This is a genomic window from Corallococcus sp. bb12-1, from assembly GCF_026626765.1.
GTDB classification, from domain to species: domain Bacteria; phylum Myxococcota; class Myxococcia; order Myxococcales; family Myxococcaceae; genus Corallococcus; species Corallococcus terminator.
In genome coordinates this window covers 1-114021 of the sequence record NZ_JAPNJZ010000030.1, presented here as the reverse complement: position 1 = coordinate 114021, position 114021 = coordinate 1, and the positions used below count along the sequence as shown (strand labels likewise).

Annotated in this window: 99 protein-coding genes and 2 pseudogenes (1 of these 101 only partly in view); 54 read left to right on the top strand and 47 right to left on the bottom strand. The window is 68.8% G+C overall.

The genetic code is table 11. The features are described 5' to 3' along the window. The 6 genes from OV208_RS36975 to OV208_RS36950 all read left to right on the top strand — a co-directional run. On the top strand, window positions 1-68 hold the final stretch of the coding sequence (locus OV208_RS36975; protein WP_267578656.1) for a shikimate kinase. 532 nt of this gene lie to the left of the window's left edge; only the last 68 of its 600 coding nucleotides appear in the window; its start codon lies off the left edge, out of view; the stop codon is at window positions 66-68. Beyond that, window positions 65-1315, top strand: coding sequence for a shikimate dehydrogenase (locus OV208_RS36970; RefSeq protein ID WP_267578655.1), 1251 nt, complete (start codon window positions 65-67; stop codon window positions 1313-1315). Before OV208_RS36975 ends, OV208_RS36970 begins: the two co-directional genes overlap by 4 nt. Next, a complete protein-coding gene (gene aroC / locus OV208_RS36965; protein WP_267578654.1) occupies window positions 1312-2331 on the top strand; it encodes a chorismate synthase in 1020 nt (339 codons plus the stop codon). Before OV208_RS36970 ends, aroC begins: the two co-directional genes overlap by 4 nt. Next, window positions 2328-3398 carry a 3-dehydroquinate synthase gene (locus OV208_RS36960; RefSeq protein WP_267578653.1) on the top strand — a complete coding sequence of 357 codons (1071 nt, stop codon included), beginning with the start codon at window positions 2328-2330 and terminating at the stop codon, window positions 3396-3398. The genes aroC and OV208_RS36960 overlap by 4 nt, the downstream gene beginning before the upstream one ends. Then, window positions 3395-4690 (top strand): 3-phosphoshikimate 1-carboxyvinyltransferase, encoded by a 1296-nt coding sequence (locus OV208_RS36955; RefSeq protein ID WP_267578652.1) that lies wholly within the window; start codon window positions 3395-3397, stop codon window positions 4688-4690. Before OV208_RS36960 ends, OV208_RS36955 begins: the two co-directional genes overlap by 4 nt. A gap of 87 nt (window positions 4691-4777) precedes the next feature. Further along, window positions 4778-6079, top strand: coding sequence for a citrate synthase (locus tag OV208_RS36950; protein WP_267578651.1), 1302 nt, complete (start codon window positions 4778-4780; stop codon window positions 6077-6079). Window positions 6080-6162: 83 nt separating this feature from the next. On the opposite strand, the gene OV208_RS36945 is transcribed toward OV208_RS36950, so the two are convergent. Beyond that, window positions 6163-7983: an AMP-dependent synthetase/ligase gene (locus OV208_RS36945; protein ID WP_267578650.1), complete on the bottom strand. Its 1821-nt coding sequence runs from the start codon at window positions 7981-7983 to the stop codon at window positions 6163-6165. A gap of 94 nt (window positions 7984-8077) precedes the next feature. Between OV208_RS36945 and OV208_RS36940 the strand changes: the two genes are divergently transcribed. From OV208_RS36940 to OV208_RS36880, 13 genes are all read left to right on the top strand, one after another. Then, a complete protein-coding gene (locus tag OV208_RS36940; protein WP_244238026.1) occupies window positions 8078-8443 on the top strand; it encodes a hypothetical protein in 366 nt (121 codons plus the stop codon). Between the two features lie 122 nt (window positions 8444-8565). Further along, window positions 8566-9363 (top strand): bifunctional nuclease family protein, encoded by a 798-nt coding sequence (locus tag OV208_RS36935; RefSeq protein ID WP_267578649.1) that lies wholly within the window; start codon window positions 8566-8568, stop codon window positions 9361-9363. A gap of 531 nt (window positions 9364-9894) precedes the next feature. Further along, window positions 9895-10545, top strand: coding sequence for a cytochrome c3 family protein (locus OV208_RS36930; protein ID WP_267578648.1), 651 nt, complete (start codon window positions 9895-9897; stop codon window positions 10543-10545). Continuing rightward, window positions 10533-13505, top strand: coding sequence for a TAT-variant-translocated molybdopterin oxidoreductase (locus OV208_RS36925; protein WP_267578647.1), 2973 nt, complete (start codon window positions 10533-10535; stop codon window positions 13503-13505). The genes OV208_RS36930 and OV208_RS36925 overlap by 13 nt, the downstream gene beginning before the upstream one ends. Then, complete coding sequence (gene nrfD, locus OV208_RS36920; RefSeq protein WP_267578646.1) at window positions 13502-14935, top strand: NrfD/PsrC family molybdoenzyme membrane anchor subunit; 1434 nt, start codon at window positions 13502-13504, stop codon at window positions 14933-14935. The genes OV208_RS36925 and nrfD overlap by 4 nt, the downstream gene beginning before the upstream one ends. Continuing rightward, window positions 14932-15465, top strand: a complete 534-nt coding sequence (locus OV208_RS36915; protein ID WP_267578645.1) for a DUF3341 domain-containing protein — start codon at window positions 14932-14934, stop codon at window positions 15463-15465. The genes nrfD and OV208_RS36915 overlap by 4 nt, the downstream gene beginning before the upstream one ends. Next, a complete protein-coding gene (locus OV208_RS36910) occupies window positions 15462-16352 on the top strand; it encodes a c-type cytochrome (RefSeq protein WP_267578644.1) in 891 nt (296 codons plus the stop codon). Before OV208_RS36915 ends, OV208_RS36910 begins: the two co-directional genes overlap by 4 nt. Then, window positions 16349-17539 (top strand): hypothetical protein, encoded by a 1191-nt coding sequence (locus OV208_RS36905; protein WP_267578643.1) that lies wholly within the window; start codon window positions 16349-16351, stop codon window positions 17537-17539. Before OV208_RS36910 ends, OV208_RS36905 begins: the two co-directional genes overlap by 4 nt. Continuing rightward, on the top strand, window positions 17536-17898 hold the full coding sequence (locus OV208_RS36900; RefSeq protein WP_267578642.1) for a hypothetical protein: 363 nt from the start codon (window positions 17536-17538) through the stop codon (window positions 17896-17898). The genes OV208_RS36905 and OV208_RS36900 overlap by 4 nt, the downstream gene beginning before the upstream one ends. Beyond that, window positions 17895-18935 carry a cytochrome c oxidase subunit II gene (coxB, locus tag OV208_RS36895; protein ID WP_267578641.1) on the top strand — a complete coding sequence of 347 codons (1041 nt, stop codon included), beginning with the start codon at window positions 17895-17897 and terminating at the stop codon, window positions 18933-18935. Before OV208_RS36900 ends, coxB begins: the two co-directional genes overlap by 4 nt. Further along, window positions 18916-20550, top strand: a complete 1635-nt coding sequence (locus OV208_RS36890; protein WP_267578640.1) for a cbb3-type cytochrome c oxidase subunit I — start codon at window positions 18916-18918, stop codon at window positions 20548-20550. The genes coxB and OV208_RS36890 overlap by 20 nt, the downstream gene beginning before the upstream one ends. Further along, a complete protein-coding gene (locus OV208_RS36885) occupies window positions 20540-21169 on the top strand; it encodes a cytochrome c oxidase subunit 3 family protein (RefSeq protein ID WP_267578639.1) in 630 nt (209 codons plus the stop codon). The genes OV208_RS36890 and OV208_RS36885 overlap by 11 nt, the downstream gene beginning before the upstream one ends. A gap of 10 nt (window positions 21170-21179) precedes the next feature. Next, a complete protein-coding gene (locus OV208_RS36880; protein WP_267578638.1) occupies window positions 21180-21587 on the top strand; it encodes a cytochrome C oxidase subunit IV family protein in 408 nt (135 codons plus the stop codon). Between the two features lie 3 nt (window positions 21588-21590). Here OV208_RS36880 and OV208_RS36875 read toward each other — a convergent pair whose 3' ends face one another. After that, complete coding sequence (locus OV208_RS36875) at window positions 21591-22139, bottom strand: hypothetical protein (protein ID WP_267578637.1); 549 nt, start codon at window positions 22137-22139, stop codon at window positions 21591-21593. Window positions 22140-22923: 784 nt separating this feature from the next. On the opposite strand from OV208_RS36875, the gene pyk reads away from it, so the two are divergent. Beyond that, window positions 22924-24324: a pyruvate kinase gene (pyk, locus tag OV208_RS36870; RefSeq protein WP_267578636.1), complete on the top strand. Its 1401-nt coding sequence runs from the start codon at window positions 22924-22926 to the stop codon at window positions 24322-24324. Window positions 24325-24360: 36 nt separating this feature from the next. Here the strand turns inward: pyk and OV208_RS36865 are convergent, their stop codons facing one another. The 9 genes from OV208_RS36865 to OV208_RS36825 all read right to left on the bottom strand — a co-directional run bounded on the left by OV208_RS36865 (window position 24361) and on the right by OV208_RS36825 (window position 33850). Then, a complete protein-coding gene (locus OV208_RS36865; protein WP_267578635.1) occupies window positions 24361-25026 on the bottom strand; it encodes a hypothetical protein in 666 nt (221 codons plus the stop codon). A gap of 19 nt (window positions 25027-25045) precedes the next feature. Beyond that, window positions 25046-26170 (bottom strand): glutamine-hydrolyzing carbamoyl-phosphate synthase small subunit, encoded by a 1125-nt coding sequence (carA, locus tag OV208_RS36860; RefSeq protein WP_267578634.1) that lies wholly within the window; start codon window positions 26168-26170, stop codon window positions 25046-25048. After that, window positions 26170-27471, bottom strand: a complete 1302-nt coding sequence (locus tag OV208_RS36855) for a dihydroorotase (protein WP_267578633.1) — start codon at window positions 27469-27471, stop codon at window positions 26170-26172. Before OV208_RS36855 ends, carA begins: the two co-directional genes overlap by 1 nt. Next, the gene (locus OV208_RS36850; protein WP_267578632.1) at window positions 27468-28361 is read right to left on the bottom strand and encodes an aspartate carbamoyltransferase catalytic subunit; all 894 of its coding nucleotides are present in this window, start codon (window positions 28359-28361) and stop codon (window positions 27468-27470) included. Before OV208_RS36850 ends, OV208_RS36855 begins: the two co-directional genes overlap by 4 nt. A gap of 72 nt (window positions 28362-28433) precedes the next feature. Continuing rightward, window positions 28434-29681 (bottom strand): signal peptidase I, encoded by a 1248-nt coding sequence (gene lepB / locus OV208_RS36845; RefSeq protein ID WP_267578631.1) that lies wholly within the window; start codon window positions 29679-29681, stop codon window positions 28434-28436. 4 nt (window positions 29682-29685) lie between these two features. Next, window positions 29686-31497 (bottom strand): translation elongation factor 4, encoded by a 1812-nt coding sequence (gene lepA / locus OV208_RS36840; protein ID WP_267578630.1) that lies wholly within the window; start codon window positions 31495-31497, stop codon window positions 29686-29688. Window positions 31498-31664: 167 nt separating this feature from the next. Beyond that, window positions 31665-32606 (bottom strand): NAD-dependent epimerase/dehydratase family protein, encoded by a 942-nt coding sequence (locus tag OV208_RS36835; protein ID WP_267578629.1) that lies wholly within the window; start codon window positions 32604-32606, stop codon window positions 31665-31667. Between the two features lie 89 nt (window positions 32607-32695). After that, window positions 32696-33643 (bottom strand): UDP-glucuronic acid decarboxylase family protein, encoded by a 948-nt coding sequence (locus OV208_RS36830; protein WP_267578740.1) that lies wholly within the window; start codon window positions 33641-33643, stop codon window positions 32696-32698. A gap of 24 nt (window positions 33644-33667) precedes the next feature. Further along, the gene (locus OV208_RS36825; protein WP_120530896.1) at window positions 33668-33850 is read right to left on the bottom strand and encodes a ribbon-helix-helix domain-containing protein; all 183 of its coding nucleotides are present in this window, start codon (window positions 33848-33850) and stop codon (window positions 33668-33670) included. 132 nt (window positions 33851-33982) lie between these two features. On the opposite strand from OV208_RS36825, the gene OV208_RS36820 reads away from it, so the two are divergent. After that, complete coding sequence (locus OV208_RS36820; protein ID WP_267578628.1) at window positions 33983-34540, top strand: hypothetical protein; 558 nt, start codon at window positions 33983-33985, stop codon at window positions 34538-34540. A 79-nt stretch (window positions 34541-34619) separates the two neighbouring features. Here the strand turns inward: OV208_RS36820 and OV208_RS36815 are convergent, their stop codons facing one another. The 4 genes from OV208_RS36815 to OV208_RS36800 all read right to left on the bottom strand — a co-directional run bounded on the left by OV208_RS36815 (window position 34620) and on the right by OV208_RS36800 (window position 38498). After that, the gene (locus OV208_RS36815) at window positions 34620-34982 is read right to left on the bottom strand and encodes a cupin domain-containing protein (protein WP_120539759.1); all 363 of its coding nucleotides are present in this window, start codon (window positions 34980-34982) and stop codon (window positions 34620-34622) included. A 26-nt stretch (window positions 34983-35008) separates the two neighbouring features. Then, window positions 35009-35914 carry an SPOR domain-containing protein gene (locus OV208_RS36810; protein WP_267578627.1) on the bottom strand — a complete coding sequence of 302 codons (906 nt, stop codon included), beginning with the start codon at window positions 35912-35914 and terminating at the stop codon, window positions 35009-35011. Between the two features lie 173 nt (window positions 35915-36087). Then, window positions 36088-37134 carry a tRNA 2-thiouridine(34) synthase MnmA gene (gene mnmA, locus OV208_RS36805; protein WP_120530892.1) on the bottom strand — a complete coding sequence of 349 codons (1047 nt, stop codon included), beginning with the start codon at window positions 37132-37134 and terminating at the stop codon, window positions 36088-36090. 95 nt (window positions 37135-37229) lie between these two features. Next, complete coding sequence (locus tag OV208_RS36800) at window positions 37230-38498, bottom strand: CCA tRNA nucleotidyltransferase (RefSeq protein WP_267578626.1); 1269 nt, start codon at window positions 38496-38498, stop codon at window positions 37230-37232. Window positions 38499-38553: 55 nt separating this feature from the next. Between OV208_RS36800 and OV208_RS36795 the strand changes: the two genes are divergently transcribed. From OV208_RS36795 to OV208_RS36780, 4 genes are all read left to right on the top strand, one after another. Then, the gene (locus tag OV208_RS36795; RefSeq protein WP_267578625.1) at window positions 38554-38796 is read left to right on the top strand and encodes a hypothetical protein; all 243 of its coding nucleotides are present in this window, start codon (window positions 38554-38556) and stop codon (window positions 38794-38796) included. Between the two features lie 32 nt (window positions 38797-38828). Next, window positions 38829-40172, top strand: coding sequence for a glycoside hydrolase family 16 protein (locus OV208_RS36790; RefSeq protein WP_267578624.1), 1344 nt, complete (start codon window positions 38829-38831; stop codon window positions 40170-40172). 80 nt (window positions 40173-40252) lie between these two features. Further along, on the top strand, window positions 40253-41815 hold the full coding sequence (locus tag OV208_RS36785) for a Kelch repeat-containing protein (RefSeq protein ID WP_267578623.1): 1563 nt from the start codon (window positions 40253-40255) through the stop codon (window positions 41813-41815). Window positions 41816-41904: 89 nt separating this feature from the next. Beyond that, on the top strand, window positions 41905-42591 hold the full coding sequence (locus OV208_RS36780) for a tyrosine-protein phosphatase (RefSeq protein ID WP_267578622.1): 687 nt from the start codon (window positions 41905-41907) through the stop codon (window positions 42589-42591). Between the two features lie 84 nt (window positions 42592-42675). Here OV208_RS36780 and OV208_RS36775 read toward each other — a convergent pair whose 3' ends face one another. Continuing rightward, entirely contained in the window at window positions 42676-43488 is an 813-nt protein-coding gene (locus tag OV208_RS36775; RefSeq protein ID WP_267578621.1) for a hypothetical protein, read from the bottom strand. A gap of 431 nt (window positions 43489-43919) precedes the next feature. Between OV208_RS36775 and OV208_RS36770 the strand changes: the two genes are divergently transcribed. Both OV208_RS36770 and OV208_RS36765 read left to right on the top strand, forming a co-directional pair. Next, the gene (locus OV208_RS36770; RefSeq protein WP_267578620.1) at window positions 43920-44465 is read left to right on the top strand and encodes a cupin domain-containing protein; all 546 of its coding nucleotides are present in this window, start codon (window positions 43920-43922) and stop codon (window positions 44463-44465) included. After that, on the top strand, window positions 44462-44794 hold the full coding sequence (locus OV208_RS36765) for a carboxymuconolactone decarboxylase family protein (protein ID WP_267578619.1): 333 nt from the start codon (window positions 44462-44464) through the stop codon (window positions 44792-44794). The genes OV208_RS36770 and OV208_RS36765 overlap by 4 nt, the downstream gene beginning before the upstream one ends. A gap of 3 nt (window positions 44795-44797) precedes the next feature. Here OV208_RS36765 and OV208_RS36760 read toward each other — a convergent pair whose 3' ends face one another. Further along, window positions 44798-45703 carry a LysR family transcriptional regulator gene (locus OV208_RS36760; protein WP_267578618.1) on the bottom strand — a complete coding sequence of 302 codons (906 nt, stop codon included), beginning with the start codon at window positions 45701-45703 and terminating at the stop codon, window positions 44798-44800. A gap of 216 nt (window positions 45704-45919) precedes the next feature. Between OV208_RS36760 and OV208_RS36755 the strand changes: the two genes are divergently transcribed. Beyond that, window positions 45920-46963, top strand: a complete 1044-nt coding sequence (locus tag OV208_RS36755; RefSeq protein ID WP_267578617.1) for an NAD(P)-dependent alcohol dehydrogenase — start codon at window positions 45920-45922, stop codon at window positions 46961-46963. Window positions 46964-46981: 18 nt separating this feature from the next. Beyond that, window positions 46982-50125 carry an efflux RND transporter permease subunit gene (locus OV208_RS36750; protein ID WP_267578616.1) on the top strand — a complete coding sequence of 1048 codons (3144 nt, stop codon included), beginning with the start codon at window positions 46982-46984 and terminating at the stop codon, window positions 50123-50125. A gap of 455 nt (window positions 50126-50580) precedes the next feature. Here OV208_RS36750 and OV208_RS41300 read toward each other — a convergent pair whose 3' ends face one another. After that, window positions 50581-50820, bottom strand: coding sequence for a hypothetical protein (locus OV208_RS41300; RefSeq protein ID WP_324291450.1), 240 nt, complete (start codon window positions 50818-50820; stop codon window positions 50581-50583). Here OV208_RS41300 and OV208_RS41295 point away from each other — a divergent pair. Continuing rightward, a pseudogene (locus tag OV208_RS41295) lies at window positions 50756-51154 on the top strand (trypsin-like serine peptidase); the annotation flags it as partial. The gene OV208_RS41300 and the pseudogene OV208_RS41295 sit on opposite strands and share 65 nt — an antisense overlap. Window positions 51155-51342: 188 nt before the next feature. After that, window positions 51343-51678 carry a pre-peptidase C-terminal domain-containing protein gene (locus tag OV208_RS41290; RefSeq protein ID WP_324291449.1) on the top strand — a complete coding sequence of 112 codons (336 nt, stop codon included), beginning with the start codon at window positions 51343-51345 and terminating at the stop codon, window positions 51676-51678. Window positions 51679-51768: 90 nt separating this feature from the next. Here the strand turns inward: OV208_RS41290 and OV208_RS36740 are convergent, their stop codons facing one another. Further along, window positions 51769-52359 carry a TetR/AcrR family transcriptional regulator gene (locus tag OV208_RS36740; protein WP_267578615.1) on the bottom strand — a complete coding sequence of 197 codons (591 nt, stop codon included), beginning with the start codon at window positions 52357-52359 and terminating at the stop codon, window positions 51769-51771. A 137-nt stretch (window positions 52360-52496) separates the two neighbouring features. Between OV208_RS36740 and OV208_RS36735 the strand changes: the two genes are divergently transcribed. Together OV208_RS36735 and OV208_RS36730 are read left to right on the top strand one after the other, a co-directional pair. Further along, window positions 52497-53507: an NAD(P)-dependent oxidoreductase gene (locus OV208_RS36735; protein WP_267578614.1), complete on the top strand. Its 1011-nt coding sequence runs from the start codon at window positions 52497-52499 to the stop codon at window positions 53505-53507. A gap of 114 nt (window positions 53508-53621) precedes the next feature. Then, entirely contained in the window at window positions 53622-54629 is a 1008-nt protein-coding gene (locus OV208_RS36730) for an NAD(P)-dependent oxidoreductase (protein WP_267578613.1), read from the top strand. 41 nt (window positions 54630-54670) lie between these two features. Here the strand turns inward: OV208_RS36730 and OV208_RS36725 are convergent, their stop codons facing one another. The 4 genes from OV208_RS36725 to OV208_RS36710 form a co-directional block, all read right to left on the bottom strand. After that, window positions 54671-55234 carry a hypothetical protein gene (locus tag OV208_RS36725; RefSeq protein ID WP_267578612.1) on the bottom strand — a complete coding sequence of 188 codons (564 nt, stop codon included), beginning with the start codon at window positions 55232-55234 and terminating at the stop codon, window positions 54671-54673. 51 nt (window positions 55235-55285) lie between these two features. Then, a complete protein-coding gene (locus tag OV208_RS36720) occupies window positions 55286-57580 on the bottom strand; it encodes a BamA/TamA family outer membrane protein (protein WP_267578611.1) in 2295 nt (764 codons plus the stop codon). 289 nt (window positions 57581-57869) lie between these two features. Next, window positions 57870-59225, bottom strand: coding sequence for a sigma-54-dependent transcriptional regulator (locus tag OV208_RS36715; protein WP_267578610.1), 1356 nt, complete (start codon window positions 59223-59225; stop codon window positions 57870-57872). Further along, window positions 59222-60448 carry a sensor histidine kinase gene (locus tag OV208_RS36710; protein ID WP_267578609.1) on the bottom strand — a complete coding sequence of 409 codons (1227 nt, stop codon included), beginning with the start codon at window positions 60446-60448 and terminating at the stop codon, window positions 59222-59224. The genes OV208_RS36715 and OV208_RS36710 overlap by 4 nt, the downstream gene beginning before the upstream one ends. 516 nt (window positions 60449-60964) lie before the next feature. Between OV208_RS36710 and OV208_RS36705 the strand changes: the two genes are divergently transcribed. Next, on the top strand, window positions 60965-61243 hold the full coding sequence (locus OV208_RS36705; protein WP_267578608.1) for a hypothetical protein: 279 nt from the start codon (window positions 60965-60967) through the stop codon (window positions 61241-61243). Between the two features lie 261 nt (window positions 61244-61504). Here OV208_RS36705 and OV208_RS36700 read toward each other — a convergent pair whose 3' ends face one another. Continuing rightward, window positions 61505-62350 carry an OmpA/MotB family protein gene (locus tag OV208_RS36700; protein ID WP_267578607.1) on the bottom strand — a complete coding sequence of 282 codons (846 nt, stop codon included), beginning with the start codon at window positions 62348-62350 and terminating at the stop codon, window positions 61505-61507. Between the two features lie 320 nt (window positions 62351-62670). Here OV208_RS36700 and OV208_RS36695 point away from each other — a divergent pair, with 320 nt between their 5' ends. Further along, window positions 62671-64110 (top strand): glycoside hydrolase family 43 protein, encoded by a 1440-nt coding sequence (locus OV208_RS36695; RefSeq protein WP_267578606.1) that lies wholly within the window; start codon window positions 62671-62673, stop codon window positions 64108-64110. On the opposite strand, the gene OV208_RS36690 is transcribed toward OV208_RS36695, so the two are convergent. Then, window positions 64043-65065 (bottom strand): FG-GAP repeat domain-containing protein, encoded by a 1023-nt coding sequence (locus OV208_RS36690; protein ID WP_267578605.1) that lies wholly within the window; start codon window positions 65063-65065, stop codon window positions 64043-64045. The two genes, OV208_RS36695 and OV208_RS36690, sit on opposite strands and share 68 nt — an antisense overlap. A 314-nt stretch (window positions 65066-65379) precedes the next feature. Here OV208_RS36690 and OV208_RS36685 point away from each other — a divergent pair, with 314 nt between their 5' ends. Then, window positions 65380-66234 carry an alpha/beta fold hydrolase gene (locus OV208_RS36685; protein ID WP_267578604.1) on the top strand — a complete coding sequence of 285 codons (855 nt, stop codon included), beginning with the start codon at window positions 65380-65382 and terminating at the stop codon, window positions 66232-66234. Window positions 66235-66484: 250 nt separating this feature from the next. Here OV208_RS36685 and OV208_RS36680 read toward each other — a convergent pair whose 3' ends face one another. The 5 genes from OV208_RS36680 to OV208_RS36660 all read right to left on the bottom strand — a co-directional run bounded on the left by OV208_RS36680 (window position 66485) and on the right by OV208_RS36660 (window position 73219). After that, window positions 66485-67243: a DUF5953 family protein gene (locus OV208_RS36680; RefSeq protein WP_267578603.1), complete on the bottom strand. Its 759-nt coding sequence runs from the start codon at window positions 67241-67243 to the stop codon at window positions 66485-66487. Next, on the bottom strand, window positions 67240-67560 hold the full coding sequence (locus OV208_RS36675) for a DUF6310 domain-containing protein (RefSeq protein ID WP_267578602.1): 321 nt from the start codon (window positions 67558-67560) through the stop codon (window positions 67240-67242). Before OV208_RS36675 ends, OV208_RS36680 begins: the two co-directional genes overlap by 4 nt. Before the next feature lie 709 nt (window positions 67561-68269). Continuing rightward, window positions 68270-68407 (bottom strand): hypothetical protein, encoded by a 138-nt coding sequence (locus OV208_RS36670; RefSeq protein ID WP_267578601.1) that lies wholly within the window; start codon window positions 68405-68407, stop codon window positions 68270-68272. Window positions 68408-68583: 176 nt separating this feature from the next. Further along, window positions 68584-71796, bottom strand: a complete 3213-nt coding sequence (locus OV208_RS36665; protein ID WP_267578600.1) for a Kelch repeat-containing protein — start codon at window positions 71794-71796, stop codon at window positions 68584-68586. A gap of 22 nt (window positions 71797-71818) precedes the next feature. Beyond that, a complete protein-coding gene (locus tag OV208_RS36660; RefSeq protein ID WP_267578599.1) occupies window positions 71819-73219 on the bottom strand; it encodes a hypothetical protein in 1401 nt (466 codons plus the stop codon). Window positions 73220-73371: 152 nt separating this feature from the next. Between OV208_RS36660 and OV208_RS36655 the strand changes: the two genes are divergently transcribed. Further along, window positions 73372-73674, top strand: coding sequence for a hypothetical protein (locus tag OV208_RS36655; RefSeq protein WP_267578598.1), 303 nt, complete (start codon window positions 73372-73374; stop codon window positions 73672-73674). Window position 73675: 1 nt separating this feature from the next. Here the strand turns inward: OV208_RS36655 and OV208_RS36650 are convergent, their stop codons facing one another. Beyond that, window positions 73676-76750: a serine/threonine-protein kinase gene (locus tag OV208_RS36650; protein WP_267578597.1), complete on the bottom strand. Its 3075-nt coding sequence runs from the start codon at window positions 76748-76750 to the stop codon at window positions 73676-73678. 14 nt (window positions 76751-76764) lie between these two features. Beyond that, window positions 76765-77649 (bottom strand): hypothetical protein, encoded by an 885-nt coding sequence (locus tag OV208_RS36645; protein ID WP_267578596.1) that lies wholly within the window; start codon window positions 77647-77649, stop codon window positions 76765-76767. A gap of 132 nt (window positions 77650-77781) precedes the next feature. On the opposite strand from OV208_RS36645, the gene OV208_RS36640 reads away from it, so the two are divergent. The 4 genes from OV208_RS36640 (at window position 77782) to OV208_RS36625 (ending at window position 83145) form a co-directional block, all read left to right on the top strand. Continuing rightward, window positions 77782-79494 (top strand): phosphatidylinositol-specific phospholipase C domain-containing protein, encoded by a 1713-nt coding sequence (locus OV208_RS36640; protein WP_267578595.1) that lies wholly within the window; start codon window positions 77782-77784, stop codon window positions 79492-79494. A 147-nt stretch (window positions 79495-79641) separates the two neighbouring features. Beyond that, a complete protein-coding gene (locus OV208_RS36635; protein ID WP_267578594.1) occupies window positions 79642-80793 on the top strand; it encodes an amidohydrolase family protein in 1152 nt (383 codons plus the stop codon). Then, window positions 80757-82318 (top strand): IS3 family transposase gene (locus OV208_RS36630; RefSeq protein ID WP_267575035.1). Its coding sequence is split into 2 segments (ribosomal slippage): window positions 80757-81219 and window positions 81219-82318, totalling 1563 coding nucleotides; the frame shifts between segments, so codons are not numbered across the junction. The genes OV208_RS36635 and OV208_RS36630 overlap by 37 nt, the downstream gene beginning before the upstream one ends. Before the next feature lie 35 nt (window positions 82319-82353). After that, the gene (locus tag OV208_RS36625) at window positions 82354-83145 is read left to right on the top strand and encodes a transposase (protein ID WP_267578593.1); all 792 of its coding nucleotides are present in this window, start codon (window positions 82354-82356) and stop codon (window positions 83143-83145) included. Here the strand turns inward: OV208_RS36625 and OV208_RS36620 are convergent. Together OV208_RS36620 and OV208_RS36615 are read right to left on the bottom strand one after the other, a co-directional pair. Continuing rightward, window positions 83129-85147, bottom strand: coding sequence for a hypothetical protein (locus OV208_RS36620; protein ID WP_267578592.1), 2019 nt, complete (start codon window positions 85145-85147; stop codon window positions 83129-83131). The genes OV208_RS36625 and OV208_RS36620 overlap by 17 nt on opposite strands. Window positions 85148-85231: 84 nt before the next feature. Then, window positions 85232-86443, bottom strand: coding sequence for an ISAzo13 family transposase (locus OV208_RS36615; protein WP_267574262.1), 1212 nt, complete (start codon window positions 86441-86443; stop codon window positions 85232-85234). Between the two features lie 93 nt (window positions 86444-86536). Between OV208_RS36615 and OV208_RS41455 the strand changes: the two genes are divergently transcribed. Next, the gene (locus tag OV208_RS41455; RefSeq protein WP_420715082.1) at window positions 86537-87367 is read left to right on the top strand and encodes a transposase; all 831 of its coding nucleotides are present in this window, start codon (window positions 86537-86539) and stop codon (window positions 87365-87367) included. Here OV208_RS41455 and OV208_RS36610 read toward each other — a convergent pair. Together OV208_RS36610 and OV208_RS41450 are read right to left on the bottom strand one after the other, a co-directional pair. After that, window positions 87295-87609 carry a hypothetical protein gene (locus OV208_RS36610; RefSeq protein ID WP_267578591.1) on the bottom strand — a complete coding sequence of 105 codons (315 nt, stop codon included), beginning with the start codon at window positions 87607-87609 and terminating at the stop codon, window positions 87295-87297. The two genes, OV208_RS41455 and OV208_RS36610, sit on opposite strands and share 73 nt — an antisense overlap. 53 nt (window positions 87610-87662) lie before the next feature. Then, window positions 87663-87788: pseudogene (locus OV208_RS41450) on the bottom strand (transposase); the annotation flags it as partial. Between the two features lie 303 nt (window positions 87789-88091). Here OV208_RS41450 and OV208_RS36605 point away from each other — a divergent pair. The 4 genes from OV208_RS36605 (at window position 88092) to OV208_RS36590 (ending at window position 93554) form a co-directional block, all read left to right on the top strand. After that, entirely contained in the window at window positions 88092-89312 is a 1221-nt protein-coding gene (locus OV208_RS36605) for a toll/interleukin-1 receptor domain-containing protein (protein WP_267578590.1), read from the top strand. Window positions 89313-89315: 3 nt separating this feature from the next. Then, window positions 89316-89687 (top strand): hypothetical protein, encoded by a 372-nt coding sequence (locus OV208_RS36600; protein ID WP_267578589.1) that lies wholly within the window; start codon window positions 89316-89318, stop codon window positions 89685-89687. Window positions 89688-90197: 510 nt separating this feature from the next. After that, window positions 90198-91529, top strand: coding sequence for an IS4 family transposase (locus OV208_RS36595; RefSeq protein WP_420715085.1), 1332 nt, complete (start codon window positions 90198-90200; stop codon window positions 91527-91529). 420 nt (window positions 91530-91949) lie between these two features. Next, on the top strand, window positions 91950-93554 hold the full coding sequence (locus OV208_RS36590) for a PKD domain-containing protein (RefSeq protein ID WP_267578587.1): 1605 nt from the start codon (window positions 91950-91952) through the stop codon (window positions 93552-93554). A gap of 66 nt (window positions 93555-93620) precedes the next feature. On the opposite strand, the gene OV208_RS36585 is transcribed toward OV208_RS36590, so the two are convergent. Together OV208_RS36585 and OV208_RS36580 are read right to left on the bottom strand one after the other, a co-directional pair. Beyond that, window positions 93621-94658 carry a hypothetical protein gene (locus OV208_RS36585; protein ID WP_267578586.1) on the bottom strand — a complete coding sequence of 346 codons (1038 nt, stop codon included), beginning with the start codon at window positions 94656-94658 and terminating at the stop codon, window positions 93621-93623. 82 nt (window positions 94659-94740) lie between these two features. Continuing rightward, on the bottom strand, window positions 94741-95766 hold the full coding sequence (locus OV208_RS36580) for a hypothetical protein (protein ID WP_267578585.1): 1026 nt from the start codon (window positions 95764-95766) through the stop codon (window positions 94741-94743). Window positions 95767-96007: 241 nt separating this feature from the next. Between OV208_RS36580 and OV208_RS36575 the strand changes: the two genes are divergently transcribed. Both OV208_RS36575 and OV208_RS36570 read left to right on the top strand, forming a co-directional pair. Then, on the top strand, window positions 96008-96634 hold the full coding sequence (locus OV208_RS36575; RefSeq protein WP_267578584.1) for an SRPBCC family protein: 627 nt from the start codon (window positions 96008-96010) through the stop codon (window positions 96632-96634). Beyond that, window positions 96634-96963 carry an ArsR/SmtB family transcription factor gene (locus OV208_RS36570; protein WP_267578583.1) on the top strand — a complete coding sequence of 110 codons (330 nt, stop codon included), beginning with the start codon at window positions 96634-96636 and terminating at the stop codon, window positions 96961-96963. The genes OV208_RS36575 and OV208_RS36570 overlap by 1 nt, the downstream gene beginning before the upstream one ends. A gap of 83 nt (window positions 96964-97046) precedes the next feature. Here the strand turns inward: OV208_RS36570 and OV208_RS36565 are convergent, their stop codons facing one another. From OV208_RS36565 to OV208_RS36555, 3 genes are all read right to left on the bottom strand, one after another. Continuing rightward, window positions 97047-98918, bottom strand: coding sequence for a M23 family metallopeptidase (locus OV208_RS36565; protein ID WP_267578582.1), 1872 nt, complete (start codon window positions 98916-98918; stop codon window positions 97047-97049). 194 nt (window positions 98919-99112) lie between these two features. Beyond that, the gene (locus OV208_RS36560) at window positions 99113-100036 is read right to left on the bottom strand and encodes a hypothetical protein (RefSeq protein WP_267578581.1); all 924 of its coding nucleotides are present in this window, start codon (window positions 100034-100036) and stop codon (window positions 99113-99115) included. Window position 100037: 1 nt separating this feature from the next. Continuing rightward, a complete protein-coding gene (locus OV208_RS36555; RefSeq protein WP_267578580.1) occupies window positions 100038-102809 on the bottom strand; it encodes a TonB-dependent receptor in 2772 nt (923 codons plus the stop codon). A 344-nt stretch (window positions 102810-103153) separates the two neighbouring features. Between OV208_RS36555 and OV208_RS36550 the strand changes: the two genes are divergently transcribed. From OV208_RS36550 to OV208_RS36535, 4 genes are read left to right on the top strand one after another with little or no spacing between them, the layout of a single operon-like run. After that, window positions 103154-104326 carry an NAD(P)/FAD-dependent oxidoreductase gene (locus tag OV208_RS36550; protein ID WP_267578579.1) on the top strand — a complete coding sequence of 391 codons (1173 nt, stop codon included), beginning with the start codon at window positions 103154-103156 and terminating at the stop codon, window positions 104324-104326. Continuing rightward, on the top strand, window positions 104316-104948 hold the full coding sequence (locus OV208_RS36545; RefSeq protein ID WP_267578578.1) for a hypothetical protein: 633 nt from the start codon (window positions 104316-104318) through the stop codon (window positions 104946-104948). The genes OV208_RS36550 and OV208_RS36545 overlap by 11 nt, the downstream gene beginning before the upstream one ends. Next, on the top strand, window positions 104945-105742 hold the full coding sequence (locus OV208_RS36540; RefSeq protein WP_267578577.1) for an aldo/keto reductase: 798 nt from the start codon (window positions 104945-104947) through the stop codon (window positions 105740-105742). Before OV208_RS36545 ends, OV208_RS36540 begins: the two co-directional genes overlap by 4 nt. Before the next feature lies 1 nt (window position 105743). Beyond that, complete coding sequence (locus OV208_RS36535; RefSeq protein ID WP_267578576.1) at window positions 105744-106628, top strand: DMT family transporter; 885 nt, start codon at window positions 105744-105746, stop codon at window positions 106626-106628. A gap of 70 nt (window positions 106629-106698) precedes the next feature. Here the strand turns inward: OV208_RS36535 and OV208_RS36530 are convergent, their stop codons facing one another. After that, a complete protein-coding gene (locus tag OV208_RS36530) occupies window positions 106699-108387 on the bottom strand; it encodes an invertase recombinase-like protein (protein WP_267578575.1) in 1689 nt (562 codons plus the stop codon). Window positions 108388-108545: 158 nt separating this feature from the next. Continuing rightward, a complete protein-coding gene (locus tag OV208_RS36525) occupies window positions 108546-109445 on the bottom strand; it encodes a macrolide 2'-phosphotransferase (RefSeq protein ID WP_267578574.1) in 900 nt (299 codons plus the stop codon). A gap of 309 nt (window positions 109446-109754) precedes the next feature. On the opposite strand from OV208_RS36525, the gene OV208_RS36520 reads away from it, so the two are divergent. Beyond that, complete coding sequence (locus tag OV208_RS36520) at window positions 109755-110087, top strand: hypothetical protein (RefSeq protein WP_267578573.1); 333 nt, start codon at window positions 109755-109757, stop codon at window positions 110085-110087. A gap of 78 nt (window positions 110088-110165) precedes the next feature. On the opposite strand, the gene OV208_RS36515 is transcribed toward OV208_RS36520, so the two are convergent. Further along, complete coding sequence (locus OV208_RS36515) at window positions 110166-110978, bottom strand: oxidoreductase (RefSeq protein WP_267578572.1); 813 nt, start codon at window positions 110976-110978, stop codon at window positions 110166-110168. Between the two features lie 121 nt (window positions 110979-111099). On the opposite strand from OV208_RS36515, the gene OV208_RS36510 reads away from it, so the two are divergent. Then, window positions 111100-111987, top strand: coding sequence for a LysR family transcriptional regulator (locus OV208_RS36510; RefSeq protein ID WP_267578571.1), 888 nt, complete (start codon window positions 111100-111102; stop codon window positions 111985-111987). A gap of 42 nt (window positions 111988-112029) precedes the next feature. Here OV208_RS36510 and OV208_RS36505 read toward each other — a convergent pair whose 3' ends face one another. The 3 genes from OV208_RS36505 to OV208_RS36495 form a co-directional block, all read right to left on the bottom strand. Further along, complete coding sequence (locus tag OV208_RS36505; protein WP_267578570.1) at window positions 112030-112638, bottom strand: biotin transporter BioY; 609 nt, start codon at window positions 112636-112638, stop codon at window positions 112030-112032. Beyond that, a complete protein-coding gene (locus OV208_RS36500; RefSeq protein WP_267578569.1) occupies window positions 112635-112952 on the bottom strand; it encodes a hypothetical protein in 318 nt (105 codons plus the stop codon). The genes OV208_RS36505 and OV208_RS36500 overlap by 4 nt, the downstream gene beginning before the upstream one ends. Window positions 112953-113508: 556 nt before the next feature. Continuing rightward, on the bottom strand, window positions 113509-114021 hold a 513-nt coding region (locus tag OV208_RS36495; protein ID WP_267578568.1), incomplete at its 5' end, for a hypothetical protein.

The following is a 114021-nucleotide window of genomic DNA, read 5'->3' as shown; positions in this document are numbered from 1 at the left end:
ATGCCCGCGTTCCCACCATCTCCCTGGCGGACTTCCTCCGGGGCTGCCTTGCCCAGGAGTCCACGTGAGGACCACCCGGCGGATCATCACCCTGCCCCCCACCCTCACCGGCGAGGAGGCCCTGGGCTTCGCTCGCGACGGTCTGCGCCGGGGCGCGGACGTGGTGGAGGTGCGGACCGACCTGCATGCCCCCGACGCCATCGACCCGGAGGCCCTGGTGCGCGTGATGCCGCTGCTGGTCTCCGAGCGCGGCAAGCCCCTGCCCACGCACTGGGTGCAGGCCGCGTGGCGCGTGGACCGGGACGTGGAGCGCGCGAATGATCTGGATGCGCCCCCGGGCCGCCTGCTCGCGTCGCACCACGCGGAAGGGCCGCTGACGACGGCGGAGGCGCTGCGGCGCTGGTCGCGTCCGCTTCCGGCGGATGCGCTGGTGAAGCACGTGGAGCCCATGGACGTGCCCTCGGACCTGGAGGTGCTGCTGGAGACGCAGCGCCAGCTTGCGGCCCGGTTCGGCGCGGAGCGCGTCACGGTGCTGGGCATGGGACCGGTGGCGCTTCCCGCTCGCGCGGTGCTCTCCCCCCGCAACGGGCTGGAGTACCTGGCGATGGGCGGCGCGTGGACGGCCGCGCCGGGTCAGCGCCTGCTGGACGACGTGGTGCGCGAGCACCGCAAGGCGAAGGGCACGGACACGCCGCGCCTGGGCATCCTGGGGACTTCGATTCCCCACTCGCGCTCGCCTCGGATCCACCGTCAGCCGTTTGATCGCATCGACCTCGCGGAGGCCGCGCCGGTGGAAGCGGTGGTGGATTCGCTGCTGCCACACTACGCGGGCTTCGCCGTCACCAGCCCCTTCAAGATGCGGCTCGCGCGGCACGCGGGTTCGTCCCTGGAGGCCATCAACACGCTGGTACGCCGGGGCTCGCGGTGGGAGTCCTTCAACACCGACACCGAGGGCGCCCGCGCGGTGCTGGAGCGCCTGGGTTCGACGTCGGTGTCGGTGCTGGGCGACGGTGGGTCCACGCAGGCCCTGCGACTGGTGGCGACAGAACAGGGTCTCGCCCTGCGGGTCGTGCGCCGGGCCGAGGTCCAGGCCCCCCTGACCGGGGACTGGGTGTGGACGTGGCCAGACCGGGTGGCCCCGCCCGAAACCCTGCGATTCGAGGGGGCGCGCGTGGCGGTGATCGCATACGGTGCGCCCGGCCGGCGCGTCGCCGCGGAGATCGTTAGCCGCGGGGGCACCCCTCTCCTGCTCGGTGCGGCGTGGTTCGTCGCCCAGGCCCGGCGGCAGCGACAACTCTGGGAAACGGCGACATGAATACTTTTGGCACCCTCTTCCGGCTGACGACCTTCGGCGAAAGCCACGGCCCCGCGCTCGGCTCCATCCTGGACGGCTGTCCCGCGGGCGTTCCGCTCACGCGAGACCTGCTCCAGGCAGCCCTGGACCGCAGGCGCCCCGGGCAGTCCGCCCTGGTGACGGCGCGCAACGAGCCGGACAGCGTGGAGATCCTCTCCGGCGTCTTCGAGGACAAGACGCTGGGCACGCCCATCGCGGCCATCGTGCGCAACACGAACCAGCGCTCGCAGGACTACAACCAGCTGGCGGCCGTGGACCGGCCCGGCCACGCGGACGCTGTCTGGCGCGAGCGCTATAAGCACCGCGACCACCGGGGCGGCGGCCGCACCAGCGGGCGCGAGACGCTCTGCCGCGTCATCGGCGGCACCATCGCGGAGGCGTACCTCGCCCGCGATCTGCCCACGCTGAGCACCGTGGCCTACGTGTCGCAGGTGGGTGAGCTGGTCGCCTCCGTTCCGGCGCCGGGCCTCACGCGCGCGCTCGTGGACGCGCACCCCACCCGCTGCCCGGACATCAACCTGCGCGACGAGATGTCCCGACAGATCCTCGCCGCGAAGGAGGCCGGGGACAGCCTGGGCGGCGCCATCGACGTGCGCGTGGAGGGCCTGCCCGTCGGTCTGGGCGAGCCCATCTTCGGCAAGCTCAAGGCGCTCATCGCGCAGGCGCTGGGCAGCATCGGCGCCGTCACGGGCGTCATCTGGGGCCCGCCGGATCTGCTCCAGCGCATCGGGCAGCCCGGCAGCCAGTTCCACTCCGTGAAGGACGCGTACGGTGGCATCCAGGGCGGCCTCGCCAACGGCGAGCCCATGCAGGTGCGCGCCTTCTTCAAGCCCCCCGCGACGCTCGCGGATCACGCCAAGGGCGGCCGACACGATCCGTGCATCATGCCCCGCGCCGTCCCGGTGCTGGAGGCCATGGTGTCGCTCGTCATCGCCGACCTCGTCCTGCAACTCAACGCCCGGCCCCACTCCGCATGAGCTCCCTTCCTCCCGGTGCCTATCGCCCCCCGGCCGACCGCTGGGGTTCCTTCACGAAGCTCGCCTCCCGCCTGCCCGAGGGCAGCGTGGCCGTCGTGGACCGCACGGTCGCGCGCTTCCACCCCACGCTCATCCCCACGCTGGAGGCCCGCTCGCCGCGCGCCATCATCCAGTTGGTCGGCGGTGAGCGCGCCAAGAGCATGGCCTCGCTGGAGAAGGTGCTCGCGGGCGGGCTGAACCTGCCGCGCTCCGGCACGCTCGTCGCCGTGGGCGGTGGCACCGTGGGCGACGTCGCCACGGTGGCCGCGCACCTGCTCAAGCGCGGCGTGCGTCTGGTGCAGGTGCCCACCACGCTGCTCGCGGCGGTGGACAGCAGCCTGGGCGGCAAGGGCGCGGTGGATCTCACCGTGCGCGGCCGCGTGGTGAAGAACCCCGCGGGCGTCTTCCACTACGCCGATGAGACCTGGCTGTGCCCGGAGCTGTACACCACGCTGTCCGACGCGCAGGTGCGCGAGGGCTCCATCGAGGCGTGGAAGATGGTCGCCTCGCTGGATGCGGGCCTCTTCAAGCGCTACGTGCGCACGCCGCCCGCGCTGGAGAAGCTGGTGAAGGACGCGCGCGGTCTGAAGGAAGGCATCTGCGCGAAGGACCCCTATGAGCACCAGGGCCTGCGCCGCGTGCTCAACTTCGGCCACACCTTTGGCCACGTGCTGGAGAGCCTGTCGCGCTTCAAGCTGTCGCACGGCGACGCCGTGGGCCTGGGCATCCTCTGGGCCCTGGATGTCGGCCGGCACCTGGGCATCACGCCGGAGCCGGTGGCGCATGAAGTGGAACGCGCGCTGACGCGGGGCCCGGGCGTGCTGGGCCGCGACCACGCCGCGGAGCTGTCCCGCCGTGAGTCGCTGAAGGACGTGGCCGCGCTCCTGGACGCCGACAAGAAGGCCGGCGCGAAGGGCGAACTGCGCATGGTGCTGCTCACGGCCGTGGGCACCGCCGAAGTCGTGGATGTGATGCCGAAAACCTGGCGCGCCCTGTGGCCCGCCTGGACCCGTGGAGCCCGCCCTTGAGCCATGCCTCGCCGAGCCGTCTCACCGTCGACCCGAGCGCCCTGAGCGCCTCCCTGCTCACTCCGCCCGTGTCGAAGTCGGACGCCCAGCGAGCCCTGGTCCTGGGACACCTCACGGGTGCCTGGCCGTTGCCGTCGGTGCAGGCGGAATCGGATGAGGACCTCCCCGCCGACGTGCGCGTGCTGCGCCGGGGCGTGGAAGCCCTGCGCCAGCCCGCCGGCCCCGTGCGCGACGTGGACTGCGCGGACGGAGGTGCGCCGTTCCGCATCCTCGTCACCCAGGCCGCGGTGACGCCCGGGGCCCGCGTGCGCTTCACCGGCACGCCCCGCCTGGGCGAGCGCCCCCACGGCCCGCTCTTCACGTCGCTGAAAGAAGCCCTGTCCTCCACCGGCCTGACGCTCACCGAAGGCACCCCGTGGCCGGTGGAGCTGCACGCGCCCCAGGACACGTCGAAGGTGACGCCGGTGTTCCGCGTTCCGGGCGCGCAGAGCAGCCAGTACGCCTCCAGCCTCCTGTTGGGCTGCGCGGAGCGGTTCCTGCGAGAGCAGCGCGCGTGGAGCGTGGAGATCGAAGGCACGCTCACCAGCGCCGGCTACATGGACCTGACGGTGGCGTGGCTGCGCCGCTTCGGCTTCACCGTGGAGCAGTCCGAAGGCCGCTACGCCGTCACGGCGTATCAGGCCCCCGCGTCGGTGCCGTCCCTGCCCGGGGACTGGTCATCCCTGGGGTACCTGGTGCTCGTCGCGTGGCGCACCGGCGGCACGGTGGAACGGGCCGAACCGGAGAGCGCCCACCCCGACCAGGCGATCCTCCGGCTGGTCGCGGACGTGGGTTTGCGAATGGTCCCGGCAGGCGCTGCTAATACCTGGCGCTTCGAAGGCGACGCGACCGGCGAATTGCGTGCGACAGGCAAGGAGTGCCCGGACCTGCTGCCGACGCTGGCGGCGCTCGCGTGCGTGTTGCCTCGACCCACGACGCTGACGGATGTGGGCATCCTGCGGGTCAAGGAGAGCGACCGGTTGGAAGGCATCCGGACCCTGGTGGCGGCCTACGGCGGCACCACCGAATTGACGGCCGTCCCCGAGGGAGAAGTGCTGCGCATCGTGCCTCCGGCGACGAAGCCCGCGCGCTTCGCCATCGACAGCCGGGGTGACCACCGACTGGCGATGTCAGCGGCCACCCTATGTGTGCTGTCCGGGGTGCCTCTGGAACTGACGGGGCCGGAGTGCGTGGAGAAGAGCTTTCCAGGTTTCTGGCGGCAGCTCGCGCGTTCGGGCGTTCGCTATTCCTGAGCGGGGCGAAACGCCCCGAAGGTTCGCCTCTCGGACTTATCGTTCTTTTTTGTTGAAAGCGTCCGCCGCCCTGTGAAATCTCCGCCCATGCCCAAGGACACGCTGACGATCACCGACAATCGGACCGGGAAGACGTACGAGGTCCCGATCGAGAACGGCTGTATCCGGACCCCCGACCTGCGCCAGATCAAGACCGGTAGCGATGACTTCGGTCTGATGGGCTACGACCCGGCGTTCCTGAACACGGCGAATTGTAAGAGCGCCATCACGTTCATCGATGGCGACAAGGGCATCCTGGAGTACCGCGGCTACCCCATCGAGCAGCTGGCGGAGAAGTCCAGCTTCCTCGAGGTGGCGTACCTGCTCCTGAAGGGCGAGCTGCCCACGGAGAAGGAGCTGTCGGTCTTCACCGACCTCGTCACGCACCACACGTACGTGCACGAGAACGTGAAGTCCTTCATGGACGGGTTCCGCTACGACGCGCACCCCATGTCCATGCTCGGCTCCACCGTGGCCGCGCTGTCCGGCTTCTACCCGGACGCGAAGAACATCCGTGACGAGCGCAGCCGCGAGATCCAGATCACCCGGCTCATCGCGAAGATGCCCACCATCGCCGCGTTCTCCTACCGGCACACGATGGGCCTGCCGTACGTCTACCCCAGCAACGACCTGTCCTACGTCGCCAACTTCCTGACGATGATGAAGCACATCGGCGGGGCGTACAAAGTGCACCCGGTGCTGGAGAAGGCGCTGGACGTGCTCTTCATCCTCCACGCGGACCACGAGCAGAACTGCTCCACCACGTCGGTGCGCACGGTCGGCTCGTCGCAGGTGGATCCGTACTCCGCGGTCGCCGCGGGCGTGGGCGCGCTCTACGGCCCGCTGCACGGTGGCGCCAACGAAGCCGTGCTGCGCATGCTCCGCGACATCGGCCACGTGTCGAAGATCCCGGACTTCATCAAGCAGGTGAAGGGCGGCGAGGGCGAGAAGAAGCTGATGGGCTTCGGCCACCGCGTCTACAAGTCCTACGACCCGCGCGCCAAGGTCATCAAGCGCGTGGCGGACGAGGTCTTCGATGTCACCGGCAAGAACCCGCTGCTGGACATCGCGCTCGAGCTGGAGCGCATCGCGCTCGAGGACGAGTACTTCGTGAAGCGCAAGCTGTACCCCAACGTCGACTTCTACTCGGGCCTCATCTACGAGGCGATGGGCTTCCAGGCGGAGATGTTCCCCGTCCTGTTCGCCATCCCCCGCACGGCGGGCTGGTGCGCGCAGTGGGAGGAGATGGTCACGGACAACGAGCAGAAGATCGCCCGTCCGCGTCAGATCTACACGGGCGCCACCCGCCGCGACTACGTCGCCCGCGAGAAGCGCACCGGCCAGAAGTAGCCGTCGCTTGAATCCCTGAAGCACGTGAGGGGCGAAGGACTTTCCAAAGTCCCTCGCCCCTTTCGCTTGTCCGGGCCCCGGCGTCAGTCGTGGTGCGCGGCGGCCCCGTTCGGCTCGCGGTAGAGCGCGTCGATGGCGGCGGCGAACTTCTCCTCCACCACCTTGCGGCGCACCTTCATGCTGGGCGTGAGCTCTCCGCTCTCGGTGGTGAACTCGCTGGTGAGCACGGTGAAGCGCTTGATGGTCTCGAAGCGCGACAGCTTCGGGTTCACCTCGCGCTCCAGGGCCTCGTGCAGGTGCTGCTGGAGCCGCGCGTCCTTCGCCAGGGTGGCCACGTCCTCCGGCCAGCCGCGCTCCTTCGCGAGCCTCCGCACCCGGTCCGGCTCCAGCGTCACCAGCGCCACCAGGTAGTTGCGCCGGTCGCCCACCACCACCGCGTGGCCCACGGGCGACACGGCCTTGATCAGCTCCTCGATGTTCGCGGGCGACGTCTTCTTGCCGCCGGAGGTGACGATGATCTCCTTCTTGCGCCCGGTGATGCGCAGGAAGCCCGCGTCGTCCAACTGCCCCACGTCCCCGGTGTGCAGCCACCCGTTGTCCAGCAGGTCCTGCGTGGCGGCGGGGTTGCGGTGGTAGCCCAGGCACACGTTGCCGCCCTGGACGAGGATCTCCCCGTCCTCCGCGATGCGCACCTCCACGCCCAGCATGGGGCGGCCCACCGTGCCCAGGCGGGCGCACTCGGCGGTGTTCACCGTGGCGGGGCCCGTCACCTCCGTCATGCCCCAGGCCTCCAGCAGGACGACGTCGATGGAGGCGAAGAAGTCCAGCACCTCCCGGCCAATGGGCGCCGCGGACGTGGCGAACACCTTCGCTTCATTCAGGCCGATGCGGGTCTTCAGGGGCGCGAACACCAGCTTCTTCGCCAGCGCGTACTTGGCCTCCATCAAGATGGGCACGCGCTCCTGGTTGAGGACGCGCGTGTTGCGCTCCAGGGCCGTGCCCCGGGCCCACGCCACCAGCCGGCGCTTCAGGGGCGGCTGCGCGGCCAGCCCCTCCTCCGCCTTCGACTTGAACTTCTCCCAGACGCGCGGCACCCCGAAGAAGATGGTGGGCCGGACCTCCTGGAGGTTCTTGCCCAGCGCTTCCAGCGAGTCCGCGAAGTACACCTGCATGCCCATGAGCAGCGGCCCGTGCAGGGACACCACCTGTTCGGCGATGTGCGACAACGGCAGGTAGGACAGGAGCCGGTCGTCCTCCATGTCCCGGAAGTCCATCGTTTCGCCCAGCTGCTTCGCCGTCCACGCGAGGTTGCGGTGGCTCAAGGCGACGCCCTTGGGCTGGCCGGTGGTGCCCGACGTGTAGATGAGCGTGCCCAGGCCGTCCGGGTGGAGCGCGTGGACGCCGTCCCAGTAGGGGCCTTCATCCGCCTTGCCCCCGGAGGCCACCACGTCCGCGTACGTCTCCACGCCTTCGGGCAGGGGCGTGGGCGCGTCCACGACGATGACGTGCTTGAGCGCCGGCAGCCGCTTCTGGAGCTCCAGGGCGGTGGCCAGGTGCTTCGCGTTCTCCACCAGGAGGAAGCGAGCCTCGCAGTGGCCCAGGATGTAGGTGAGCTGCTCCAGGCTGCTGGTGGTGTAGAGCCCCACCGGGACGCCGCCCAGGGCCATGGCGCCCAAGGCGGCCACGTGCCACGCCTCGCGGTTGAAGCTCAGGATGCCCAGCGGGTCCCCCTCCCGGAACCCCCGCCCGTACAGCCCCAGGGCGAAGCGCTTGACGCGCTGGGCATAATCGAACCAGGAGGTGGGCACGTAGGTGCCCTCTTTGTGGGACCAGAGTGCCGGCCGGTGTTCCAGCCGGGCGGCCTGGTCATGCAGCGCATGCAGCATCGTCTTGGGCAGGTCCATCGGCCGAACGTAGTGGAAGCGCCCGGGCAGAACCAAGTCTCCGCGTCTCTGACGTTGACAGCATGTTCACCTGCTTTGTATGCCGCGCCCGACCATGAGCATCGACTTCACCTGCCAGAAGTGCGAGGCGAGCTTCGAGTTGGAAGCCCAGGACCTCATCGAAGGGACGGAGAAGATCATCTGTCCCCACTGCGATACGAAGGCGCCCGCCAACCTTTCCGAGGACTTCGTCGCCGCGCTCACGGAGATGCGCGCGCAGATCGCGACGTTGAGCAAGAAGTACTTCGCCGTCACGTTGGCGCTGGAGGCCGAGGAGTTGGAGGACGACCTCGACGACGATGATGACGACGAGGAGGAGTCCGAGGAGGACGACGACGTCGACGAGGACGATGACGACGAGGAGTCCGAGGACGACGAGGACTACGACGACGAAGCCGAGGACGAGGAGCAGGACCGCTAGTCGCGCCTTGTTCCCGCCTGCCCGCCTGCCCTCCAACCCGGAGGGCAGGGCCCCGTGGGCTGCTCGCGTCGGCGGGAGTGCGGTGCACTTTCGGTGAAGGGAGAGGTGCGTAGGTTAGGGATGTGAAAACGTCCAACCGCGCCAACTTCTTCGTCGCTCCGTTCACGGCCGTGGTGCTGGCGCTGGGAGGACTGCTCTTCCTTCCGGCCTTCGGTATCCCCGGCGCCATCGCCGCATCCGGGCTCACGGAAGGAAAAGAGAAACCCTGCCTCACCGAGAAGGGCAGCGACCCCAAGGCCTGCTCGGAGCTGGTGGAGTTGGAAGTGAAGGACGTCGTCCCCCTGCTGGAGGCGCAGACGCACGCCGTCGTGCTGACCACCAAGGACGGGCAGACGGTGCTCCCCCTCTTCGTGGACGAGGGCGCGGCGGTCTCCATCGCCTTCCGCCTGGCTGAGCGTCCGCCTCCGCAGCCGCTGTCGCAGGACCTGCTGGACGACGTGGTGTCCAAGCTGGGCGGCAAGGTCACCGAGGTCCGCATCGACGACCTGCGGGACAACGTCTACTCCGGCCGCGTCTTCCTCCAGCAGGGCCAGAAGCAGCTCGCGCTGGACGCCCGGCCTTCGGACTCCATCGCCATGGCCATGCACAGCAACGCGCGCATCCGCGTGACGCGCAAGGTGCTGGCGCTGGCGGGCATCACCCGCGCTGAAATCGAGGCCCTCCAGAAGCAGCAGGGCATGGGCGTGGGAGGCAGCGGCCACGGGGGAGACATGGACATGGGTCCCCTGCCCCCGCCGCCGCCCATGGGGCCCAGCGCTGGCTCGCCGAAGCCCCCGTCGGAGGACATCGGCATGGACCACGCTGCCCCGGAGCACCCGATGATGGCGCCCGTGGGCAAGGGTCAGCAGATCGACCTCTAGCGCACCGCGGTCCCAGGAACGGCGAAAGCCCGGCCCCCCCTCCCAGGGTAGCCGGGCTTTCTTCGTCTCAAGCGTCTGAGAGCCACGAATGGCGTGCGCCGGCTGGCGGTAACTTTCCGCCCAGCGCGTAGGCGAAGAGTTAGTCCTTCGGGCGCAAGCCTGTCAAGCCAGCCACCCGGTGTGGGCGGGTCCTGTTTGATCAATTGCGCGACGGTCTGAGAGGAGGAGCGCGAGCGCCGAGTCCGCGGAGGCACAGCGGACAATGGACGATGCGCGCTCCAGTTCGGGGACTCGCTTCATCGCGGAGCGTTCGGGCTTCCGCTGCGTCCTCGATGATGAGCCCTGGCCATGGTGGGACCTGTCCCGCGGGGCCATTGCGTGTCGGGACAGCAACAGCCAGTCCGCCGGGCGTGCGAAACGCGACGGGTAGGGCCCTGCCGGCTGGTGGCCCTTGTCCCTCCACGGCCACAGTCCCCCTTACCTCCAGCAGGTACGTCCGCTGGTGACTTCCCTACCGCACGGAGGGGGAACATGGCGCCGCTGTTCCGTCCCGGGACCGACTCGCTGCTGCGGGTGCTCATCGCCCTGGCGCTGGGCATGCCCGTTGCGTCACTGGCGGGCTTGCTGCTGCTGGCGCGAAACCCGCTGGGTCGTGGCTCCTTCTCGCCTCGGGAGCAGCCGGTGGAATTCGACCACCGGCACCACGTGGGCGACGAGGGCATCCCGTGCGAGTACTGCCATGAGGGGGCGTGGCGCTCTCCCGTGGCGGGGGTTCCCCCCACACAGCGCTGCCTGGGCTGTCACGCGCAGGTGTGGAACCAGAGCGCGAAGCTGGAGCCGGTGCGTGCCAGCGGCTTCGACGGGATGCCCCTGCGATGGAATCGCGTGCACGCGCTACCGGACTACGTCTGGTTCAGCCATCAGATCCACGTGAACAAGGGCGTGGGCTGCGTCACCTGTCACGGGCGGGTGGACACCATGCCCGCGGTGCAGCAGGTGGCGCCCCTCACCATGGGGTGGTGCCTGGAGTGCCATCGCGATCCGACGCCCTGGCTGCGTCCGCTGTCCGAGGTCGCGAACCTGACGTGGCGTCCCTCCGGTGACCCGCGCGAGACGGGCCGCGCGGTGCAGGCCGCCCTGGATGTGCACCCCCGAACGAATTGCAACACATGCCACTTCTGACCGACACCTTCCCCCTGCCGGTATCGCAGGACGCGTCCGTCGCGCCCGTGCGCGCGTGGCGCAGCCTGGAGGAATGGCACGCGGGAGGGCCTGGACGCGAGGCGCTCCTGCGCGAGCTCCCCCCCGGCGCGGCGACTCCGCCGGAGGGCCTGGCGCGGCGCACCTTCCTCCAACTCGCGACGGCCTCGCTGGCGGCGGCGGGCTTCACCGGCTGCTTCCGGCAGCCCCCGGAGAAGATCCTCCCCTATGCGCGGCCACCGGAGGGACTGCTGCCCGGCGTGCCCCTGCACTTCGCCACGGGGATGGAGTGGAACGGGCGCACGGTGGGCCTGGTGGTGGAGAGCCACGAGGGCCGGCCCACCAAGGTGGAGGGCAATCCCACGCACCCGGCAAGCCTGGGCGCGGCGGGCATCTTCGAGCAGGCCTCGCTGCTGGGCCTGTACGACCCGGCCCGGGCGCAGGCGGCCCGACTCCAGGGAGCAGAGGTCGCATGGAGCGTGCTGCGCGAGGCGCTGGTGAGGCAGGCCACGCGCACCGACGGCGGCGCGGGCCTGCGCTTCCTGGTCGAGCCCACGGGCAGTCCGCTGGCGCAGGCGCTGTTCGCGCGCATCCAGGAGCGCTTCCCGCTCGCACGGCTCATCCCCTTCAGCGCGGCCCTGTCGGACGGGAGCGTGGAGGGCACGCGGCTGGCGTACGGCCGCCCGCTGGATGTGGTGCGCGACGTGGGGCGCGCGGTGGTGGTTTCGTTGGACGACGACTTCCTCTCCACGCTGCACCCCGGCGACCTGCGCGCAGCGCGGGACTTCGTCGCCGAGCGCCGGCCGGAGGCGATGAACCGGCTGTGGGTCGCGGAGAGCACGCTGACGCTCACCGGCGCCTTCGCGGACGAGCGACTGCGGGTGAAACCCTCGCAGGGGCTGGCACTGGCGCTCGCGCTGGCGGCGGAGGTGGGCGCGGGCACGGGACGTCCTGCGCTGGCCGGCCTTCCGCCGGTGGGCGACGCGCTGGGAGCCGCGCAGCTCGCCTGGGTGAAGACGGCGTCGCGAGACCTGCTCGCGCACCGGGGCCAGGGACGCGTGACGGTGGGCGCGCGTCAGCCGGCGCTGGTGCACGCGCTGGCGTTCGCGATGGATGAAGCGCTGGGCAACGCGCCCCGGCTGGTGGATCCACTCAGGCAGCCCCAGGGCGGTCCGGAGGCGCTCGTCTCCCTGGTGGGCGAGCTGCGTGCGGGCCAGGTGGACACGTTGATCATCACCGCGTGGAACCCGGTGTATGCGAGCGCGGGGGACTCGGGCTTCGCGGAGGCGCTGTCGCTCGCGCCCTTTCGCCTGTACCACGGGCTCCACGAGGACGAGACAGCGGCATTGTGCCCCGCCTTCGCTCCCGCCACCCACCCCTATGAGGCCTGGCGTGACGGCCGGGCGCCGGATGGCACCGCGTCCCTGCTCCAGCCGCTCATCGCGCCCCTGTTCCCCGGTGCGGTGCAGGAGGTGGACGTGCTGGCGGCCTTCGCGGGCCTGGAGTCGAAATCTCCCTACGAGTTGCTGAAGACCCTGTGGCGCGAGCGCGCGGGGGCCGACGACGCCTTCGAGTCGCGCTGGGAGACGTGGCTGGGGGAGGGCGTCATCCCCGACACGCAGGCGCCGCGCGCGCGGACCCGGCTGGATGAAGCGGCGGTGGTGGCGGCCACGCACCCGCCGGTGCCCGCCGTGGTCGGACTGGAGCTGGGACTGGTGCTCGACTCGCGGCTGTACGACGGCCGCTTCGCCGGCAACGCGTGGCTCCAGGAGCTTCCCGACCCGGTGACGAAGCTGACGTGGGACAACGCGGCGCTGCTGTCCCCTGCCACCGCGCGGCGCCTGGGGCTGGAGAAGGGCGACGTGGCGCGGCTGGAGCTGCGCGGGCAGGCGCTGGAGGTGCCCGTGCTGGTGCTGCCCGGACAGCCGGACGACACCGTGACGCTGGCGCTGGGGCACGGGCGCGAGCGGGTGGGGCCGGTGGGCCAGGGCGTGGGCGTCAACGCGTACCGGCTGCGCCACCTGGACGCGCAGTGGGGGGCTCCGGGGCTCACCGTCACACGGACGGGAAGGCACCATGCGCTGGCGCTCACCCAGGAGCACTGGAGCATGGAGGGACGCCAGCTCGCGCTCCAGTTCACGGGCGCCGAATTCCAGGCGCGTCCCCAGGCGCTGAAGTCCCAGCAGGAGGACCCTGAGCGGCTGTACCCGGTGATGCCGCTGGCGAGCGACACGCACCAGTGGGGGATGGCCATCGATCTGCACCGCTGCACGGGGTGCAGCGCGTGCATGGTGGCCTGCCAGTCGGAGAACAACGTGTCGGTGGTGGGCAAGGACGGCGTGCTCAAGAGCCGGGAGATGCACTGGCTGCGCATCGACCGGTACTTCCTGGGCGATCCAGACGACCCGGGCGTCATCACCCAGCCGGTGGCGTGCGTGCACTGCGAGAGCGCGCCCTGTGAATACGTGTGCCCGGTGAACGCCACCGTCCACTCGGACGAGGGCCTCAACCAGATGGTCTACAACCGCTGCATCGGCACGCGGTACTGCTCCAACAACTGCCCGTACAAGGTCCGCCGCTTCAACTACCTGCAGTACTCACCGCGCGACCCGCTGGCCCGCCTGCGCCAGAACCCGGACGTGACGGTGCGCTCGCGCGGGGTGATGGAGAAGTGCACGTACTGCGTGCAGCGCATCGAGCGGGCGCGGCTGGTCGCGCGCTCCGCGCAGCGGGAGATCCGCGACGGCGAGGTGCGCACCGCGTGTCAGCAGGCCTGTCCCACGCAGGCCATCACCTTCGGGGACCTGCTGACGCCCCTGTCCGCGGTGAAGCGGTGGCATGGGGACCCCCGGCACTACCGACTGCTCAACAACCTCGGCACGCGGCCCCGCACGGTGCACCTGGTTCGCCTGAAGAACCCGGCGCCGAAGGGAGGCACGTGAGCGACGTCGATCCACAGGTGCCCGCGCCCGGAGACCCGCTGACGGCGTACCCGCTGCTGGACGGGCGCCACTCCGACCGCGAGTACAGCGAATCGCTGCTGGCGTACATGCACGCCCGGCCGAACCGCGTCTGGTGGGGGCTGATGGCGGTGGGGCTGATGGGCACGGCGGTGCTCGTCTGGGCCATTGGTGTCACGCTCTTCGTGGGCGTGGGGACGTGGGGCAACAACATCCCGGTGGCGTGGGCCTTTGGCATCACCAACTTCGTCTGGTGGATTGGGATTGGCCATGCGGGCACGCTCATCAGCGCCATCCTCTTGCTGCTCCAGGGCAAATGGCGCGGGTCCATCAACCGCTTCGCGGAGGCGATGACGCTCTTCGCGGTGATGTGCGCGGGCCTCTTCCCGCTGCTGCACCTGGGCCGCCCGTGGAAGTTCTATTGGCTGGTGCCCTACCCCAGCAGCCTGCGGGCCTGGCCGCAGTTCCGCTCGCCGCTCACCTGGGACATCGCGGCGGTGGGGACGTACCTCACGGTGTCGCTGTTGTTCTGGTACGTGGGCCTGCTGCCGGACCTGGGCACCGCGCGGGACACGGCGCGCACGCCCCGGGCGCGCTTCTGGTACGGGCTGGCGAGCCTGGGGTGGCGGGGCTCGGCGCGGCACTGGCGCCAGTGGCGCACGGGCTACCTGCTGCTGGCGGGGCTGGCCACGCCGCTGGTGGTGAGCGTGCACACCATCGTGTCCTTCGACTTCGCGGTGGCGCAGCTGCCCGGCTGGCACACCACCGTGTTCCCGCCCTACTTCGTCGCCGGGGCGGTGTTCAGCGGCTTCGCGCTGGTGCTCACGCTGCTCATCCCCGCGCGCCGGGCCCTGCGCATCGAGCATGTGGTGACCCTGCATCATCTGGACAACATGGCCAAGGTGTTGCTCGTCACCGGATGGATGGTGACCTATGGCTACATCCAGGAGCACTTCTTCGCGTGGTTCAGCGGGAACCCGTATGAGATGCACCCCACCTGGGCGCAGTTCATGGGCCCGTTCGCGCCGCTGTTCTGGATGCAGATCTTCTGCAACGTGGCGGTGCCCCAGTTGTTCTGGTCCTCACGGCTGAGGACGAACGTCGTGGTGCTGTGGACGGCGTCCCTCCTGGTCAACGTGGGGATGTGGACCGAGCGCTTCCTCATCGTCGTGGCGTCGCTGAGCATGGACTTCCTGCCCTCCTCCTGGGCCGCGTACCGGCCCACCTGGGTTGACTGGAGCCTGCTGGGCGGAACGATTGCCTTCTTCGGCACGGCCTTCCTCCTGTTCCTCAAGCTGGTGCCGGCGGTGTCCGTGAGCGAGATGAAGGAGCTTCAGCGCGAGGTGGATGGCTCGCTGCGCTTCCAGAAGGAGCACAGGGTCCCTGAGTCCACGAAGGGGGGACGCCCATGAGGCGCTGGGTGCTGGGGGAGTTCGGGTCCAGCGAGGCACTGGTGGCGGCGCTGAAGGGCCTGCGCGCGCGGGGCTTCGACGGGCTGGATGCGTACACGCCCTTCCCGGTGGAGGAGACCTTCGAGGCGCTGGGGTTGAAGCGCTCGAAGCTGCCGGTGCTGGCGCTCCTGGCGGGGCTGGGGGGGGCGGGCTTCGCGTACCTCACGCAGTGGTTCACCAACGCGGTGGACTACCCGCTCAACGTGGGCAGCCGGCCGCTGCACAGCGTGCCCACGAACCTGCCCATCACCTTCGAGCTGGCGGTGCTGTCCGCGGCGCTGATGATCTTTGGCGCGCTGATGGCGCTGTTCGGCTTCCCGCACGTCACGCACCCGGTATTCGAACTGGAGTCCTTCCGCAGCGCGTCCATTGACGGCTTCTGGGCGAGCGTCACGGTGGATGGCGACACGCGGTCCTCAAGCTCCGTGGAGGAGGCGATGTGCGAACTGGGCGCGCGGCAGGTGTCGGTGGTGGTGGAAGCCGGACGATGAGCGGGCGAGCGCTGCTGGGGCTGCTGGGGCTGGTGGGGGCGGGGTGTGACGACCTGGATCCGCTGGCCTCGCAGCCACGCGCGGAGGCGTTCGGCGCGAGCACCTTCTTCGAGGATGGCCGGGCGATGCGGCCCCTGGTGACGGGGACGGTGGCACAGGAGTGGCTTGCCTTGCGCCGTGAGGGGCCGGCCCGGCGGCAGGGGCTGGAGGCCGATGGCGGCTGGGTCCAGGCGGTGCCTGAACCGTTGACGCTCGGGCTGCTGGAAGAAGGGCGTGGGGCCTACGACACCTGGTGCGCGGTGTGCCACGGCTTGACGGGGGACGGGGACAGCGCCGTCGCGCGGAAGATGCCGCAGCGCCGGCCCCCTGGCCTGTTCGTCCCGCACGACCACGCCACGCAGGTCGTCTACGGAGTCGAAGAGGGGGCCGCGCCGTACACGGGCACGCGCGCCGTGGCTTCGCACATGGGTCCACGGCCGTTCCCCTTGCCACGGGAAGTGGGGGGCTGGGGCGCCGTGCGGGACACGCACGGCCCCGACGAAACAAGTCCGCCCGAAGCCCCCGCGGACGACGGTGGCGCGACGGACCGCGGCGCCGCCGTGGAGCGCGCGCGGCGGTTGGCGCTCGTGGGTCCGCCCGGCGGGCCCATGGAGGGCCTGTTGGACATGTCCTCCACTGGAGACCTGCCGCACCCTCCAGGCTTCTACTTCGCCGTCATCTCCGACGGCTTCGGCCTCATGCCCGCCTACGGCGCCCAGCTTCCGCCGCATGAGCGTTGGGCCATCGTCGCGTATCTGCGCGCGCTGGGCCGCAGCCAGCGCGCGCCGCTCGCCTCCGCCCCCGCGGACGTGCGGGCGCGGCTGGGCCAGGAGGTCCGCGCACCATGACGCCCCCGGTCCTTCCCCGCTTCGAGGGGGGCCAGCGCCCCCTGGCCGTCAGCGCCACGCTGGGCGTGGTGGGGCTGGCTGCCACCGCGCTGGGAGGCTGGCTGGACGCGCGGCAGGCGCTGTTCGGCTACCTCTTCGGCTTCACCTACTGGCTGGGGCTGTGTCTGGGGGCGCTGCTGCTGCTCGCCATGTTCCACGCGTCGAAGGCGCGCTGGCCGGTGGTGCTGCGGCGCGCGCTGGAGGTGATGGCCGCCACCGCGCCGCTGTTCCTCCTGCTCTTCGCTCCGCTGGCGCTGGGCATGCGGCTGCTCTACCCGTGGGTGGCGCCGTCGCCGGCCCTGGGCGAGCACGTGCTGCACATCCTCGAGCACCGCGGCCTCTACCAGAACGTGCCCTTCTTCCTGGGGCGGGCGGCGCTGTACTTCGTCACCTGGGGACTCGTGGGCCACCTGCTGCTGCGCTGGTCCGTGCGCCAGGACGCCATGGGCGAGCTGTACTGGACCGCCTGGCAGCGGCGGCTGGGCGGCGGCACGCTGCCCGCGCTGGCCCTCACGTTCTCCTTCATGACGCTGGACTGGATGATGGCGCTGGATGCGACGTGGCTGTCCACGGCGTACGGCCTCTACGTCTTCTCCGGCGCGTCCGTGGGGGCGCTCGCGCTGATGGTGGTCGCCGCCGCGGCCACGCGTGACACCCAGCACTTCGGCAGCCTGCTGTCCCCGGGCCACTACCACCGGCTGGGCACGCTGATGTTCACGTTCATCTGCTTCTGGGCCTACATCGCCTTCTCGCAGTTCATGCTCATCTGGGTGGCCGGGCTGCCCGAGGAGGTGGGCTGGTACCGCATCCGCCTGCGGGGTGGCTGGGGTGACGTGTCGCTGCTGCTGCTGCTGGGCCACTTCGTGCTGCCCTTCGCCTTGCTGCTGTCGCGCGAGCTGAAGTCGCGCCCGCGCACGCTCGCCACCGTGTCGCTGTGGATGCTGGCGATGCACGCCGTGGACATGGCGTGGCTATTGTTCCCGTCGCTGTCGCCGGAGCGCGTGGCCGTCCCGTGGACCGCGCTCACCGCCTGGGTGGGCGTGGGCGGGCTGGGCGTGGCGGTGGCCCTCTGGCGCGCGCGCGGCATGTACCCGGTCCCCGTGGGAGACCCCTATCTCGTCCACTCGCTCCAGGTGCGCCCGCCATGAACGAAGCCCGGCCCCCCCCTCCTGAACAGGAAGCCGTGCCCACCGGCTGGCTGCTGCGCATCGGTGGCGCGGCGCTCGCCACCCTCGCGGCGGCCTGTGTCGTCGCGTGGGGCCTGTGGGTCGCGTGGCGTCCGGCGTCGGAGAACCCTCCGCCGAAGACGCTGGGCGCGTGGGAGGTGGGCCGCGTCAACCAGGCGCCCTTCACGCTGGACGGACGCGCGGACGCGCTGCGGGCCGAACAGCGCGCGCGGCTTGCCGGGTACGGCTGGGTGGATGCGGACGCGGGCATCATCCACCAGCCCATCGACGTCGCCATCCAGCAGCTGCTCTCCGAAGCGGGCGCGGAGGGCGCTCGATGAACGAGCTTCTGCGCCAGCTCTTCTTCCTCCCCGAGCAGGGCTCCACCTTCGCGGTGAAGGTGGACCACCTGCATTACTTCCTGTTCCTCACCACGCTGGCGGTGGCGGCGGGCATCGGCGTCACCGGCCTCACGTTCCTGGTGCGATATCATCGCCGCACGGCCCTGGCCCCCACGCCGCGCCTGGTGGCGCCCATGTGGCTCGAGGGGCTGTTCATCGGCGTGCCGCTGTCGCTGTTCCTGCTGTGGTTCGTCCTGGGCTTCCGCCAGTACGTCTGGGTGTCGAGCCCTCCCCGGGACGCGCTGGACGTCTACGTCACCGGCAAGCAGTGGATGTGGAAGTTCACCTATCCGGGAGGCCCCAGCGCCATCGACACGCTGGTGGTGCCCGCGGGCCGGCCCGTGCGGCTGCTGCTCACCTCGCGGGACGTCATCCATTCCTTCTTCGTGCCGGACTTCCGCATGAAGCGCGACGCGGTGCCCGGCCGCTACACGGACCTCTGGTTCGAGGCGCCGAAGCCCGGCCGCCACCTGGTGCTGTGCGCGGAGTACTGCGGGCTGGACCACTCGCAGATGCGCGGCGAGGTGGTGGTGCTGAAGCCCGCGGACTTCGAGGCGTGGCGGGCCGCGCAACTGGGGGGCGTGCCGGTGGCGGGCCTGCCCGGCGCGGCCACCGCGCCCCGCCCGGAATCGATGGCGATCCGCGGCGAGCACGTCGCGGCCGCCCAGGGCTGCCTGCAATGCCACACGGTGACGGGCGCGCCCCACATCGGTCCCACGTGGCTGGGCCTGTACGGACGCATGGAGCCGCTGGAGGGCGGCGGCAGGGTGCTCGCGGACGAGGCGTATCTCACCGAGTCCATGATGGATCCGGTGGCCAAGGTGGTCGCCGGATACCTGCCCGTCATGCCCGGCTACCACGGGCGCTTGAGCGCGGAGGATGTTGGCGCGCTGGTGGAATTCATCAAGTCCTTGCACCCCACGCGCCCGGGCGTCCCCGCGGCGCAGGAGCCCGCCTATGTCCCCGTCCGTCGTTGATCCCGAGCGCCTGGCCGCGGACCACTACCTGGCGGATGGCCGCACCCTCTGGTCATGGCTCACCACGCACGACCACAAGCGCATCGGGGTGATGTTCCTGGTGCTGACGCTGTTCTTCTTCTTCGTGGGCGGCGTGTTCGCCCTGGCGCTGCGCATCGAGCTGCTCACCCCGGGCCGCACCATCATGGGGCACCTGGCGTACAACCGGATGTTCACGCTCCATGGCGTCACCATGGTGTGGCTGTTCATGATCCCCGCCATCCCGTCCGCCTTCGGCAACTTCCTGGTGCCGCTGATGATTGGCGCCCGGGACGTGGCCTTCCCCCGGCTCAACCTGGCGTCCGTCTACCTCTACGTGTTGGGGGCCTGCGTCGCGCTGTGGGGGATGTTCGAAGGCGGCGCGGACACGGGCTGGACCTTCTACACGCCGTACAGCACGACGACGGGCACCGCGGTGCTCCCCGTGTTGATGGGGGTGTTCATCATCGGCTTCTCCACCATCGTCAGCGGGATCAACTTCATCGCCACGGTGCACACGCTGCGCGCGCCCGGCCTGACGTGGATGAAGGTTCCGCTGTTCGTCTGGGCCGTCTACGGCACGGCCATCATCCAGGTGCTGGCGACGCCAGTGCTGGGCATGGTGCTGCTGTTGGTGGCGCTGGAGCGGGTGGTGGGCGCGGGCATCTTCGATCCCGCGCGCGGTGGAGACCCGCTGCTCTTCCAGCACCTGTTCTGGTTCTACAGCCACCCGGCCGTCTACATCATGGTGCTGCCGTCCATGGGCGTCATCAGCGAGGCGGTGAGCGCCTTCAGCCGCAAGAACGCCTTCAGCTACCGGATGATTGTCATCTCCACGCTGGGCATCGCCTTCGTGGGCTTCTTCACCTGGGGCCACCACATGTTCGTCTCCGGCCAGTCCACGTTCGGCGCGGGGGCGTTCGGCGCCATGTCGATGCTGGTGGCCATCTTCACCGCCATCAAGCTCTTCTCCTGGATGGGCACGCTGTACCAGGGCTCCATCGCGGTGGAGGCGCCGCTCCTCTACACGCTCGGCTTCATGTTCTTCCTCTTCTTCGGAGGAATGATTGGCGTTGCGTACTCCACCACGTCGCTGAACCTGCACTGGCACGACACCTACTCCGTGGTGGCGCACTTCCACTTCATCATGGTGGGCGCCACGGTGATGGCGTTCCTGGCGGCGCTGCACTACTGGTTTCCGAAGATGTTCGGGCGCACCTTCCCGGGGAGGCTGGCCAACGGCGCGGCCCTCCTGGTCATCTTCGGGTTCATCGCCACGTTCGTGCCGCAGTTCCTGCTGGGCAACATGGGCATGCCCCGCCGCTACGCGGACTATCCACCGCACTTCCAGTCCCTGCACGTGGCCTCCACGGCGGGCGCGTCACTGCTGGCGTTCGGCCTGCTGTGCATCGCGGGCTATCTGGCGTGGAGCCTGAAGTATGGGGCGGTCGCGGGGGACAACCCCTGGGGCAGTCAGGGCTTCGAGTGGAAGTCCCGCTCCCCTCCCCCCACCCACAACTTCCCCGTCACGCCCGAGTACCCCACCGGGCCGCACGAGTACGCGCCACACGAGGCGGAGGTGCCGCATGCCGCCTGAGGCCGTCACGGAGCACTGGGGCTCCGAAGGGGCGCGCCGTCAGGCGGCGTACCTGGGCATGTGGATCTTCATCGCGACGGAGGTGCTGCTGTTCGCCAGCCTCTTCACCGCCTATGGCGTGTACCGCTCCGTGTATCCGGAGGCATTCCGCGCGGCACAGCTCACCATGGACGTGGGGCTGGGCACGCTGAACACGTTCCTCCTGGTGACGAGCAGCGTCCTGGTGGCGCTCGCGGTGCACGCGGTGCGCGAGGACAGGCCGGGGCTGGGGGGCGCACTGCTGGGGGCCGCGGCGCTGCTGGGCCTCGTCTTCCTGGCGGTGAAGGGCGTGGAGTACGCGCACCACGTGAAGGAGGGGGGCCTGCCCGGGGACGCCTACCGGCTGCGGGAAGTCCCCCAGGTGGGCGCGAGCCTCTTCTTCACGCTGTACTACCTGCTGACGGGCTTCCACGCGCTGCATGTGACGGTGGGCGTGGGGACGTTGAGCGTGCTCGCGGTGCGCTCAGCGTCCGGGACGTTCAGCGCGGCGTATGCGACGCCCGTGGAGTTGGGCGGCATGTACTGGCATCTGGTGGATGTCATCTGGCTGTTCGTCTACCCCATCCTGTACCTGTCGTGAGGAGAGGCCCATGGCGGGTGAGGACTTCGTCGAGAAGCCGGGGCGGTCGCTCGGCGTGCCTGGAGTGCTCGTCGTGGGCGCGGTGCTGCTCGCGCTGACGGCGCTGACGTACCTGCTGCACACGCTGCCGCATGGGGCGTGGTCGCTGCCCGTGGCCCTCATCATCGCGGGCATGAAGGGCGTGCTGATCGCCCTCTTCTACATGCACCTGCGCGAGCAGCGCGGCAGCAACGCGCTGGTGCTGCTCACGTCGGTGGTGTTCGTCGCGGTGCTGTTGACGGTGTGCGTGCTGGAGACGCGCACGCGCTTCGCGCCCACCATTCCACCGGGCCCGTTCCCGGTGGAGCCGCTGCCAGGGCTCGAGGCCGCGCCCGGTGCGGCGCGTCCGCCGGGGCCCGCGGGGCCGAAGCAGCCGTGAGCCTCAGCGCGGAGCGGCCCTCAGCGCGAGGAGGCGGTGCCGCAGCAGGTCCACGCGGGTGAGGACGCGGCGGACGGCGGGCACCGTTCCGAGCGCCGCCCCGAAGGCCAGGTGCAGCAGGAGCAACAGCGCCGAGGGATCCTCGCGCGAGAGCGGAGGCGAGCCGAACGGTAGGATCAGCCGCGTCATCACCCCCCACATCGCCAGGCTGTAGAGCAGCCCCAGGAGAAGCGCGACCACGGCCGTGCCCTTCCGGGGCAGCAGGAGCGCGAAGCCCGTGGCCATCCCGCCCGCCACCGCGAAGTGGATCAGCAGGCCGAGCAGGACGGCCTCCGCGCCCTGGGCGGCGCCCTGGCGGAAGAACAGCCCCGCGGTCAGGAGCGCCGGTCGCCAGGGAGCACCCTGGAGCACGCCCGTGCATGCGCACGCGAGCAGCGCCATCGCGAAAGCCCCCAGCATCCCCGCCACGGCTCCGGGGAGCACGACGTCGCGCAACAGGCTCCAGGGCTCCACCCGGGCGGCCACCGCTCCCCTCTGTCCACGGATCCGCATCGCCTCCTCCTTGTGTCCAGGCGCGGTGGTGTCCTCGCGCGCCCGCCGCTGTCTCGCCCCTCCAGCGCGGAGCACGGGGGGGGTTACTCCTTGTGTGGCAGGAGCTTGTCCACCATCCCCTTGAGGGACTGCTTGATGACCCCGCCTGCTTCGGTGTCGCCCCCCGCCAGTGATTCGGTGAAATGCCGGGCCTGCTCGAGTTGATGTGCGGCGGCAGGGATCCGTAGGGACTTCATAGGCGGACGCGCGGATATCCGAGATGGGCACGACATCCGCGCTACGCCAGGCTTCGTGCCGCATGGCACCTCCCCAGAGGAGCCCGGCGCAGCCGTTGCAATCCTCTCGCCCCGCACACACTGGACACCGAGTCGCAAGTACGCAGCCACCGACTGTTCCCCGGCGATCCTCCAGGAGGATGGCTCTCTTGTCGGTGGAGCGCGGCACACTGCAGAACGAGGCGTCGGCTGAGGGCACGCATGAGCCACCCTGCAAGACACCCATCGTTGTCGAGCCCCTGCTTTCGCGGGTCACGCTCCACGTCCGCTCCACCGCGGCGCCCCCCCGTCGGCCACAACCTGCTTGGGCTTCTTCCAGCGTACGCCGCTCACCACTGCCGCAGCCCACTCAAGCCCCACGATGTCGTTGTCATGGACAACTTCAGCGCCCACCACCGGCCCGCTGTCGAGACGCTCATTCGCAGAGCCGCAAGACGCAGCCGCCTGGTTCGCCTCCTGCGGCGACCCGCCTCAACCGCCATGATCACCGTGTTAGGATGCGCGGCCTTATGCGCAAGGCGAAGATCATCTGCACGTTGGGGCCCGCTTCGGACTCCAGGGACGTCATCGAAGGGTTGGTCCGCGCGGGCATGAACGTGGCCCGGTTGAACTTCTCCCACGGTACGCACGAAGAGCACCGGCAGCGCATCCTGCGCATCCGCGCGGTGTCGAAGAAGCTGGGCGTGCCGGTGGCCATCCTCCAGGACGTCCAGGGTCCCAAGGTGCGCCTGGGCAAGTTCGAGGGCGGCCAGTTGATGGTGACGGCCGGCGACACGGTGACGGTGACGACGCGGGCTGTCCTTGGCCAGGGCCGCGTCATCCCCACCCCCGTGCGCTCGCTGCCCCGGGATGTGGAGAAGGGGCACGTGGTGCTCCTGGACGACGGCCGGGTGCGGCTGCGCGTGCTCAAGGTGGACGGCCAGGACGTGTCCTGCCGCGTGGAGGTGGGCGGGCTGCTCAAGGACCACAAGGGCCTCAACCTGCCGGGCACGGCCATGTCCGTCCCGACCATCACTGCCAAGGACAAGCTGGACCTGGCGTTCGGCCAGGAGGTGGGCGTGGACTACGTGGCGCTGTCCTTCGTGCGCTCCGCCCAGGACGTGCGGCAGGCCCGCGCGCTGGTGGCCCAGCGCAAGACGCCACTCATCTCCAAAATTGAAAAGCCCCAGGCGGTGGAGAACCTGGAGGCCATCGCCGCGGAGTCGGACGGGGTGATGGTGGCCCGGGGGGATCTGGGCGTGGAGATGCCGCTGGAGCAGCTGCCGGCCATCCAGAAGCGCGCCGTGCGGGAGGTCAACCGCATGGGAGGCATCGTCATCGTCGCGACGGAGATGCTGGAGAGCATGGTGAACAACGCCCGGCCCACGCGCGCGGAGGTGTCCGACGTGGCCAACGCCATCCTCGACGGCGCGGACGCGGTGATGCTGTCCGGTGAGACGGCCGCGGGCCGCTACCCCACCGAAGCGGCGGCCACCATGGCGCGCATCGTGGAGGAGACGGAGCGCACGGGCACCACCTCCCTGGTGCACTCCCCCTTCGAGCGCTCCGAGGATCTGGGCACCGGCATCGCGGCGGCGGCGGTGGCGGCCTCGCGGCAGCTCAACATCGGGACCATCATCGCGTACACGGAGAGCGGCCACACCGCGCGGCTCATCTCCGAGTTCCGCCCCGGAGCGCGCGTCATCGCGCTGACGCCCAACGCGGACACGGTGAACCGGATGGCGCTGTACTGGGGGGTGACGAGTCGGCTGGTGAAGCGCGTCGCGACCACGGACGCCATGCTCAAGCAGGTGCGCCGCCTCTGCCACGAGGAGCGCCTCTGCGAGCCCGGCACGCCCGTCATCGTGGTGGCCGGCGTGCCCCTCAACGTCCCGGGCAACACCAACCTGATGAGCATCCACCGCGTCTAGCGCGCGGTGGACGCCCAGGCAGGAGCCCTGCTCGACTCAGAAAGGCTTCTGCGCGAAGTCGTAGAGCTTCTCCACCGACAGCTGGCGGTAGCGCTCCACGTTGAGGGCCCTGCGCGCGCACTCCCACACGAGGTCGCGCGCCGGACGCTCCGGCTCCTTCTTCTTGCGGCGCTTCACCTCGGCCTTGATGGACTTGAGGGCCATCGCCGGGTGGTAGCAGAAGGCGGAGGAGAACAGCAGGTGTCCACCGAAGGGGACAAGGCGCGCCTCCAGCACGTCCCCCGTCTCCAGGCCCGCGACGTGGCGGCGCTCCGTCACGTCGAAGTCCTTGCCGGTGAAGAGCTCGCGCAGGCGCACCATGCCCTTGCCCAGCTTCCGCACCTCGAAGAGGCCGTGCACCGTCTCCGTGAAGCTGCGGAAGGCGTTGGCCTCCTCGGGCGCCGCGGACTGGGTGCGCTGCTCATACAGCTCCACGGCCGGCGTCTTGCCGGTGAGCGGCGAGACGCGATCGTAGAGGTAGTAGTCCAGGAACGACGCCATGCGCAGCTCGAAGAACTTGTCGTCCTCGAACACCTCGCCGGTGAGGCGGAAGTACTCCGCCTTCGCGTCGAGCAGGTCCGGCTTGCGCGGCTCCTCGCTGCCGAAGGCGATGAGCTGGTCCAGATAGGGCTGGTACGACAACGGGGTCAGCGCGGTGTCCATATGAGCGGTGGGCGCCTTTTCATCCCGCCATCAGCGTCGCGAAGCGGCTGAACAGGTAGCGCGCGTCGTGAGGGCCGGGCGAAGCCTCGGGGTGGTACTGCACGCTGAAGGCCCTCGCGTCGGGAACGGCCAGGCCCTCCACCGTACCGTCGTTGAGATTGATGTGTGTCACCACGGCCAGACCCTTGAGGCTGGCGTCGTCCACCGCGAACCCGTGGTTCTGCGCGGTGATCTCCACCTTGCCCGTCGTCAGGTCCTTCACGGGCTGGTTGCCGCCCCGGTGACCGAACTTCATCTTGTACGTCCGGCCGCCCAGCGCCAGCGCCATGATCTGATGCCCCAGGCAGATGCCGAACACCGGCACCTTGCCCAGCAGCGCCGCCACCGTGCGGTCCGCGCCCTTCACCGCGGCCGGGTCGCCCGGGCCGTTGGCCAGGAAGACGCCGTGCGGCTTGCGCGCCAGCACCTGCTCCGCCGTCGTGTTCGACGGCACCACCGTCACGCGGCAGCCCACGTCCACCAGGTACTGAAGCATGGAGCGCTTGAGGCCGTAGTCGTACGCCACCACGTCGTACTTGAGCTCCGGCTCCGGGCGCTTGTCCCCGGGCGCCAGGAACACGTCCGGCGACGGCGTGGTGAACAGGTACGGCTCCTTGCAGGAGACGCCCGTCGCCAGGTCCATGCCCTCCATGCCCACGGCGTTCCGGGCGCGCTCGGACAGCGCGGCCAGGGAGACGTTCTCCGTGGAGATGATGCCCATCTGCGCGCCGTGCGTGCGCAGGTGCCGCACGAGCCTGCGCGTGTCCACGCCTTCAATGCCGGCGCGGCCATGGCGCGCGAGGAACGCGTCCAGCGTCTCTTCCGAGCGCCAGTTGGAAGGCGTCCGCGTGAGCGAGCGCACCACCATGCCCACCGCGTGCGGCTGGCCTGACTCCTCATCCGAGGCGTTCGCCCCGATGTTGCCCATCTCCGGATAGGCCATGGTGACGATCTGCCCGACGTACGAGGGATCCGTGAGGATCTCCTGGTAGCCGTACATGGACGTGTTGAAGACCACCTCACCCACCGTCTCGCCGGACGCGCCGAAAGCGCGCCCTTCGAAGGTGGTGCCATCCGCCAGTGCGAGCACCGCCCGTTTCGTCATCACCGCGACTCCTTGAGCTGACCATCCTCGAACACACACCGGCCCCCCACCCACGTCTGCGTCACGCGACCCTTCAGCGTGCGCCCGTGGAAGGGGGTATTCCGACTGCGGGAATAGAACCGGTGGGCATCCACCGTCCACTCCTCCCCAGGTGATACGACCGTGATGTCCGCTGGTGACCCGGGCGCCAGGTGACCGCCTGGCAGGCCGAATACCCTCGCCGGCCCTTCCGACAGCAACTCCACCGCCCGGCGCGGCGTGAGCACGCCTTCGTGCACCAGCGCCAGCGTGAGCCCCAGCGCCGTCTCCAGTCCGACGATGCCGTTGATGCCCTTCTCGAACTCCACCTGCTTGTCCGACACGCCGTGCGGTGCGTGGTCCGTGGCGATGGCGTCCACCGTGCCGTCCACCAGCGCCTCGCGCAGCGCCCTCACGTCCCCGTCGCCCCGCAGCGGCGGCGCCATCTTCGCGTGGGTGTCGTAGTCCCCCACCGCCCGGTCATCGAGCGTGAAGTGGTGCGGCGCCACCTCGCAGGTGACGCGCAGGCCACGCTTCTTCGCCTCGCGGATGAGCCGCACGCTGCCCTCGCACGACACGTGCGCGACGTGCAGGCGGCCCTTCGTCTCCTCCAGGAGCACCAGGTCGCGCGCCACCATGGCCACCTCCGCGGAGGCCGGGATGCCGCGCAGGCCCAGGCGCGTGGACGTGGCGCCCTCGTGCATCGCGCCGCCCGCGGACAGCGTCAGGTCCTCCTCATGCACCATCACCGGCACGTCGAAGAGCGTGGCGTACTGGAGCACCCGGCGCATCAGCGCCGCGTTCATCACCGGGCGGCCGTCGTCGGTGAGGGCCACGCAGCCCGCGCCCACCAGCTCGCCCGCCTCCGACAGCTCCTCGCCCTTGAGGCCCTTGGTGATGGCCCCCGCCGGGTACACGTGGCACAGGTCGGCGTCCCGCGCGCGCGACAGCACCAGCTCCGTGACGAGCGCGCTGTCGTTGACGACCTTCGTGTTGGGCATGGCCACGACGCCGGTGAAGCCGCCCGCCACCGCCGCGCGGCAGCCGGTGAGCACCGTCTCCTTGCCCTCCTCGCCCGGTTCACGCAAGTGCACGTGCAGGTCGATGAAGCCCGGCACCACCCACTTGCCCGTGGCGTCCACCACGCGCGCGTCCTTCGGCGCGGGAAGCTCCGCCTCCGACACCTGGGCCACCCGTCCGTCCGTCACGAGCACGTCACGGATGCCGTCCACCCCGTTGCGCGGGTCGATGACGCGCGCCCGCTGGAAGAGCACCGACGTCATGATGCGCACCTCTCCAGGATGGCCCGGCGCACCGCGACGCCGTTGGACACCTGCTCCAGGATGACGCTGCGAGGCCCGTCCGCCACCACCGGGGACAGCTCCACGCCGCGGTTGATGGGGCCCGGGTGCAGCACGGGCGCGTCCGCCTTCATCCGCTCCACGCGGGCGGGCGTGAGGCCAAACAGGCGCGAGTACTCCCGCTGGGAAGGCAGGAAGGCCTCCGCCATCCGCTCCGTCTGCAGCCGCAGACACATCACCGCATCCGCCTGGGGCAAGACAGCATCCAGTTGGTGCGTCACCTCCCCGCCCATCTCCTCCAGCCCGGGGGGCAGGAGGGTGGGCGGCCCGCAGAGCACGACGCGGGCCCCCAGCGCCTTCAGGCACACCAGGTTGGAGCGGGCCACGCGGCTGTGCAGCACGTCACCCACGATGAGCACCGTGCGCCCTTCCAGGGAGCCCCAACGCTGGCGCAGGGTGAAGGCGTCCAGCAGTGCCTGGGACGGGTGCTCGTGGGCGCCGTCGCCCGCGTTCACCACGGCGCACTTCACGTGCTGGGCGACGAGGTGAGGCGCTCCGGAGGAGCGGTGCCGGATGATGATGGCGGCCGGGCCCAGGGCCTCGATGTTGCGGGCGGTGTCCAGGAGCGTCTCCCCCTTGGACACCGAGGAGCCCACGAAGCTCCAGTTGAGGACGTCCGCTCCCAGGCGGCGCGCGGCCACCTCGAAGGAGGAGCGCGTCCGGGTGGAGTCCTCGAAGAAGAGGTTCGCCACGACCTTGCCGCGCAGCACGTGCGAGGCATCCGGTCCGCCGGGCAGATGCGCCTGTGCGCGGTCGAGCAGCGCTTCCAGCTCGTCCCGCCGCCAGCCTGCGATTCCGAGAAGATGTCTCATGGGCCGGGGCCGCCGCGTACCGCGCGCCGCACGTTGCGTCAAGCGTGGCGCGCTGCGGTCCGACGAGGACGTTCAGCGCACCGGTTCGAAGAAGCGCTCCACCCGCAGGCCCGTACCGCCAAACAGGTTGCCCAGCAGGCCGCCCCAACCGAGCGACAGCCACACCACCATGGCCTTGCCCTTGATGTGGCCATACGGCACGTACTCCACCTCGTGGTGGCCGGGCGCGCCCAGGCCGTAGCGGCTGTCCGCGCTGTTGTCGCGGTTGTCGCCCATCACGAAGACGCTGTTGGCGGGCACCGTGTAGGGACCTTCACGCTCACGGCCCGGCAGGCGCAGGGGGTGCTGGAGCGCCGAGTGCACCACACCGCCAATGTCCTCGCGGTAGAGCACTTCCTCCTGGTCGAACCACTGGCCCGTCGTGTCGTCCTGGTTGTGGACGATGTAGTCCGGCGTCACCAGCGTGCGCGTCTGCGGCTGGCCGTTGATGTGGATCACCCCGTCGAGGATCTCCACCACGTCCCCGGGGATGCCGATGACGCGCTTGATGAAGTCCGTGGACTCGTTCACGGGGTTGTTGAAGACGATGACGTCCCCGCGCATGGGCGCCCGCACGATGCGGAACGGCACCACGTTCATCAGCGGGATGCGCACGCCGTAGATGAACTTGTTGACGAAGACCTGATCGCCAATCTGGAGCGTGGGCAGCATGGAGCCGGACGGGATGCGGTACGGCTCCACCAGCACCGTGCGGATGACCAGCGCGATGAGCAGCGCCTTGGCGAAGCCGCCCACGAAGTCCCACGCGGACTGCTTGCGGTACGCACCCAGGTGCTCCTGGGTCATCAGCTCCAGCGCCTTCACCTCGGCGCGCAGCACCTCCGCGTCGCCCGCCACCGACGCGTTGTCCACGCGCAGGGCCTGCTCGGTGATCTTCTCCGCCACCGCCGGAGACACCTTGTCCTTCATGCGCTCCAGGATGCGCTCGTCCTCCGCGATGAGCTCCCGCGCCTCGTGCCGCAGCGTGCGCAGGAGCGACTCCTTCTTGGAGGCGGTGCGCCACACCAGCAGGCCCACGAAGGCCAGGACCATCAGCAGGCCGAACCCCTTGATCAGGGGCTGCGCCCAGGACGCCGTGTCCGGCGCCATTTCGATCAGCGTGACGTAGGGCACGAACGCCAGGCCCACACCGCACAGGGGGGCCCAGAGGCTGGTGAGCAGCTCGCGCCACAGCAATTGACGGCGGGCCTTGAGCTGCTCCGGTGTGCGACGCGCGGCCATGGCCGCTCCCAGCTTCGCGGAAGGACTGGCCGTGCTCATAGGGCTACTGCTCCGTCTTGAGGACCGCGAGGAAGGCTTCCTGCGGAATCTCCACCGTGCCGACCTGCTTCATGCGCTTCTTGCCCTCCTTCTGCTTCTCCAGGAGCTTGCGCTTGCGGCTGATGTCACCGCCGTAGCACTTGGCGAGCACGTTCTTGCGCATCGCGGAGATCGTCTCACGGGAGATGATCTTCGCGCCGATGGCGGCCTGGATGGCCACCTCGTACATCTGCTTGGGAATCACTTCCTTGAGCTTCTCGCAGACCTCGCGGCCGCGCTGGTACGCGCGCTCGCGGTGCACGATGACGGAGAGCGCGTCCACCGGCTCCCCGTTGATGAGGATGTCCAGCCGGGCCAGGTCCGCTTCCGCGTAGGCGGACAGCTCGTAGTCGAGGCTGGCGTAGCCGCGCGACACGCTCTTGAGCCGGTCGAAGAAGTCGAACACGACTTCCGCCATCGGCATCTCGTAGGTCACCTGCACGCGCGTGCCGCTGGAGCCCAGGTACTTCATGTCCTTCTGCACGCCACGCCGGTCCTGGCACAGCTTCAGGATGGCGCCCAGGTGCTCGTTGGGCACGTGGATGTGACAGGTGAGGATGGGCTCCTCGAACTTGGTGATGTTCTGCGTCGGTGGCAGCTTCGCCGGGTTGTCCACCAACATCACTTCGTCCTTGGTGGTCGTGATGCGGTAGACCACCGACGGCGCCGTGGTGATGAGGTTGAGGTTGTACTCGCGCTCCAGCCGCTCCTGGACGATCTCCATGTGGAGCAGGCCCAGGTAGCCGCAGCGGAAGCCGAACCCCAGCGCCGTGGACGACTCCGGCTCATAGGTGAAGGCGGAGTCGTTGAGCGTCAGCTTCGCCAGCGCGTCGCGCAGGTTCTCGTAGTCGGCGGAGTCCACCGGGAAGATGCCGCTGAAGACCATCGGCTTGACTTCCTTGAACCCCGGGAAGGGTTCCGCCGTGGACCGCAGCTCCTCCGTGACGGTGTCGCCGACCTTCGCGTCGTTCAGCTCCTTCACGTTCGCGACGAGGACACCCACCTCGCCGGCGATGAGCTGCGTGACGGGGCGGGAGAACGGGCTGAACACGCCCAGCTCCTGCACCTCGAAGGGCTTGTTGTTGCTGAACATCTTGATCTTCTGCTTGAGCTTCAGCGTGCCTTCCAGCACGCGCACCAGCACCACGACGCCCCGGTAGTTGTCGTACCAGGAGTCGAAGATGAGGGCCTTGAGCGGCGCGTCCACGGCGCCCGTGGGCGGCGGCACCAGCTTCACCACCGACTCCAGGATGTCGTGGATGCCGATGCCCTCCTTCGCGGAGGTGGGCACCGCGGTGGACGCGTCGATGCCGATGACGTCCTCGATCTCCGAGCGCGTGCGCTCCACGTCCGCGCTGGGCAGGTCGATCTTGTTGATGACCGGGATGATGGCCAGGTCGTGCTCCAACGCCATGTAGACGTTGGCCAGCGTCTGCGCCTCCACGCCCTGGCTGGCGTCCACGACGAGCAGCGCGCCCTCGCACGCGGCGAGGCTGCGGCTCACCTCGTAGGCGAAGTCCACGTGCCCCGGTGTGTCGATGAGGTTGAGGACGTAGTTCTGGCCGTCCTTGGCGGTGTACGTCATCCGCACGGACTGGGCCTTGATGGTGATACCCCGCTCACGCTCGATGTCCATGTTGTCGAGGAACTGGGCCTGCGCCTCACGCTTGGTCAGCGTGCCTGTCTTTTCCAGGAGGCGGTCGGCCAGCGTCGACTTTCCATGGTCGATGTGGGCGATGATGCAGAAGTTGCGGATGTGCGCGTTTTCAGCCGGCATGTTCAGGGCGCTCGATCAGTCGCGAAGCGGGCGTAGGTAACACCGAACCGCCCTAAAATCCACGACTGCGCACACGCGCCCGCCCGGCCTTCCACCCACCGGACGACGGCCGTTCCCCCCGGCCACCCAGGCCAGGGGGAAGCTGCCGCCACCGGGGCGCTTCCCGACTAACCCCGGGCCCGAACGGGACCGGCCTTGTCGCGGAAGAACTGGATCGTATGGCGCAGGCCGTCCGCCAACTGCACCGTCGGCTCCCAGCCCAGGACCTTCTTGGCCAGCGACGCGTCGATGCAGGAGCGCATCTGTTCGCCCGGCTTGCCCGGCGCGTGCGCGACCTTCAGCGAGCTGCCGCCCGCCTGCGCGATGAGCTCATAGAGGCGGTTGATGTCCGTCTCCACGCCGGTGCCGATGTTGGCGGCGCCCACGTAGTCGCTCTGGAAGGCCAGGTAGTTGGCGCGCGCCACGTCCGGACCGAAGACGAAGTCCCGCGTCTGCTTGCCCTCGCCGAAGATGGTGCAGCCCTGCCCCGCGATGACGCGCTGGCTGAAGATGGCCACCACGCCCGCCTCGCCGTGCGGGTTCTGACGGGGGCCGTACACGTTGGCGTACCGCAGGGCGACGAAGGGCACGCCGTACTGGGCGCGGTAGTAGCCCAGGTACAGCTCGCCCGCCGCCTTGGAGACACCGTACGGCGACACCGGCCGCGTGGGGTGCGACTCCGTCGCGGGGAAGTAATCCTGCTCGCCGTAGATGGCGCCGCCGGTGGAGCTGAAGATGACCTTCTTCACCTCGCTGTGGCGCGCGGCCTCCAGCAGGTTGAGCATGCCGCGGATGTTCACGTCCGCGTCGAAGCCCGGGTCGTCCACGCTGCGGCGCACGTCCATCTGGGCGGCCAGGTGACAGATGACCTGCGGCTTCTCCGCACGGATGAGCTCCGCGGCCTCGCGGCTGCGGATGTCGTGCACGGCCAGCCGGACGCGCGGGTCCAGGTTCTCCTTCTTGCCACCCGACAGGTCGTCCAGCGCGATGACCTCGTGGCCATTGCGCAGGAACTCGTCACACACGTGCGAGCCGATGAAGCCCGCGCCGCCGGTTACCAGGACTTTCACGCCGTTCTCCCCCGGGCCCGCCGCCGCCAGGGGGACAGGGCCGTCGAAACCTTCGCGTTCACTCGCGCGCGGCCAACCTAAGTCCCGCGCTACCGACCGGCAACCTCTCGGAAGTACGCGATGGTCTCCTTCAGACCGTCCTCCAGCAGGACCTTGGGCTCCCACCCGAGCAGCGTGCGCGCGCGGGTGATGTCCGGCTGACGCTGCTTCGGATCATCCTTGGGCAGCGGGTGGTAGACGATCTGCCTACCTCCGCCCGCCGCGTCGCGCACGGCCTCCGCGAACTGCTTGATGGTCATCTCGCGCGGGTTGCCGATGTTCACCGGGCCCCGGACGTCCGACAGCACCAGCCGCACCAGGCCGTCCACCAGGTCCTTCACGTAGCAGAACGAGCGCGTCTGGCTGCCGTCACCGAAGACGCTGAAGTCCTCGTTCTTGAGCGCCTGGCCCACGAAGGCGGGCACCACGCGGCCGTCGTTCAGGCGCATGCGCGGACCGTAGGTGTTGAAGATGCGCACGATGCGGACTTCCACGCCCCGGCTGCGCTCATAGGCCGCGCTGATGGCCTCCGAGTAGCGCTTGGCCTCGTCGTACACCGAGCGCGGCCCGATGGGATTCACGTTGCCCCAGTAATCCTCCTTCTGGGGGTGCACCAGCGGATCGCCGTAGACCTCCGACGTGGAGGCCATCAGGAACACGGCCTTCTTCTTCTCCGCCAGCTTGAGCGCGTTCTCCGTACCGATGGAGCCCACACGCAGCGTCTCCAGGGGGAGGTTCGCGTAGTCGATGGGCGAGGCCGGCGAGGCCAGGTTGAGGACGTAGTCCACCGGGCCGTCCACTTCGAGGCCGTCGATGATGTCCTGCTTCACGTACTGGAAACCCGCGCGCGGCTTGAGCGTGCGCACGTTCTGTTCGTTGCCGGTGATCAGGTTGTCGATCGCGATGACGGACTCGGCGCCGTCGTCCAGCAGCCGCTCACACAGGTGCGAACCGACGAATCCGGCACCACCCAGCACCACCGCCCGCTTGCCACGCATGCTCGTCACGTCACGCCTCGTTCTTCAGGAGAGTTCGTCGAAGGTCGACTGGCCCGGCAGCTGCGCCTTGTACTTCTCCAGCACCAGGTCGATGCCCTGCCGGATGTACTCGGCCACGGGCACCTTCGTCTTCTGGTTCAGCGCCTTGAGCAGTTCGTTCTGCTCCGGAGTGATGTAGATGGTGGTGCTGACTTTCTTTCGGGCCATGGCGATACGTGAAAATATATGGAATGACGTGGCCTGCGAAAGCACGGAGTGCGAGCGGCGCGAACAAGGCGCCCTGCCCGCCCGGGAGGCCGCGTGATTCCTAGCAACCGTTTGATTTTCCTGGGATTCCTTGTGGCTGGAACCCTCTCCGGGTGCGCGTCCCAGAAGCCCGCGGAGAATCCTGACGCGGCGCGCAAGCGTCCGGAGGCCGAAGCCATCCGGGGCAAGCCCGCAGCCGGGGAGACCGTCACGCAGCTGGACGCGAACGGCGATGGGCAGACGGACGTGTGGGAGTTCCGCCAGAAGGACGTCCTGGTGCGCAAGGAGTTGGACCTGAACTGGGACGGGCGCGTGGACGTCACCCAGTACATGGATCCGCAGGGCGCGAAGGTCCGCGAGGTGATGGACCTGGACTACGACGGCAAGGTGGACGCCACGTACCAGTACGCCGAAGGCAAGCGCACGCAGGGCGAGCGGGACCTGGACGGCGACGGCAAGTCGGACTCGTGGCTGTACTACGAGAACGACACGCTCGTGCGCAAGGAGCGCGACGCGAACCACGACGGCCGGGTGGACTACTGGGAGTACTGGGAGGGCGGTCAGGTGGACCGCATCGGCGAGGACCTGGACGGCGACGGCACCGTCGACCAGTGGACCCGCAGCCCCAAGGCGAAGCCCGCCGCGGAGTGACGCCTCGACGCGGCCGGCGCGCTCCCGGATTTCCTCGGGGTAGGCGCCGGCGCGGAAGCGGGACTGCTACTGCTGACGGCTACGCCTTGCTGGTGCCGGCGCGGCCGTACGAGTCTTCCAGCCGCACGACGTCATCCAGTTCGGGGGTGCTGACCTCGAGGATGTCGCAGTCGGTGATGGCGACCATGCGGTGCTTGGTGAACGGCGTGATGTGGTAGCTCTCGCCGGGGTTCATCTCCTTCTCGATGAGGCCCTGGCCTTCGTCGACGACGAAGAGGAGCTTGCCGCTCTGGACGTGGATGGTCTCGTCCTTGCGTTCGTGGAACTGGAGGCTCAGCTTGTGGCCCGCCTTCACGTGCAGGAGCTTGCCCACGTAGCGCTCCGTGTGGGCCCAGATCAGCTCATGGCCCCAGGGCTTCTCCACCCGCTTCGTCGTCGTCATGGTGCTTCTTTCTTCCTTGCCCAGCGCTAGTTCGTGCCGGCCACGTAGGCGTCGAGCTGGGTTTCGCGCTTGAAGTCCGTCAGGTACCGGCCCGCCGCCTCCTTCGAGGCGAAGGAGCCCATCCGGACACGGTACCAGGTGCCCTTGCCGGGCACTTCCGCAGTCAGGATATACGGGGCATAGCCTCGGTCGCGCAACCGGGCGGCGAAGCGGTCGGCGTCCGGGCGGCTCTGGAACGCGGAGAGCTGGAGCGTGAACGCCCCACCCTTCACGGCCTCTGCCGGGCGCGGGGGCTCCGCCGGGAGCTGCTGGGCCCGGGCGATGGCCTCCTTCATGCCCCCGTCACGTGCGGCGGTGCGGGTGGGAACCGGCGTCTCCTCCACCTTTCCCTTCACGGGCTCCGGCTTCACTTCCGGCTTCGCGACGACGGCGACCTTAGCGGGCTCCGGCTTCACTTCCGGCTTCGCGGCGACGGCGGGGGCGTCGTCCGACACGTCATCCTGCGCGGGCAGCTCGCCGGTGTCGGGGTCCGGCGTGGGGGCCAGGGAGGGCTTCGCGGCGACCTTGGCGGGCTCCGGCTTCACTTCCGGCTTCGCGGCGACGGTGGCCTTGGGGGCCTCCGGCTTCGCGGCGGGCTTGGGCGCGGGCAGCGGCGGCAGCGAGTCCGCGGACGTCTTGCGGGTCAGCTCGTCCGGGAAGGTGAGCGGCGGCTCCTGACGCGCGTCGTGGAGGACCTGCGCGTTGGCGTCCAGCGCGGAGAGCAGGTCCGGGGCGGCGGCCGTCTGCGCGTCGCCGGAGAGCTTCTTGCCCACCACCACGCCCAGGACGAACACCGCGCCCATCACGACAATGCCGGCGATCAACAGGCTGACGATCTGGCGATTGTCCAACGAGACGTCGAACTTCTCCTTCATCCGGTGGGCGTCACGCATGGCAGGGCGAACCTCAGTCGCGCGCACGGGCCGTGTTACGGCCTGTAGCGACAGCGTGCGCGCAAGCTACGCCCCACCCCCAGGCGGGTCAAATTCACGGAAGGGGGGTCTTGACGCCGCTTCAAGGCGACGCGCGCGAGGCCAGAAGTCGGGCCCCGGCGCGTCGGACATCCTCAGACGATCCACCCGCCACCGAGCACCCGGTCGCGGTCGTAGACCACCGCGGCCTGCCCCGGCGTGACGGCGCGCGCGGGCGCATCCAGTTGCACCGACACGAGCCCGTGCGGCGAGATGTGCACGCGGCCCGGAGCCCCCGCGTGGCGGTGGCGGATCCGCACCTCCACGGCCTGTTCCGGCGGAGGCGGCGCGTCCACCCAATGCGGCTGGAGCAGGCCGAACTGCGCGCGGCCGGTGCCCTCCGCGGGGCCCACGACGACGCGGTTGGTCTCCGGCTCCAGGCGCTGCACGTACCGCACTTCACCGCCGCCCAGGTTGAGGCCCTTGCGCTGGCCCACCGTGAAGCGGTGGATGCCGTTGTGCGTCCCCAGCACGCGGCCCTCCGGATCCACGACCTCGCCCGAAGGCTGGGGCCCGGCGACCTTCTCCACGAACCCGGCGTAGTCGCCGTCGGGCACGAAGCAGATCTCCATGCTCTCCGGCTTGTGGGTGGTGGGCAGGGCGTGGCGCTCGGCGACGGCGCGCACTTCCGCCTTCGTGAGGTGGCCCACGGGGAAGAGCACGTCGCGCAGCTCCTCCTGGCCCAGCGTGAAGAGGAAGTAGCTCTGGTCCTTGGCGGCGTCCGCGGCGCGGCGCAGGTGGAAGCGGCCGTCCACCTCCTCCACCTGGGCGTAGTGGCCCGTGGCCAACCGGGCGCCCAGGGCGCGCGCACGCTTGAGGAGGAAGTTGAACTTCACGTCGCGGTTGCAGGCGACGCAGGGGATGGGCGTCTTGCCGCCCAGGTACGACTGGACGAACGGGTTGACCACCCGGTCCTGGAAGATCTCCTCGGCGTTGGCCACGTAGAACGGGATGCCCAGTTGCTGGGCCACCGCGCGGGCATCGTCGATGTCGTCCGGACTGCAGCAGCTTCCACACTTCGCGTTGCCCTCGTAGGACCAGACGCGCAGGGTGATGCCGATCACCTCATGGCCCTGCTCCTTGAGCAGGGCGGCAGCGGCCGAGGAATCCACCCCACCGCTCATGGCAACGACGACTCGCATGGGGTTGCTTCCTACACGCCCCCGGGCCTGGACGCACGGCCGGAAGGCACTCCAGGCCCCCTTCCCTGCCCTCCAGCCGGGGGGAAGGTGGCCTTTCAGGCGCTTCGCGTCGTGTTCCACGCCGTCAGCAGCGCGCGGAGCTGGTCGGCCGTGTTGCGTGAAGGGTCGTCCAGCACCGACTCCACGAGGTAGCGGGTCGCCTCGCCCACCTTCGGGGACGGCCCGATGCCCAGCGTGGACATGATGTCGCCCCCGGTGAGCGCCAGCTCCTTCGCGGACAGGGGCGGCTTCGCGGCGGCGAGCAGTCCCAGTCGCTCGGCCAGCGACGCCAGCGCGGGAAGCTGCTCCGGCGCCCGGGCCTGGACGCGGGCCTTCGCCACCGCGAGCAGCGCGGGGAGCTGCGCCGGGCCCACCCGGGCGAGCAGCCGGCGCAGGGACGGATCCGGGTCCGACAGGCGCGTCTCCAGCTTCGCGTGTTCGATGAGCAGGCCCACGAGGTCGGCGGACTTGTTCGGGAACTTCAACCGCATGCACAGCTCACGGGCTTGCGGTCCCGTGACAAGGTCCGCGAGCAGCGTGGCCATGCGGACATCCAGGTCCAGCGGCGCGGCCTGCGTGGCGACGCGAGCGAGCCGGGCGGCTTCGGCATCCGCGCGGGCCAGCTCCGGCAGGAAGACCTCCAGGAGCCCCGTCTCCGCGAGGAGCTGGAGCCCTGCTTCGGCGCGCGGGGACAGCAGCAGCTTGCAGAGCTCCTCGCGCACGCGCTCCAGGGCGACCTTGCGGAAGACAGCCAGGGTCGCGGGGATGGCGTCGCGGGTTTCGGGCTCCAGCGTGAAGCCCAGCACGGCGGAGAAGCGCACGGCGCGCAGCGGGCGCAGGCCGTCCTCGGAGAAGCGCTCCAGCGCGGAGCCCACGCATTTGATCAACCGGGCCGGCAGATCCACCTGTCCGCCGAACGGATCCACCAGCTCCTTGTCCAGCGGGTTGTACGCCATCGCGTTGATGGTGAAGTCGCGCCGGGACAGGTCCTTGACGATGTCTCGCTCGAAGGACACGGAGCTGGGACGGCGGCCGTCCAGATAGTCCCCCTCCGAACGGAACGTCGTCACCTCCACGTGGTTGCCCCCGGTGACGACGGTGACCGTGCCGTGCTGGATGCCGGTGGGGATGACCTTGCGGAACGCCTTCTGGACCTCCTCCGGAAGCGCGCTCGTCGCCACGTCGAAGTCCTTGGGGTGGACCTGGCGGACCATGTCCCGCACGCAGCCGCCCACCAGATAGGTGGCGTGGCCCAGCTCGCGCAGGCGGGCGATGACTTCGAGCACGGGCTTGGGGATGTCGGCGTTGTGGAGGTTGGCGATCATGGCTGCTGGGGGTGGGAGGAGGCGGGCGGCTTACGTTGCCCCCTTCCGAGGATCATTGCCAACCGGCTTCGAACCCTGGCTGTCGGCCCTTCCCGCCGACGAGGCCGCGCGGATCCGCGAGGAGGCGCTGCGCCGCATGGGCCCGGAGCCAGACGCCTTCGAGTCCTTCCGCTGGTACCTGGAGCTGCGCACCCATCACGACGAGGACTCCCTGCGCGACGTGCGAGCCCTGCGCGGCAAGCGCCTGGGCTCCGGAGCAAAACATGCTGACCAAGTGGTTTCCTTGATTTATATGTAGGCATGTATTCCACGTCTTTCAAGGAGAACACGATGAGTGAAATCGGCATCCGCCGTGGGTCGCGTTTCCGTCACGCGTGGGCCCTGGTGATGGCGCTTCCCCTGGCCTCCGCGTGCAGCCCGGCTCCAGAGGCTCCTGAAACAGAAGCCCCGGCTGAAGCGGAAGCGAGCCAGGCGCCGGCGCCGCTCATGTCCGCGATCACCAACACGTCCTTTGAAACGAATACCAGCGGCTGGTCCTCGTGGCAGGGAACGTTGACGCGGGAAGCCCGGACGGGAGCACCGGACGGCCAGTACGTCGCCCGCGTCACCGTCAGCGGCGCGGCCACGATGTACTCGCTGGACGGCGCCCAGAGCGCCATCACGAATGCGCCGCAGGGGCAGGCGTATACGGCGACGGCGTATGTCGCCGCGGGCAACACCGGCACGGTGGGCAAGCCCGTGAGCCTCATCCTCCGGGAGAAGAGCGCCTCCGGCACCACGTACAAGCTCTTCACGGCGGACGCGACGCTGACCACCGCCTTCCAGCGGATCACCATCACGGGGACCGTGGAGCGCGTGGGTGACACCGTGGATGTGTATGTCCTCCAGAACCAGGCGACGTCGGGCAATGCCATCCTCGTGGATGCCGTGACGCTGGTGGCCGGGGGCGGCTCGGGCCCTTCGGGCGAACCAATGCCGGTGGGCGACCTCATGAACTGGCGGCAGGTGTTCACCGATGACTTCACCACCCCGGTGCCGGTGGGCCAGTTCCCGGCGGCGGTGTCGTCGAAGTGGAGCGTCTATCTGGACGGTTGGAAGGACACGAGCAAGAACGGCACCTATTCGCCCTCGTCGGTCGTCAGCATCCAGAACGGCGTGCTCAACAAGTACCTGCACACCGTGAACGGCGTGCACCGGGTCGCCGCGGTGCTCCCGAAGATTCCGGGCGCGACGGCGAGCGGCGGACTCCCTGCGGGTCGCTTCGCGGTGCGGTTCAAGGCCGACCCCGTGCCCGGCTACAAGACGGCGTGGCTGCTCTGGCCGGACAGCGAGGTGTGGCCGCGCGACGGGGAGATCGACTTCCCGGAAGGCGACCTCGACGGCACCATCGCCGGGTTCATGCACCGGCAGAACGGCACCTCCGGCGGGGACCAGGACGCGGTCTCCACCAGCGCGCGTTTCACGTCGTGGCATACGGCCATCATTGAGTGGACCCCCGGCCGGTGCCGTTTCATCCTGGATGGGACGGTCATCCTGGACAAGACCAGCCGCGTGCCCACCACGCCGATGCACTGGGTCCTTCAGACGGAGACGGACTTGAGTGGCACCGCACCCTCCTCCAGCGCGGCCGGCAACGTGCAGATCGACTGGGTCGCCGTCTGGGTTCCGAAGTGACACCCAGGGATTTCATGTTTCACGCATTACACTGAGACTTCGCGTGCGATGCTCCTGGCTTCACCCCCCAGGAGCACCTCATGTCCCTGTCGTATTGGAAGTCGTGGGTTGTCATTCCCCTGATGTGTTGTTTCGCGTGCGGGCCCGCGATCACACCCACGGAGCTGGAGATGCCGGAGGACGGCGTCGAAGCCTCCCAGTCATCGGCGGTCGTCGTCACCGGGGGCTCCCTGCTGTCGGCGCGCTATCAGCACACGGCCACGTTGCTCGGCAACGGCAAGGTGTTGGTGGCGGGTGGCGGAACGCCCTCCGGCGAGATGGCCACCTCGGAGCTGTATGATCCGGCCACCCTGACGTCGAGCAGCGGCCCGTCCATGGCCACCGCGCGCCGCTCCCACACCGCCACGCAGCTCCAGGACGGCAGCGTGCTCGTCGTGGCCGGCATCGGCGGAGGAAGCGTGATCGCGTCCTCCGAGCGCTACCTGCCGGGCAGCAACTCCTGGAGCGCCGCCGCGCCCCTGCCGCGCAACAGCTACGGGCACAGCGCCACGCTGCTCGCGGACGGACGGGTGCTGGTGGTGGGCGGGGTGAGCTACGTCACCAATTCCTATCTCTACACTCCGTCAACGAACACCTGGGCGTCCACGGGCTCGCTCAACGCCGGGATGATGGGGCACGCCGCGGTGCGACTCGCGGACGGGCGCGTGCTCGTCGCGGGCGGAGGCAACTCCACCACGTCGTCCAGCAACCACGCGGAGCTCTGGGACCCCGCCACGGGCACGTGGACCACCGTGGCCTCGATGAACACGGGCCGCAACGGCCACACGCTGCACCTGCTCGCCAATGGGAAGGCGCTGGTGACAGGCTACACGCTGGCGGCGGAGCTGTACGACCCGGCGACCAATACCTGGACGAACACGGGCAGCACGGCCGTCACGCACTCGTCCGCGCCGTCGGTGGTCCGGCCTGATGGGAGCATCCTGATGGCGGGGGGCTCCTTCAACACCTATGGAGTTGAGCTGTACACGCCCGCCACCGCCGGCTGGATCACGGTGGGGGCCATCACCCAGGGCCGCACCCACCACCCCACCATCGCGCTGGCGGACGGGCGCGTCCTGTTCATCGCCGGGACCACCTACAACGCCCAGGGCAACATGCAGGCGCTCTCCAGCGTGGAGGTCTTCGATCCGACCGCCACCTGCGCGCCCACGACCTGCACGGCCCAGGGCAAGAATTGCGGCACCATCTCCGATGGCTGTGGCGTCACGCTGAACTGCGGCACCTGTAGCGCCGGACAGACCTGCGGCGGCAACAACGTCTGCACCTGCACCCCGACGACGTGCGCCGCGCAGGGCAAGAATTGCGGCACCCTCTCCAATGGCTGTGGCGGTACCCTGAGCTGTGGCACCTGTGCGTCAGGACAGACCTGCGGCAGCAACAACGTCTGCGTGGCGGGCGCTCCCGCCTGTGGCCACAACGTCTGCACCACGGGCGCCGCGCTGACCCGGACGTGCAGCGGCTGTGTCAACACCGTGTGCTCCCAGGATCCGTATTGCTGCAACACCGCCTGGGACAGCCTCTGTGTCAGTGAAGCCAGCCAGTGGTGCGCCATCGCCCAGCCGGGGTGCGTGACCCCGATGTAGGCAGGAACAGGGGTCCCCGGGGCGACACGAAAGTCTGTCCCGGGGATTCCGACCCGGAGCAGAACGGCTGGGATTAGTCTGCGCGGCGAATGAAATACACCTTCGTCTTCGCCACCGCCGCGGCCCTCCTGGTCTTCCTGGCAAGCACCCTCCAGGGCCTCGGGTGGCTGCTGCTGTGGCCAGCGGTGAGCTTCGCCGGGGTGGCGCTCGCCTACGCGGGCCTCGGTCCGGGCGTCTTCGGGAAGCAGCCAGACGGGAGGATGCGGCCGTGGGCGGTCCTCGCGCTCCTGCCCTACCTGGGGCTCACCTGGAGCACGTGGCACCTCGCGCGGATCCTCTCGCGCGAGCAGCCCCACGACGAAGTGGCGCCGGGCGTCCGGGTGGGACGCCGGCTGTTGCCGGGCGAGCTTCCCGAGGGCACCGCGGCCGTGCTCGACCTGACCTCCGAGTTCATCGAGCCGGCGGGAATCCGGGGGACCTGCCGCTATGTCTCGCTGCCCATCCTGGATGCATCGACGCTGCCCCTGGAGCAGGTCGTCCCGGTCCTGCGGGAGCTGGCCACCCTGCCCGGCCCCATCTACGTCCACTGCGCCCAGGGCCATGGGCGCACGGGGATGATCGCCGCCGCGCTCCTCGTCGCACGGGGGGATGCGCCGGATGGGCGGACGGCCCTCGCGAGCGTGCAACGCGTGAGGCCCGCGGTGCGGCTGTCCTCCGCGCAGACACATGCGCTCGACCTCCTGTCGGAGGCGCTGCGACGCCTGCCCGCGTCGTGACAGGTCCTCCCGGAAAACGACACGCCGGACGGGGAGACCCTCCCGCCCGGCGTGGAACCTGCTCAGGAGACTTGCAGACGCCGACTACTTCCCGGCGACGAAGGACTCACCCAGGATGGTGAAATCCTTGGCGGAGGCCTTCACGTCGATGCCCGAGAAGCCGGTGTAGGGGTAGTGACCCTCCTTCACCTCTTCGACGATCTCCAGGTAGTCACCCTTGAGCTGCTTTCCATCCACATCCAGCGTGAAGTCACCCGGCGCGCCGCGGAAGCTCCAGACGCAGGCGCCCGCGCTGATGGAATCGAAGAAGCTCGTGGAGGCGTGATTCCGGAAGCCGATGTTGATGGGGTGGAAGCGGATGTGGATGTCGTACCACGACGAGTTCACGCCGTAGTCCCACTCGTAGTGCTGGAAGCCCAGGAAGCGGTTGTTCTGATACAGGTTCACCCGGTACGCCGAGCCGCCCGGCGTGCCCGTGAACGTGGGCTGGAGGAGGACCTGGTCCCCGTTGCCCGTCAGGCCGATACGGAGCGAGCTGACCACCTGGTCACCGTCGCGCGCCGTCAACTCGAGGCCCTGCGCCGTCGCGCCCAGCCCGATGATGTCAGGCTTCAGCTCCCAGTTCGTGGCCCGGGGGAACACGCTGGTGAAGCCGTCCGTCTTCACGTCCGCGAGCCCGGAGACCGCGATGCCCTTCCCGCTCTTCGCGACCTTCGCACGGCCGGTCGCGCAGTTCTTGATGCCGGAGAAGCCCTCGACGCACTGCTGTTCAGCCTTCGCTTCCTGCGTCGCGAGCGAGTCACCCGCGGGTGACTGCGTCTCGTCGCCCTGGCAACCCACGGCGGTCAGGCTCAGGAGCGCCGCCGCCACCAGGCGGCACGTCAGTTGGATGTTCATGGATGGGACCTCTCGTTGGGGGGATGGAGAAGAACTGTCTGCCGGGTCCGATGACGACCCGGCACGGGCCCATGCACCCTCCGAGCCAGGATCACCGCACTGCGGCATTTCCCCTGGGCCGACACCGTGTATCAAGTGACAAGCCCACGCCGAGTAGCGTGGTCCGTTACAGATTCGCGCGAGCTGTAACATGTGATGTCACAGGCTGATACACGCCCAGTCACAACGGTTCCACGCCCAGCGCGTGCTCGCTGCCTTCTCGCGGAACTCGATGATGGGCGACGCACACGGGCGCGCGCTCGGACCCCACTGTCAAGCACGGCTTAAAAGCCTATGGGGTCCCGTGCGTCTAATCCGGCGTGGGACCGGAGCGTATCTTCCTTCGTGAGTAGGTTTTGGTTTGTCAGGAAGCTGCTGACCCAGGAGTGGAAATGAATCGGCTCGCCACAACGGTCTTCTCACTCGCGCTGCTCGCTCCCGCGCTCGCCCAGACCGTTCCGACAGGAGGCACCAAGGCGGTGGGTGCTCCCCCGGCTGCTTCAAGCGGGAATGCACAGAAGCTGAACATCGCGCGAAATGGCTCGCAGCCTTCCATCCAGGGGCCCGCCGAGAACTTCACGGGCTCCGTCCGCGTCGACCCGTTGTTCCAGCCGAACGCTCCCTCGCGCACGGCTGGCGCCTACGTCACGTTCGAACCCGGTGCCCGCTCCGCATGGCACACCCATCCGCTCGGGCAGACGCTGATCGTCACCGCCGGCTCCGGCCGGGTCCAGCGCTGGGGCGACCCGGTCGAGGTGATCCGCCCCGGAGACAGGGTCTGGATCCCGCCCGGCCAGAAACACTGGCATGGCGCTTCACCCACCACCGCGATGACCCATCTCGCCATCCAGGAGCAGCTCGACGGCAAGGTCGTCGAATGGATGGAGAAGGTCAGCGACGCGCAGTACGGCAGCCTGCCCCAGGGAGAGAACCCATGAGCAACCCCAAGCCTGAAACCGCCGCGCAGAAGGCCCTTGGCGACTTCGCGCCGAAGCTGGTCGAACTCACCGACGAGGTGCTCTTCGGAGACGTCTGGGAACGGCCGCAGTTGTCCAAGCGCGACCGCAGCCTGATCACCTGCGCGGCACTCGTGGCGACCGGCAAGACCGAACAGATGGACTTCCACTTCCCGCGTGCCCTCGAAAACGGAGTAACGCAGGAGGAACTCGTCGAGCTCATCACCCACCTGGCGTTCTACACCGGCTGGCCCAATGCCATGTCAGCCGTGGCGCGCGCCAAGGCGCTGCTGCCGAAGAAACAACCCTGAGCCCTACAGCGCCTTCACGGACAGCTCCCGGGCCACTTCCACGAAGAGGCGCAGCGGCGTCGAGCGCTGCGCACGGCTGGGGTAGTAGAGGAAGAAGCCGGGGACCGTGGGAGCGTACGCCTCGAGCACCCGTTGCAGCCGTCCGGTCCTCAGTTGCTCGGCCACACTGGGCTCGAAGACGTACGCCAGCCCCATTCCCTGCTCCACCAGGGGCACCGTCAGATGGCTGGCATTGGTCACCACCCCGCCACGCACCGCCACGCGCCAGTTCCTGCGGCCCCGCTCCAGCTCCCAGGCATAGAGCGCTCCGGAGGTCCGCATGCGGAAGGTGATGCATTCGTGGTTCAACAAGTCCTCGGGGCGCTGGGGCGTCCCGTGGCGCGCGAGGTAGTCCGGCGAGCCCACCACCACGAAGCGGAACGCGTCGGTGAGCCGCACCTGCACCATGTCCCGCTCGATGGCCTCGCTCAGCCGCACGCCCGCGTCGTAGCCCTCCGCCACGATGTCCACGAAGCGCTCCTCGACGACGACCTCCACCTCCACCCTCGGATGCCGCTGCCGGAAGACGGGGAGCACCGGGGTGATGAGGTACGGCACCGCCGCCGTGGGCACCGACAGCCGGACCCGGCCCACCGCCTCTCCCGGTTGCGCGGAGACCTCGGCCAGGGCGGTGAGCGCCTGTCCCAGCGCCGGGCCCGCGCCCTCCACCAGCCGGCGGCCCGCGTCCGTCAGCGACACGCTGCGCGTCGTGCGCGTGAGCAACACCACGCGCAGCTGCCCCTCCAACTGCCGCACCGTCTGGCTCACCGCCGCCGTGGAGACGCCCAGCTCGCGCGCCGCGCCGCTGAAGCTGCGCAGGCGGGCCACGGCGAGGAACACCTGGAGCTGGGAGAAAGGTGCCGTATTCATGCGCGAGAACCACCTTCGAGGGCTGCTGGGAGCGGTTGCTCCACCGCCTGCATGCGGCCACGCTATCGGAGCGCAGCCGCCACACTGTTAAGTCTCACTTAAGAGCCTATTGCCTCCTCCGTGCGTAGTCATCCCCGGCGCTGGCGCGTACTTCTCTTCGTGAACGGGGCTCGACAGCAACAGCCCCAGTCCCACCCCCACGGAGATTTGAAGAACATGCTCACTGTCAATGCCTACGCGGCCACGTCCGCGACCGCCCCGCTCGGTCCGACCACCATCGAGCGTCGTGACCTCGGCCCTCGCGACGTCCTCATCGAGATCAAGTTCGCCGGCATCTGCCACTCCGACATCCACAACGCCCGCAATGAGTGGGGCGGAGCGACCTACCCCCTCGTCCCCGGCCATGAGATCGCTGGCATCGTCTCCAGGGTCGGCGCCGACGTCACCCGCCACGCCGTCGGCGACCGCGTCGGCGTCGGCTGCCTGGTCGATTCCTGCCGCGAGTGCACGAACTGCCGCAAGGGCGAGGAGCAGCACTGCCTCAAGGGCTTCGTCGGGACCTACGGCGGCGTCGGCAGGGACGGCAAGCCCACCCAGGGCGGCTACTCCACCCACATCGTCGTGGCCGAGGACTTCGTCTTGAAGATCCCCGAGGGCATCTCGCTCGACGCCGCCGCGCCGCTGCTGTGCGCCGGCATCACGACGTACGCGCCGCTGCGTCACTGGGGCGCCGGTCCCGGCAGGAAGGTCGCCGTCGTGGGGCTGGGCGGGCTCGGGCACATGGCCGTGAAGATCGCGCACGCGATGGGGGCCGAGGTCACCGTCCTGTCGCAGTCGCTGAGCAAGAAGGAGGACGGCCTGCGTCTGGGTGCGGACCACTACCACGCCACGAAGGATCCGGAGACGTTCCAGAAGCTCGCCGGAACGTTCGACCTCATCGTCAACACGGTGAGCGCGAAGATCGACCTGGACGCCTACCTGTCGCTGCTCGCCCTGGACGGGACCCTGGTCAACGTGGGCGCGCCCGCGGAGCCGCTTTCGCTCCAGGTGTTCTCCCTCATCATGACCCGCCGCTCGTTCGCGGGCTCGCTGATCGGCGGCATCCAGCAGACGCAGGAGATGCTCGACTTCTGCGCCAAACACGGCCTCGGCTCCGACATCGAGGTCATCCCGGCCAGCAAGATCAACGAGGCCTACGAGCGCGTGCTCGCCTCCGACGTCCGCTACAGGTTCGTGATCGACATCGCGACCCTGAAGTAGGCCCAAGGCCTCCCCACCATGGTGAACTTCTTCATCCGGCGGCCCGTGTTCGCGGCCGTCCTCTCCATCCTGCTCACCCTGGTGGGGGCCATCGCCATCCCCAACCTGCCCATCGCGCAGTACCCGGACCTGGCCCCGCCGCAGGTGACGGTGACGGCCACCTACGTGGGCGCCAGCGCCGAGGTGGTGGAGAGCGCCGTCACCATCCCGCTGGAACAGGAGATCAACGGCGTGGAGGGCATGCGCTACATCTCCTCCACTTCGAGCAACGACGGCACCAGCGCCATCACCATCACCTTCGAGCCCACCCGTGACATCGAGGTGGCCACGGTCGATGTGCAGAACCGCGTGGGGCGCGCCGCCGCACGCCTGCCCTCGCAGGTGAACCAGACGGGCATCGTCGTCAACAAGGGCGCCAACCAGCTGCTCATCTCCTTTGGCCTCTACAGCCCCGATGAGCGCTTCGACGCCGAGTTCATCAGCAACTACGCCGACATCAACCTGAAGGACGCCCTCAAGCGCGTGCGCGGCGTCAGCGACGTGCGCCTGTTCGGTGAGCGCCGCTTCAGCATGCGCCTGTGGTTGGATCCCACGGAGCTGGCGCGCCGCAAGCTCACGCCCCAGGACGTGGCGCGCGCGCTCCAGGAGCAGAACCTCCAGGTGGCCGCCGGTCAGGTGGGCCAGCCCCCCAGCCGCTCGAATCAGGACTACCAGTTGGCGGTGCGTGCGAGCGGCCGGCTCATCGAGCCCGAGGAGTTCGACGAGATCGTCGTGATGCGCGGCTCCGACGGCCAGTTGGTCCGGGTGAAGGACGTCGGCCATGCCCAGATGGGCGCGGAGAACTACAGCCAGTTCCTGCGCTTCAACGGCCGCCCTGCCCTCGGCCTGGGCGTCAACCAGTTGCCCACCGCCAATGCGCTGGAGGTCCGCGACGCGGTGGCCGGGGAGATGGAGCGGCTGGGGCAACAGTTCCCCTCGGGGCTGGAGTACCGCGTCTCCACCGACACGACGCTCGCGGTGCGTGCCTCCATCCATGAGGTGCTCAAGACGCTGGTGGAGGCCATCGCCCTGGTCATCCTCGTCATCTTCCTCTTCCTGCACGGCTGGCGAAGCGTGCTGATCACCGCGCTCACCCTCCCCGTGTCGCTGGTGGGCACCTTCGCCTTCGTCAAGCTGTTCGGCTTCTCCATCAACACCCTCACGCTGTTCGGCCTCACCCTGGCCACGGGCCTGGTGGTGGACGACGCCATCGTCGTCATCGAGAACATCGAACGCCTGATGGTGGAGAAGGGCTTCAGTGCCCGGAAGGCCGCGCGCGAGGGCATGAAGGAGGTGGCTGGCGCGGTGGTGGCCATCTCCATCGTGCTGGTGGCGGTGTTCGTCCCGGTGGCCCTGTTCCCCGGCACCACGGGCATCATCTACCGCCAGTTCGCCCTCACCATCGCGGCCTCGGTGGGTCTGTCCACGGTGTGCGCGCTCACGCTCACGCCCGCGCTGTCGGCCCTGCTGCTCAAGCGCCACCACGGTGAGAAGTGGATCTTCTTCCGCAAGGTGGACCAGGTGCTCGACGGGACGAAGCGCCTCTACGGCGGGATGCTGCGCCGCCTGCTCAAGCACCCCTTCGCGGTGATGCTCGTCTTCGTCGGCTTCCTCGGCGCCACCGTGGCCCTCTTCCGGGTGGTGCCCACCGGCTTCATCCCGGACGAGGACCAGGGCTACTTCATCATCTCCGTGCAGGGGCCCGAGGGCATGTCACTCACCCGCACGGAGAAGGTGGTCAAGGAGGTGGAGGCCCTCGTGAGCGCGCAGCCCGAAGCGCGCGTCATGTTCGTGGTCGGCGGCACCTCCCTGGGCAACAACGGCCCCAACCTGGCCCAGGTCTACGTCAACCTCCATTCCTGGGAGCAGCGCAAGGGCGAGGCGCATTCGGTGGCCGCGATGGTGGAGCGGCTGCGCGGCCCGCTCGCGGCGATAGGTGATGCGAAGGTGGTGCCCCTGCTGCCACCCGCCATCCGAGGCGTGGGGGCCGTCGGCGGCTTCCAGTTCATCGTCGAGGACACCTCCGGCGGACGCGGGCTGTCCGAGCTGGCCACCGCCGCCCAGGAGCTGGTGGGGCGCGGCGGTGAGGACAACCGCCTGCGCGGCGTCTTCACCTCCTTCACGGCCGACACACCGCTGCTGAACGTGGAGGTGGACCGCCAGAAGGCCAAGGCGCTCGACATTCCCATCGATCAGATCTTCGGCACCCTTCAGCTCTACATGGGCAGCCAGTACGTCAATGACTTCAACTACGCGAGCCGCACCTACCGTGTCTACCTTCAGGCCGCGCAGCAGTTCCGCGACACGCCGCAGGACATTGGCGCCTTCTATGTCCGCAGTGACAACGGGGAGATGATTCCGCTCGAATCCCTGGTGAAGGTGACGCCCACCACGTCCGCCCAGATCATCCGCCACTACAACCTCTTCCGCTCCGCGGAGCTCAACGGACAGGCCGCCCCCGGCGTCTCCTCCGGGCAGGCCATGACCACCCTGGAGGAGCTGGCCGCGCAGGTGCTGCCGCAGGGCACGAGCACGGAGTGGTCCGGCCTCTCCCTTGAGCAGAAGGAGAGCGGAGGCCAGACGATCGTCATCTTCGGGCTGGGCCTGCTCTTCGTCTTCCTGGTGCTCGCCGCCCAGTACGAGAGCTTCACCCTGCCCCTGGTGGTCATCCTCTCGGTGCCGCTGGCGGTGCTGGGCGCCCTGGGATTGCAGATGCTGCGCGGGCTGCCCAACGATGTCTTCTGCCAGGTGGGGCTCGTGATGCTGGTGGGCCTGGCGAGCAAGAACGCCATCCTCATCGTGGAGTTCGCGGAGCAACTGCGCGAGCAGGGACGCAGCGCCGTGGAGGCCGCCATCGAAGCCTCCGAGGTGCGCCTGCGCCCCATCCTGATGACGTCCATCGCCTTCCTGTTGGGCGTGGTGCCCCTCATGCTGGCCACGGGCGCTGGCGCCGCTTCGCGCAACAGCCTGGGCACGGCGGTCTTCGGAGGCATGCTGGTGTCCACCGTCGTCAACCTCGTCTTCATCCCCAGCCTCTACGTGCTCATGCAGAAGCTGCGGGGCGAGTCGAAGCGGGCGCTCAATGAGGAGGAAGAGGAGGAGCTGTCCGCGGCGCACCCCTGAACGCACTGCGTTGTCTCCGCCGAATGACAGACATCTCTCCCGCGCGGACGGTCATCTTCCATTCCCGCAAGAATTGTGCACCCCTCTCCCTGCGCCGCGTGTTCCATTTCCCTCGTGTTCTGAAGGGACTCCCGGGACCACGGCGACTCCGCGTTAAGGACACATTGCGGAGAGTGAATGGTTGGCGCGAGCATGCGGTCCACTGCTCGCTCCCCTGGCGGGCGGTCATCACTCTCAAGGAGTGTTCAGCACATGCGAATCCCCCGGACTTCCGGCTGTAGGACGCTGCTCGGAACGCTGCTGTGTACCCTGTCCCTCGTGGCCTGCGGCCCGGCCCCGGAGGCTGAGCCCACCGCCAACGCTGCCATGGGCACGGAGCAGCAGCCCGTCGTCTACGGAACCGACAACCGCACGGACGTGTACGCGCACGCGAACGCCACGCTGCGCGGCCGCGCTCAGCAGTCCACCGTCGCGCTGATGAACCCGTCGGACTTCAACGCGACCAACCCCAACAACGTCACCTTCAACGCGTCCACGCTGCGCTCCGCGTACAACCTCTGCACCTCCGAGCGCTTCCTGGACGACCTGACCCCGGCCTTCTGCTCCGGCACGCTCATCGACGACGACCTGGTGCTCACGGCGGGCCACTGCATCACCAGCGCGGCGGCCTGTAGCAGCACGCGCTTCGTCTTCAACTTCTACCGCACCGCCGCCGGCGCCATGCAGACGGTGACGACCGCGGACATCTTCTCCTGCCAGGCGATTGTCGCGCGCCAGCAGGCCACGGTGGGCGGGCGCAACCTGGACTTCGCCATCCTCCGGCTGGACCGGCCGGCCGCCCCGCGCTTCACGCCTGCCCCCATTCGCGCGGGAAACGCCGCGCTGGCCGCGGGCACCAACGTGACGGTCATCGGCTCGGGCAGCGGCATTCCCTTCAAGATCGACTCGGGCGGCTCGGTGCGTGACGCGCGCTCGGGCACGCTGGACTACTTCGTGGCCACCACGGACACGTTCGGCGGCAACTCGGGCTCGGGCGTGTACGAGAACAGCGGCTACACGGTGGCCGGCATCCTGGTGCGCGGCGAGACCGACTACAAAACCAACGGGAGCTGCAGCGTCGTCAACACCTGCACGGAGACGGGATGCCGCGGCGAGGACATCACCTACGTGCGGCCGGCCATTGACGATTTCTGCGCGGTGGCGACCAGCACGCGCCTGTGCGCGGGCTATCCGCCGCCCCCGACGCCGGTGACGTCACCTTCACCGCCACCAACACCAACAGCGCCAACCAGAACACCGTCAACCACAACGTCACACTGGCCGCCGGGCAGACCCTCAAGTTCGGCACCTGCACGGTGCCGGGCTCCTCCGGCACGGGTGACACGTACCTGCGCCTGTACAACGGCACCACCCAGGCGGCTTCGAACGACGACGCCTGCGGCACGCTGTCCTACGCGAGCTTCACGGCCACGACGGCGGGCACCTACCAGATCCGCGCCGGCTGCTACTCCACAGGGAGCTGCAGCGGCACGGTGTCGTACACCGTCCAGTAGTCCCAGAAGGACCGGCGCGGGCGGTGGCGTCCGTCACCGCCCGCGCCGGGCTCGAGTCCCTCGAGGGATGGCCAGGCTCAGGGACAGCCTTCATGCCTTCCTGGACAGCCAGCTGACGATGAGCGAGGCCAGGGTCTCCGCGGCTGTGGCCTCGTCGACGAGGCCACGGAGCATGTCGCGTGAGATCGCCTCCGCCGCGCCAATGATGCCAACGCAGCGCAGGTGCAGCGCGTCCTTCCCCAGCTCCGAATAGGGCGCGAGCGCTTCGCGGTAGATGGCCACGTAGCTGTCGAGCAGCGCGCGATGGAAGGTCTCCATCTCCTCATCGCCTCCCAGCGCCGCGGAGATGGCATGCCACTCCGGGCCGGCCGACGTATAGCAATGCATGTAGGCGGCGCTCATCACCCGGGCGACGTCTTCCAGCCGCTTGCGCGTGCGCTTGAGCGCCTCCAGGAGCGCCTGGACCTGGCGGGCGTCGATCTGCTCGTAGAGGGCAATCAACAACCCCGACCGCGTCTTGAAGTGCTCGTAGGCAATCGGCTTGCTGACGCCAGCCCGCTCGGCCACGTAGCCGAGCGTCAACGCGTCGGTCCCCTCCTCTCGGACGATGGTCTGCGCGATGTCGAGCAGCTGCTCGCGTCGCTGCGCCTTCGGCAACTTCCTGGCGGGGGTCTCACTCATGGCGGGTGACGTTTCGTAATCCCCCCGGGTGGCCTCCTTCAAGAAAACATGGCGAACCTACCATTGGTAACTTACCAATTGTAGCGAAGGCCGATTTCATACCCGTCCTGCCCGCCAGGCAGAGGAGTTCATCCGCCATGTCCGTGAATCCGCAGCGCCCCGTCCTCATCATTGGAGGCTCCGGCCTCGTCGGCTCCCAGACCGCGAAGACGCTTCGCCGCCTCCATCCAACCCTGCCGCTGACGATTGGCGGTCGAGACCTGGCCCGGGCCGACGCCGTCGCGAAGGAGGTCGGCGGCGCGGACGCGGTCCGGGTCGATCTGGAGCGGCGGGATCTGGGTCAGCCCGAGGGGAGGGCCTACAGCGCCGTCGTCGTGTTCACGAAGGACGACACCCTCAACTCCATGAAGTACGCCCAGGCAAAGGGGCTGCCGCACGTCAGCATCTCCAGCGGCGTGTCCGAGCTGGGGCCCGAGGTGGCGCACTACATCCACCAGCCCGCGAGCGCACCCATCTTCATGGACAGCACCTGGCTGGCCGGAGCGGCCATGCTGCCCGCCCTCCACTTCGCCCGGGAATTCAAGACGCTCGAAGCCATCGAGTTCACGGCGGTGCTCGACGAGCAGGACGTGGGCGGACCGGCGGCCCATGCCGATCTTGAGCGCCTCACGAAGGTCGCGACGAGCTCCCTGCTGCTCCAGGATGGCAGGTGGCGCTGGGTCCAGGGAGCGGAGGCGACGCGCACCGTCACCTCGGTGGACGGAACTCCGTTGCAGGGACAGGTGTACTCACCGTTCGACGTGCTGGCCCTCGCGGCCGCGACCGAGGCCCGGTCCATCCGGTTCGACCTGGCGGTGGGCGAGACGGCGACGCGTCGGCGCGGCGAGCCGTACTCGACGGAGATCATCATCGAGCTGTCCGGGCTGAAGCAGGATGGGACGCAGGGGCGCGTGCGCCACGAGCTTGTCCATCCCGAAGGCCAGGCACCGGTGACGGCGCTGGGAGTCGCCATCGCCGTCGAGCGGTTGCTCGGCCTCGCGGGTGGCCCGCCCGTCGCGCCCGGGCTCTACCTGCCCCACGTCCTCATCGACCCGGCCTACTTCATCCGACGCCTGGAAGAGTTCGGCACCCGGATTCGCCGCGCGTAGCCCCGCCTGCCAGCGGCGATGTCTGTCATTGCCGCCGGCCTGAGTTCCTACCGTTCGTAACCTACCCACCGTAGATAAAGCTCCGGTCCGGCGGACCGGAGGAGCGCATCCGTCATGTCCTCGAACACGCAGAAACCTGTCCTCCTCATCGGAGGCTCCGGCGTTGTTGGAAGCCGGGCCGCCAAGACACTCCGCCGGCTTCAACCCGGGCTGGCCCTCACGCTGGGCGTGCGAGACGTCGCCAGGGCCCAGACACTCGCCCGGGAGCTGGGCGGCGCGGAAGCCGTGCGCGTCGACCTGGAGCGGCGCGACCTGGGCCTGCCCGAGACCGCGGCCTTCAGCGCGGTGGTGGTGCTGCTGAAGGACGACACCCTCAACTCCATGAAGTACGCCCAGGCGAAGGGGCTGCCCTACGTCTCCTTCTCCGACTTCGTGTTCGACATCGGGCCGGAGGTGGCGTTGCACATCCAGCACCCCACCCGCTCGCCCGTGCTCCTGCTGGGACATTTCCTCGGCGGAACGGTGACGCTGGCCACGCTCCATTTCGCCCGGGCGTTCCGACGTGTGGATGCCATTGAGATTGGCGCGGTCTTCGACGAGGAGGACGTGGGCGGGCCGGCGGCGCGCGGCGACACGGAGCGCGTCACGAAGGATCTGCCGAGCCCCCTGATGCTCAAGGACGGCAGGTTCGTCTGGGCGCGGGGAGAGGACGTGTACCGCGACTTCGTCGGGGTGGACGGGGCGCGGTGGCGGGGCCGGGCCTATCCGCTGCTCGACGTGGTGAGCCTCGCCGCCGCGACCGAGGCGAGGACGGTCAGGCTCGACTTCGCGGTGCGGGAGGCCGCGAGCCGCCCCAGCGGCCAGGGCGTGTCGCACGAGGTCATCATCGAGATCTCGGGCGAGCGGGAGGATGGGACGACGGGACGCGTGCGCCACGAGCTCGTCGACGCGGACGTGCACTCGGGCCTGAGCGCCCGGGGCGTGGCGCTCGCGGTGGAGCGCCTGCTCGGCCTCGCGGGCGGCCCACCCGTGACGCCCGGGCTCTACCACCCCGAGGGGCTGCTCGACCCCGCCTCCGTCGTCGAACGCCTGAAGGAATTCGGCACCCGGATTCGTCCCTGACGGCGTCCGATGAGGGACGCGGTTCGGAGGCTTCTCGCCCTTCAAGGAGAGCGGAGCACGTCACAGCTCGCGGAGGCCCCGCGTGCGAGGTCCTCCGCGACGGAGCGCAGCAGGGTTCCCGTCAACGCGGAGCGGTCTTCAGGCTCCGTCCCCACTGACGCACCCTGGGTGAGCCAGGTGGCCACGCGTCCGAGGCTCGCGGCCGTCACCACTCGCAGCCGCACCTCCACCTGCACGACGAAGCGCTCGCCCGGCTCCGGGGGCGCGTCCAGCATCCAGGCCACGCGCTCCAGCTCCAGCGTGGCCACCCCTTCCGACAGGGGCCTTCCGTCCAGCAGATAGCCCGTGCGCGTGAAGGCGAGCACCTGGGTGACCTGCGTGCTGTCCATGCGCGCGTCGAACCAGACGGCGCGCTTGCGCAAGAGCGTCAGCTGCACCTCCAGCTTCCCCGCCATGCCCAATCGCACCAACCGATCCAGCTCGGGCGACACGAAGGCGCGCGCCTCCGGCCGCACCACCACGCGGCGACCGGAGAGCGTCGCGGTGCAGGTGGCGCGGGCCTCGTCCGCCCGGGCCTGGGACGCCAGCAGCCCCACCGACGCCATGAGCGCCGTTCGGAGCCGCCACCGTCCGCCTGTGCCTTGCCGTGCCATGCCTCAGAAGGTCCGGACGAAGAACAGCCGCGCCTCGGGCGTGGCCCGGGCCTTTTCATCCGTGCGCCAGGCCGCTTCCACTCGCACCGCGTCGCTGAAGTGGAAGCTGGCGCCCAGGCCAAGCTTCGGATCCGTCCAGTCGGAGGCGGCGTGCACCGCGCCCAGGTCCGCGAAGAGACCGAACCCATGCCAGCGGTACTCCGCGCTGCCGAGCACCGACGCGTCGCCCCCGCGGAAGTCCTTGAAGCCGAAGCCACGCAGCGAGCTCCAGCCGCCCAGCGCCTCCTGCTTCTGCAACGGCAGATCCTCGCCCCCAGCGACGCGCAAGCGCACGCTCAGCCCCGAGTGCCAGGTGACGGGCAGGTCCAGCACCGCATCACCCACCAGTTTCCAGAAGCGCGTGTCCACGCCCACCTGCTGCCCCACCTCCAGCGTGAAGAGCCCGCGCAGCGCGGGCTCCCGCGTCCGGTCCCCTTCGCGCGGGAAGAGGGACGTCTCCGGCGTCCGGAACAGCGAGCCCACGGGCGACCCCGGCTTCGCCTTGCTGTCGTACTCCGCGCGCAGCACGACGGAGTGGAAGCGCCCCTCGCTCACCGGCGCGTTGGGGAAGGCCGGAGAGTCCCGGCGGAAGAGGCTGAGCGGCGGGGTGAAGGGCTGGAGCGATTCGTAGGTGTCGCCGCGGAACTCCGCGCCCGCGAGCCACGAGCGCGACCAGCGCCAGGTGGCGAACGCCGCGAAGCCCTTGCGGCGGAAGTAGTCCCGGTCCGGCCGGTTGATGAGGAACGAGTAGACATAGGAGTCGATGTCCCCCATCCGCCAGCGGTCGAGCGTGTCGGTGAAGTCGTGGACCTGCGCGCCCACCTCCGCGAGCGCCAGCGCGGGCACCTGCAGCTTCGCGCCGCCCAGCAGGCTGACGCGGCGCTGACGCCGCGTCCCCTCCGGGTCGTCCGGCAACCGCTGGCCTCCCAGCCGCAGCGGGACGAAGAAGGCCGCGTCCAGCGTCGCGTGCACCCGGTCCTTCGGATCCCAGAAGCGCAGCCCGGCCGCGAGTCCCGGGGCGAAGCCCGTCACCTGCGTGTGCACGGGCAGCAACTCCATCGACAGGTCCGGTCGGCGCGGACGCACGTGCACCACCAGCCGCCGCCCCTCCAGCGTGAGACCCTCCCCCCGTTCGTTCCACGAGAACAGGCCCCGCCAATCAGACCCGGACTCCTTCCGCTCGCGGCGACGGGACGCGCGCGGCTCCTCCTCCTGGGTGCGGTAGCTGCGCGTGCCGTGGGCCTCGCGCTCCTCGATGACCCGCACGTCCAGGCGTCCCTCGCGCAGCCCTTCACCGTCCACCGTCCGGAGGAAGCGCAGCTGCGACTCCAGACGCTCCACGGCACGGCGGGCGTCGCTGCGAAGGAAGACATCGCCCGGCGACAAGCCCAGCGCCTCGCGCACCCGCGCCGCCATCTCCGGCTCCACGCCCGGCACGTCCACGGCCTCCAGCCGGCCTTCGTCCACCTTCACCACCAACGCGCCTTCGGGCGACAGCGTGGCGGACAGCGTCGCCAGCAGATAGCCGTCATCGTCCCGCAGGTCCTTCAGCGCGCTCTCCAACGCGGCGCCCAGTCCGCCCAGGACGACGCCGGGACGGAACTGCCCGCGCTCCATGCGCGCGAACCACTCGCGGGGCGGGTGGGACGGGGGGCATGGGCTGACGACAGACAGCGTCGCGCCGCGCCCATGGATGCGCACCTTGGCGACGAACTCCTCGGGGTCCCGCTCGTCGTCATCGTCCTCGTCCTCGTCGGACTCTTGCGAGAAGCCGGGAGGCTGCGGGAACAGGGCCTCCAGCCACTCCCGGGGAAGAAGGTCCTGGAGCCCCTGGACTTCCACCGAGGTGACGGTGGGGTGCTCTTCCAGCGTCACCTCCAGCAGCGCGGACCCCTGCTCGCTGACACGCAGGCGGGGATCCACGTGAGCGAAGAGGCCCGTGCGTGCCAGCCGACGCAGCAGGGTCTGCACCTCGCCGGGCGACAGCGGCTGCGTGGCCCCGGCGGCGGGAGCGCCCACGAGCGAGCGCACCTGCGCGTCCGTCAGATGCTGGAGCCCCACGAGTTCGAGGCCCGTCGGCGCCAGTGCCTTGCCGTCGACATCCAGCCGCAACGGAGAGAGGACCGAGGCCGTGGCGGAGTCGTCGAAGGCGTCGTGGCACGCATCACGCGAGGGTGCACCCTCCCCGGCCGAAGCCTTCCCATCGGGAGCGTCATCGTCCGGACCGTCATCGCCCGGACCGTCATCATCCCCCGGCATTTCGGCCCGGGAACATGTCCCCGCCCCGGAGGGGGCTGAGAGTGCGCCAGCATCGGGAGGGAACGTGCCGGCCCCCCCCGCGGGTTGCGCGAAGGCGGCGAGCGAGACGAAGCAGAGGCAAAGCACGATGCGGTTCATGTGGAGGGGCAGGAGCATGCGCCGTTCCAGGTGGAGGGCTCCGGCAAGTGCCTGGAAGCACAAGGAGCCGCCGTGCGCGTCGATGTCATGGACACATCCGGATGTCACCTTGGGGATGTGCCCGTGACATCGCCCTGGTCCCTGGGCCGTGTCATGGCGTGACAGGGAGGCCCAGGGCCTTGATGCGCCGGTAGAGGTTGCCCCGGTCCACCTGGAGGAGGCGCGCGGCTCCGGCGATGCTCTCCCCTTCCCGGAGCGCGGCGCGGATGAGGTCCCTTTCGAAGTCCTCCACGTGCTCGCGGTAGCTCCTGTCGCCCAGCGTCGCACGGGGCGCGGCCGGGGTGCCCGCCGGAGCCGTCACCGCGTCCGGGCGGAGCTCCAGCGGGCCCTCGCCCCGCAGCAGGTTCAGCCGCTCCATGACGTTGCGCAGCTCGCGCACGTTGCCCGGCCAGGGGTAGGCGCGCAGCGCGGCCTCGGCGCCGGGGGCCAGCACGAGCGGCGTCCGGGGGCCGGCGAACTCCGCGGCGAAGACACGGGCCAGGGGCAGCAGGTCCTCGGGGCGCTCACGCAGCGGCGGGACGTGCAGCGGCAGCACGTTGAGGCGGAAGAAGAGGTCCTGCCGGAAGCGTCCCTCCTTCACCGCGCGGGTGAGGTCCTGGTGCGTGGCCGCGAGGATGCGCACGTCCACCGGCACCGGCAGCGTGCCCCCCAGGCGCTCCACCTGACGGGTCTCCAGGACGCGCAACAGCTTCGCCTGGAGCTCCAGCGGCATGTCGCCCAGCTCGTCCAGGAGCAACGTGCCGCCCTGCGCCTGCTCCACCCTGCCCGTGCGCCTTGCCACCGCACCGGAGAAGGCGCCCCGCTCGTGCCCGAACAGCTCGCTCTCCAGCAGCGTCGCGGGGATGGCCGCGCAGTTGACCGCCACCAGCCGACCCTTGCGTCCGGAGGCCTTGTGCAGCGCCTGCGCCACGCGCTCCTTGCCGGTGCCCGTCTCGCCGGTGATCAGCACCGCCGTGTCGCTCGGGCCCACGCGGGCGAGGAGCTGGCGCAACGCCTCCATGGCAGGGCTGTCCCCTACCAGGTGCCCCGGGCGGGCCAGCTCGTCCAGCAGCCGCTCCCGCTCCTCCCGCAGCGAGCCCAGCGCAAGCGCGTTGCGCAGCGCCGTGATGAGCCGCTCGGCGGAAGGGGGCTTCTCCACGAAGTCCGTGGCCCCCAGCTTCAGCGCCTGCACCGCCTCCGCGGGGGAGGCCTCGCCGGAGAGGACCACCACCGGCACGGCCAGCGGTTTGGGCAGGCGCGCGAGCAGCTCCAGGCCCGTTTCACCCGGCATGCGCAGGTCCAGCAGCATCAACGCAGGCGGAGCGTCTGGCGCTTCGAGCAGGCGCGCCGCCTCCGCCGCGGAGCGGGCCTCCACGGGGGTGAAGCCCTCGTCGCCCAGCAGCCCGCGCAGGGCCCGGAGGACGCCGGGGTCGTCGTCGACGATGAGGATGCGGGGACCTGGCTTCATGACGTCACCTGGGAACCGGGAGGCACGCGGGGCAGCGACACGTGCGCCAGCGTCCCGCCGCTCGCGCCCGGCTCCAGCCGCAGGGTGCCGCCGTGCTCGTGGACGATCTTCTGGGCGATGGGCAGCCCCAGTCCACTGCCACCGGGTTTGGTGCTGAACAGCCCCCGGGTGAGGACCGCGCCGGACAGCACGCCCGGGACGCCTCGGCCACCATCGTTCACGGTGACATGCACGGCGCCGTCCGCCTCCGCGCGCAGGGCCACGCGCACGGGCGGCGTGTCCGGCCCGGAGGCCTCGGCGGCGTTCTTCACCAGATTGCCGAAGAGGCGGCGCAGCCCGTCCGGGTCCGCGCGCAGCTGGACCTCCGGCCCGGGCTCCAGCTCCACGGGCACCGGCGAGCTGCCCGCGTACAGGGTGCACACCTCGGCCAGCAGGGTGCGCAACCCCACGTCCTGGAAGTGCGGCGCCGGCAGGCGCGCGAAGGTGGAGAAGCTCTGCGTCATGCGCATGAGCAGGTCCACCTCCTCCTGGAGGAGGGCCACCGCTTCGGCGAGGCGCGTCGGGTCCGGTGGGGCGCTGTCATCCTGACGGGTCAGACGCGCGAGCGAGAGCTTCATTGCGGTGAGGGGGTTCTTCAGCTCGTGCGCGAGCGCGCGGGCCACGTCCTGCCACGCCGCGATCTGTTCGGCCGTCTTGAGGCGCTCGCGCTGGTCCAGCAGCTCCTGGCCCATGCGGTTGAACTGTCCCAGGAGGAACTGGAGTTCGTCGCGCGGCGGCTCGGGCACCGCCAGACGAACGGACAGATTTCCCCGGGAGTAGGCCCGCATCCCGTCGATGAGGGTGACCACGGGGCGCGTGAGGACACGGCCGAACAGCGCCGCGGCCACGGCCAGCACGAGGCCGGACACCAGCCCCAGCGCGACGATCAACGCGGGCACGCGGCGCACCAGGGCCCGCCGCGCCAGCTCCGCCTGCGCGAGGCTCAACCGCGCGTCGTCGAGCGCGCCCTGCGGCAGACCGCGTCGCTCCAGGTCCGCGGACACGCCATCGAGCACGCCCTCCACCGGGGCGATGGACAGGGAGAGCACGCGCTCCAGCACGCCCTGGGCCAGCGCGCCGAGCAGCACCAGCGGGATGAGGCCCGTGAGCAGCATCACCGCCAGCAGGCGCCGCCGGAAGCGGGGCGGAGGCGGCGGAGGTTCCATCGACGGAGCGCGGCGCATGATGCGCCGTTCATACCGCAGGCCCCTTCAAAGTTCTCGCGACCGTCTTGACGGGGCAACGACAGACGCAGCGCGGGGTGAACCACGAGCCGGCATCCCATGCGCGGTCACGGGGTGCATGAGGGGATGCGGTGCGTTGCCGGCACGTCCGCTTGAAGCCAGGGGCGTGGTCATCTCGGGTGTGCCTCCCTATCCTGGATTGAAGCGCTCCTGAAACAACGAGCCCGGCCAGCGCCTGGAAATTCCTGGCAATCATTCACACGGACCAGACACAGCGGCGGCTCGGCTTCGTGGAACTGGAATAAGAGGCGCCATGGAGGGCGATGCGTGGGTCCTGACGGAACAGGAGCCACCTCCTCCCAGGTTCATGGGGCCCTCTCGGGTCCAGGGGTTCCTCGGACGGGGGGAATGGGGCTTGTCTGCCTCGCAGGGCAGGCGGCCATCCGCGAGTCCCTACCCCAAGGCTGCCATTCCGCGAGGGAGGACCGCACCTTCCGACAAGGAGGTGATGGCACCATGGCGGACAACCCCATCGAGAAGCAGCACCAGCACGAGCGGGACCAGGAGCGGGAGCGGCTGCGCGCGGAGGAGGAGAAGGACCTGGAGGTGGAGTCCCATCGTGGAGCCCGGCCGCTGGAAGGCTACGCCGGAGGGCACACCACGTGGACGGGTGCGCAGGACGACAAGGCCGCCGCCCGCGTGCATGCCGGTGACGCGGACGCGTCGTGGGAGGCCAGCGAGCGTCAGGCCCGGCTGGAGCCCGAGCCTCGCGGGGCCGACGAGGACGGGGACTGAGCACGGGAGCCCTGCCCGGACGGGTTGGGTCCCGGGTAGGACCTCACGAGTGACGCTGGCAGTCAGCCGGCCCGGGAGCCCCCTGCTCCCGACACGTCGGGCTGCGGCTGCAATCCCGTCTCCGGCTCGCCGCCCTCGGCGCTGCAGCTCCTGACGGCCCTGGGGCTGCTGGTGCGGTGGTCCCGCCGCCGCCACTGAGCGGGAGCAACCGCGCAGCCCCTGGAAACAGGGGGCAGCCCGAAGGAGGCGCGAGCGTCGCGCCTACTTGTTGGCCCTGACCTTCTTCACGAGGACAGGCTTCGCGGGCGCGGGCTTCGCGGGAGCCGCCTTCGCGATGGAGGGGTTGCGCCGGGCGGCCAGCTCCGGAATCAACAGCAGCTCGATGCGACGGTTGCGGGCGCGCCCCTGGGGCGAGGCATTGGCGCCCAGGGGGCGCGTGTCGCCGTAGCCGGCCGCGAGCATGCGCTTCGCCGGCACGCCGCCCTTGTCCTGGAGGAAGCGCACCACGTTGACGGCGCGCGCGACGGACAGCTCCCAGTTGGTGGGAAAGGTGGCCTGGAGCTTTTGCGACGGCGGTGAGTCGTCGGTGTGTCCCGACACCTGGATGCGCTTGTCATCCACCTTGGACAGCACGCCACCCAGCCGGGTGAGGACCTCCTGGCCGCGTGCGCTGATGCTGGCGTCACCCGAATCGAAGAGGACCTTGTCGACGAGGTCCACCTGGATGCGGCCCTCGTTCTGCGTCAGGCGGACAGCGCCCTCGGCGATCTCCTTCTTCATCTTGTCCTGGAGGTCCTCGTAGGTGGCCTTGAGCCGCGCCAGCTCCGCCTCCTGCTCCTGCACCGTCTGGCTGAGCTGGGCCTTCTCGGTGTTGAGCTGATCCTTCTCGGTGGTCAGCTTCGCGCGCTCGGTTTCCAGCGCGGCCAGCTTCGTCTCCAGCAATTGCTTCGCGGCCTCCGCGTCGCTCGCACGGGTGGCCGAGGCCGCCGCCGCTGCGTCCGCGGCGGTCGTGCTGCGGTGCGACAAGTAGAGCACCAGACCCGCAAGCACCGTCACCAGCGCCGTCACCAACCAGGGCACCCAGGCCCTTCCGCGTTCCGTTTCCATGTCGCGACCTCAGGGGGTGAATGGACGGCAGCCACGCTAGCGGCATCCGGTGGGTGCACCTCAAGGCGACCCGGGTACGTGCAGGTGTCTGGAGGTGCATTGTTGAACCCAGAGCACACGCACAGGCCCTGCCCGCAGGTGCCAGAGAACCCGTAGTCCTGACACCTGGATCCGCCATGTCCGGAGCGCGTCTCCGGGCGTGGTGGCGGTCACTCCGAGCACCGCCGGAGCGACGACAGGGAGACACAAGGAAAACGGCTTTAACTGACTTTTCAGGACCAGCATGCTAGTGCACCTCCCCCCTTTCCGGAGGTCCTTGCATGAGGCAGCCCCCCCGTATCCTGGCCCTGTTCGCAGTGGGCGCCGTGTCCGCGCTCGCATCTGGCTGCGGCCCCGACGCCGCGCCCGTGGACGCATCCCCCGTGGGCACCGCCACCCAGGAGCTCGCGTGCAGCACGCGCATCACCTATGGCGACCGGTGGATCCGTCCCTCGGGCCACCCGGCGCAGTACGACGTCGCGGCGGACCTGGTGACGTGGGATGGCGTCTGCATCAACGAGGGCACCAACTCCTACGCGGTGCTCTCCAACGGCTGGCGGCCGTACTTCACCGGCAACAACGCGTGTGTCCTCGCGCTCGACACGGACTGTGCCGGTGCCGCCGCGTGCGCGACGCGCGTCACCTACGGGGCGGCGTGGCTGCGCCCGGCGAACCACCCGGCGCAGTTCGACGATGTCGGCGGAGGCGTGTACTGGGACCGGGCGTGCACGAACGCGTCCCCCAATTCGTACACGACGCTGTCGAACGGCTGGGCGCCGTACTTCAGCGGCTCGAACGCGTGTGCCATGTCCTTCCGGTACACCGGCTGCGGCGGGCTGTACCAGAACCCGGTGGTCCCCGTGGACTGCGCGGACCCGGGCGTCATCCATGATGGGACGCGGTATGTCGCCGCCTGCACGTCCGGGGGTGCCGCCAACGCCTTCGCGCTGCGCACGTCCACGGATCTGGTGAACTGGACGGGCGCGGGCTTCATCTTCCCGTCCGGGACGCGGCCCTCGTGGGCGACGGGCGACTTCTGGGCGCCGGAGATCCACAAGGTGGGCACGCGCTTCATCGCGTACTACACGGCGCGGCACTCGGACGGACGTCTGTCCATTGGCGCGGCCACGTCGGCCAGCGCGCTCGGGCCGTTCACCGACCTGGGCCGGCCCCTGGTGCACGACACGGGCATGGGGATGATTGACGCGACGTTCTTCAAGGACACCGCCGGCACGCCGTTCCTCGTGTGGAAGGCGGACGGCAACGCGGTGGGGCAGCCCACGCCCATCTACGGACAGCAGTTGTCGGCGGATGGCCTGGCGCTGGTGGGGACGCGGCGCACGCTCATCACCAACAACCTGGGGTGGGAAGGCGGCGTCGTGGAGGCGCCGTGGGTCGTCGCGCGCGGCGGCTACTACTACCTCTTCTACAGCGGCAACGCGTACTACAACAGCACGTACGCCGTGGGCGTGGCGCGCGCCACCAGCCCGCTGGGCCCGTACACGAAGCTCGGCGCGCCCATCCTCACGACGGGCGGCGGCTGGGTGGGACCGGGGCACAACTCCGTCGTCACCGGGCCGCGCGGTGACACGTTCATGGTCTACCACGCGTGGAACGGCGCCCACACCGCACGGGTGATGCTCGTGGATGCCATCACCTGGCCCAACGGCTGGCCCGCGGTCCCCGAGGGTCCGTCGGCGGGCTCACGGCCCCTGCCGTAGCGCGAGGTGAAAGACAAAGCCGGCTCCCATGGGAGGGCGTCTTGTTCGAGGCCACGACCACGTCGACCCGTGCATCCATGTTGACATCACGGACGGCGAAGGAGGTCGCGTCGACGTTGGTGATGGAGGTGATGGCCTTGCCGAACTCGCCGTTGCCATTGCCCGGCAGGACGGAGACGAAACCCCGACCCGCGACGAGGATGTCCGCTTTCCCGTCGCCGGTGGCATCCGCCAGGGCCACGCGGGAGGCCCCCGAGGGGACGTTGAACTTCTTTCGCGCATGGAAGGCGCCGTTGCCCTTGCCGGCCATCAGCGTCACGGTGCCGGTGTCTTCCACGGTGACGAAGTCCGCATGTCCATCCCGGGTGATCTCCGCCGCCGCCACGTCGACGGGAGCCCGCGCGAACGGATAGAGGGTTGCCTGGATCACGCCGTCTGGCAGGTAGCGCACGAGGATCGCGGCCTTGCGGACAGACGACAGGGTCACCAGTTCCTGGGTGCCGTTCTCAAAGTCCGCCGTGGCGATGCCGTGCAGGTCCGTCTCGCCGACAAGGGGGTTCGTGGAAGCGGCGGGTGGGATGGGCTCCTCGAAGCTGAAGAACACCCTGAGCTTGTCGTCGCACACGACCGCCGTGTCCGAGAAACCGTTCCCGTCGAGGTCCACGTGGGCAATGGCATTGGGCGCGCAGTCCGCCCCCATGGGCAGGTCCTGGCGGCGCCAGAAGTAACCCGAGAAGTTGCCCCAGAGGAGGGAGCGGGAGCAGTTCCCCTTGTTGACGCTGATGACGTCCCGCGCGGGACCCCAGTCGTTGATGTAGGTGACCGTCACCGCGACCGGCCCCTTCCCGGTAGACGACTCCTGGGGAGGTTTGAAGGTCGCGGGAAGCACGTCCGCCGAGGCGGGAGCCGCGAGCCCCAGGAGCCCCAGGAGCCCCAGGCACAGCAAGCAGCGCACGGGAGGAAGAGGACGACGGGTTTCGGGTCTTCATCTGGACACCTCTGCCCTTGGAATGCTGACGGGGCGCCTCAAGGTGACTCCTGGGCCGGGCGTTGGCGTCTGCTTTTGGGGGATGGGTGGGCGTTCAACACGTCACGCCGAGGATGATGGAGCCCGCAGGCGGGAACCGAGAAGTGGAGTCAAGCATTCGCGCGTCGAACCCCACCGCGGCCCTGACGATGTGAAGTGCTCTACATCGCAGAAGTGAGTCGTCGACGCCCCGTGTCTGCTGGGACATAAGCGGTGCTTTCTCTTTAACGGAGGCCAGCCGGATGTCTCAACAACGACCGAATCCTTCACGCAGTGGCCATCTGCCCATCAACGGATTGACGCTCTACTACGAAGTGTACGGAGAGCCAGGCAGCGCCAAGACAGCTCCGCTGCTGTTGATTCCCGGGGCTTTCATGTCCACCGATTCAATGAAGCCTTGGGTGGCGACCTTCGCCGCTAAGCGTTCGGTAATTGTCTTTGACCAACAGGGTCACGGCCGAACCGCTGACGCGTCGCGAACGATGTCTTACGAGCAGTTCGGCGATGACGCTGCGGCATTGCTGCGGGCCCTGAAGGTGGAGCGCGCGGATGTGATGGGCTACTCCCAGGGTGGAGGGGTGGCACTGCAACTGGCGTTGCGTCACCCCACGCTCGTCAACAAGCTCGTCTCGCTGTCGGCCACCTATCGCAAGGACGGTTGGTACCCTGCGGTGTTCAAGGCGATCGAGGGCCTGAGCGCCAAGGTGTTTACAGGTTCTCCAATCGAAGCAGCGTTCAAGAAGCACTCGGCTGACCCCAAGGCATTCGAGGCCTACGTCGAGAAGATGAAGGTGTTGAACATCAACGACCAGAACATCACCGACGCCCAGATGCGCGCCATTTCAGCCAGGACGATGGTCATCGTGGGTGATGCGGATGGCGTGAAACCGGAACACGCGGTGGCGATGTTCAAGCTGCGGGGCGGAGGCGATGAGGAGGCGGCCGCGACTGGGATGCTCACGAAGGCTCCTGCGGCGCGGTTGGTGATCCTCCCCGCGACCTCTCATATCGGGATCTCAGGGGAGGTGAAGGTACTCGAAGCGATGGTGACCCCTTTCTTGGAGGACGCGCCTCCCGCCAACCCCTCTCTTTGGTAGAAATGGCCTGAGTTTGGCACCCATGAAAAGACCGCGAATGAGATACCTCCTGCTCCTGCTCCCCTTGCTTTCGAGTTGTGCCTCGACCACCAGGAGCGCACCCGCGCGGGAGCCCGTGGCGTTATCCGACACCGACCGGATCGTTCGGGACCATTGCGACAAGCGGCTGGCCCTGCTTGGCGAAGTCCCATGAGTTCCAGTTCGGCCCTGTGGCGCGTGCCAGGAGACGCCCACCGCCCAGCAGCCTCACTCAGCCCGGAGTCACGCGCCCGCCAATCTCCGGGAAACGCTCGTACGCGCGCACGAGCGCCTCAAGGTGCGCGGGGTTGTCGAGATCCAGCGGCGTATCCGTGAGCCGAACCACCCACCCGCCCGTGGCCGTGCGCCGCGCCCGAGAGAGCAAGTCCGCATCGCGGGCAGGGTCCGGGAACCCGAGGCTCTGTGCGGTGGCTGCCGACCAGTAGTTCAGCCACCCGAGATAATGGGGGATCTCAGGCGAGCGGATGTGCTTGGGAAGGTTGAGCGCTGGGAGCCCCCGGGGCGGAACATGCGGCTGCTCCATCGAATGGCGAAACTGTTTCGCCACCTCCGGCGCCACTCCGTCCGGCAACACGCGCCCCCAGAACGCGCGTGCGCCTTCCGCCACGCCTTCCAGCATATCCGCCGCAGCCGCGATGCTGGCCGCATCTAGCGGCAGCTCTGCATGGACATCGAGCAACGGCTGGCCGCCCGGCGCTTGGCGCCCGGATGTCCGCAACCCATAAACCGTCACCGGGTAACTCTCGTCGCCGTTGCACAGAAGTGGGAACTCCCCGCGCACCGCCGCCTCAGCGAGCCACCTATGGCGTTGCGGCAACGCGATGGGCCGCCCCGCCTCTGACAGCTTCCACTCCAAGCGCACACCTGAAAGCGCCCGTTCGATTCCGTGGACGACTGCGAGCGTGCGACCGTCGTCGCCAACAAGCGCAGGCGCGAAGACAATATGGATGAGGGTTCTCTGCCTGGTCATCGCTTGCACCCCGTAACGACAATATTGAGGGTGGGCTCCTGTTCGAGCAACGCGTCTTTGTGCTCCTGGGTGCTCACCCCAACGACGAAGCCATAGCCACATGCCTCCGCGATGTCCCGCTCTTCCTTCAGCAACGGCACTTGCTCCAGGATCGTCATCCGCCGGATGAAGGCATTGTATGTGTCAAACCGATGGGTCTTGATCTCCCACAGCACGCGCACGCCGACTTGCAGCGCATCAAAGCGCACACCGCCCACGCGCACGTCCATTCCGGGATAACGGTTGGGCGGAGACTTGTCGGCGCACTCGTCATGCAAGGCATCCTCGCCAGCGTGAGGCACCGGGATGGGCTCGCAATCAGAACGGCGGCGCTCCGCCGTCACCGGGGCAGGCGGGTCGATCCTGTTCGCGCTGGACCTCGCCGGTGTGGGGTCCGCCTCCGGTTCCTGCGAGGCCCGAGGAGCGTCTCCGGCCCAAAGGCCCGGCTCCCGGGTGGGCGGCAACACGCGCTTGTGCGGGCTTCGCGGCAGGGGCTGGGGGTGAACCTGCCCTGGCTGCCCGCGGGTGGGGAGGCCCGTGCCGGGCACAGCGGGCGGGCGCACAGGCGCCCAAGCGTAGGTCTCAGGCGCCTCTTGAGAGGTGGCGCACCCAACTACGGCGACGGCGACCGCAACGGCTTGGCGGAGTGCGCTGCGAGTTCGGAGGTTCATTCCACGTCCGTTCATCGAACACGGGGCAGTGCGGGTCAAGGCTGGGCCAGTCCCTCTCTGGAGTCCGCCAGCATGCGCTGACAGCTTGAGCCGGTGGCGCACGGGTCCGACAGATCCAGCCCGGTCCGTGGGCGCGCACGTGGGACTGCGCCAGGACGGCAGCCATCGTCGCCGCGTCCATCTTGGCCCGGGGCGCGCGTCGGACAGTTCCAGTTCGGGCCGGTGTGTTGGCGTTCACGAGGAATCGCGGGAATCTGATCACGGCGGATTGAGGGCCTGACTTCGAGCCAGTGCGCGTCAAGCACTGGCCGATGGCCTACTTCACACCCAGCTCCACCGCCAACGAGGCGTGGCTGGAGTCCACCAGCCGCCCCGCCAGCTCCGGCTCCAGGCTCGCTACGCCTTCTGACTGGAGCCCGTGGCACGTGCCTTGAGATACGGCATCGCCAAGCACACGCTACCGTTGGGCATCCACGAACCGCCCTGGTGCCCCCATGCGTCCCTTGTTCTATCTCCAGAATGTCGCCCAAGTGGGATGAGACTCTGGGAGGCAGGCGGGACCAGCATGGAGAGGCCCGTGAACTCGAAGTGACCGGATTCACTCGCGATTGCGCGCAAGGCGTGCGCGGGTCAGTACAGCTCGGCGCTCGCGAGGTACGGGAGGCTCGTGCCGTTCTCTCCGCCCACCACGAGCACCTGGCCGTTGGAGAGCCGTGTCGCCGTGTGCGCCCGGCGGGCCTGGATGAGCGTGCCGGTGCTTGACCACGTACCGGCGGCATACACCTCCACGCTGCCGAGAATGGCGGTCGTGCCCGTCCCGCCCGCCACGAGCACCCGGCCATCCTGCAGCGGCGTCGCCGTGAAGCGCGAGCGGGCTTGAATGAGCGCCCCCTTGGCGGTCACGGAGGGGGCCTTGAAGAAGGGATTGAGCAGCTCGGTCGTGGCGAGCGAGGCGCTGGTGCCCGTCCCACCCGTCACGAGCAGGTTGCCGTCATTCAGCGGCGTCGCGGTGTGCCAGGCACGGGCCTGGGCGAGGGTCAGTGCGCTCACCGCGCTCCAGGTGCCGGTCGTCGGGTTGTATTGCGCGGCCGTGCCAAGGGCCGAGGTGATGGCGGTGGTGCTCTGGCCACCCACCACGAGGACCTGCCCCGGCGTCATCTGGAACTGCGCGGGCAGCAACGTCGCCGTGTGGCTGAAGCGGACCGCCGGCAGCGAGCCCGTGGACGTCCAGAGGCCCGTCGCCGGATCATACAGCTGCGCCGTGGTGAGGGCCGCCGTGCCATAGCCGCCCACCACGAGCACCTTGCCGGTGGGCAGCAGCGTCGCGGTGTGGAAGTACCGGGCCTGGGCCAGCGAGCCCGTAGCGGTCCAGAGGCCCGTCGCCGGATCATACAACTGCGCCGTGGCGAGGGCCGCCGTGCCAATGCCTCCCGCCACGAGCACCTGGCCATTGCTCAGCAGCGTCGTGGTGTGGCCGTAGCGGGCCCCGGTGAGCGCGCCCGTGGGGGCCCAGGTGCCGGTGGCCGGGTCATACAGCTCCGCGCTCGCCAGCGCTCCGGCGGGCCCCTGCCCTCCCACCACGAGCACCCGGCCGTCAGGCAGCAGCGTCGCCGTGTGGTAGCGGCGGGCCTGCGCGAGCGGACCGGTCGCCTTCCAGGTTTCGACGGCCGGGTCATGCAGCTCGAAGCCGCGCAGGGTGCCGCTGGGGCCGAGCCCCGCCATGACGAGCACCTTCCCACCGGGCAGCACGGTCGCGGTGTGCCAGGCGCGGCTCGTCGCGAGCGGAGCGGAGGTGTGCCAGGCACCCAGCGTCGGCTCGAAGAGTTCGGTGCTGGAGAGGAAGCCGGTGGCGACCTTGCCGCCCGTCATCAGCACCTGGCCATCCGGCAGCAGCGTCGCGGTGTGGCTTGCGCGCCCCACCGCCATCGAACCCGCCGCGGTCCACGCGCCGGTGGCCGGATCAAACAGTTGGGCCGTGGTCAGGGCCGCGGTGGCGCCGTCTCCACCGGCCACGAGCACCTTGCCGTTGTCCAGCAGCGTCGCCGTGTGAGCGGAGCGCGCCGTCAGCGCGCCCGTCGCGCTCCAGGCGCCGGTGGCCGGCTCATAGAGCTGGGCGGTGGCCAGGGCCGCGGTGGCGCTCCTGCCGCCCGCGACGAGCACCTTGCCGTTGGACAGCAGCGTCGCCGTGTGGAGCGAGCGCGCCGCCGCCAGTGAGCCCGTCGTCGTCCAGGTGCCGGTGGCCGGATCGAACACCTCGCTGGTCGCGAGCGGGGCGCTGGCCCCCAGCCCGCCGGTGACGAGCACCCTGCCATCGGACAGCAGCGTCGCCGTGTGGAGGCGGCGGGCCTGCGCGAGCGAGCCCGTCGTCGTCCAGGTGCCGGTGGCCGGATCCAGCAGTTCGCAGGTGGCGAGCGCGCCAATGGCGTCCCTTCCGCCGGTGACGAGCACCTTTCCATCCGTCAGCCGCGTGGCCGTGTGGCTGTCGCGGGCCTGGGCCAGCGGGCCGGTGACGGACACGGTGCCCGTGGCGGGGTCCGCGAACTCGGCACTGGCGAGGGGACCGTTGGCGCCCAGCCCCCCCACGACGAGCACCCGGCCGTCGTCCAGCGGCGTCGCCGTGTGGAGCTGACGGGCCTCGGCCAGGGTCGGAGTTGGCGCCCACGAGCCCGTGGTCGGGTCGAACAGCTCGGAGGTCGCGAGCGCGATGCTGCCGAGGCCGCCCACCACGAGCACCCGGCCATCGAGCAGCGTCGTCGCCGTGTGGCTGGAGCGGGACTGCGTCAGAGCGCCCACCGTGGAGGAACCGGTCGCCGGGTCATACACCTGGACGGTCTTGCTTCCGCCCGCGAGGAGCACCTTGCCGTTGGGCAGCAGCGTCGCGGAGTGGAAGGAACGACCCTCCGCCATCGAGGCAGTGGCGGCCCAGGTGCCCGTGGCCGGGTTGTACGCCACGGCCGTGGAGAGGCTGACGTTCGCGTTGCTTCCCCCGGTCACCAGCACCCTGCCATCGGACAGCAGCGTCTGTCCGGCATACGCGCGGTACGCAGGGAGCGCGCCGGTCGCGGCCCAGGTGCCGGTCGCCGGATTGTAGAGCAGGCAGGAGGAGTAGTAGGTGCCGGCCGCGGCATGTCCGCCCACGAGGAGCGCCTTGCCATTGAGCAGCGCCGTCACCTGGTGCCTGTAGCGGATGTTCGGCAGTGAGCCGGTGGTCGCCCAGGTGCCGGTGGCCGGGTCATACAGCTCCGCGCTGGCCAGGATGTTGGACCCGGTGACGCCGACGCCAAGGCCCCCTGCCACCAGCACCTTGCCGTTGCTCAGCAGGGTCGCCGAGTGGAAGTAGCGAGCCACCGAGAGCGCGCCCGTGGAGGACCACGTTTCCGTGGCCGGGTCATACAGCTCCGCGCTGGTGAGGGCGCCGACCTCACCGCCCCCTCTTCCTCCCGTCACGAGCACCCGGCCGTCGGGAAGCAGCGTCGCCGCATGGTTGAAGCGGCCTTGCGCGAGCGAGCCGGTGACGGACCAGGTGCCAGTGGCCGGATCGTACAGCTCCGCGCTGGCGAGGGCGTTGATGCTGGAGACAAGTCCTCCCACCACGAGCACCCGGCCGTCAGGCAGCAACGTCGCCGTGTGGTTGTCTCGTACCGAGGACAGGGGCGTTGTGGAGGTGAGCGCCGTCGCGGCGCCCTGCCCCCATGTCCCCTCCTGCGCCAGGTCGGGCCCGCAGGCGGTGAGCGCGAGCATGAGCGCCACGGTGAGCGGGATGAGGGACTTCGCGCGGGGATGCCGACATCGCTGCTCGGAGGTGGCGCGCGGGGAAGCTTCGGGTGATTTGGAGTGGGGCATGGCTGACGCTTTCGAGCAGGAGCTACTGGTTGGCCGGGTTCACCCAATCCGGGGGATTCGCGATGGGAAGAACGTAGGAGGCATCGTGGAGGCCCAAGGTATCCAAGGCCCTTCCCAGGACGGAGGAGACGAGGTCCGGAGCGACCATCAAGTCCTTCCCATTCTCCAGCGCAACGAGCGCGTCCTTCAGGGTGTTGATGCGCTCGGTCGCCATCCGTCGAGCACGGTCCGCGCCGGGGCCCGTGCCCGCCTCCGGGGTGTACACGGCCAACATCACCTCCGGAGCGTCCACCACCTGGCCCATGTCACCCGAGCGGCCCCGCTCCAACAGGCTCTGTCCCATGGTGAGCGAGATGTTGCTGGCGATGTAGTCCTCGCGCGATGAACCCTCGTCGCGCACCTCGTGCCCCCAGGCCCCCACCGCGTTGGCCAGGACATCGGTGAGCAGCGGTTGGCCGTTGGCGACGTAGCCCGCCGTGACGAAGAAGAAACAGTGGAAGGCCTGGTTGTTGCTCAGGTCGCTGAACTCGGGTCGAAGGTCCTTTCCATTCGTCGGGTCGAGCCCGCCGCCGACAAAGGTGCTTTCGTCGCTCCCCAGCGCGTTGATCATCTCCACCACGTTGCCGCGCGCCCCGGGCTGGTTGAGCTGATCCAGCCCATGGCCGGGCCCGACGAGGCTGGCATGCGTGGCGGCCACCGCGTAGTCCATCACCTGCTCCGCGCTCCACTCCGGATGGGAGCTCCGCACGGAGGAGATGGCGGCCCGCATCGCCTCGGCCATGATGTGGCCGGCACCCGCGTCGCTGTTGGCGGCGACAGCGGCGTGCACCGCATCGCAGGCGGTTGTCAGCGTCCGCATGTCGTAGGTGTCCGCCACGAGCCGGTTCGCCACGGACGCAAGGCCCAGGGTCTGGATGAGGGCATCGCGCCCGGGCCCGACAGGCGTCCCCAGCACGGCGGCGAGCTTCTCACGCGGCACCGACAGGGGCTGACTGTACTGGGGGTGGGAGGACTGGTACGCCAGCAGATCCGGGTAGGTGCGCTTCGGCTCATTGGGGTCGACGAGGGAGCCATCCATCCTGCGGACGACGGCGTGCCCCACCCCGTCGCGCGAGTCGGTGAGGAAGACCACCGAGTCACCGGGTCGCGCCAGCGCCATGGCGCGCTCAAGGCAGTTGCTGTTGCCATCTCCCAGCCGCTCGTTGCGCAGGGTGGTGGCCGCGCCCTGCGGGGTGCTCGGGGGCAGGCCGATGGTGCGCAGCGCCTGGTCCCTGCCGGCCACCTGGGCCCGCGACATGAAGCCCGTCTCCACCCAGGGACGCGCCTGGGGAGCCGTCTGGACGGGCGGAGGCGGAGGCGGAGCCGGTGCGGGCTTCACCTGGGGCTTCGAGGTCGCGGCCGGCTTCGGGAATCGGATGTCCATGGGTCATCTCCAGCGAAACGGCAGGTGTCGTCTCCTGCCTCCTGAAGGGATGACAAAGGCACGCGAAATGACGTCGCACGGAATCGACCTTCGCGTCTGAAGGCCGGTAATATCCCCCTGCCGTTCATCACGCCTGAGGGGGAGATACAGCCATGTCGAGTCGCATTTCGCAGGGGAGCCCATTCCAGCCCGCGACGCTGAAGGGGCCTGACGCCCCCACCGCATCCCCAGTGGCCTTGCGCCCGCCGCCGAAGCCAGAGCCGAAGCCGGCCGCCCAGCCCACCGTGGACGCGTTCGTCCAGGGCGTGGCCCGTGACTTCACGAAGCTGCTGGGGCAGGTGCAGGAGCTGGTCACCAGCGCTGGCACCCCCACCGTCAAGGGCAAGGACAAGGACAAGGACGCCGACATCATCATCGAGGGCAGCCGGGAAGCCCGCGACCCCACGGCGATGTAGTTCAGCGCGACCGGGAGCGCGCCGCCAGCCAGCGCGCCACGTCGGCGGCGTCCCGGTCCCTGCGCTGATTCGAACGTCCGTAGTCCGCTGCCGCGCCACGCGCCTCGTCCAGCGCGGCGCGCTGCTGCCCGGTGAGCCACAAGGCCCGGGCCAGCACGAAGCGCGTCTCCCCCACGTCGGCGGAGTCCGCGCCATGGCCGGACCGCAGCGTCAGGGCCCGCCTCGCGGCCTCTTCCGCTTCGGCGGCCCTGCCCTGCTCCACCTGCGTCGACGCCAGCCCGGTGAGGATGTCCGCGAGCGTCTCGGAGTCCGGGGCCTCCTCGGCCTGCTCCGTCCTGGCCGCGGACTCGAACAGGCGCTGCGCCTGCGCCCACTGCCCTCGCGCCGACAGCGCGTGCGCGAGCGTGGACTCGTAGAAGGCGAAGTCCGCGTGTCCCGCGGGCAGCTTCGCGCGGGCCATGCGCAGCGCACGGTCGGCGAACTCGACGGCTCGCGCGAACTCGGAGCTCCTCAGCTCACACAGCGCCAGCTCGCCGTAGGCCTCCGCGACCTCCAGGCTGTCATCACCGGAGCCCCGGCGCGCGAGTTCCAGCACCCGGCGCAGGTCCGCGCGGGCCTCGTCGAACCGACCCAGCTCCTCGAGCAGGATGGCCCGGTGGGTCAATGGGATGGAGAGGTCCGGGTGCTCGGGGCCGTCCAGGGCCTCCAGCAGTCGCACCGCGCGGTCTTGGTACGCCCTGCCCCCGGCGGCGTCCCCCTGTCGCCGGGCGATGCGGCCCAGGCTGGTGAGCAGGGCCACCACCGCGGGGTGGTGGGGGCCCACCGAGCGCTCCATCGCGCTGAGCGCCTGCTGGAAGACGGCCTTCGCCTCCGCGTCGCGCTTCGCGCCATAGAGCAACGTGCCCCACTGGAGGAAGGCGCGCACCGTATCCGGGTGGTCGTCGCCCAGCAGCCGGCGGTAGGCGGAGACGGCCTCCGCGTTGAGCTTCACCGCGGCCTCCGTGTTCCCTTGCGCGGATTCGAGCGCGGCGCGGTTGGTGAGCAGCCGCGCCGCCAGCACGGGCTCGCCGCCCACGCGCTCCAGCGCCGCCGTCGCGAGCTCGACGCCCAGCCGCGCCTCATCGAAGCGCTTGAGCCGCCGCCCCGCCGCGAACACGAGGTCCGTCCAAGCTCTCGCCGCGAGCAGTTCGTGCCGCCCCGCTTCACCCGCCACCGCCGCGCGCCGCAGCGTCTGCGTCGCTTCGAGGACGAGTCCGGAGTCATGCTGCGCCAGCCCGTGCAGGTGCAGCACCTCCGCCTCCACCGGCCGGTAGCCCAGGGCCTCCACCTCCTTGCGCAGCACCTGGAGCGGCTCCATCACCTGGCGGAAGCGGCCAGCCTCGCGCTGCGCACGCAGCTCCACCAGGGCCAGGCGCACCTGATCCACCTTCGTCCTCAACGCGGCGTCCGACGGAGGCGGCATGGGTGATGCGGTGAGCACCGCCACCTCGCCACACGAGGCCAGCTCCGGGAGTGCATGGGCCATGCTCAGCGAGCGCGAGACGACCTCCCGGTCCGCCGCGCGGTACAGCGAGGAGAGCGACTTCAGCGCCTGCAGGCCGCGCGCGAGGCAGCGCTCCTGCAACCCGAGTGTCTCCTCCGGCAGTCGGTCCACCACTGCGGCGCGACACACCTCGCGGCGAAGCCCCCGCCACTGGTCCGCGTAGGCGTCCACCACCGTGTGCGTCGCGCCCCAGGCCGTGTCCGCGTGCGGCAGCCCGGTCCCGGCGAACGTCCGGGTGATGGCTCCCACGGCCTCCGCATCCCAGATGCCGTCCAGTGCCCGCTGCGGAGCGTCGCACGCGGCAAGCCGGGTGTGTTGCGCGTACTGCGGCGCCGCGAAGGCGGTGGCCGCACCCAGCACCGCCACCCCGGCGACCGCGAGCCGGGCACGCCTGCGCCCCACGTCCCGCGAGAGCTCCCGCAGCAGGACCTTCATGGACGGGTGACGGTGTGACGGCTCCGGGGACAGCCCCTTCAGCACCGCGACCCTCAACCCCCGGGGGACCTTGCGCTCCCTGCTGGCCGGGACGGCAGTGACCTTGCCGACCGAGATGTTCCGGCACAGGTCCTCCACGCTGTCCCCCTGGAAGGGGCGCTCGTCGAAGAGGGCCTCGAACAGCGACGCGCAGAAGCTGAATTGATCCGAGAGCGCGTCGACAGCGCGGCCCGCGAGCTGTTCGGGAGGCATGTAGGCCGGGGTCCCCATCACGCGCCCGGGATGGGTGAGCTTGACGTCCAGCGCTCCCCCGGTAGCGGCGGCGAGTTCGGGGCGCGCAGGGGTGGCGTCCGAGGCCTGAAGCACCAGCCCGAAGTCGGTGACGCGCGCGCGTCCGTCCTCGCCCACCAGCAGGTTGTCCGGCTTGATGTCGCGGTGGATCAGCCCGTGCGCGTGCGCGGCCTCCAGCCCGCGTCCCACCTGCACGAAGACCTCCACCACCTCGCGCCGGCTGCGCGGCGCCTGCCGGAGCCACTCGCGCAGGTTGCCGCCACGCACGTACTCCATGGCGATGAACAGGCCGCCGTCCCACGTCCCCACGTCGTGGATGCCCACGACGTTCGGGTGCGCCAGCCGGGCCATCGCCTGGGCTTCGCGCTGCAACCGGGACTGCGCCTCCGCCCCCAAGAGCAAGATCAGCTCGCTTCGCAGCAGCTTGAGGCACACCGTGCGGTCCAGCTCCGGATCCCACGCGGTGTAGACCACGCCCATCCCGCCCTCCCCCACCGGCCGCAGCACGACGTAGCGGCCCACGTGCGTGCCCTGCGCGAGGCCTCCCCTCGGCGCTTGTGGCGGCGCACGGGAGGGCTCGGCGTCCGGTCCGCCCCGGCGCGCTCGCACCGGAGAGAGCGGCACCGTGCGCTCCGGGTCCCCGCTGTCGCCCACGTCACCATCGTCCGCGCCGGCGTTGAGCCACTGCGCCAGAAGGTGACGGCAGGAGGCACAGCCGGAGACGTGCGCATCCAGGTCCGCGCGCGCGGCGTCCGGCAGGTGGCCCCCGGCGTAGTCCAGCAGCGCGTTCTCATCGAGGCAGCCCATGGACTCGCGCGGCCTCACCGCTGGAAGAGCTGGCTGATGCGAAGCTCCAGGTTGCTGCGCATCAGGCGGATGAGGCTCTGGAGCTCCTCGGGACTCAGCTTGTAGCGCTCCTTCATCAACCGCAGGGTGTGCTTCACCATGGCCTCCCGGGCGGCGCCAAGCCTGCGGCTCAGGGTGGCACGGTGGACCTGATAGTGCCGCGAGAGCTGCTCCACCCCCACGCCGTCCGCGAAGTGGAGCCGCAGGAGCGTCTTCTCCTGGGGATCCAGCGCCTCCAGCGCGGCCCGGAAGCACTCCGCGAACTCGCGCTGGTGGCGGCGGCGCAGGTAGTCGAGTTCCGGGTCCGCGCGGTCCGACGGGAGGTCGAGCAGCGCTTCATCTCCCTCTTCCTGCCGGGGGGAGCCGCGCAGACTCAGGGCATCGCGGATGACGGCGGCCCGCACCCAGCCCACCAGCGGCCCCCGGCCCGAGTAGTCCAGGATGCGGGGCGCGTCGCCCACGAACAGCTTCTGCCGGAGCTGCTGGGTGAGCTCCTCACGGAAGGCGGCGGAAGGATCCATCCGCGCCGCGGCCCTGGCGGCCTTCGCCAGGATCTCCGTGTCGAAGTGCTCCAGGGCGCGCGGCTCCATGCGCGAGCACGCGAAGGCGAGCAGCAGGTCTCCCACGTGGAGCGCGTCCAACCCCTGTTCCGGCGGGACACCGGGCAGCAGTCGCGCCGCCAGGAAGGCGACGAAGCCCTCCACGGGGACCTCCAGCCGAGGCCACGCCTTCGCCGCCTCGGAGACACGGGCCTGGAGCCGCGCCTCGAGCCGTGCAGCGTCGAGGCCGGTGGCGGTGAGACCCGCGGGGAGGTGTTGGGTGAAAACGGCAACCAGATTCGGGGCCGGCGTGGGGAGCACGGCCTCAGTCTATCCCCTTCAGGCAGGGCCGAGGGAAAGGAGCCACTGGGCCCTCGCGTCCATTCCTGTTTAGCTCACACCTGGAGTCCGACGTCCTTCACCCCAGGAATTGCCCTCTTCCCCCGAGGCCCCATGTCCCACCGGATGCTCCATGCCCCCTGCCTGCGCGACGCGGCGGCGGTGCTCTTCCTCGCGCTGCTCGCGACCACCCCCGCTGCCGCACGGGGGCGCTACTACAACCACTCCGGCAGCATCGAAACGAGTCATCCCGACTGGTTGAGCTGGATGCCTGGCTCCGCGAGCCTCGCTTCCCTGTCACTGCCGGGCACCCATGACTCCATGGCGTTCACTTCGACGGGCGGCGACCTCACCCAGACGCAATCCCTGAGCCTGAGGGCCCAGTTGGACGCAGGCCTGCGGGCCCTGGACATCCGGTGTCGCCACATTGGCGACCGGTTCGCCATCCACCATGGCGTCGTCTACCTGAACGCCAACTTCGACGACGTGCTGGCGACCACCACCCAGTTCCTGCGCGACCATCCCGGCGAAACGATCCTCATGCGGGTGAAGGAGGAGCACACCCCGGATGGCAACAGCCGGAGCTTCCAACAGACGTTCGAGTGGTATCGCAACCAGCCCGCCTACAGTCCCTATGTCTGGCGAGGCACCCACGTCCCCACGCTCGGGGAGGTGCGCGGCAAGATCGTCATCCTGGACAACTTCGGCGGTGGCGCCTACGGCGTGAGCTGGGGTTCGCTGGCCCTCCAGGATGACTGGACCGTCTCCACCATCTTCGACATCGACAACAAGTGGGACAAGGTCCGGGACCACCTGGGGAGGACGAACGCGGGGGCCCCTCCCACGCTGTATGTGAATTTCCTCAGTGGCTCCTCCGTGGCTGCCTTTCCCAACGTGGTGGCTGGAGGCGATGGCCTCTCCATCCGGGGCGTCAATGACTACGCCATCGACCACCTGGTGGGAGGCAACGTCCAGCGCGCGGGGGTCATGATGATGGACTTCCCGGGAGCGGGGCTGATTGACGCCATCCTGGCCCTCAACTACCGGTTGCTGCCTTCCGCCAGCATCCTCCCGGGCGACTTCGGCACCGCGTTCAAGAACATCTCCTACACCCTCGGCGGTGACGCGCAGGCTCGCTGGTATGGCCTCAACGCGTTCCTCCAGAATGCCGCCCCGGGACGTTACTGGCATGCCCTGGCGCTCAAGGGCAGTTGGGCCGGTTGGATGCACACGGACGGAAGCTACGTCCAATCCAACACCATGGATGACTACACGCACCTGGCCTTCACCTCGCGGACGGTGACGAGCGCGGTGAGCAATGGCTTCCTGGGCGGCTTCGTGAACGCCCAGCTCGGCGCGCTGTCGGGAAGCACGAGCGACCGGGCCGTCCAGCTTCACGGCCGGGTGAGTTCCCGCTTCCCCTTCCAGCTCTGGAGCGTGGTGGTGAAGAAGGCGCCCGGTGGCCTCAGCAACTGGGCGTATTCTGACTACGGGACGGGCTACAAGGCCACGCAAGGCGACTACACGTATGCCGTCCAGGCCTACTCCGCCTCGGACGGCGTGTACCTCTACGAGCACGGCCAGTTCGAAGGCAACGTGCTGCGGCTCACCTCCGGCGTCGGCTACCTGGGCGACCTGGGCTTCGATGACATCCTGTCCTCCGTCCGGATCCTGGGCCCCTATCGCGCGACGCTTTGCGAACATCCTTCGCGAACGGGCAGGTGCTTCAGCACGACCCAGAGCCTGGGCGACATCAACTCCGCCGCGGGAGGCCCCTGGAACGACCAGATCTCCTCCGCCGGTATCGACTTCGTCGGCCTGCGCTGAGTCCAGGCCTCGAAGGGCCCCTCGAGACCAGCCGGCGCGCGCGGCGGACGGGCGCTCGCGCACGGTTGGCGGAGCCCTCCCCCATGGTCATGGTGAAAGAGCGGCGCCCTCTGGACAAGAGCGCGCCGCTCCCGCGGGAAGGAGGGAATGATGCCACCGGATACGAGCACGGCGGCGCTGCGCGAATTCATCGGTGGAATCCGGGCCATCGACAACCACACCCATGCGAACACGGTCGTGCCCGGCGACACGGAGTCCGACGCGCTGTCGTTGGAGGTGTTGGGAGACTTTCCCCTCCCCGTGACGCTGCATCCGGAGAGCCCGGGCTGGCTGGCCGCATATCGAGCCCTCTACGGCTTCCCCTACGAGGAACTGAGCGACGCGCACTGGCCCGGGCTGCGGGCCACCATGCGGGCCATCGCCGAGCAGCAGGGAGAGGGATTTCCCGCATGGGTGCTGGACCGAGTCGGGACGGAGGTCATGCTCACGAACCGGGTGGCGATGGGGCCGGGCCTCGCGCCGCCGCGCTTCCGCTGGGTGTCCTTCGTGGATGCGCTGATGTTGCCGCTCTCCACGCGGGCGGAAGCCGCCGTGACGCCGGATCGCGACAAGCTGTATCCGCTGGAGGCGTCGCTCCTGCGGCGCTACCTCACGGAGCTGAAGGTCGGAGCGTTGCCGGCGACGCTGGAGGCGTACTTGCGGACCGTGGTGACGCCCACGCTGGAGCATCACCAGCAAGCGGGCTGCATCGCGGTGAAGTTCGAGGCAGCCCTGCTCCGCTCCCTGGATTTCGCTGACGTCGCCCCCCAGACCGCGAGCGCCGTGTACTCGCGCTACGTCGGCGGTGGAGAGCCGACCCATGCCGAATACAAGGCGCTCCAGGACTTCCTGTTCCGGGAGATCGCACGCGAGGCCGGCCGCCTGGGGGTGGCGGTCCACATCCACTCGTTCGAGGGCCCGGGCGCGTACTACGCGACCGCCGGAGCCGACCCGCTGCTGTTGGAGCCGACGTTCAATGATCCAACGCTGCGCCACACCCGCTTCGTCCTCGTGCACGGCGGAGGTGTCTTCGCCACGCATGCGCGCGCGATGCTGTGGAAGCCGAACGTGTACGTGGACACATCCGCGATGGCACTGCTCTACCCTCCCGAGTCGCTGGCCGTGATCCTGCGGGACTGGTTGCCCCCTGTGTCAGGGAAGTTGTCGCCTCGGCTGAGCGGCCGGGATGACCACGCCTTGGGGGCGAGAGCAGGCAGGACGCAGTGCCGTACACGGATGGATTCAAGGCGCAGTTGGTGAAGCGGATGGTGGGCCCGGGCGCGGTGAGTGCCGCCGCGTTGGCTCGCCAGGTGGGCGTGTCGCAGCCGACATTGTCGCAGTGGTTGCGGGAGGCGAATAAGTTGGCGGCGATGACGCCCCCGCCCGAGGAAAAGCCCGCCCCGCCGTCTGGACCGAAGAAGTGGACGCCGGAGGAGAAGCTGCGCGTGCTGGTGGCGGCCCAGGGGCTCGCAGGCGAGGCGTTGGGGGTGCTGCTGCGCCGCGAGGGGCTGCACGAGGAGAAGCTGAAGGAGTGGCAGCAGGCCCTCGCGGGTGCGGCCACGGAAGCCCTGCCGGCCAAGGAGCGCAGGCGGTTGGCGGCGGCGGAGAAGCGGGTGAAGGAGCTGGAGCGCGAGCTGCGCCGCAAGGAGAAGGCGCTGGCGGAGACGGCGGCGCTGCTGGTGCTCGAAAAAAAACTCCAGGCGACGGGCTGGGACGAGCGACACCTGGACGACGAGGACGACGCAGCGGACGAGAGGCGCGAGAAATGACGCTCGCCCACGTGCAGGAGGCCCTCCAGCAGGGCGTGCGGCTGGAGGCCGTCTGCGAGCGGCTCGGGGTGGCTCCGCGCACCATTCAACGCTGGAGCAAGCCGGCCACCGCGCAGGATGGGCGGTGCGGTCCGCGCACCCGGCCCGCCAACCGCCTCTCGGAGGCGGAGAAGCGCCGCATGCTGGCGGTGGCCAACAGCGAGGAGTTCCGCGACGTCTCGCCCAAGCAGCTGGTGCCGAGACTCGCCGACCGGGGTGAGTACGTGGCCAGCGAGGCGAGCTTCTACCGGGTGCTGCGCGCAGCGGGCCAGTTGGCCCACCGGGGCCCCGCGAAGCCGCCCACGCCGCGCCCCAAGGCCGAGCACACGGCCAGCGCCCCCTGCCAGGTGTGGAGCTGGGACATCACCTACTTGAAGGGCCCGGTGAAGGGCTGCTTCCTCTACCTCTACCTCGTGGTGGACGTCTTCAGCCGCCGCATCATGGGCTGGCGCGTCCACGAGGAGGAGTCCTCCGCGCATGCCGCGGCCCTCATCCGCGACAGCTGGCACGAGGCGGGCTGCCCCGAGGGCTTGGTGCTGCATTCGGACAACGGCGGCCCCATGAAAGGCGCCACGATGCTGGCCACGCTGCAATGGCTGGGCGTGGCCCCTTCCTTCAGCAGGCCTCGCGTCTCGGACGACAACGCCTTCTCCGAGGCCCTCTTCCGCACGCTGAAGTACCGCCCCTGCTTCCCCCAGCGAGCCTTCGCCTCGACGCAGGATGCGCACACGTGGGTGGCGCGTTTCGTCACCTGGTACAACACCGAGCACCGGCACTCCGCCATCCGCTTCGTCACGCCGGAAGCCAGGCACTTCGGCCTCGACGCAGCCCTGCTCGCCCAGCGCCACCAGGTGTACCTGCGTGCTCGCGCACGTCACCCCGAGCGATGGAGCCGCGACACGCGCGACTGGACGCCCGCGGGCCCCGTGCGCCTCAACCCCTCACCGGAAGGACAGGAACTGAAGCGCATCGGCTGAACCCTTTCATGCGACAACTACCTTGACGCTCACCGGTGGCGGACAGGGGCTTCAGTACGCGCGCGATTCTCCAGGCCTTCGCCGCGCGCGGCGCCTTCCTGCTCGTGCGGGAGCATGCTCGCAATCCCTCGCCGACCGAGGAGCGCCCGCGACGCAAGGTGGGGCGCATCGAGACGGGGACGGTCTTCGAGCAGGCGGTGTCCATCCCAGACGGAGCAGGCGGCGCGCTGCGACTGCGGCGCATCGAGATTGAACTCGACACGCCCACCGACGACGGCGACACCGTCATCCGGTTGCTGACGAATGTCCCGGCGGACCGCAAGGGGGCCACAACGCTCGCACGGCTGTACCGCACACGCTGGCGGATTGAATGCCTTTTTGGCCGCCTGGAGTCAGTCCTTGAAAGCGAGGTGCGAAGCCTTGGCTCGCCCCGAGGCGCCCTGCTTGGCTTCTGCGTCGCACTGGTGGCCTACGACGTGTTGGCCCTCTTGCAGGCGGCGGTACAGTCTGCCCATCCGGTATGCGAGCAGAAGCCCATCTCCTCTTTCTACATCGCGGCCGAGTTGCGCGAGTACTACGGCGGAATGAAGGTCGCCGTTCCGGAAGAGGCCTGGGTGCCATACGAAAGCCAGACCTCGAAGCAACTGGCCCGGACGCTCGTGAGCATGGCAAGGAACGTCGACCCGGCGATGCTCCTCAAACACCCTCGTGGGCCGAAGCCAAGGAAGAAGAAAGGCTACGCTCCGGGGAGCGAGGTGCGCCGGCAGGTCGCGACATCACGCGTCCTCGCTGCCGGCACCGTCGACTACGTCAAGAAAGATGTTTAAAGGGATGGGCCTCAAGGGCTGAAACGAGCCCAGGATCCAAGGGAGTTTCCATGCTGCGAATGGTAGGCGCCGCAATCATCAACTCGTTGGATGCCATTCCCCATCTGACATCTTCCGTGAACTGCGGCCTGAGCATTGAGATCTGTGCCGGGTCATTCATCTGACGAACGAGATCTTCAGCCGTCGGTTGCTCACCTGCCCAGAGCGTAGCTTCGGGTATCGAGAACGGCATGCTTGTTTTGTCGCCAGCGGAAAAGGCGACCACATTGAGGCGTTTGCTCTCGAAGAACCTCGCTAGCGCCGATGCGTCGTAGACATAAATCCCCTCGACCTTGCCGATGCTAAAAGGAATGCCATTGACTACGCAGGGGACGATGCGGTCCCACTGTAGATCCACGCCGAGGTGTTGCCGTACAGCATCGGGATGCTTGGCGAAGTGTTCGGCCATGCGCTCTGCCTGTGTCATTCCTTCGCCCAACTCGCTCAGGAACCCGTAGAGCCGAGACGGCTTGTGGCTTGAATACGACCGGTTCTTACATTCAAACAGAAACAATACACGATCCCAGACAAAGGCAGCGTCGCAATCATAATCAACACCATCAATCTTAAACTTGAAACCCACACAGCGAATTCCCTGCCTTTGGATCCGCTCGCGAACAGCCTTCTCTAAGGCCCTCCCCTTCCAGCCGATTTGAACCCCAAGACCTGATAATTGGGAGAGCACCACCCGCGGAACGTTCGCGGCCAGAACTACCTCTCGCACCGCGTAAATAAAGCCATCGACACCTGCAAGGAGCGGGGCGTCGAAGAGGTCGATCGTGTCTCGGCCAAACTTAAGCAGTTCGAGAAACATAGTGGCCTTGGATGCTGACAGGTCGTAACCGACTGCCACCGCGATGAACTCAGCCGAAGAAAAGCGGACCACGCCGCGTACTGCCCTTCGGCCGTCCACAAAGCCCTTCAAGCACAAGTAGCCGCGGATCCATTCAATGAGTCGTAGCCCCTCGTACTCCTCCAAGTCTTCCGGTACAGGGAAGTGAAGAATTTGGCTCAATCCCAACACAGCAAGAACCTCCTCCTCGTCAATGAAGGCCACTGGCGGCAGTGGAGCGTGCGTCGATGGGTCCCCCTTCCGGAAGCGCATCGCTGGAAGATCAGCAGATGCTTGCATTAAGAGTCGATCTAGCCGTTGCCCAGCGATGTCCTCAAGGAGTTCGAGACGAAGGCTGTCAACTCGAAAATCGAGCACATCTCTCGGTAGGCGTTCTGCAGAACCTCCGGCCTCCTTCAATATTCTGACCTCTCCTCCAAAGAATCTCCAACGCTCGGTGCTAAAGTCGAGCGTGCGCCAAGCGGCTCCGAGAACAAACGTGTTGCCAATGCGCCACCGAGTCCTGGCAGAGACGAAAGGCCTTGCCGGCAGGACGATATTTCCCTCTCCGTCGAACCACCTATTTCCGTAAGCGAACATCTTCACGGCGGCAGAGGCTGTGCTGATGAAGGTAGCTGCAGCGGCATCGGGCGCGTAAGTTGCTCCGTCGTCACCAACGAGATGGAGGGACACGGGGTCGACTGTCTTCCTCTTTCGCAGTTCTCGCCGAAGGTTTTTCTTTAGTGCCAGCAACTCCAGATGGAGTCGTTCGAGGGTTCCCCATGCATGTTGATCGGGCGCGATATCGCCGGTCGTCTCTTGAAGCGTCGCTTGAATCGCCTGATAGCCAGATTCAGCGAGCTTGCACTGCCGCACGTGGTCAATAAATGCCTGCAGCTCGTCCGTTGCGCCTAACGTCGTGAGGTGCGCCTCGACGCCCGAAGCGAACGTATCTCGGCGCTGCCGCAGCCGGTCGTCTCCTCTCTGCAGAATCATGCTTCCAGAATGGATAATTCGCTCAAGCAAGTAGTCGACGCCCGCGTTGAGCGTCGCCAGAGTTGCGGAGCAACCATGCCAATCCAGTTTGGCTATGGCCTCACTTAAAGCATCTCGTTTCTTCTCCTGCGCCATTGCCAAGCCTCCATCCTCTTCGAACAGAAATATACTAACAGCACCTAACGAAATTCATTACTAGACTAAGGGTCCGCTCAGAAATTACTTGGCCGAAATGGGCTTGAGGACGTAATTCCAGTCTCCATGGAAGTCTGAGCGGATGAGGCGGAGTTGGTGCATTGTCGCCTGAGAGACGCTGACTCCCGTGCGGTAGCGCCGCCGGTCCAGCCGTGCATTCACCTTCAGGCCCTTGGCGGTAGTCGTGGTGCCGATGAGGTTCACCACCGTCTCGTAGTCCTCCAGCGGACGGCCTCTCCAGTTCATGCTGATGTGGCTGAAGAGGCGATGCTCCACCTTGTTCCACTTGCTCGTGCCGGGAGGGAAATGACAGACGCTGATGGACAATCCCGTCGTGTCCGCCAGTCGCTGCAACTCTGCCTTCCACACCCGGCTTCGCGCGCTGTTGCTGCCGCCCGAGTCCGCCGTCACCAGCAACTGCTGCGCCTCGGGATAGCGCTCCTGGCCCATTTTGCGCCACCAGGTGGCGATGCTATTGACGGCGAAGACGGGCGTGTCGTGGTCCACTCCCACCGACACCCAGGCGCTGTTGTCCCCGACGTCGTACACGCCATAGGGAATCGCCTTGCCCACTGCCGTGTCCGGGAAGTCATGCGTCAGGCTCAGCACTGGCGCCCCTGCCGGCTGCCATTCGCGACCTCCATTCTTGAACTCCCCCACCAGCTCCTTCTTCTTGGTGTCCACCGAAACGACCGGCTGCCCCCGCTGCTGGAACTCCCCCACCTGGGCGTTGATGTGCTCGAACTGGGCGTTGCGGTCGGAATGCGACTCTCCCTCCAGCGACTTGGCCCCGGCCTGCAAGCTGTAGCCCTGGCGTTTGAGCAGCTCCCCCACCTTCTGCGGGCTCACTTCATAACCCTGTTTCTTCAACTCCGCGGCCAACACCCTCGTGCTCTTGCACGTCCAGCGCAGCGGCGACTCCGGGTCTCCCCGCGTCACCGGGTCCACCAGCGACTCCAAGGCTTCCGTCAGCCCCGGCTGAGCCACTTCCACCGGGGGGCGGCCCGCACCCTTGCGCCGCACCCGCACCAGCTCTCCTGGAGGACTCTTTCCGCTCGCCTCGTCGCGCCCCGCGCGCACCGTCATGCGCGCCAAGCCCGTCGCCCGTGCGACCGCAGTGACGCCGCCGCGCCCCAGCGCGAGTGCCTCGGCCCCTGCCCAGCGGCGCGTCACCCGCTCATCCATGACGTCTCGGAGTGCCTGGTAGCGCTCCGCCACGGCCTTTTCCGCGTCCATCTCCGGCCAACACGCTCGGTCGCCTGTCTATTCCACTATTCGACTAACTAATTTCTGATCGCGCCCTAACCGACAGCAAAGGGCATCCTCAGCTTGCTGGGCTTGGTCCGCGAACTCGTCCCCAATGCCTTCTGGCAGCGCGTGGCGCCCCTGTTGCCTCCGCCCCGATCCAAGAAGAAGCTAGGCCGCCCTCGGGCGGATGACCGTGCGGAGTTGGAGGCCACCGTCTTCGCGTTGAGGAGCGGCATCCCGTGGGAGATGCTGCCGCGCAAGCAGTTCGGCCTGTCGGGCATGACGACTTGGCGCAGGTTGGAGGAATGGACCCGGGCCGCGTGTGGGAGCAACTCCAGGCGCGGCTCCTGCACGAGTTGGGACTTCGCGGCGAGGTGGACTTCTCCCGTGTCTCCAGGAGAGGAAGCAGCCCTTCACCGGGCCCTTCAGGTACGTGATATCCCAGTTCCATACTTGGCAGGGGGCACGGGCGGTGTGCTCCGCCCTGGGGCGCGGCGCGGGAGGCTTCGCGGGGCCCCGGAGCGTAAGCTGGCCCGCCTCGCGCAGCACCCGATAGAAGCTCGCCTCGCTGGCCACGTCCTCGCCCCGGTCCGCCAGCCTGGGCACCAGTTCCTTGGGCGAGACGTCCCGGAACTCCTCGCTGTCGGCCACCGCCAGCATGCGGCAGTTCTCGACTTCGGAGAGGCGGTTGGCGGGCCGGGGGCGCGGACCGTACCGCCTGTCCTGCGCTGTTTCCGGCTTCCTCCAGCGTTGGACGGTGCGGACCGCCACCCCGAACCGCTCGCAGACGGCCTCCAGGCGCACGCCCTGCTGGATAGCCTCCTGTACGTGCGCGAACGTCATTTCTCGCGCTTCTCGTCCACTGCGTCGTCCTCGTCGTCCAGGTGCCGCTCGCCCCAGCCCGTCGCCTGAAGTTTGTTTTCGAGCACCAGCAATGCCGCCGTCTCCGCCAACGCCTTCTCCTTGCGGTGCAACTCGCGCTCCAACTCCTTCACCCGCTTCTCAGCGGCGGCCTGCTGCCACTCCTTCAGCTTCTCCTCGTGCAGCCCCTCTCCTCGCAGCAGCGCCCCCAACTCCTCGCCTGTGAGCCCCTGGGCCGCCACCAGCACGCGCAGCTTCTCCTCGGGCGTCCACTTCTTCCGCGCAGCGGGCACGGCGGGCTTTTCTCCTCGGGCGGGGGCGTCATCGCCACCAACATATTCCCCTCCCGCAGCCACTGCGACAGCGTCGGCTGCGACACGCCCTCCTGGCGGGCCAACGCTGCGGCGCTCACCGCGCCCGGACCTACCATCCGCCTCACCATCTCTGACTTGAATCCATCCGTGTACTGCACTGCGTCCTGCCTGCTCTCGCCCCCAAGGCGTGGTCATCCCAGCCGGTCAGCCGAGGCGACAACTTCCCTGACATAGGGGGCGGGCGTGCTGGGCAGCGCAGGCGGAAGACGACCACGCCTAAAGGCTGCCACCACCACAGGCGCATAAGGGCAAGTTGCCTGGATTGGGCAGCGAGGTGAGCTTGGCGCCTATCTCTGCGAGCAAGTGGCCAGCGCCCATTGACAGTGGCCCCCTATCACAAGGTAATCCGCTTCTGCTAAAATGGCACAATCTATCCGTCAAAACCGGACACCGAGGTCACCATGGCTACCTCGCTGAAGCGGGTCTTCATCAGCTACACGCATGATTCGGACGACCATAAGGCGCATGTTATCGGCTTGTCGGACCGGCTTTGCAACGACGGCGTTGACTGCTCAATCGACCAATACGAGGTATCCCCACCCGAAGGGTGGCCTGCCTGGATGGAGCGAATGGTTCGCGAGGCCGACTACGTGCTCGTGGTCTGCACACCCACGTACCTTGAGAGGTACGAAAACAGGGGCGATCGGGCAAAGGGGCTTGGAGGACGATGGGAGGGGGCAAACATCCGGCTGGAACTCTATGAAGGCAGCGGCTTCAACACGAAATTCATCCCTGTGGTTTTCGACATGCGGGACGCCGCAAGCCGACCACAGCCACTGCGCGGTGCCACCTACTACGATGTGTCGACTGAAGCTGGATACGACCAGATCTACCGACACATCACCGAGCAACACAATCGACGCAAGCCAGCCATCGGTCGCATCCGCACACTGGCGGTAGCGCCCGTTGCCCACGCTCTCACACAGTCCGGACTACCCTCCGACATCCACAGCTTCCAGGAATTCTGCGGCCTCCTCCGCCCGCTGATAGAGGAGAACGGGCGTGTGTACCGCGACTTTGCACCGAACTCCGGCGCCAACTCTCCTGGATCGCTGCGCTCGGAATTCGGGCTGTGGGAACGAGCGAAGCGTGAAATCCTCGTGCCCAACAACCAGAAGATTGCAGGACTCATCCAAGAAGGTCGGAACCTAGTCCCCGCCCCCCATCGCGCCCTGTTTGAAGCGTGGGTGTCGCACATCTACGCGTTTGAGAAGCACTGTGAAGATCCTACGGTGGACTACCGAGACCATCAATTTCCCGTCGGGGTCACATCGGTCGTTTCCACGGCGGCGGCGAGGGACCCAACTGTTGATAGTGAGTTGAAGGACCTCGTCGCTCGACTCGAGGGTGAACTGGCCCCGCACAAAGACATCACGGCAGCCGGCCTGTTCGGCTCACAGCTCTACGCCGCCAAAGCGCGCACAGATGTAGACGTAGTGCTCAGGTTGTCTCGTGAGGCGCGAGGCAGTGACCTGATTCCACAACTCAAACGTGAATTTCTACAGCACCACGGGCATCATCTGCACTGCACCCTCTTCTTTGACGACGAGACGGACGCGCACGACGCCTTCATCCGCAAGGCGGGCGCTGTCCATTCGCTCAACTTGGGGTTTCGGAGATAAGCCATGGGTACGGACCTGCATCGCAGTATTATCAGCTTCTTCGAGGCTCGGCTTCGGGATCACGCGAAGGTGGAGTCATTCCATCGGCTGCCTCATCCGGATGAGGTTCTCTACGAGGTCAAGCGGCGAGGGCTCGATCCGCTGGCGGTCCATCTGAGCGATGCCTACCGCTACACACAGGTCGACTTCGATGCGCGACCATCTGAACTGCGCAAGAGTGGCTTCATTCTGATCGCCAAGCCCGAGGGAAGCTACAACGTGGACTTGGTGACAGACGCTCGCGAGAGGGGGATTGGGCTGGGACAGATTGGCAAGCTGCTCGGGGCGATTAACCGGCGCGACTACTGGAGGTACGAGCCCCCCAAGCGGAACTGATTGCCCTTCCCAGAGGCTTCGATCCGGGAGCCGTGCCCTGAAGTAGGCGGAGATGAGGCATATCCCGTTCCCACTCGAATGAACTGCGCAAGCACGTTCTGGAGGCGCGCGAGCGCGAGATGTCGCTCGTGGTTGAGCAGTTCAATTGGCCCCCACACAGTGAAACGATGGCGAAGAAGGCAGCAGTGAATCTCATCAGGTTCGCCGCGCCCCGTTTCGGCACAGTCGCTCCAGGCCTTGCCTGTTATTGGCATGCAGGTGTGTATGGAAGTGCAGGGAAAAGCCCTTCAGCAAGGCGCACCTAGATTCACCCCTCTAAACATCTTCGGCCTCGGCGCCCTGGGAGGAAGGCATGCAGGCTGGCGAGCGGGCGTGCGAAGGGACTGCTCCATCTGCACGTCCTGACCGCTGTGCGCAGGGGAGCGCCTTGGCCACATTGGGACTGGGGGTTCTACCGTCATGTTCGAGTCCATCGTGGAGCGCTTCCTTGCCCAGAGTCCACTCACCGTCATGGCCCGGGTGGTGCTGGAGCGTGCCTGTGACGCAGCGTGGGTGGATGCGGCGTTCCATGAGCACCGGGGCCGGCAGTATGAGCGCGAGCTGCTCTTCTCCGACGTCGTTGACCGCATGAGTCTGGTGGTGCTGGGCCTGCGCCCCTCGCTGCATGCGGCGGCGCAGCGGCATCGGCTGCCCGTCTCGGTGCAGGCGCTCTACAAGAAGGTGAACCGGACCGAACCAGCTGTCCTCAGGGCGCTGGTGCGTGGCGCATACGCGCGGCTTTCCCCAGTGCGCCGCGCGATGGGCCCGGGGGACGCGGTTTGCGAGGGGATGAGCGTGCGCATCGTGGACGGCAACGACTTGCCGGCCAGTGACAAGCGGCTTTGCGCGCTGCGGGGTTTCCGGGGCGCGGCGATGCCGGGCCAATCCCTCGTGCTTTATGACCCGGACCTGGACCTGGTGGCCGACGTGCTGCCCTGGGAGGACGCGCATGACCATGAGCGCTCGCTGCTCAAGCACCTGCTGCCGCAAGTCGAGCCAGGCCACCTCTGGGTGGCGGACCGGGGCTTCAGCACGCGCTCGATTCTCCAGGCCTTCAGCGCGCGCGACGCCTTTTTGCTCGTGCGGGAGCACGCTCGCAATCCCTCGCCGACAGAGGAGGGCTCACGACGCAAGGTGGGGCGCATCGAAACGGGGACGGTCTTCGAGCAGCCCGTGTCCATCCCAGACGGAGCCGGTGGAGTGCTGCGACTGCGGCGCATCGAGATTGAACTCGACACGCCAACCGACGACGGCGACGCAGTCATTCGGCTGCTGACGAACGTCCCGGCGGACCGCAAGGGGGCGACAACGCTCGCACGGCTGTACCGTACGCGTTGGCGGATTGAATGCCTTTTTGGCCGCTTGGAGTCTGTCCTTGAAAGCGAGCTGCGAAGCCTGGGCTCGCCCCGAGGAGCCCTGCTTGGATTCTGCGTCGCACTGGTGGCCTATGATGTATTGGCCCTTTTGCAGGCGGCAGTGCGGACCGCCCATCCCGTATGCGAGGAGAAGCCCATCTCCTCTTTCTACATCGCGGCCGAGTTGCGCGAGTACTACGGTGGAATGAAGGCCGCTCTCCCGGAGGAAGTCTGGCTGCCCTACGAAAGCCAGACACCGAAACGGCTGGCCCGGACGCTGGTGGACATGGCAAGGCACGTCGACCCAGCGATGCTCCTCAAGCACCCTCGCGGACCGAAGCCCAAGAAGAAGAAAGGCTACGCGCCAGCGAGCGAGGTGCGCCGGCAGGTCGCGACGTCACGCGTCCTCGCTGCCGGCACCGTCGACTACGTCAAAGAAGATGTTTAAAGGGGTGGCACCTAGATTGCTTTCGGGGAGAGGCTAGCCGTCCAGCGCAGCTGCTGTTGCAGGGAATGCATCTGGTACACTTGAAGTACGTCCTCACGCTCTTGCACGGACAGGCACCTCTTTTCTCCAGCAGGCGCAGGACCCGGTGGCGCACCGTCGTGCGCGGGATCCAATGCGTGCCGCACTGAGGTAAGGCGCGTCACCCAAATCGGCCGGGCAAGAATCCGGCCCACTACCGACTAAGAATATTTTCACATTATTCAAGCCTGTCCGAATAGAATTGACATTCTGGTTTCGGCGCTCGCAATGTCAGCCCGTCGCCAAGGTCGGCGACAGGGAGCGCGCGACCGCAATGCGGGCAGGCCCGCAGCTCGTGCGGCGCGCATCGTTGCCATCGCGTCCACGACAGGGGTTCGCACCATGCCGAAGTCGAAGCCACTCGCGTCCTGCCTCCGTTCCGCCCGCCAGGTCTGGCCGGCGCTCGCCACCCTCGCCCTGGTCGCCTTCGCGCCGGTAGCCCAGGCGGATTCGGCGATCTACGGCGGCGGCCCCTTCTATTCCGGCGGCACCGCGGTGATGGACGACCTGCGCAACTCGGGCTTCACCACCGTGATCCTCTGGAGCTTCCACATCGAGGACAACGGCGACCTCGTCTACAACGACATCCCGGTGGTCAAGAACGGCGCCTACATGGGCGACCCGGCCTGGCCGACGCGGCTGGCCACGCTCAAGACCGCGCCGACCTCGGTCAATCGCATCGAAGTGTCGATTGGCGCCTGGAGCGTTCCGGATTTCGAGCGCATGGCCCGGCTGGTCAACGGCACCGCCACGGGCTGCGGCAGCACCCTCGTCTGCGGCACCGGCAGCAACAGCATCCTGTACCGCAACTTCCAGGCGCTGAAGACCGCCACGGGCGCCAACGCGGTCAACTTCGACGACGAGAGCGCCTACGACCTCGCCCCCACCACCCAGTTCGGGCAGATGCTCATCGGCCTGGGCTACAAGATCACCTTCGCGCCCTATACCCAGCAGGCCTTCTGGAGGAGCCTCAAGGACAACCTCGGCAGCGCGGTGGATGGCATCTACCTCCAGGTCTACGACGGCGGCGCCGGCAACAACCCCGCGAGCTGGAACACCGCGATGGGCATGACCGTCGACCCGGGCTTGTGGTCGCGCCACGGCACCGGCTGCGGCAGCGGTGACAGTCCGGCCACGGTGCAGAGCAAGATGAGCAACTGGAAGAGCACCGCCGGCATCAACGGCGGCTTCATGTGGCTCTACGACGACATCCGGGCGTGCGCGGCGCAGGGCACGACCGCGCAATACGCGGCGGCCATCAACACCGCGGTCAGCGGCAACACCCCGCCGGTCGCCAACTTCGGCGTCACCGTGAGCGGACTGACCGCGACCTTCAGCGACGCCTCCAGCGACAGCGACGGCACCATCACCTCGCGCAGTTGGAACTTCGGCGACGGCAGCGGCTCGACCGCGACGAACCCCAGCCGTGTCTATGCCAGCACCGGCAACTACAACGTCACCCTGACCGTGACCGACAACGGCGGCGCCACCCACACCCGGACCCAGACCGTCTCGGTCGGCGCCGGCAACGTCAACCTGGCGCTCAACAAGCCGGCGACTGGATCCAGCGCCTGCAACACCACCGAGACGCCGAGCAAGGCGGTCAACGGAAGCGTCTCCGGCGGCACCACCGACAAGTTCTGCTCGTTGGCCTCCCCTGCTTGGCTTCAGGTGGATCTCGGCTCGGTGCAGACGGTCAGCAGCTTCGTCGTCAAGCATGCCGCCGCAGGCGGTGAAGCCAGCACCTGGAACACCCGGGCCTTCACCCTCCAGACCTCCAGCAACGGCACGAGTTGGAGCACCCCGGTGACGGTGACCAACAACACCGCCAACACCTCCACACACCCGATCAGCGCCACCTCCGCGCGCTACATCAAGCTCAACGTGACCACCCCGTCCCAGAACGGCGACCCGGCGACGCGCCTCTACGAACTCGAAGTGCGCTGACCCTTCCCTCACCGTCAGGGAGCGGCTCGCGCGTCGCAGGCACGGACGCGCGATGCCGTACGGCGGCTACGGCTGCGCCACGCCCAGCTCGTAGGCCTTGCGGATGGCCTGGGCACAGACGCGGGACTTCTCGCCCTCCGCATCCCCACCGAGTTGGCGACTGCGGGCCAGGAGCATGTACCGGTTCCTCGCGGCGTTCACCCAGGGATAGAAGCCGAACGCTCCCGCCGAGGAGTGGCCCGTCACGGTCCACACGCCACTCACGGTCTCTCCCTCGATCCAGTGCCCGAGCCCGTAATACGCCTGCCCTGCCGCCGTCCACGGCGTGTAGGAAACGTTGGTGCCCCCCTCCCAGGCCGGAACGGAGTCCACGGTCAGCTTGGAGGACAGCTCATACTGGTTGTTGAGCAGCTTCATCAGGAAGACGCGATAGAGCGCCGCGCTGCCGGAGAAGCCCCCGCCCGGAGCGACGTCACTGTCGGACTCCGGCAGCGTGGTGCCCAGCCGGGCGTTGAGCCAGTCCATGACGCTCGCCACCCCCGTGCCCTTCCTCGCGCCGATATCGTCAAGCGCCAGCTTCTGCATGTGGCCGCCGTTGTAGAAGAACCGGCCGTTCTGGATCGAGCGGTAGGAGACATCCTTGTACGTGGGTCCGTAGCAATCCGAGACAGTCGTCCCGGCGACGCCACACAAGGTGGTGCTCTCGTCGATGTAGCCGCTGGTGAAGTTGAGCCGCTTCTTCTCGTCCGCGGTGAGGTTCGCGTACCCCTTCGACTGCACGTAGGCCCCCGCGTACAGCCACTTGCTCGCGGACGCGATGGGCATCACCGTCGTGGCGGACACGCCGCTGCCGCGCGGGATTCCGTAGAGCGACCCCGCTGCATTGCCAATCTCCCAGTAGAAATTCCCGAGCGGCGTGCAGCTCGCCGAATTGTTGGCCGTGTCCAGCGCGGCTTGCTCATACGCGGTGAGAGCCGCGCGGGACGTGCCCGGGGGCGCGTCCGCGGTGGGTTCGAAGGCGTCCTCGGCGGATCCACAGCCAATGAGGCCCAGGGCCAGCAGCCCGCACATCGGGCTGAACGTCGTCCTTCCGTGTTGCGTCATGCGTGATTCCTCCGGGGAATTGGCCCTGTGAACCCGGGAGGCGTTCGGAAGTTGCGGGAAATCTATTGAGTTGCCAGGGAACTCAGACGGCCTCCCGGCGAGCCACCTTGGAGGGAGTCGCCAGGGCCCGGCGCAGCACCGTCTCCGTCCATTCGAGTTCCGCCTGGGACAGGTCCATGCCCAGTTGCACGATGCCCACATCGTGCTCGATGACGACACTCCTGCCCCGGGAGGTCTCGGTCCGCATGTCCCGCAGGTCGATGTCCTGGATGCGCAAGGCCGGGAGCCTCGTGACCTGACGAGGCCGCCAGGGGCCGTGGCGCGTGAGTTGGATGCCTCGGGAGGACGCGATCACGGTCCAGCCCGTGGTGGACTCACGGGCGACCCGCCAGAACAGGAAGGCTCCACAGGCGACGAGGATGGCGCACGTGATGACGGGCACCGTCGACGCGGCCGACCGCAGGCCAAACGTACGGCTCCACTGCACCAAGAAGAAGGCAGGTCCGCCCACGCCGATGAGCAAGGCAAGTGCGGCCTGCGCCGCGTAGACGAAGCTCCACCCACACGGAGGCAGCTCCAGCGTCAGTCCCCGGCCCCCCTGGGTGAACCGGATGCCGCTGCCGGAGGGAAGCGCCGGGATGCCCCCGTCCGTGAGAGGCGCCTCTTCCAGCCGCGCGGTCACGGGGCGACTCTGCCCTCCTTCCACGCTCAGCCCGAGCCCCAGGAACCGGGACACGGCCTGCGCCAGCTCCAGGGCCTCCTCCCGGTCATCGCTGTGGGACAGCGTCACCGCTCGCGCCGGCGACACCAGCGCCACGGAATAGGCCTTCGCGAAGAAGGGACCATCGCTGGCGGCCTGCCCTCGCATCCGGAGGGCCACGGACGTGAATGGCTCCAGGGGCTGTGCCTTCCCGGTGAAGGACTCCCGGTAGCCGGTCCGGCGCCACAGGGTGCGGTTCTCCAGGTTCAGGAGCACCTTCCAGCGGGATGCCAGGTGATGGGCCGCCAGGGCCCCCAGCCCCACCATCAAGAGCCAGATGTGCCCGTTGTTGGAGAGGATGCCCGTCGACAGGGAAAACACCGGGAAGCCCAGGGCAGCCACGAGCACGCCCCATGACACCCATCGCTCAAAGGGACGCACTTCGTGCTGGAGCGTCAGGAACGATCCGGAGATGAACCAGCGGTGGGGGCCACAGCGCATTCTTCGCAGGTTAAAGCCCTGGGGCCGGCGGCGAAAAGAGCGGCCCACCGCGCCAACCCACTCCGTTCCGGCATCCAGCGCGAACATATAAGAATTGACTAATATGAGTGCGAACTGTAGTGACTCCGTGAAAGCGGGAGGTCCACACATGCTGCACAAGATCATTGGCGCCGAGTTTCGCGCATGCGTCGAGCGTGAGTACGAAGGCAAGCCGGCCCACGTGGTCATCGCCCATCGCGTCTACACCACCGACATCGAGGACCTGTGGGACGCGGTCACCAGCGCCGAGCGCATCCCGCGCTGGTTCCTGCCCATCGAGGGGCAGTTGCAGTTGGGCGGCCGCTATCAGCTCAAGGGGAACGCGGGCGGAACCATCAAGCGCTGTGACAAGCCCACGGCGTTTGATGTCACCTGGGAGTTCAACGGCGGCATGAGCTGGGTGACCGTGCGCCTGGCGCCGGAGGGCAAGGGCACGCGGCTGACGCTCGAACACATCGTGCACGCCGCCGACGTCGAACAGTTCTGGAGCCAGTTCGGCCCTGGCGCCACGGGCGTGGGCTGGGACCTGGGCTTCTACGGGCTGGGCCTCCACGTCGAGAATGGCCAGACCCTGGCTCCGGAAGCCAACGCCGTCTGGGCTGCGTCCGACGAGGCGAAGACCTTCATGCGCGCGAGCGCCCAGGCCTGGGCCGACGCCCACGTGGCGGCCGGAGAGGCCGCGGACGTGGCCCGAGGGATGGCCGACCGCACGGCCGCGTTCTATACAGGAGGCTGATGCACGCCTTCGACGTCCTCGGAGATCCGGTCCGCCGCCGCATCCTGGAGCTGCTGGCGGAAGGCGAGCACGCCTCGGGCGAGGTCGTGGTCGTGGTCCAGCGCGAGTTCGGCATCACCCAGTCGGCCGTCTCGCAGCACCTGAAGGTCCTGCGGGACAACGGCTTCGCGACGGTGCGGGTGGATGGCGCCCGGCGCCTCTACGCCGTGGACGCCGCGCCCCTGGCGGAGGTGGACGCCTGGCTGGACCGCTTCCGTGCCTTCTGGACGCCGAAGCTGGATGCCCTGGCCACCGAGGTCGCTCGGGGCAAGAAGAAGCGGGGCGACTGACACCGGCTCCGCCCCAAGCTTCAGGGCGGTGCCGGGTCTGCCACCCCGTGCAACGTGTGTCCGGGGCACGGCCCCGGCGACGCTCAGGGCTGGACGACGTTGACGCGGGAGAAGCCGAAGCCCGCGATCTTCCAGACGCCGCCATCCAGGCCGCGCACGTACGGAAGCCCCTGGAACACGGTGATGTCGTAGGCGCGGGCACCGCCGGGGTGCTCGGCCCAGGTGCTGCCGCTCGTCGAGGACCAGACGCCGTCATTGGCCCCGATGCCCCACAGCTTGCCGGAGGTGCCGTCCACCGCCAGCCGCTTGAGCGTCGTGGTGGCGGGCAACTGCGCGAAGTAGGAGCCGTTGAACTTCCAGACGCGGTCATCCATGCCGATGATGGAGGGGATGCCCTGGGCGACCGCGATGTCCTTGCCCGTGGAGGCGGTCGGGAGGTGGGCGCTCCAGATGAGGGTCGCGGGGTTGAAGGAGTAGACCTTGTCGTCCAGGCCAATGACCCAGGCCTTGCCGGTGGACTCATCCACCGTGAGGCGCTTGGCCGTCTGCGCCGTCTGGACCCACCCGGAGCTGGTGCCCCGGTAGACGAAGTCGTTCATCCCAATCACATACGGAACCGAGGCGGAGACGGCGATGGCCTTCGCGCTGCCGCCCGGGTTCACATTCAGGTAGACGCCGGTGTGGAGGGGGCCGCTCAAGCGGTCCTGGGTGGTGAGGACCGCGTTCGTGTTGCGCACGGCCCACAGTTGGCCGCTGGGGGCCAGCGCGAAGTCGTTGAGCACGGAGTGGCTCAGCACCACCGGCAGGCTCGCCGAGGGCCAGAGGAGCGAGTTGATGTGATTGGGGGCCGCTCCGCTGGGAATGCCCACGCCGTTCATCTGGGACCAGGGCGCGAGCTGCTCGATCCCGTACCAGGGGGTCAGCACCGCCTGGTCGATGGCGAAGGCACCGTCGAGCGGCAACGGGCGCAGCGGGCCTCCGCACTGGGGGGACCACAGCGTCGCGGACGCGTCCGAGGCGATCGCTCCGATGTGGAGGTGCGGCTTCGAGGAGCTGCCCGAATTGCCCAGCAGGCCCAGGTAGTCACCCACGTTGACCTGCGCGCCAATGGACAACAGTGCAGGGTTGAGCGTGCCGGCCTGCATGTGGGCATACCCGACTTCATACGTGCCGTTGTCGATGAGGAAGCTGTTGCCGCCGCCGTGCGCCGCCGGGTTGACCGAACCCACCGGGAAGTTGGTCGGGTCGGTGTTGACGAAGGCCGTCACCGTGCCCGCCGTGGCCGCGTAGATGGGCTTGCCCCACTGCCGGTAGTGCTCGTTCTGCGAACCGTCGGTGCCCGGAAGCAGGTCGGACCAGCCGGAGCCCGTCCAACCATAGACGCCCACGTCATGGGCGAAGAGCTGGCAGCCCTGGACGCTCGCGCCGTGCACCGCGCCCATGCCCTGCCAGTATTCGTGGGGGCGCAGGTCGCCCACCCGGCCCCAGAAGCGGTTGCTGCCCGACGGAGTGGGCGCCTGGTAGGCGGCGAGCGTGAACGTCTCGATCACCGGGGTCGGGTAGCCCGTGAAGTAGAGCCAGACGCGGACGGTGGAAGGCGCCGGGTTTGGCAGGATGATGTTCTGGGCCGCGCTGAACGACCAGTTGCGGATCGCGTTCGCGGGCACGGCGACGCTGGTGGTCATGCCCGTCAACAGCGTCGTCGTGCCGGGGAAATCAATCATCACCTGGGACAACGTCACGGACGTCGCCTGGTTGTTGCGCAACGCCAGCGCGAGCGACAACTGGTGGCTGGGACCCGACCCGATCGCCGACGGAGACGCCATGGTGAGGTAGCGGATGGCGCCACCCTCCATGGGCTCGTAATAGGTCGTGACGTTCGGCGCCTGGGCGAGCGCGAGCGGACCCCACAGGAGGCAGGGCAACAACAGCAGGAGTGTGCGGAGCTTCATCATGGGGGCTGGAGTCCTTGGGTTGGCAGCAGGCCAGCCCTAGAGCAACGCGGGTGCCAATCGCCGTGAGGGGCCCCTTCCCCCGGAAGCGACCTCCAGGACGGCAAGTGTTGCCATGATCCGGGACCGGAGGGCCGGCAAGGTCAGCCACCACCGGCCGGGATTGCCGGGCATGGAGCTCCATCGCCGAACGCTGCTCAGGGACTCCAGCGCGCCCGCCGCACCAACCATGAGCTGCCGCCGCGCCCGTCGCGCACCACGGCCCAGAACGTCACCTCCTGGGCCGCCGCGCCTTCGGCCGGCTTCCACTCCGTGCGGTGTCGTCCCTGCTGGCCACCGAAGTCCGCGCCGCCCGTCTCCTGCGGACCGAACTCCCCCAGCGTGGCGTGCCAGGAGATCTCCCACGCCTCCTTGAGGTTCACGGCCTGCAACCGCAGGCCCGGCACCACGTACGCCTCCTCCAGTGCCGACACGTCCTCGGATGTCACCACGAAGGGACCGGGGCCGCTGAACTCCGGCAGCACGCCGTCCTGCCAGGGCACGTCATCCACCCGCAGGCCCGGGAGCACCGGCTGCTCGTTGGCCTTCATGCCCTCCACCACCGGGCACCAGAAGACCATCAGCTTCTGCGCGTACACCTCTTCGTCGCCCGCCACCGCCCGCAGGACGAGCGGCATGCGGATGCCTCCCAGTCCCAGGTAGGGGTCCTCCTCCTGCACGCGCTCCAGCAGGAGCCTGTCCTCCCCTACCCTGGCCGCGCCTGGACGGATGGGAAGCGTCAGCTCGCCCGCGCCCGTGGTGCCTTCCGCGAGCAGCACGCGGTCCGCCTCGTTCGCGCACGTGCGGTCATCCGGATCCGCGCACGCCCAGAGCGTGTACGTGATGGGGCGCCCCTCGCCGGCGGGGTCCACCAGCAGCGCGCGGTACGTCACCTCCGCCGCGAGCGCGTCCAGGGCCTCTGGCGTGCGCTCGCAGGTGGAGGCCATCAGCTCTGGCTGTTCCGTGGAGACGCCGAGCACCCGGAAGTCGTGCACGCGAGAGGACCGGTCTTCGGGGTCGACGCAGGCGAGCGCCGCCATCGCCAGCAGGAGCAGACCTCCGGAGTTGAGCAGGGCCTTCATGTCAGAAGCTTCCTTTCACGCCCACCACGGGGAGGATGGGGATGCCGGGCACCTCGTACTCCCGGCGCTGCCGGTAGTCGTTGAAGACGAACTCGACGTTCTCCGCGTTGTAGAGGTTCTGCACGTCGATGTAGGCCCCCAGCGTCCAGTTCTGGAATTGCCAGCCCTTGTCCAGCCGCACGTCGAGCTGGTGGAAGCCCGCCGTGCGCGCCGAGGCATAAGGACCATACGTGCCGTTGAAGCGGTTGCGATCCGCCTGGAACAGGTCGAACGAGTGGTTGAGCGGCGTCGTCGGACGGCCGGTGGTGTAGCGGAAGCGCCCACCCAGCTCCCAGCCATTGCCCAGCACATAGCTGCTCACCAGCGTGAGGATGTGCGTCTGGTCGAAGGGGCTGAGACCGTAGGTCTCATCACCACCGCCACCGAAGCTGCCGCCAAAGCCTCCACCACTGTCGGGGTTGGAGCCCGTGCGCCCGTCGAGCGAACGGCTGAAGGTGTATGACAGCCAGCCGGACCACTTGTCCGACGCGGACGCGCGGTTCTTCTTCACCATCACCTCCAGGCCCAGGGCGCGGCCGATGCCCTCGTTGGAGTACGGCAGTTGGACGACGCCTCCTCCCGGGCGCGTGACGATCTGCCCGGGCGCCGCGATGTTGTTGAAGCGGCGGTTGAAGAAGCCCGTCACGTCCACGTTGAGCACGTCCGTCAGGCGGTGGTCCACGCCGAGGCTGCTCTGGAACGCGCGCTGGTAGATGAGGTCCGGGTTGCCGTACGGCAGAGCGATGAAGCGGAACGTCTCCGCCGGCTGGCTGTAGAGGCCGAGCGAGCCCTTGAGGTTGGTGCGCTCGGTGGCCGCGAAGCTCACCCACAGCCGCGGATCCAACGCCAGGTTCCGGGCGTTGCCCGCGCGCTGGAGGTTGCCGCGCACGCCGGGGGTGAAGGTGAACTTGCCCACCTTCAGGTCCGCCTCCACGAAGAGCGCGCCGTCGAAGGAGCCGAGGCCAATCTTCTCCACCAGCAGCTCACCCACGGACTCGGCGCCGGGGAAGGCCACGTACTCGAAGTTCTCCGGGGCGGGGAACTCCACGTCGAAGGACTGGTGCTCGTACACGAGGTCCAGGCCGGTGCGCACGGTGAGCGAGGAGGACAGCTCCAGGCCCAGCACCTCGCGCGCGCCCACCGTGTAGCCCACGCCGTCCTGCTTCGCGGCGCCGAACTGGAAGCTGTTGGCGTCGTAGCCCAGGTACGGGGTGAAGACGGAGGTGAGCGCGCCCTTGCGGTACGTCCAGTCACCCTTGAGGCGGTGGAAGAGGGTCTGCGTGTCCACCGACAGGTCCCGCTCCGTCTCCGGGCCCGCGGACACCACCCGGAGCTGGTCGTCACTGCCAAAGGCCATGACGTAGCCGGTGCTGCGCGCACCGCCCGCCTGGGCCTGGGCCTCCTCTTCCGAGCGGGCGCCCCGCTTCGCACCGAAGTCCACGCGCACCTGGTAGTCCCAGTAGCGAGGCACCACGGACAGCGTGCTGCCCTCGCTCTTGGGGAGGACGAGGGGTAGCAGCGTGTCGATGTACGAGCGCCGCGCGGCGGCGGCCACGCTGATGCCGTCCGTCACGGGCGCCTCCAGGAAGAAGCCCGCGTCCAGCAGGTCCACCTTCACGGAGCCGTGCAACGTGTCGGCGGCGCCCTTGCGCGTGCCGACCTCCACGATTCCGCCCACCGCGCGGCCGTACTGGCTGCCGTAGCCGCCCGGGAAGAAGTCGAGCTGGTCGATGAACTCGGCGTTCACCACCGAGGGGCCGCCGAGCAGGTGGAAGAGGATGGGGATGCGGACCCCGTCCATCATCGTCGACGTCTGGCCGGGGTTGGAGCCGCGCACCAGCAGCTCGCCGGAGATGAAGGGCGCACGCGCCACACCCGGCAGGGTCTGGATGACGCGGATGGGGTCTCCGAAGGTGCCCGGCGTCCGCTGTGCCTCCTGGCGCGTGATGGTCCGGCGCACGACCTCCTTCTTCGGCCGCTCGGAGCGCACCACCGTCTCCAGCGCACCGGCGGAGGGGGCGAGGAAGAAGTTCACCTCCGTCGTCTCGTTCTCCTGGAGCTGCTCCTTCGTCTGGTAGAGCTGGAAGCCGGACGCCACCACGCGCACCGCGCACTCGCCGGGTGGCACCTCCAGGGTGAAGCGGCCGTCCGCGTCCGAGAGGGCCTCGGGCGCCTCCGGGTCATCACCACAGCGCACGGTGGCACCGGGCACCCGCGAACGGCTGCCTCGTGAAATCAACTGGCCGGTGAGCGTGGCCTTCCGCGCCGCCTGGACCTGCTCCGGCCCAGGGGCCTCTTCCGGCGGAGCGTCGAGGGTGAAGTGGTAGACGTACTCCACCTGCACCGGCGCGGGCACGCCGTCCACCTCCGCGGGCGAGAAGCGGAACTGGCGCACCGCCGCGAGGGCCGCCTCGTCGAAGCCATGACCCGCCGGCTCCGTCGGCAGCACGTCCGACACGGAGCCGTCCGCGGCGATGGTGATGATGAGGCGCACGGAGCCGGTGAGCCCCTCCGCGAGCGCCTCAGGCGGGTACGCGGCCTGCACCGGCTGCACCAGCTCCGGAGGCTTCGTCATCGTGGGCTGGGCCTGCGCGGGCGGAGTGCCCTCGGCCTGCGATGGTGGCGCGGCTTCCGCAGGCGACGCGCCGGACTGCGGTGCCTGCGCGAGCACCGGGGTCGCGAGCAGGAGCGAGGCCGCGGCGAGCGCGCTTCGGGCTTTCAGGTTCGGGGACATGGCGCGGGCGAGCATACGGGATGCGGCGCCGCGTGGGGCGACAGGCCCCTCACCCACCCCACCGCCTCACGTCACCTGAAGCGCACCCCCTGGAACCACGCCACGGGGGCGTGCCTCCGGGGGGGCGGCCGCGCGGCGCCCGAGCCATCACGTCGCCTCCACCCTCCCCCCTCCACCCTCCGCCCTGGAGTCGCAACCGCACGGAGGCAGGCAGACGCCCCCCATCCTTCCGTTGCACGACCCAAACCAGCCATCTTCGCGCGCCTTGGTTTTCTGGTTAGTCACGTTCACGCAACAAATTGAACAGGGATTGGAATTTTCATGCAACGACAAGGAGGCGTGCCGTGACTCGAGACGTCCGCCGCTACGACGTGGTGTTGGTAGGAGGAGGAATCACCGGGCTGATGCTGAGCCACAAGCTGTCCCGGCTCGGGCTGCGGTTGTTGCTGCTGGAGAAGCAGCCGACGCTCGCCAGCGGGCCCTCGACGCGCAACGAGGGCTGGTTGCACCGGGGCAGCTACCATGCCGGCTCCATCCGTGACCGGGAGAACGCGGTCCAGGTGGCGCGGCGCTGCATCTACGGGCACGAGCAGATTCGCGCCTTCGCGCCAGAGGCGGTCGAGGACGCGGACCGCACCCCGCTGGTCCTGGTCCGCGACGGAGACCGGGTGCAGGAACTCACGTCCCGGTGGGACGAGGCGGGCGTCTGGTACCGGCCGAGGGCCCGGGCCGCCGCCGTCTCGAGCTTCCCGGCCGCCGACCTCTCCCGCGCCGCCGCCATCTTCGAGGTCGCGGACGTCAGCCTCAACACCCGGATGCTGTACCGCAAGCTCTACACCTCCGCGCAGCAGGGCGGCACCGAGGTCCTCACCGGCGCCCGCCTGGAGCGCATCAACGGCCAGGAGGCCAGCGTCGTCACCGCCGACGGACAGACGCTCCACGTCGAGGCGGGACTCTTCGTCTACTCCGCCGGCTTCGGCGCCAGGGATCTCTTCCGCGACTTCTTCAAGCTGGAGCTGCCCATCCGCTACTGGAAGAGCCACCTGGTCGTCGTGCCCCGCCTGGGCGCCCACGGGCTGTTCTACGTGGACCCGCATGAGGCGGCGATGATGCACCACGGTGGCTACAGCATCGTCGGCCTGAACGAGGACGCGCTGCTCTGCACCGAGCCTGACTACAACGTCATCGAGGAGAAGGCGGGGAACCTCCACCGGGCGCTGGAGCGGCTGGTGCCCGGCTGGAAGCGCGGGACGCCCTTCACCGACGTCGCGTGCACGAAGGTGGACTTCTCACCCGACGCGGGCGCCGCGCGCTCGCTCAACATCGCCATCCACGAACCCGTCCCCGGGCACATCTGCATCCTGCCGGGAAAGATGACCGAGACGCCCTTCCTGACGGACGTCCTGACGGCGCGGCTCTACGAGCGCCTGGAGGATGGCCTCATCGCGAAGCGCCCCTGTGACGTCCTCCACGCCAACCTCACCCTCCACCGTCGCGAGCCCTCCCATGCAGCTTGATCCGGACCTGCTCTCCGCCCTCGACGCGCCCCGTCTCGCGGCGGGCCTGCTGACCCTCAAGGAAGTCCTCGCGCTCGCCAGCAGCGGCAACGTCATCTTCGACCCGTTCTCCGTACTCATCTCCCGTCACGCGCGCATCGGCCAGGGCAATGTCTTTCATCCCTGCGTCACCCTCACCTGCGCGCCGACGGCGGAGCTGCGGCTGGGCGACCGCAATGTCTTTCACACCGGCACCCTGCTGGCGGCGGAGACCGGCCCCCTCCTCATTGGGGATGGCAACCAGTTCGGCGAGGGCGGCTTCACCGCGAAGGCGAACAGCCCTGGCGCGCACATCGTCATCGGCGATGGCGGACGCTACCTGGGGGGCGCGTCCGTCTTCGGCCAGACGGAGCTGGGGTCGGGGACGCAGGTGCTGGGAGCCATCACCGTGGACGGATGCAGCCTGGCCGGGGGCGCCGCGTTCAGCGACCCGGATCCGGACCGGCGCGCCGCCGTCCTCAAGGGCTCCGGCACGGCCCGCCGGCTGGTGGTCGGCGTGGGCCAGGTCATCGCGGGCAGCGGCACCTTCCGCCTGGAAGACGCGAAGCCCCAGTCCTTCTTCCACCCGAAGGCTGCGCCATGAGCCCCCGGGGTGACGTTGAAGCACTGGTCGCGCCGGGCCCCGTCGGACTCGGGCTTGGCCTGCTGTCCATCGGCCGCACGTGGGGCTACCACTCGGAGCCTCCCCCTCCCGAAGCGGACGCGCGGCGCCTGCTCGAGTACGCCGTCGAAGCCGGAGTCCGCTGCTTCGACACGGCGCCCGCCTATGGCACCAGCGAGGAGCGGTTCGGGGCCTTCCTCACCACGCTGGGCTCCCGGCGCGAGGAGCTGCTCGTCGCCACCAAGTTCGGCGAGCACTGGGATGCGGAGGCCCACACCTCCTTCACCGACCATGCGTACGACGCGCTCCGCCGCAGCCTCGACCAGAGCCTCCACCGGCTCGGGCGGATCGACCTGCTCCAGGTGCACAAGGCCACCGCGGCCACCGTGGGCGCGCCCGACGTGGTCCGCGCCCTCGAGTACGCCCGCTCGCTGGGCATCACCCGCCTGGGCGCGAGCATCAGCGACGTGGCGGCGGCGGAGGCGGCCTGTTCGGTGGGCCTCTATTCCTACCTCCAGTTCCCCTACAACACACTCCACCGGACGCTGGAGCCCGTCTTCGCGCTGGCTTCGCGCAAGGGCCTCCAGGTCCTGATCAACCGGCCCTTCGCCATGGGGCAGTTGCTCCATGCCCCGGACAAGGCGCGCGAGGTCGCCCTGCGGGAGTCGCTCGACCACGTCCTGGGCCAGGCCTTTTCGGGCTTCGTGCTGACGGGCACGAAGTCCGTGGACCACCTTCGCCAGACGCTCGCGGCCTTCGGCTCCCGGGGAGGCTGAGATGTGGATTGCCTATGGCCTTGGCGCCGGGGTGATGCTCGGCCTGTACGATGTCTGGACGAAGAAGGCGATGACGGGCAACGCCGTCATCCCCGTCGTCATGTGGTCCTCGCTCTTCGGGGCGCTGGTCTGGGTTCCCACCCTGTTCCCAGGGGCGCTGCCCATCCACATCGATCCGTTCGGGCTGTCCCTGCGCGAGCACGCGCTCCTGCTCCCCAAGGGCGTCGCGATGACGGCCTCGTGGATCCTCGCGTACTACGCGGTGCGGGAGCTGCCCATCTCCATTGCTGGCGCCGTGCGGGCGTCCGGGCCGCTCTGGACGCTGGCGGGCGGGTTCGTGATGTTCCGAGAGCTGCTGACGCCGATGCAGTTCCTCGGGCTGATGATCACCGTGCTGTCCTACTACGTGCTCTCCGTCGTCGGCAGGAAGGAAGGCATCGTCGTCTTCCGCAACACCGCCGTGCTGCTCATGCTGTCGGCCACGGTGCTGTCGGCGGTGACGACCGTCTATGACAAGTACCTCGTCGTCCAGCTCCAGCTCCCGGTGCTGGAGATCCAGGCGCACTCCGCCTTCCAGCGGTGCGCCCTGTCCGCCCTGCTCTTCGTGCCGTACATGCTGCGCAGGGGCGGCCTGGGGCTGGGCCTCACCTGGAGCTGGGCGGTGCCCCTGGTGGGCATCTCCTGGGTGCTGGCGGAGCTCATCTACTTCCACGCCCTCATGGACCCCCAGTCGATGGTGTCCCTGCTGTCCGTCCTGCGCCGCACGAGCCTCATCGTCGCCTTCTTCCTGTCCGCCCTGCTCTTCCGCGAGGCGAACCTCTGGCAGAAGACGCTGATGATCCTCGTGCTCATCGCGGGGATGGCCATCCTCATCCTCGGCCGGTGAATGCAAGACGGGCCGCTTCCCTCCTCGGGAAGCGGCCCGCTCTCTCAACGCCGGTGGATCAGCGTTCGTTTCAGTCCTTCGTGCAGACGACGTCGTCGATCTGGAGGTGGTCGCGGTCGGCCACGCTGCGGCTCGGATAGAGGATCAGGCGCCAGTCGCGCACGTTGCCGGTGAAGCGGAAGAACACCGGCTGCCACGCGTCGCTGTCGACGGCGAGGAAGTCGGTCTGCACGCTCCAGCCGCCGCTCGAATAGGTGCGATGGCGGATGGTGCCGTGGCCTCGCACCCGGTACGAACAGGAGTAGTTGCCGCTCGGGACGTTGAACTTCTCCAGGGAGAAGCGCTCGGCCACCTGGATGGGGACGACGAACTGCAGCGCCCGCGAGCCACCGTGCACCGCGTTCGTGTAGGGCACGAGCCGCGAGGGTTTGATCTCGGTGCCCGGGTCGGCGATGCCGTTGTCCATGCCGTACCAGTAGTCGGGAATGTAGTGGTTCCCGTAGTACGGGATGGAATAGGTGTCCCAGCTCTCGAATCCACCATTGCGGATGATGTTCGAGGGGTGAGCGGCGGCGACACAGCGCCGGGTCGCCGCGTCGCAGGCAGGCAGCGCGCCGACACAGTCGTAGGTGGTGAAGCAGGCGCCTTCGGCCAGCTCGCACACGCCCGTCGTGGGGTTGCAGCTCGTCGCCGCGTGGCTGCAGGTGACGCCAGCGCAGGGGTCGCCCGCCACGCACAGATGCGTGGCCTGTTCGCAGACCGGCGTCGCCGGGGTCCCCGCGCAATCCGCGTGACGGGTGCAGCGATCGGCGGCGACCACACAGGTGTTTGTCTCATCGCAGGACTGCCACTCGTTGCAGTCCGCGGCGTCGTGGCAGCGACCGGAGAGAGGTTCGCAGGTCGCGGTGGCATTCACGCAACGCTCCCAGGTCTCACAACTGACCGCGTCACACGGCTCGTCGGCCCGCGCGCAGCGCACGTCGTCGATGAACAGGTGCTCCCCGCTGGTATTGCGGACGCTGAAGATGAGCTCGAAGGTGTCGAAGACGTCGGCGGCGAGGTTGAAGTTGTACGTCACCGCCTTCCACGCCTGGCTGTTGACCTGGGTGTAGGCCGAATAGGAGGAGTAGTCGTCGTCGAAGAAGGCGTTTCGCACGTCACCGGTGCCACGCACCTGGTAGGTGCAGGAGTAGCGGCCCGCGGGCATCGACTTCGCCAGGGTGCTGAAGCGCCTGTGCGCGGTCAGGGGATTGGCCAGCCGGGCCGCGTTCGTTCCTTCGAAGGCGTTCGTCATCTCCCGCCGTACATCTTCGGGGGAGATATTCGACGTGCTGCCGTACCACTTCGCCGGAAGCGCCCCGGACCAATCTTCGAAGCCCCAGTTGTCGATGACGCTCCTCGCGGGAGGCTCGCCTGCGTCGGGCGTCTCGGTGCCCGCGTCCGGCGTCTCGGTGCCCGCGTCTGGCGTCTCGGTGCCCGCGTCCGGAGTCTCGGTGCCCGCGTCCGGAGTCTCGGTGCCCGCGTCCGGCGTTTCATCACCTGCGTCCGGCGTCCCACCGCCTGCATCCGGCGTTTCATCACCGGCGTCCGGCGTCCCACCGCCTGCATCCGGCGTTTCATCGCCCGCGTCCGGCGTCCCACCGCCCGCATCCGGCCGGGGCTGGCCGGCATCAGCGGTCACCTCTGGATTTGGATTCGAATCACCACAGGCGGCCACCAAGAGCAGCAGTGAAGCCAGACACACTCGAAACAACGTCACAGCGAGCCTCCGCTTTCCAGGAAATATCCATCCATACCACACTTCCCCCTGGTGGTGGCAGCGCCGAAGCCACACGAGGTGAGCCCCTGCGTCGGCTTCACGATCCGGATGAATCCGTCGTGACGGGTAGTATGGATGGCGTGCGCGGCAGCCGCGGCTCAGGGCTTCAACAGCGCCACCGCGGCCTCCCGGTGCTCCGGCTGGCCCGTGGTCAGCGCATAGAGGGCGTAGCCAATGGGGCTGGCCGCGAGCAGCTCCATGCAGTGGTCGCCCATCCGTTCCCAGACCTGCCCGCCCGCCTTCACGTAGGCGTCGACGGTGGCCTCGAACACGGCGTCCACACCGAGCATCCGCTGGAACACGAAGTCGCGAGCGGGGTCGCCGACCTTGGCGGTGGTCCAGTCGAGCACACCGGTGATGGTGTCGTCGGAGGCCATCAGGATGTGTGCGGGGTACAGCTCACCATGCGTCAGCGTGACGTGCCGGGGCCAGTAGGAGTCCTCCCCCAGCCAGTCCTCCCAGCGCCGGACGAGCGCTTCGGCCACATCGAACTCCTTCCGGACCCGCGCGATGTCGGCGGCCCAGCCGGTGCGAACCTGCTCGGGTGTCTCGACCGTCAGGCCGGCGCGCCCGGCCTCCTCGATGCTGATTCCGTGCAGCCGGCTGACCAGGAGGCCGAACTCCCGGGCATAGACGCGGGATTCGCGGTCGAAGTGCCACACGGGTTCGCCGGAGGCCGGGTCGAGGGTTAGCCCGGGTCTCCCGGGCAGGGCCCGGTAGGCGATGAGACTCCGGTCGGCGACCTGCCACCGGGGGACGGGGACTCCGAGGCGCGGACCGACGAAGTCGAGGATCGCCCGCTCCTCACCGAGCTTCGCGGAGACGTCATCGCGCCGGGGGATCCGGAGGACCCACTCCACGTCGCCTGCGTCGCGAGCCATCACGACGCGATAGTCGAGCCCCGCCTCGTTGACCGACAGCGATTCGGGGTTGAGCACCAGGCCATGTGAGGCGGCCCGTTCGAGAATCCGCCGGGCATCATCTGGAGGCAGGGGCATGGAGGGGAATCCTTTCGTGGGAGAGCCCGCCAAGGAGCAAGCACCGGGCAGGAGGCCCTGACAAATCCAGCCCCGCCAACCTGACGGGCGGTGGCGAGAGTGGAGGGTGTCCCTGCCCCAAACACCTTGGGCATCAAGAGGCTCGACGGCGGCAGCGGCTACGTCTGCGACCAGGGATGCCGTACCTGCCACGCCTGGGTCGTCTCCCCATACCTCCTCCGGGGGATGCCCAGGTGCTTCGCGGAATGCGATTCAGCCGCGCGGGCCTGATCCACGGGCCCCGTCATTCCCACCCTCGGAGTTCCTCCCATGTCGGTTCGCTACGACCCCAACATCATCACCCAGCACGCGCAGGCCCTCTACAACCGCGCCTCCGGCATCATCTTCGCGTGGGGCGTCATCGGCTTCATCGTGGGCGCGGTGGCGGCAAGCGCCGCGCAGTTGCAAGGCCTCTTCATTCTCGTGGGCGGACTCCTCCTGGCCCTGGTGGGCGTCATGTTCGGACGGGGCCGCGCCTTCTCCCTCCAGCTTCAGGCGCAGGTGGCGATGTGCCAGGTCGCCATCGAAGCGAACACACGGAAGGCCGCGACCGCCACGGTGTCCTCCGCTCCCGCCGAGCAACTGACCCGCGCGAGTAGCTGAAACCGTTTCTTCGGAGCCGTCAGGACAGGCCCGCCTCGCGCGGACGGACGCCCGCCAGCGTCCGCCCGCGGGGTGCGCTCACGACGTGAAGTCCGTGGAGAGGGAGAGCGCGCGGTGGGCGGCCAGCTCCCGGGCGACGAAGGCGTTCTTGTCCTCGATGCCCTTCACCGTGTCGCTGCCCAGGGCAAGGCGCAGCGGGGGCTGCTTCAGCTTCACCAACTCCAGCAGCGCGGTGGCGAGCTTCGCCGGGTCGCCCGGCTGCTGGTGGTTGATGGCGGTGGCGCGAGTGCGCGTCGCGCCGGACGTCTCCGCGTAGTCGGGGATGATCTTCGCCGCCCGGGTGAGCGAAGCCTCATCCAGGAAGTCGGTGCGGAAGTAGCCGGGCTCGACGACCGTGACGTGGATGCCCAACGGAGCGAGCTCCTCATGCAGCGCCTCGCTCAGGCCTTCCACGGCGAACTTCGTGGAGCAGTACACGCCGAACCCCGCCCCCGAGCGGTACCCGCCGATGGACGAGAGGTTGATGACATGCCCGGAGCGCTGCTGGCGCATGACGGGCAGCACCGCGCGGGTGACGGCCAGCAGGCCGAAGACGTTGGTCCGGAAGAGCTTCTCGATTTCTTCGGCGCTCGACTCCTCGACGCCCCCGAGCAGCCCGAAGCCCGCGTTGTTCACGAGCACGTCGATGCGCCCCGCGTCCGCCACGACGCGCCGGGCCTCGGCCTCGTCCGTCACGTCCAGCTTCGCGACGACCAGCCGGGGGTGCGCCTGAAGGGGAATGCTCTGGGGGTTGCGCGCGGTGGCGATGACGCGGTCGCCTGCGTCGAGGGCCGCCTGCGCGATGCGGAGTCCAAATCCACGGGATGCGCCAGTGATGAGCCAGGTCTTCATGTGCGTGCTCCTTGTCAGCGGTTCCAACACGCATAGAGATAGACGCTGGCCATCCATGAGGGAATCCGTACAGCATGCACTAGACTGTTGAGCCCCGCTCAACAGAGGAGAGGAAGCGTCCATGCAGGCCGACGTCCGTGAGCTGACGGTGTTCCTGGAGATCGCCCGGCACCTGAACTTCCGCCGCGCGGCGGGGGCGCTGGGGGTGACGCCCTCGGCGCTCAGCCACAGTCTGCGGGGGCTGGAGGAGAAGCTGGGCCTTCGGCTGGTGCACCGCACGACCCGGAGCGTGGGACTCACGGCGGCCGGAGAGCGGCTCGCCGAGCGGCTGCGTCCCGCGTTCCGGGACATCGACGATGCGCTCGATGACCTGAACACGTTCCGCGAGGTGCCCGTGGGCCGTCTGCGCATCACCGCGGCCCGGGTGGCGACGCGGCTGGGATTGATGCCGGTGCTCGGTCCCTTCATGGCCGCCTACCCGGGCATCGAAGTGGACGTCGTCGACAACCCGGCGTTCGTGGACATCGTCAAGGAGGGCTTCGACGCGGGCGTGCGCTTCCATGAGCGCGTGGCCGCGGACATGGTCGCGATACCGCTCGGGCCGCCGCTGCGCTCGGCCATCGTCGCCTCGCCAGAGTATTTCGCGAAGCGCCCTCTTCCGAAGACGCCGAAGGACCTCGCCGCGCACGACTGCATCCAACTGCGGTTCAGCAATGGCTCACGCTACGCATGGGAGCTGGAGCGCAATGGCCAGGAACTGGAAGTGGAGACGCGGGGCTCCCTGGCGCTGAGCGATCAGGTGGAGATCCTGGAAGCCGCGCTCGCGGGCCTGGGGCTGGGGTATGTCTTTGAGTCCCAGGTCGAGTCCCTGGTGCGAGAGCGACGGCTGGTCCGCGTCCTGGAAGCCTGGTGCCCGCCCTACCCCGGGTTCTTCCTCTACTACCCGAGCCGCAGGCACCTGCCGCCCGTGCTCAAGGCCTTCGTCGACTTCGTGCGGGCAAGGACCTGAAGGAGCAGGCGGGGCGAGCCTCCGCCGGAGCCCGCCCTGGCTTCAGGAGGCCGTGGCGCGGGAAGCGCGAGCCCGTACAAGCCGCCACGCGAGGGAGGTGATCAGCCCGGCGATGGCGGCCTTGAGCAACCCTCCGGGGACGAAGGGAAGAAAGCCCTTCTGGAAGGCGGTGACGAAGTCGAGCGAGACCGCCACGCGGAGCCAGACCATGCCGATGCCCAGGATGACGAGCTGTCCCACGAGGAACAGGGGCACCGCCGTCCACGGTCGCCGGTCGTATCCGTGGCGCGCCGCGAGGCCCACGAGGAAGGCCGCGGGCAGGAAGGCCACCAGATAGCCCCCGGTCGGCCCGGCGAGCTGCCCCCAGCCGCTGGCCGCCTTCGCGTAGAACGGCAGTCCCGCCGCCCCCAGCAGGAGATAGACGAGCTGCCCGGCCATGCCACGTCCAGGCCCGAGCGCGGCGGCCGTGAGGACGACCGCGAGCGTCTGTCCCGTGATGGGCACCGGCGAGCCCGGCACCGGGAGGGCCACCTGCGCGAGCAACGCGGTGCAGAGCGCCGCACCGAGCACGAGCGCACCCTCCTGGACGCGCGTGCGCACGAAGACGTCGGCCAGGACGCGATGCGGTGGAGGACTCTCGCCGGCGCTCAACTCGGAACCACCCGCGAGGAGTGCGAGCCGCAGGACACAGAGGGAGCAGGAGACACGGACCGATGCTCAGCGCGCTCGATGTCGCGACGGGACATGGCGGGGAGCGGCGCCATGGCGAGCAATTCCCCCGGCTCGGCCGGCAGCTTTGCTCGCCGCGCGCTTCGGATGAGCGCACGGCCTCCGAGGACGAAGACGGTGGCGAGAATGAGCCCCAGGACGGTCGAGTCTGTCGTGCCCCTGCGCAGGTTGTCGATCTCCACACCGAAGCCGGTGAGCCCCAGGATGACGAGAAACCAGCCAGCGATACTTCGCATGCGCCCCTCTTCGCGACGGGGCAGCTCATCCGGCCCCGCGCCCTGTCTTAGCAGAAGATTCCGGTCCGCCGCGGGCTCCGGCGTGGCTCCCGGGTTGCGTCCACGCCCACTCCCCCGCCATCCGTCGTGCTCGTGGCGATGAGCAGCTCCGGGCCGAAGACGCCGGAACGGCCCACGCCCTCCAGACAGATCCAGCAATACCAACCGTCGAAACCCTCCAGGGCGCCTGCCCATCGCGACAAACACCACCGGGGCCCGGACTACCAACAGCCTCTAAAAAATGTCAGGGCAGAAGCTGTAAATCAACTTCCATGGCCCCGCCAACCTGCAATGATTTCCCAAGCTTGAATTGAAGCTCACGGCTCTCGTTTGACTATTGCCATCCCAACAGCAGACCAGGCAGCCGCAATCATCCACGGCGCGCTCGTCCCTCAACGATTCGATGAGCCAGGCCGGCGGCTCTCGGAGACTCCAGGAGTCGCCGGCCCCGGCCTTCCTGCGCGCCAGCGCGGCGGCGGGCTGCGCCACGGAGTCCTCGGGTCGTCCCGGATTCACCTCAGCGGTACTTCAGCGCGCGCCGCTCTTCGATGACCTCCTGCGGGTGCAGACGCAGGTAGCGCAGAAGGTCCTGGGCGAATTCGCCCGAGTGTCCGAAGCGGACGCCCAGGCGGTGCTCGGCGCGCAGGGTGTTCTCCGAGAGGTCCGTCCCGCGGATGGTCTCGTACTCCTCCCGGTTGCTGTAGTCGCACAGGGGGAACTGGCCGCGGGACGTTCCATGGGCGTTGTGCAGGGCGTGGATGAGCTCGTGGGCGATGGTCAGGAACAGCGGCGTGGCCAGGGGATTCTTCAGGCCGTCGAACGCGACGAATGACGCGTCCGAGATTCTCGGGTCGATGGCGATGATGGAGCCGCTGCCGGAGTCCGGGAGCCTCGGGAGCTCAGTTCCGGTGATGATGTCGATGTTGGCCTTCGCGCTGCCCATGGCCTGGGCCATGCCCTGAATCGTCCCCGCCTCCGAGAAGACCCCCGTCACGGCGGGGCCGAGGTCGCCGCTGGCCACGTTCTCCGG

Excerpts from the sequence above, each read along its gene's own strand:
- OV208_RS36855 (WP_267578633.1), bottom strand. The coding sequence starts at position 27,471 with ATGACGTCGGTGCTCTTCCAGCGGGCGCGCGTCATCGACCCGCGCAAC.
- OV208_RS36865 (WP_267578635.1), bottom strand. The coding sequence starts at position 25,026 with ATGGACACCGCGCTGACCCCGTTGTCGTACCAGCCCTATCTGGACCAG.
- OV208_RS36830 (WP_267578740.1), bottom strand. The coding sequence starts at position 33,643 with ATGCGTGGCAAGCGGGCGGTGGTGCTGGGTGGTGCCGGATTCGTCGGT.
- OV208_RS36775 (WP_267578621.1), bottom strand. The coding sequence starts at position 43,488 with ATGAACATCCAACTGACGTGCCGCCTGGTGGCGGCGGCGCTCCTGAGC.
- OV208_RS36735 (WP_267578614.1), top strand. The coding sequence starts at position 52,497 with ATGTCCGTGAATCCGCAGCGCCCCGTCCTCATCATTGGAGGCTCCGGC.
- OV208_RS36525 (WP_267578574.1), bottom strand. The coding sequence starts at position 109,445 with ATGCCCCTGCCTCCAGATGATGCCCGGCGGATTCTCGAACGGGCCGCC.
- OV208_RS36700 (WP_267578607.1), bottom strand. The coding sequence starts at position 62,350 with ATGGAAACGGAACGCGGAAGGGCCTGGGTGCCCTGGTTGGTGACGGCG.
- OV208_RS36615 (WP_267574262.1), bottom strand. The coding sequence starts at position 86,443 with ATGGACGCGGAAAAGGCCGTGGCGGAGCGCTACCAGGCACTCCGAGAC.
- OV208_RS36875 (WP_267578637.1), bottom strand. The coding sequence starts at position 22,139 with ATGCGGATCCGTGGACAGAGGGGAGCGGTGGCCGCCCGGGTGGAGCCC.
- OV208_RS36510 (WP_267578571.1), top strand. The coding sequence starts at position 111,100 with ATGCAGGCCGACGTCCGTGAGCTGACGGTGTTCCTGGAGATCGCCCGG.
- OV208_RS36575 (WP_267578584.1), top strand. The coding sequence starts at position 96,008 with ATGCTGCACAAGATCATTGGCGCCGAGTTTCGCGCATGCGTCGAGCGT.
- carA (WP_267578634.1), bottom strand. The coding sequence starts at position 26,170 with ATGACGAAACGGGCGGTGCTCGCACTGGCGGATGGCACCACCTTCGAA.
- OV208_RS36780 (WP_267578622.1), top strand. The coding sequence starts at position 41,905 with ATGAAATACACCTTCGTCTTCGCCACCGCCGCGGCCCTCCTGGTCTTC.
- OV208_RS36770 (WP_267578620.1), top strand. The coding sequence starts at position 43,920 with ATGAATCGGCTCGCCACAACGGTCTTCTCACTCGCGCTGCTCGCTCCC.
- pyk (WP_267578636.1), top strand. The coding sequence starts at position 22,924 with ATGCGCAAGGCGAAGATCATCTGCACGTTGGGGCCCGCTTCGGACTCC.
- OV208_RS36640 (WP_267578595.1), top strand. The coding sequence starts at position 77,782 with ATGTCCCACCGGATGCTCCATGCCCCCTGCCTGCGCGACGCGGCGGCG.
- OV208_RS36940 (WP_244238026.1), top strand. The coding sequence starts at position 8,078 with ATGAGCATCGACTTCACCTGCCAGAAGTGCGAGGCGAGCTTCGAGTTG.
- OV208_RS36590 (WP_267578587.1), top strand. The coding sequence starts at position 91,950 with ATGCCGAAGTCGAAGCCACTCGCGTCCTGCCTCCGTTCCGCCCGCCAG.
- OV208_RS36900 (WP_267578642.1), top strand. The coding sequence starts at position 17,536 with ATGAACGAAGCCCGGCCCCCCCCTCCTGAACAGGAAGCCGTGCCCACC.
- aroC (WP_267578654.1), top strand. The coding sequence starts at position 1,312 with ATGAATACTTTTGGCACCCTCTTCCGGCTGACGACCTTCGGCGAAAGC.
- OV208_RS36715 (WP_267578610.1), bottom strand. The coding sequence starts at position 59,225 with ATGAAGCCAGGTCCCCGCATCCTCATCGTCGACGACGACCCCGGCGTC.
- OV208_RS36890 (WP_267578640.1), top strand. The coding sequence starts at position 18,916 with ATGTCCCCGTCCGTCGTTGATCCCGAGCGCCTGGCCGCGGACCACTAC.
- OV208_RS36655 (WP_267578598.1), top strand. The coding sequence starts at position 73,372 with ATGTCGAGTCGCATTTCGCAGGGGAGCCCATTCCAGCCCGCGACGCTG.
- OV208_RS36725 (WP_267578612.1), bottom strand. The coding sequence starts at position 55,234 with ATGGCGTCGGTGGGGCTGCTGGCGTCCCAGGCCCGGGCGGACGAGGCC.
- OV208_RS36555 (WP_267578580.1), bottom strand. The coding sequence starts at position 102,809 with ATGTCCCCGAACCTGAAAGCCCGAAGCGCGCTCGCCGCGGCCTCGCTC.
- OV208_RS36595 (WP_420715085.1), top strand. The coding sequence starts at position 90,198 with ATGGCCCGGGTGGTGCTGGAGCGTGCCTGTGACGCAGCGTGGGTGGAT.
- OV208_RS36750 (WP_267578616.1), top strand. The coding sequence starts at position 46,982 with ATGGTGAACTTCTTCATCCGGCGGCCCGTGTTCGCGGCCGTCCTCTCC.
- OV208_RS36650 (WP_267578597.1), bottom strand. The coding sequence starts at position 76,750 with ATGGGCTGCCTCGATGAGAACGCGCTGCTGGACTACGCCGGGGGCCAC.
- OV208_RS36950 (WP_267578651.1), top strand. The coding sequence starts at position 4,778 with ATGCCCAAGGACACGCTGACGATCACCGACAATCGGACCGGGAAGACG.
- OV208_RS36600 (WP_267578589.1), top strand. The coding sequence starts at position 89,316 with ATGGGTACGGACCTGCATCGCAGTATTATCAGCTTCTTCGAGGCTCGG.
- OV208_RS36730 (WP_267578613.1), top strand. The coding sequence starts at position 53,622 with ATGTCCTCGAACACGCAGAAACCTGTCCTCCTCATCGGAGGCTCCGGC.
- OV208_RS36740 (WP_267578615.1), bottom strand. The coding sequence starts at position 52,359 with ATGAGTGAGACCCCCGCCAGGAAGTTGCCGAAGGCGCAGCGACGCGAG.
- OV208_RS36790 (WP_267578624.1), top strand. The coding sequence starts at position 38,829 with ATGAGTGAAATCGGCATCCGCCGTGGGTCGCGTTTCCGTCACGCGTGG.
- OV208_RS36545 (WP_267578578.1), top strand. The coding sequence starts at position 104,316 with ATGCAGCTTGATCCGGACCTGCTCTCCGCCCTCGACGCGCCCCGTCTC.
- OV208_RS36765 (WP_267578619.1), top strand. The coding sequence starts at position 44,462 with ATGAGCAACCCCAAGCCTGAAACCGCCGCGCAGAAGGCCCTTGGCGAC.
- lepB (WP_267578631.1), bottom strand. The coding sequence starts at position 29,681 with ATGAGCACGGCCAGTCCTTCCGCGAAGCTGGGAGCGGCCATGGCCGCG.
- OV208_RS36515 (WP_267578572.1), bottom strand. The coding sequence starts at position 110,978 with ATGAAGACCTGGCTCATCACTGGCGCATCCCGTGGATTTGGACTCCGC.
- OV208_RS36620 (WP_267578592.1), bottom strand. The coding sequence starts at position 85,147 with ATGGCGCAGGAGAAGAAACGAGATGCTTTAAGTGAGGCCATAGCCAAA.
- OV208_RS36705 (WP_267578608.1), top strand. The coding sequence starts at position 60,965 with ATGGCGGACAACCCCATCGAGAAGCAGCACCAGCACGAGCGGGACCAG.
- OV208_RS36560 (WP_267578581.1), bottom strand. The coding sequence starts at position 100,036 with ATGAAGGCCCTGCTCAACTCCGGAGGTCTGCTCCTGCTGGCGATGGCG.
- OV208_RS36850 (WP_267578632.1), bottom strand. The coding sequence starts at position 28,361 with ATGAGACATCTTCTCGGAATCGCAGGCTGGCGGCGGGACGAGCTGGAA.
- OV208_RS36930 (WP_267578648.1), top strand. The coding sequence starts at position 9,895 with ATGGCGCCGCTGTTCCGTCCCGGGACCGACTCGCTGCTGCGGGTGCTC.
- OV208_RS36760 (WP_267578618.1), bottom strand. The coding sequence starts at position 45,703 with ATGAATACGGCACCTTTCTCCCAGCTCCAGGTGTTCCTCGCCGTGGCC.
- lepA (WP_267578630.1), bottom strand. The coding sequence starts at position 31,497 with ATGCCGGCTGAAAACGCGCACATCCGCAACTTCTGCATCATCGCCCAC.
- OV208_RS36570 (WP_267578583.1), top strand. The coding sequence starts at position 96,634 with ATGCACGCCTTCGACGTCCTCGGAGATCCGGTCCGCCGCCGCATCCTG.
- OV208_RS36910 (WP_267578644.1), top strand. The coding sequence starts at position 15,462 with ATGAGCGGGCGAGCGCTGCTGGGGCTGCTGGGGCTGGTGGGGGCGGGG.
- OV208_RS36710 (WP_267578609.1), bottom strand. The coding sequence starts at position 60,448 with ATGCGCCGCGCTCCGTCGATGGAACCTCCGCCGCCTCCGCCCCGCTTC.
- OV208_RS36680 (WP_267578603.1), bottom strand. The coding sequence starts at position 67,243 with ATGACCAGGCAGAGAACCCTCATCCATATTGTCTTCGCGCCTGCGCTT.
- OV208_RS36585 (WP_267578586.1), bottom strand. The coding sequence starts at position 94,658 with ATGACGCAACACGGAAGGACGACGTTCAGCCCGATGTGCGGGCTGCTG.
- OV208_RS36905 (WP_267578643.1), top strand. The coding sequence starts at position 16,349 with ATGACGCCCCCGGTCCTTCCCCGCTTCGAGGGGGGCCAGCGCCCCCTG.
- OV208_RS36635 (WP_267578594.1), top strand. The coding sequence starts at position 79,642 with ATGATGCCACCGGATACGAGCACGGCGGCGCTGCGCGAATTCATCGGT.
- OV208_RS36785 (WP_267578623.1), top strand. The coding sequence starts at position 40,253 with ATGTCCCTGTCGTATTGGAAGTCGTGGGTTGTCATTCCCCTGATGTGT.
- OV208_RS36500 (WP_267578569.1), bottom strand. The coding sequence starts at position 112,952 with ATGCGAAGTATCGCTGGCTGGTTTCTCGTCATCCTGGGGCTCACCGGC.
- OV208_RS36660 (WP_267578599.1), bottom strand. The coding sequence starts at position 73,219 with ATGGACATCCGATTCCCGAAGCCGGCCGCGACCTCGAAGCCCCAGGTG.
- OV208_RS36520 (WP_267578573.1), top strand. The coding sequence starts at position 109,755 with ATGTCGGTTCGCTACGACCCCAACATCATCACCCAGCACGCGCAGGCC.
- OV208_RS36885 (WP_267578639.1), top strand. The coding sequence starts at position 20,540 with ATGCCGCCTGAGGCCGTCACGGAGCACTGGGGCTCCGAAGGGGCGCGC.
- OV208_RS36810 (WP_267578627.1), bottom strand. The coding sequence starts at position 35,914 with ATGCGTGACGCCCACCGGATGAAGGAGAAGTTCGACGTCTCGTTGGAC.
- coxB (WP_267578641.1), top strand. The coding sequence starts at position 17,895 with ATGAACGAGCTTCTGCGCCAGCTCTTCTTCCTCCCCGAGCAGGGCTCC.
- OV208_RS36540 (WP_267578577.1), top strand. The coding sequence starts at position 104,945 with ATGAGCCCCCGGGGTGACGTTGAAGCACTGGTCGCGCCGGGCCCCGTC.
- OV208_RS36665 (WP_267578600.1), bottom strand. The coding sequence starts at position 71,796 with ATGCCCCACTCCAAATCACCCGAAGCTTCCCCGCGCGCCACCTCCGAG.
- OV208_RS36720 (WP_267578611.1), bottom strand. The coding sequence starts at position 57,580 with ATGCCGGGGGATGATGACGGTCCGGGCGATGACGGTCCGGACGATGAC.
- OV208_RS36535 (WP_267578576.1), top strand. The coding sequence starts at position 105,744 with ATGTGGATTGCCTATGGCCTTGGCGCCGGGGTGATGCTCGGCCTGTAC.
- OV208_RS36695 (WP_267578606.1), top strand. The coding sequence starts at position 62,671 with ATGAGGCAGCCCCCCCGTATCCTGGCCCTGTTCGCAGTGGGCGCCGTG.
- OV208_RS36800 (WP_267578626.1), bottom strand. The coding sequence starts at position 38,498 with ATGATCGCCAACCTCCACAACGCCGACATCCCCAAGCCCGTGCTCGAA.
- OV208_RS36755 (WP_267578617.1), top strand. The coding sequence starts at position 45,920 with ATGCTCACTGTCAATGCCTACGCGGCCACGTCCGCGACCGCCCCGCTC.
- OV208_RS36565 (WP_267578582.1), bottom strand. The coding sequence starts at position 98,918 with ATGATGAAGCTCCGCACACTCCTGCTGTTGTTGCCCTGCCTCCTGTGG.
- mnmA (WP_120530892.1), bottom strand. The coding sequence starts at position 37,134 with ATGCGAGTCGTCGTTGCCATGAGCGGTGGGGTGGATTCCTCGGCCGCT.
- OV208_RS36815 (WP_120539759.1), bottom strand. The coding sequence starts at position 34,982 with ATGACGACGACGAAGCGGGTGGAGAAGCCCTGGGGCCATGAGCTGATC.
- OV208_RS36925 (WP_267578647.1), top strand. The coding sequence starts at position 10,533 with ATGCCACTTCTGACCGACACCTTCCCCCTGCCGGTATCGCAGGACGCG.
- OV208_RS36960 (WP_267578653.1), top strand. The coding sequence starts at position 2,328 with ATGAGCTCCCTTCCTCCCGGTGCCTATCGCCCCCCGGCCGACCGCTGG.
- OV208_RS36685 (WP_267578604.1), top strand. The coding sequence starts at position 65,380 with ATGTCTCAACAACGACCGAATCCTTCACGCAGTGGCCATCTGCCCATC.
- OV208_RS36880 (WP_267578638.1), top strand. The coding sequence starts at position 21,180 with ATGGCGGGTGAGGACTTCGTCGAGAAGCCGGGGCGGTCGCTCGGCGTG.
- OV208_RS36915 (WP_267578645.1), top strand. The coding sequence starts at position 14,932 with ATGAGGCGCTGGGTGCTGGGGGAGTTCGGGTCCAGCGAGGCACTGGTG.
- OV208_RS36945 (WP_267578650.1), bottom strand. The coding sequence starts at position 7,983 with ATGGACCTGCCCAAGACGATGCTGCATGCGCTGCATGACCAGGCCGCC.
- OV208_RS36605 (WP_267578590.1), top strand. The coding sequence starts at position 88,092 with ATGGCTACCTCGCTGAAGCGGGTCTTCATCAGCTACACGCATGATTCG.
- OV208_RS36825 (WP_120530896.1), bottom strand. The coding sequence starts at position 33,850 with ATGGCCCGAAAGAAAGTCAGCACCACCATCTACATCACTCCGGAGCAG.